We start from the raw sequence: 113,563 nt of genomic DNA on the forward strand, positions 1-113,563 counted from the left end.
GATGGGCGACGATGATCCTCCCCTCTGCCTTTGGGCCCAGATGGTCGGGCAGCACGCCTGCGATGTAGTCATAGGAGAGACCGTGAAATCCGTACCGAATGATCCCCTCATCGCTCAAGGCGCGCGGCAGGGCGAACAATGTCGCCAAAGTATCCTGCGTTCGGTGAAACCCGGTGTCGAAACAGGCGATCTGCGGAAGGTCCGGACGCCACGCCGCAACGGCACGGACCGTCGCCAGATTGTGCGGCTGATGGAGGGGCGCCAGCGGTACAAGCCCGTCGAGTTCACTTAGGACAGTGTCATCGATACGCACCGGCTGGCTGAAGGTTTGCCCTCCATGCACGATCCTATGTCCGACGATCGCAAGCGTTCGGTTGCCAAGCTGATGCTCCAGCCAGTCCAAAAGGAAGGCCACAAGGTCTTCGTGCGTGGATGTTGGGCTGAACACTGTCGGTTGGTCCGAAACCAAAAGCATGCCGTTTGCATCACGCGCCGAGAATTCGGGCGCACGACCAATGCCGGCAATTTTGCCGGTGATGTGGGCCGTCTGCTTCGAGTCTTTTGGGGCGAAGACCGCGAATTTGAGGCTGGAGGATCCGGCATTCAGCGTAAGAATGTCGCCGGTCATATCTTGATCTCTGCCGATCGGCGGTGGACGAAAAGCTGGGCAATCGCGGCGGAAGCCAAGCGCGACATCACCCCGTCCGAGCGGCTTGTCAGTACGATTGGAATACGAGCGCCCAGCACCACGCCCGCCGCATCGGCCCCGGCGAGATAGATCAGCTGTTTAGCGATCATGTTGCCGGCCTCAAGATCCGGCACGATCAGGATATCGGCATCACCTGCCACGTCGGAGACAATACCCTTGGTCTCTGCGGCCGACTTGGAAATGGCATTGTCGAATGCAAGCGGCCCATCCAGCAGGCCGCCGGTGATTTGCCCCCGACCCGCCATCTTGCACAGGGCCGCCGCATCCACGGTCGACGGGATGGTTGGCGTGACCGTTTCCACGGCGGAGAGTATGGCCACCTTCGGAAGCGATAGGCCAAGAGCATGACCGAGGTCGATGGCGTTCTGTACGATGTCGCGTTTGGCTTGCAGATCGGGAAAGATATTGATGGCCGCATCGCTGATCAACAGCGGCTTGGGATAGTTCGGAACGTCCAGCGCGAAGACATGGCTCATGCGCCGTTCGGTGCGCAGGCCGGTCTTGCCGTCGACGACGGGTTCCAGAAGTTCGTCCGTGTGGATCTTGCCCTTCATCAGCATTCCCACCTTGCCCGCACGGGCGAGTGCGACGGATCTGTCGGCGGCGGCATGGCTATGGGGGGTATCGATGATCTCGATCCCGGTCAGGCTGCGCGCGATTTCTTCGGCGGCCGCTTCGATCTTTGCACGGGGACCGACGAGGATCGGGACAATGATGCCTTGGTCCCCCGCGTCGAGCGCGCCTTGCAGTGAAAGCGCATCGCAGGGGTGGACTACGGCCGTAGGCACCGGGGCAAGCGGGGCCGTCGCCTTGATCAACTCGCGGAATCGCGCCCCTCGTTCGTGCAGATGAACCTCCGGCAAGGTAACACGGGGGCGGCGCACTTTTTCCGTGGGCGCGATGACCAGGGCCTGACCTTCGATCACGGTTTCGCCGCTTTGGTTCAGGCAGAGACAGTCCAGAGTGACGTGATGATGCGCATCCTCCTTGCCGTTCACGGTAACCCGAACCGTGACCGTATCGCCAAGACCGACCGGGCGCCGGAAGCTCAGGTTCTGGTTGAGATAGATCGTGCCGGGACCGGGCAGTTCCGTTCCCAGCACAGCCGAGACCAACGCGCCGCCCCACATGCCGTGCGCGATCACCTTGTGAAAGATGTCGGACTTGGCAAATTCCTCATCGATATGGGCCGGGTTCACGTCCCCCGACATAACGGCGAACAGTTCGATATCCTGCGTCGTCAACGTACGGGTCAATTCCGCGCTGTCTCCGACATGGATCTCATCGAAGGTCTTGTTTTCGATGAATTGCATGGCGACATGTCCCTTTCCGGGGAGGGCTTTCAGCCCTTTGGGGTCTGTGGGGCTTCGTCAGAGTGTCGGCCCTCGATCTCTTCGGCGATATTCTCGGCCGCGCGGAACGCATCCCCGTCGGAAGCCAAGCCCTCCACATGCGCGGCATTGAGGCCGTCGATTTTGAGATCGGCGTCACCCCAAGGGTGCGTATCTATCTCCAACTCGTCCCCGTTGGCGGAGGCGGTGAACCGCTGTTCGGTCGCGCCCTTGCCCGCAGGATAGCTGAGGTCGGGTTTCCAATTCAGTTTCTTTTCACTCATCGCTTTCTTCCTTTGTTTTGGAGTGCCCCAAGGTGGGATCTCCGGTGAAACGATAGCCCCGCGTCGCGCGGCAACTCTCTGCCATTCCATCACGCGAGCACGTGATAGCCGGCGTCGACATAGGAGGTATTTCCCGTGACTTTGCGCGACATGTCACTCACGAGGCCGACAGCCATCTGCCCCACGTCATCGATGCTCACGAGACTGCGCTGAGGCGCCTGCTGGCGCGCCGCATCGATCAATTCGTCGAAATGGTCGATCCCGGATCCTGCGCGCGTCTCTAGGGGGCCGGGCGAAATGGCGTTGACCCGTATCTGTTTCGGGCCAAGCTCCGCCGCCAAGTACCGCACCGTACTTTCGAGCGCCGATTTGACCGGACCCATGATGTTGTAGTGATCAACGACCTTCTCTGCGCCATAGTAGCTCATGGTGAGGATGCTGCCGCCTTTTGGCATCAGCGGAACGGCAAGACGCGTCATGCGGATAAGGGAATGGACGGAGATATCCATGGCTTGGGCGAAACCGGCTTTTGAGCATTCGGAGACGGGGCCATGGAGATCCTCTCGGTTACAGTAGGCGACAGAGTGAACGACGAAATCGAGACCGTTCCATTCACGGGCAATCGTTTCAAAGACCGCTTCCATCTGTCCGTCGACTTCAACATCCATGGGCATGAAGATCGGTGCATTGAGTTGCGCCACCACCGGCTCGACAAAGCGTCTTGTCTTCTCCTGAGCATATGTGATCGCCAGCTCAGCCCCGGCCGCACTCATGGCCTGGGCGCAGCCTGCCGCGATGGAATGCTCATTTGCGACGCCAACGATCAATCCGCGTTTGCCTTTCAAGAGACCTTCCAGCATCGGCCTCTACTCCCGATACACATAGGTTCCGGGCGCGTCGCAGAGCGCCGGATATTCACTTGAACCGAGCGAAGGTGGGGCGGCGGGCTCGCCCGAGCGTATTGCCAGCCATTCGGCGAGGGCAGGCCACCAAGATCCCGGCACTGGCTCCGTTCCCTCGACCCAGCGGTCAGGGTCCTGATAGGGCGCATCCTTATCCTTCTCTGCGATCCGATAGTGACGATGCGGATGGCCCGGCTCGGAGACGATCCCCGCATTGTGCCCGCCGCTCGCCAGAACGAATGTCACATCCCCATCTGAGAGCAGATTGAACTTATAGACAGAGTGCCACGGGGCGACGTGGTCCCGTTCGGTGCCGACCATGAAAACAGGCGCGCGGATGTCGGAAATCGTCACTGGCCTGTCTCCGACATGGTATCGACCTTCGGCCAGGTCGTTGTTTAGGAACAGCCGCCGCAGATATTCAGAGTGCATGCGATAGGGCATCCGCGTCGCGTCCGCGTTCCATGCCATCAGATCGATCATCGGGGTCCGTTTGCCCATCAGATAGTCATGCACGATCCGCGACCAGATAAGATCATTTGATCGCAAAAGCTGAAACGCGCCCGCCATCTGGGTGGTATCGAGATAGCCTTGGTCCCACATCATGTCCTCGAGGAAGGTAAGTTGGCTTTCATTTATGAAGAGCTGCAACTCACCCGCTTCGGTGAAATCGGTCTGGGCGGCCAGTAGGGTGAGGGTTTTCAGGCGTGCGTCACCATCGCGTGCCATGGCCGCTGCGGCAATCGACAAGAGCGTCCCACCGAGGCAATAGCCGAGCGCGTGCACATCCGGTTCGCCGGTGATGCCCTCGATCGCGTCCAGCGCATCCATCACGCCCAGCGACAGGTAGTCATCCATCCCCAAGTCGCGGTCGTCCGCATCGGGGTTCTTCCACGAGATCATAAAGACCGTGAAGCCCTGACCCGTCAGGAAACGGACCAGCGAGTTCTCCTCACTCAAGTCGAGAATATAGTATTTCATGATCCACGCTGGCACGATCAGGATCGGTTCAGGGCGCACCTTGTCAGTTGTCGGCGCGTATTGGATCAGTTCGATCAGTCGATTTCGGAAGACGACCTTGCCGGCTGACGTTGCGACGTTCCGGCCAACTTCGAATTCCTCCGCGCCCACGGGCTTTTGCTTGGCTTTCGCGCGGGACACATCCTCGATGAAGTTTTGCCACCCGCGGAGCAGGTTCATGCCGCCTTGGTGGAGTGTCTGTTCGAGAATATCGGGATTGGTCAGGGGGTAGTTGGAGGGTGAAAAGACATCGAGGACCTGGCGCGCGGCGAAGGTCATCACGTCTTCATGCTGTGCCGTAACGCCCTCGACATCCGTCGTGGCGTTGTACCACCATTGTTGGTTCAGCAGAAACGCCTGATACATCAGGTTGTAGGGCCATTTCTGCCAGTTCTCGCTGCGGAAACGTTTGTCCTGCGGCAATGGGTCGATGCAGGTCTCGGTCGTTTTGGGATTGCTCGCACAGAGCGCCGCGTAATTGCCAAACCGCGCAGCCTTCTTTGCCGCCTTTTCCATGAGTTGAAGCTGCTTGCCCGGGGCAGATGCGAGGTGGAGCGCCCAATCGGCATAGGCCGCGGTAAGAGCGATCGGCGACAGCCCGGCGGTTGCCTTCGCAAGGGCGGCCTTCAGTCCCTTGTCCAGCGCTTGCTCCATTGTGGTGTGGGAGTGTGAAATCGCATGTTCTCGTGCTTCGCCGCGACCTCTCCTTGCCGAACCTGTCCGAAGGCCGGTGGTGCTGTCGCGGTGCTGCGCATTCAGCGGGTTTGCAGGTGCCATGTTTGTCATCCGCTATACCCCTCTCGAACTTTGGGTGTCCGGCACGCCGTTGAAACGAGAGTCACCGCCGCTGCGAATCCGAGGGCTGCGACGGACGGCGTGATACGTATGATGAGGCCGCTGGCCGGCCATGGGGCGACCGTTGGCGGTGAGGCGATGCTGCTTGGCAAACACTTCTGGATGTCCTGTCGTAAATGTCGGTGAAACGAAGACGATGCCGTCTGTTTAGATCCACGCGCATGCCCACGCATTGACGCACATCAAGTCGCGTCGCGACGCAGGTGTTAATGTGGGGGTCGACACGGGAGCCGCAGATGCTGCCCCCCGGACCGAACATCTGGACACGGCAAAGATGACAGAGACCAATTCAGCCACTGAAACGCGGGATGAGCGGCTCGCGCCCGAAATGATGGGGCGCATCGCGGCCATACATGGCGGCGTCGTCGATGTTGTGTGGGACGATGCCGTGCCGCGCATTCACGACCTTCTTCATGCCGGAGATGTTCCGCTGGAAGTGTCTGCATTGTTAGGCGATGGCGTTGTGCGCGCGATGGCCATGGCTCCGGTACGGGGGCTGGGACTTGGCATGCCGGTCACGTCCAGCGGCGGGCCGATCACGGTCCCGGTGGGGGACGCGGTACTGGGCCGGATGCTTGATGTGTTCGGCGCGCCGCTCGATGGTCGACCTGCTCCGGAAACGGAGCAATTCCGGTCTATTCATCGGGCTCCGCCCAGCCTTGCCGAGCGCGTGGTCCATTCCAACTTTCTCGAGACCGGGATCAAGGCGATTGACCTGCTGTCGCCCATCGAACGGGGGGGCAAGACCGGGCTTTTCGGCGGTGCTGGGGTCGGCAAGACGGTTTTGATCACTGAGTTGATCAACAACACGGTACAATATCACAAGGGCGTCAGCCTGTTTTGCGGCATCGGCGAACGTTCCCGCGAGGCCGAGGAACTCTACCGTGAGATGGGCGAAGCAGGCGTTCGTGAAAAAACCGTCATGCTCTTTGGGCAGATGAACAAGGCACCCGGCGTGCGATTTCTCATCGGCAACACGGCCCTGACGATGGCGGAATATTTCCGCGACGAAAAGGGCCAGGACGTGCTCCTGCTCATCGACAATATCTTTCGGTTTGTGCAGGCGGGATCCGAGGTGTCGGGCCTGTTGGGGCGCATGCCGTCGCGGGTGGGGTATCAGCCGACGTTGGCTACGGAGCTTGCCGCGCTCGAGGAGCGGATCACCTCCACCGCGCGCGGGGCCATCACATCGATCCAAGCCGTTTACGTCCCCGCCGACGACTTCACCGATCCTGCGGCGGCGCATATCTTCTCGCACCTGTCCGCTTCGGTCGTCTTGTCGCGCAAGCGCGCCAGCGAGGGGTTATATCCCGCGGTCGATCCACTCGCCTCCACGTCCGTTATGCTGACCCCATCAGTTGTGGGGCAGAGACACTATGACATCGCGCGCGCGGTGCGCAGCACGCTCGCCGATTACGAAGAACTGCGTGACATCATCGCGATGCTGGGGCTGGAAGAACTCTCCTCCGCTGACCGTCTCACCGTGGCCCGCGCCCGGCGTCTTGAGCGATTTCTGACGCAACCTTTCGTGACCACCGAAGCTTTCAGTGGCACGAAAGGCCAGACCGTCCCGATTGCGAAGACGCTCGACAGTTGTGAGACGATCCTGAACCAGACCGAATTTCCGCTGCCCGAAAGCGCCTATTACATGATCGGCGATCTGAGCGATCTGGAGGGGGCGGCATGAGCATGGCTCGGAGCATGAGCGTCTGCTTGCGCCTTCCAACCTCCACCCTGTTCGAAGGGCAAGCTGAGCGCCTCACCGCAGTCGCCCCGACGGGCGCTTTCGGGCTGCTGCCGAACCACATCGATTTCGTGTCGGCTCTGGTGCCGTCTGTGATGACGCTCCGCCTCGTCGATGGATCCGAAGCGATCTTCGGCATCGATGAAGGACTGTTGGTCAAGAAGGGGCATAGCGTCGACGTGGCTGTATTGCGCGGAGTCCTTGGCGATGACCTGAGCAGTTTGAAGCACACTGTAGAGTCCCGTTTCGTACAAGTGGACGAAGAGGAGCGGCAGGCCCGCTCGGCCCTGTCCCGGCTCGAAGCCGATATGGTCCGGCGGTTCGCCGAATTGAAGACGCCCGCGCCATGAGCCCCGATCCCGACAAACCCGCCGAAGACATCGCGCGGCATGCCGCGCGGATGAAATCCGCGCGCGACCATCCGGGGCCAAGCCCGCTGCGCGGCATCGGCACCTTTGGAATGATCGGTTGGTCGATCGCGGTGCCGACGGTCGGGGGGGCGTTTCTGGGGCTTTGGCTGGACCGTGTAGCCCCTCAGGTCTTTTCATGGACGATTGCCCTCATCCTTGGAGGGGTCGTCATCGGCGCGTTCATCGCGGCGGCGTGGGTCAACAAAGAAGGAGACGGAGAATGATTGCTGTGGACTGGCCCGCATTGGGCTTGGGGCTGGCGGCCGGGACGTTGGTGAGCGCGCTTTTCTTTGCGGGGCTGGCCTTCGGAATGCAGCGTGCCCTGCGCGCCGGAAACGCGATCGCAACCCTCGGTGTGAGCGCGGCGCTTCGGATTTCCGGGTTATTGGCTATCGGCTGGTTGATTGCAACGCTGGCGGGGCCTTGGGCCTTTGCGGGATATGGCATCGCGTTTTTCATCTGTCGACGCATGGCGACCGCCATGGCCCGCGCGCCCGTACGGGCAGGAGGGTCGGAATGATCCTGTCGCCTGACCAGATGATCCTGTTTGTTATCTGGGGGATCCCGATCAATGCCACCATCTTCTATACGTGGATCGTGATGGCGATGCTGACGGGCGTCTCTATGCTCCTCACGCGCAACCTGCGTGCCGATGTGCCCCCGAACCGCTGGCGCACTGCGCTTGAAGTGATCGTTCAAAGCATTCAAAGCCAGATTGAGGAGATCGCCCAAGGTCCGTCGCGCCATCTCCTCTATTTCGCCGGGACACTCTTCTTGTTCGTTGCGGTCTCCAACTTGCTTCTTGTCGTGCCGGGGTTTGAGCCGCCGACGTCATCCCTCTCGACCACGACTGCGCTCGCCCTGTCCGTACTCGTGGCCGTACCCCTGTTCGGTATCACCAGCCGGGGCCTCGGCGGTTACCTCAAGACCTATCTGCAGCCCTCGTTCATCATGCTGCCCTTCAACATCATTTCGGAAGCCTCGCGCGGCATATCGCTCGCGATCCGTCTTTACGGCAACATCATGAGCGGCGCTGTCATTGCGGCCATACTGCTGACGGTCGCGCCGTTTTTCTTTCCGGTGATCATGGACGTGCTCGGCCTGCTGACCGGCATGATCCAGGCCTACATCTTCGCGATCCTCGCCACGGTTTACATCTCCAGTGCCACCAAGCCGCCACATCCGTCCACAACACAGAAGGACAAATCATGACTGACCTTGGGATCATTGCCGCTATTTCCATTCTCACTGCCGGATTGACGGTCTCCTTCGGGGCGATTGGCCCGGCTTTGGGTGAGGGACGGGCGGCCTCGCAGGCGCTCAGCGCCATCGCCCAGCAACCTGACGCCGCCTCGACCCTGTCGCGTACGCTTTTCGTGAGCCTCGCAATGATTGAATCCACGGCGATCTACTGTTTCGTCGTCGCGATGATCCTCATCTTCGCCAATCCATTCTGGAACGCGGCAGTCGAAGCCGCTGCGGCGGCGGGCGGCTGAACAGATGTCCATCGACTGGATCACGGTCGCGGCCCAGCTTGCCAATTTCCTTGTGCTTGTCTGGCTATTGAAGCGGTTTCTCTACCGTCCGATCCTCGACGGTATCGATGCACGTGAGGCGGAAATCGCGGAACGAATGCAGGTCGCCGTGCGCGCCAAGGAAGAGGCAAACGCGGCGGAGGCAGTCTTTCGCGCGCAACAGGCAGCGCTCCAATCGGAACAGGCAACTGCTACCGAGGCGCTACGTCGTCAGGCGGAAGAGGAGAAAGACGCACTTCTGAAGGAGGTGCATGACCGCATAGACCGGGAGCGCACGGCTTGGGCCGCGCATCTGCAAGACGAGGCGCGCAGCTTTACCGCAAAGATGCACAAGGCGGGAGGGCATGCCTTGTTGGAATTGACGCGCAAAGCCCTGATCGATCTTGCGGATGAGACGCTTGAGGCACGTATCGCCCTTCATCTGGGCAAGCAGATCGCGGCAATGGACCAAGATCTGGAGCATGCGGCAGGTGCGGCGGACGACGCCGTCATCATCAGCCACGAGGCCTTGCCGAAACCCATAGAGAAAGAGATCACCATCGCATTGCAGCGCCGTTTCCCGAAGATCGATGTCCGCTTTGAGGCGGATCCAGCCATGGCGCTGGGGCTGTCCTTGCGTATCGGCGGGGCGCAACTTGCTTGGACGGTCGATACCTACATCGATGGTTTGGACACGCATATGACTGACCAATTGGCAGCCGGATCCGAGGTGAGACCGCAATGAATAGCGTCTTTCAACCGCTTTCGGTCGAGCCGCATGATATTCTCCACAGCCTCCTGCAAAGCCCGTCTCCTGCACCGCGCCTCAACGAAGTGGGGCAGGTTGCGGAAGCGGCAGACGGAATTGCCATCGTCGGTGGGTTGGAGCGTGCGCTGTCTGATGAGGTTTTGGAGTTCGAAAGCGGTGCGATGGGCATCGTTCTCGATCTTGAGCCTGATCGGCTTGGTGTTGTTCTGCTGGGGCCATCCGACCGCGTCAGTGTCGGCGAAAGGGTCATCAGATCGCACCGGGTTGTCAGCACGAAAGTCGGGGAGGCGCTGTTGGGACGCGTCGTGGACGCGCTTGGCAATCCGAGCGACGGAAGGCGGCCGCTGAAATCTTCGTCCTCACATCCGGTCGAAGCGGAAGCCCCGGCCATCCTTGCCCGCCGTGCCATATCGCGCCCTCTTGCGACAGGTATCAAGGCCATCGACGCGGCGGTGCCGATCGGTCTGGGACAACGGCAATTGGTGATTGGTGACCGGCAAACAGGCAAGACATCGATTTGCGTCGATGCGATCCTGAACCAGACATCTACCGACGTGATCTGTATCTATTGCGCCACCGGCCAGCGCGGAGATGCGGTGGCCAAGGTCATCGGCGCCGTGCGCAAAAGCGGCATGATGGATCGTACCATCATCATGGCCGCCGGTGACGAGGAGGCGGCAGGGTTGGCCTATGTGGCCCCCTATGCCGCCATGACCATAGCGGAGTATTTCGCCGCGAAGGGCAGGGATGTTCTGGTGGTGCTGGACGACCTGACCCACCACGCACGATCTTACCGCGAATTGTCGTTGCTGCTCCGCCGTCCGCCCGGGAGGGAGGCGTTTCCGGGTGATATCTTTTACATCCACGCGCGACTACTGGAACGGGCGGGGCAGTTCACCGATACGGTTGGGGGTGGCTCGATCACGGCGCTCGCCATCGTGGAGACACAGGCCGAAAACCTTTCTGCCTATATTCCGACAAATCTCATTTCGATCACGGACGGGCAGGTCTATCTGTCACCGCGTCTTGTCCGCAAGAACCAGTTTCCGGCTGTTGATCTCGGCAAGTCGGTCAGCCGTGTGGGTGGCAAGGCGCAAAGCCCCGCGTTCCGGTCGGTGGCGGGCAACCTGCGCGTGACCTTGTCTCAATTCGAGGAACTCGAAGACTTTGCCCGCTTTGGCACGCGGCTAGACGACGCCACACGCGCCCGCCTGACACGGGGGGCGGCCGTTCGCGGCGCTCTGCGGCAGGCCGAACGTGACCCGATGCCAGCAATCGAGCAACTCGCCGTGCTGACCGCTGCGAACGGAGGTGTCTTTGACGGGTTGAACGAGTCCGAGGCGACCATGCTCATGGGCCGTCTGAGGCAGGCTGCGCGCACTGATCTTGGGGATATTGCCAAACGGATCGGCGAGGGTGCGGCGCTCGATGGGGCGGCGCATGAACGGATAGTTGCCATTGCGCAGAGCCTGCGGGACGCGACCGGGAGTGTGGATGCCCCAGACGCTTGAAACCCTGACCCGCCAGATGGGCAGCATGGAAAGCATCCATAGCGTCGTTCGCACGATGAAGACGCTGTCTGTCATCAATTCCGCCCCCTACGAGCAGGCGGGTCGCGCAATCGAAGCCTACCACAGGACCGTGCTCAGCGGGCTGCACGGGTTCATCCGGTCCGCGGGTACGCTGAAGTTGCCGGCGCAAAAGGTGAACGTGCGCGTGCTCGTGGTCTTTGGAACGGATCACGGTTTATGCGGCAGCTACAATGCTGTGCTCGCAGCGTACGTGGCAGAGCAACTCGATGCGCGCCAAGGCGCCGCACCACGCATTGCGTGTGTGGGCGCGCAGATGTCCGCAGCGCTTGCGGATCGGGCGATTGCGGTCGACCGAGTATTCCTTCCCCCTGCATCTGTCGACGGAATAGGGCGGCTGGCCAATCTGTTGACGCGCTATCTGGATGGGGTCCGCCTGAAGGCCGCTCCGTCCGAAATTGCGGTGGATTTGCTCTTCATCGCGCGCGCTGACGGCGGAGGGCAAGAGGTTCGGAGCGTCCCGCTTCTTCCGCTCGACACAACGGTCTTGAAGGACCTGAAGGAGAAGCCGTGGGATTCGCGCAGCCTTCCGACCTTTGCCATGAAACCCACAGACCTGTTTCGTGCGTTGATCCGGGGATATGTCTTTGCCAGCCTCTTCAAGGCTTCGGCCGAAGCGATGGTGACCGAAAACGCTGCGCGGCTGGCCCTGATGCAGCAGGCAGAGCAGTCCATCGAGGAACGACTTGAGGCACTCAGATCCGATGCGAACGCCCTGCGTCAAAGCGGGATCACCACCGAGCTTCTGGACGTCATCACCGGCTTCGAAGCCCTGAAGAAAACCCGGCGCAGGAAACCCGCCCAAGGGGGCGGGCCTGCAGGTCAGGCTTTGACCCTGATGGAGGATGGATCGTAAAAAGGTTTGAGGGAAGGTAGGGCGGCGACGCGGTGCCCGGCCACTTCGATCTCATAGGATGAGGACAAGACCTCCTGCGCAGACTGGCCTTCGCAGGGGACGTACCCCATGCCCATCGCCGCACCGAGATGGTGGCCATAAGCCCCCGAGGAAAGGTAGCCCACGATCCGCCCGTCTCGCAGGATCGGTTCGGCATGATACAGCAGGGGATCAGGATCGGTCAGCATGAACTGAACCAGACGGGATTTCAGCCCCTCATCGCGCTTTCGCTGCACGGCGTCGCTCCCGATGAATTTGACACCAGTCTTCTTGATGGCGAACCCGAGGCCGGCCTCAAGAATGTGATCCTCAGATGAAATATCGTGCCCGAAATGCCGAAAGCCTTTTTCGATCCGGCAACTGTCCATCATGTGCAACCCGCAGAGCCGGCCGCCCTGTGCTTCGCTCGCCTCGAGCAAGGTCTCAAACACATGCGCGGCCATGTCAGCGGAGACATAGATTTCCCAGCCAAGCTCACCTACGTAGGTCACACGATGCGCGCGTGCGAGGGCCATGCCGATCTCGATGTCCTGCGCCGTGCCAAACGGGTTCACCGCGTTGGAGAAGTCATTGGGTGACACGCGCGAGAGCAGTTCGCGAGAGTTTGGCCCCATGACACAGATCACCGCCTCCGACGCGGTCGCATCAAAGAGCGACACACGGAAATTCCCGACGTGGCGGCGCAACCATTCCTGATCGGCAAGCCGCGTGGCAGCGGGAGTAACAACGAGATAGGCGGTCTCGCTCAGCCGGGTGATGGTCACATCCGCTTCGATCCCGCCGGAGGAGTTGAGGAATTGACTATAGACGATCTTGCCAACCGGAACCGAGAGGTCGGAGGCCGACACGTAGTTCAGAAACGCCTCCGCATCCGGCCCGTCAACGCGGATCTTGCCAAAGGAAGACATATCGTAAATTCCGACATTCTCGCGGACTGCCTTGTGTTCACGCGCGGCATTGTCGAACCAGTTCTGGCGTTGCCAACTGTAGGCATATTCTGGCGTCTGCCCCGGTTCCGCAAACCAGTTTGCCCGCTCCCAGCCGGCGAGTTCGCCCATGACCGCCCCTGCGCGCAGCAGATGCTCATGCAGCGGAGAGCGGCGGATCCCCCGCGCGGTGGCCTTCTGGCGATATGGAAAGTGATCGGCATAAAGCAGGCCCAGCGTTTCCGTGGATCGCTCGAAGAGATAGGTCTTGTTGCCCTGAAACGGCTGCATCCGTGCGATGTCGACGTCCCCTAGGTCAAAGGGTTTCTCACCCGTGTCCATCCAAGCTGCCAGCGCCATGCCCGCGCCGCCAGCGGACTGAATGCCGATGGAATTGAACCCGGCGGCGACCCATACATTCTCCATCCCCGGCGCGAGCCCGAGGTGATAGGCATCATCCGGGGTGAAGCTTTCCGGCCCGTTGAAGAAGGTGTGGATACCCGCTTCGGCAAGGAGGGGCATCCGGTTGACCGCCGATTCAAGGATTGGTTCGAAGTGGTCGAAATCCTCGGGCAATTGATCAAACTCGAAGTCCTCCGAGATGCCTGTCATGCCCCAAGGCTTGGCGACGGGTTCAAACGCGCCGAGCAGAAGTTTTCCTGCGTCCTCTTTGTAATAGGCGCATTCCTCGGGAACCCGCAGGGTCGGCAATTGCCCCAGCCCGTCAATGGTGTCGGTGACGATGTAGAAATGCTCACAGGCATGGAGCGGCACGGTGACGCCCATCTGACGGCCAACTTCATGCCCCCACATGCCCGCACAGTTGACGACCATATCACAGGCGATGGTGCCCTGATCCCCGCCCTCGGTCAGCCACGTCACGCCGGTGATGCGCCGTCCGTCCCGCTCAAACCCCGTCACCTTGGTGCGTTCGATCACCTGCGCGCCGCGCATCTTCGCCCCTTTGGCGAGCGCCAGCGCGATATTGGCCGGGTCGCCCTGACCGTCCTTCTCGAGATAGACCGCCGCGGTAACGTCCTCGGTATTTACATGGGGATAGCGGGTCTTGAGTTCGCTGGGGCTGATTTCCTCTACCTCCACGCCGAACGCCCGGGCCATGGACGCTTGGCGCAGGATCTCTTCGCGGCGCTCGTCAGAAAGCGCCACGGTGATGGAGCCATTGCGCCGGAAGCCTGTTGCAACGCCGGTCTCCGCCTCAAGGTTGCCGTAGAGTTCCTGACTGTATTTGGCGAGCTTGGTCATGTTTTTCGTCGCGCGCAGTTGGGCGATCAACCCGGCCGCGTGCCACGTGGTGCCCGAGGTCAGCTGCTTGCGTTCGAGCAATACCACATCGGTCCAACCTAGCTGGGTCAGGTGATACGCGACGGAGCAGCCAATGACGCCGCCGCCAACGATGACAACGCGGGCCGTTTTGGGGGGGAGGGCCATGGTCGGGGTCCTTTCGCGATCAGGCGCGGAGGCGGGTGTTGTCCGCATCCCATTGGCAGGTGGTGACTTGGACGGTGGCAGAAAGTCGCGTTCCATAGACTTCCACTTCGACAGTGGAGCCTTCGGAAACTGACGCATCAAGCATGGCCAGTGCCAGCGCGGCACCTACGCGATAGCCATAGGCTGCGCTCAGCACTTCGCCCACCCGCGCGCCATTTGCGAAGACCGCGGCCATGTAGGGGGCATCCTGTGCGCCGGTTTCGACCTTCAACGATACAAGACGCCGCGCGGGCGGCTGCTCGGCTGCGCGGAGCGCCGCCTTGCCCGGAAAGTCCTGAGGTTTGTCGAGTTTGACGAAGCGCCCAAGACCGGTTTCAAAGACTGTGTAGTCGGTGGACAGATCGGTCTTCCATGCGAGGTATCCCTTTTCGATACGAAGGGAGTTGAGCGCGTACATACCGAAGGGGCGAGCGCCCGCTGCCCGGATCGCGCCGTAGACTTCTTGTGTATCTTCGGCCGCGCAATGCACTTCCCAGCCGAGTTCACCGGCAAAGGAGACCCGGACCAGCATCGCGGGTTTGCCTGCAATACTGGTCTTCTGGTGTGTAAGCCAATCGCGCGAGAGATCCGCATCCGTGAGGCCAGTGAGAATGTCGCGCGATGTTGGCCCGGTCACCAGCATCGCAACCACGTCGCGGGTTCTATCCGTGAGCGAAACACCCTCGGGGAGGGCGGCGCGCAGAATTTCGCCATCATGCCATTGGGCTGCGGCAGCAGTCATCAAGGTAAATTCATCCTCGGCATGCCGGATGCAGGACATTTCCGTTAAGACATGGCCCCGTGCTTCGGCGATATAGATCAGGTTCATCCGCCCGATTTCGGGCAGCGCACCGGTAATCAATGCCCGCAAAGCTTCGGCCGCGTCTTCGCCGGAAACGTCGAAGCGCGAAAACCCGGCAAGGTCGATGACACCTGTTCCATCACGTACAGCCAGCGCCTCTTCGCGCACCCGCGCTTCCCAGGGGCCGGTGCGATCCCATGTCAGGGTCGCAGTCTCGGACGTCTCGTCGCCGGGTTTCGCGAACCAGTTCGCACGCTCCCAGCCGCTGTAGGCCCCCATCTGAGCTCCGTCGGCCAAAAGGCGTTCATGGTTGGGGGAAAGCTTTCTGTCGCGTCCCGCGGGCCATTCGTGGTGCGGGAAATGCATTGCGTATTCATGGCCATAAGTTTCCTTCGCCTTCGCAACGGCGAAAGCCGCGTCAGCATGGTCGGTGAAACGGCGCGGATCACAGGACCACATATCCCACTCCGGTTGGCCATGCATGATCCATTCGGAAATCACCTTACCCGCTCCTCCTCCCTGCGCGATGCCGAACGTGAAGCTGTGGGCCTCGAACGCATTGGGCACACCAGGCATCGGTCCAACCATCGGCAATCCGTCGGGCGCGTAGGGGATTGGACCATTGATGTTGCGTTGCACACCTTGGGTGCCAAGCAGCGGTACACGCGCCATGGCATCCTCAATGTACCATTCGAGCCGGTCCAGATCGTCGGGGTAGAGCTGGAAGCTGAAATCCTCGGGCATCTCGGCACCCGAGGCCCATCCGACCCGACAGTCGCGTTCATAGGGGCCTAGGTTGAGGGAGTAGGTATCCTGCCGAAGGTAATACGAACTGTCGACATCGCGCAGCATTGGCACTTTGCGGCCTTGCTCTTCGGTCCACGCCTTGATTTCGGGAATTGCTTCGGTGAGGAAATACTGGTGACTCATGACGGTGAGCGGCACCTCGCGCCCGCCATGTGGCAAGAACCATTCGCCTACCCGCGCGGCATAGTACCCCGCGGCGTTCACAACGTATTCGCAGCGGATATCGCCCTTGTGGGTGTGTACGATCCATTCGCCGTTCTCGCGGCTTACGCCGGTGGCAGGAGTGAACCGTGCGATCATCCCACCCGCGGTGCGCGCGCCCTTGGCAAGAGCTTGGGTGACCTGGCTGGGGTCGATATCGCCGTCGAGCGGATCCCACAGCCCCCCCTCAAGATCATGCGTTTCCATGAATGGGAAATGTGCTTGCAGTTCTTGGGGAGTGCACATGTCCATCGTCAGGCCCATGTGCGCCGCCATGCCGCGTACGCGTTCGAACTCCATCATGCGTTCGTGGCTATGGGCCAGACGGACCGCACCTGTGACGTGGTAGTTGATCGGGTATTCCATTTCTTCGCCAAGCGTGCGGTAGAGGGCGAGGCCATATCGCTGCATGTTCATGACGCCGTAGTTCGCCGCGAAGTTGGGGCAGTTTCCTGCGGCGTGCCATGTGGAGCCAGCGGTCAGCTCATTCTTTTCCAGCAGGACGCAATCATTCCAACCGGCCCTGGCCAAATGATAGAGAGCAGACACACCGACGATACCGCCACCGATGATGACTACGCGAGCAGTGGAGGGAAAGGACATGTTGGACCTCAATAAACCGGGGGTGAGATGACCCAGAGCGCCTGGGCAGGTATGTCGTAGGGATTGGCCCAGCGGTATTCAGAGCCCTTGATCCGAAAGCTGTCGCCCGCACAAACGGTGAAGGCGCGCCCGTCAATCCAGATGTCGAGTGTGCCGGACAGCAGATAGACCACTTCGGTGGTGGGTCGTTGCCTTGTCTCGTCAAGGGCGGAGCCCGGCTGGAAAGTCGAATGGATGACTTCGAAATCATCGGTCAGATCGGGGGAGATCAACGCTTCGATCAGCCCATTGTCCCGTTCGCCGATTTCGCGGCGATTGCCGGCGCGTACCACGTGGCCGCGCTCTTCCTCCGGTCCTGAGGGGCGGCCGAAGAACATCGAGACCGGGGCCCCGAGGATCGTTCCGATGGCGTGCAGGTCATCTATCGTAGGCGTTGAAATCCCGCGTTCCACCTGGCTGATCCAGCCCACGGATTTGCCGAGTTGTTCAGCCAGTTCAGCAAGCGTCATCTTGCGCGCGGTGCGCAAGGCCCGAAGGTCGTGGCCGAGGGTGTCGGTATGCTCCATGGGGCTCCAGTTTTCGAATCTCGTGGCTGCTTGTGAAAAAATGAGCATGAATTTTCATGAGTGCGCAAATGAAAATTGCCATGAAATTTTCATGAGTTCCGAAATGATGGAGTTTGATGCGTGTTTGGGCAGATTTGGCGGCTAAAGCGCGTTGGCTGCGCGATCTATCCCGCGGGCGAGCAGAGCCATCCCCTTCTCAATCTTGGAAGACGCGATGGAAGAATAGGCAATGCGATAGTGTGATCGATCCGGTGAACGTCGCGCGAAGAAGGCGTTTCCGGGTTCAATGAGAACCGAGTCTTTGCGCAGATCGAGCGCCAATTGCGTCGTATCCACCCCAAGCGGTGCCCTCATCCAGAACGAGGAGCCGCCCAGAACTTCCCCTTGTTCCGGGATCAGACCGTGTTCCCGAATACCCTTTTCCACGATGGCACGGCGTTGCCCATAGTAGCGGGCCATGCGCGCGATCTGGCTGTCGTAGTGGCCCAGGGACAGGAAGTAGGCGGTGGTACGTTGAATGTGGCTGGGGGGATGGCGCAGCACCACGGTGCGGAGCTTGCGCATCTCTTCAATCAGCATTTGGTCTCCTACGACATAGCCAAGCCGCAATCCGGGGAAAATCGATTTGGAGAAGGAGCCGAGGTAAATCACCCGCCCATCCTGATCGAGCGACTTCAGGGCAGGGGAGGGGCGCGCGAGGAAGGACATCTCGAATTCGTAGTCGTCTTCCACAATCAGGAAATCGTGTCGATCGGCACGCTCCAGCATCTCCACCCGTCGTTCGAGGGGCATGGTGACGTTGGTCGGGGCGTGGTGGCTTGGGGTGGTGAAGACGAGTTGTGCCTCCTCGGGTATGAGTTCCGGCGGTAGGCCCTTGTGATCGACATCCACCGAGCGCCCGACATATCCCATTTGGTCGAAAATTCGCCGCAACCCCGGAAAGCAGGGGTTCTCGACGATTGCGACCTGCCCGTCAGCGAGAAGAAGTTGCGCGATCATCCACAAGGCATTCTGACCGCCCATCGTGATCAGAATTTGGTCGGGTGTCGCGTGGATACCGCGACGGGGCAGGATATGGCGGAGGATGAACTCGACCAGCATCGGATCGTCGCTTTGGTATCGGTCCTGAGCCAGACTGTCGAAATCGCGTCGCCCCACGGCGCGCAATGCGCAGGCTCTCCAGTTGGCGTGGTCGAAGAGATCGGGATCGGACTGACCGTAGATGAAGGGGTATCTGTAGTCCATCCAGTTCGGGGGGCGCAGGATATCTCCCCGCTGATGCACCGGGCGGGTCAGTTTCGTTGCCCAATCCACGACGGGGCGATCTTGCCGGGCGGGGCTTTCGAATTTGGGCCGGGTCGGTGCGGTCTCGGCAACGAAGTAGCCTGATCGCCCACGTGCCACGAGGTATTCGTTCGCAACAAGTTCGTTGTAGCTGACCGTTATGGTGATCCGTGCGACGCCGAGATGTTCGGCAAGCTTTCGGGAGGAGGGCATCTTTTCCCCCGGGGCGCAGCGGCCCGAGAGGATGGCTTCGGCCACGATCTGCTGGACCTGATGCTGCAATGTGGCCGTGCTGTTGGGTGGCAGCAGGAAGATCTCGGGGGGTATGGGCATATGGGAACTTGGGATACCGGGGGCGTGATCAGGTTACCCCGCTCTCGCCTCCGGCACAATTCAGCGTTTGCCCCCAAGCTTTGGGTCGCCCCGCAGCACCGGGATACCTACCCAAAAACGCGCGACAATGCCCCGTCCATGGCTTCCGTGATGCTGTCGATATCGTCGGCGGTCGCAATCAGCGCGGGGGCGAGACACAACGTGTTGTTGAAGCCCGGGATCGCGCGCGCGGTAGCTCCGATTATGACTCCCTGTGCCATGCAGTCGGCAATCACCGCTTGCACCATCTTCTCGTCGACGGGTGCGCGGGATTCGCGATCCGCAACCAGTTCGGCACCGCAGAAAAGCCCCAATCCCCGCACATCGCCGATCACCGCATGCCGTTCCTGAAGCGCGCCCAGGTTTTGCATCAGCCTTGCGCCCATGGCCTTGGTGTTCTCCAACAGGCCCTCGTCCTCGATGATGCGCATATTCTCCAGCGCCGCCGCCGGCCCCGCAGTGCATCCACCATAGGTGGAGATGTCACGGAACAGACTCATCGGATCGCTGTCGTCCTTGAACATGTCGAACACCTTCTCAGTGGTGACGAGGCAGGCGATGGCGGCATATCCAGAGGCCACACCTTTGGCCATCGTCACGAGATCAGGTTGGATCCCGTAGTGCTGGTAGCCGAACCATTCGCCCGTTCGGCCCACCCCACAGACCACTTCATCGAGATGGAGCAGGATATCGTATCTGCGGCAAATTTCCTGCACCCGCTCCCAATAGCCCTTGGGTGGGGTGATGACACCACCGCCCGCGGTCACGGTCTCGAGGCAGAGCGCGCCGATTGTATCGGGGCCTTCGCGCAGGATGACGTCCTCAATCGCATCCGCCGCACGTTCGCCATAGTTCTCCACGTCCCACTGCGCGCGGTATTCGAGGCAATGCGGAACCTGCACAAAGCCGGGGGTGTAGGGGCCATACTGGGCATTGCGCTCTGGCTGCCCTCCTGCGGACATGGTTGCGATGGTGGAGCCGTGGTAATCGCGTTCGCGAAAGAGGATCTTGTGCTTCTTGCCACCGTGATGCTTGTGGGCGATCTGGCGGACCAACTTGAAAGCCTTTTCATTGGCCTCAGAGCCGGAGTTGACGGAATAGACGCGGCTCATGCCCGGCATGCGTTCGATCAGCTTTTGAGCAAAGAGCGCACCGGGAACAGAGCCAGCACTGCCCGCAAAGAAGTTCAGCCGCGTGACCTGATCGCGGATTGCCTCGCCGATGCTGTCGCGGCCGTAGCCGACATTCACCGTCCAGACCCCGCCGGAAACTGCATCCAGATGCTCGCGCCCCGATGCGTCCCACAGGCGCATCCCGCGTCCCTCGACCATGACGCGAGGGTCTGTGGTTTCCAGAGGTTTATGCTGCGTCAGATGGTGCCAGACATGCGCGCGGTCGGCACTGATCACGCCGGAGAAATCGTTGACAGAAGCGAATTGGTTCACGGTTGGGCCCTCCAGGGGGAAATTCGGTTCAAGAAGATCGGAATCACCGGGTCGGAAGCGCCGACGCGGCTTCTTTCCCAAGCCTGTGCCCAAATCCGCGCCAAGCGTAGGTCCAGATCGCCCTTTGGAATGGATCCAGCCCAAGTTCCACGTTGAGTGATATCCCAATGCGGTCCTTTTCTTGTCTCAGGCAAAGCGGTCGGGACCTACCGGCACGCTCCGCAACGCCATGATGAACGATAAAAATGACCAACAAGGAGAGATCCATGAAGACCATGACGACACTGATGAGTGGGGCCGCGCTCCTCTTCGCTGCGCAATCCGCCATCGCCGAAGATCTGACCGTGGGTTACTTCCTTGAATGGCCCATGCCGTTTCTCGCGGCCAAAGCGGACGGAGCCTATGACGAAGCGCTCGGAATGGATGTGAACTGGGTCAGCTTTGAGACGGGCACGGCTATGTCTGCTGCGATGGCATCTGGCGATGTGCAGATTTCGATAAGCCAGGGCGTTCCCCCCTTCGTGGTCGCAGCTTCCGCAGGCCAGCCGCTTCAGGTGATCGACGTGGCGGTGAGCTATTCCGAGAACGACAACTGCGTTGTCGCGACCCAACTTGAAATCGACAAGGAGAGCGCGGACGAACTGGCAGGCAAGAAAGTCGCCGTCCCCATGGGCACTGCCGCGCACTACGGCTTCCTGCGCCAAATGGACCACTTTGGTGTCGATCTCGACACGCTCAGCATTGTTGATATGGCGCCCGCCGATGGCGCAGCCGCACTGGCGCAAGGAGCGGTCGACTTCGCCTGTGGATACGGCGGTGGCCTTTCCCGAATGAAAGAGCATGGCAACGTTCTTCTCACGGGAGCGGAGAAGGAAGCACTCGGTATTTTGGTCTTTGATGTGACGTCCGCACCGGCTGATTTCATCGCGGAGAATGGCGACGTGGTCTCGACCTTCCTGTCGGTGACCGCGGCGGTGAACGCCGAGTGGAACGAGACGAAATCACCGGAGATGTTGGCCAAGATTGCGGCGGAGTCGGGCATGTCTCTCGAAGCCACGGAGGCCTCCATATCAACCTTCACCTTCCCCTCAGCAGAGGATCAACTGTCCGCGAAGTGGCTCGGCGGCAATGCGCAGAACTTCATGAAGGGCGTTGCAGATGTCTTCGTCGAAGCCGGCAGCATCGGCACGGCGCTCGACAGCTATGAGGATACGGTAAACACCGCACCGCTGGCGGCCGTCGTCTCCAACTAGTCTTGTTCAGCCGGGCCCGGAGCGCGTCACGTGCCATCCGGGTCCCGCACAAACCATTTGGGGAGGCAAGCCTGATGGCGTTCCTGAGCATCGAAAATCTGTCCATGCGGTTCGACCTTCCGAAAGGGGGGCACGTCCAGGCCCTGCAGGATGTCTCGCTCGACATCGGCAAGGGAGAGTTGCTCTCCGTTCTTGGCCCTTCGGGCTGCGGCAAGTCCACACTGCTGAATATCCTCGCAGGGTTTCTTGCCCAGACCTCAGGGCAGGTTACACTCAATGGAAAGCCGGTGAATGGTCCGGGTCCGGAGCGGGGCATGGTGTTCCAGAAAGGCGCGCTTTTCGAATGGATGACCGTGCGTCGCAACGTCGAGTTTGGCCCGCGTATGAAGGGCGTGCCCGAGACCGAGCGAAACACGGTTGTTGAAAACCTGCTGGATACCGTGGGCCTGCATTCCTTCAAGGACAAGGCAGTATACGAGTTGTCGGGCGGTATGCAGCAACGCGTGGCGCTGGCCCGATGCCTTGCCAACGATCCGGATGTGATCCTGATGGACGAACCTTTGGGGGCGCTGGACGCACTTACGCGCGAGAAAATGCAAGGGTTGGTGCTGAACCTGTGGAAGAAGACCGGAAAGACCATCATCCTTATCACGCATTCCGTCGATGAGGCGCTGCTCCTCGGAGAACGCCTGTTGGTGATGGCTCCACGCCCAGGCCGTATCCACCGAGAATACCGACTGCCCTTTGCCGAACGTGCCGCTGGGGCTGATTTGCGCTCCGTGAAAGATGATCCCGCCTTTGGACAGACCAAGGCCGAGATCCTCGAAATGATCTGGGAAATGGAAGAGCAAATCATGAGCGGAGCAGAGGCATGACCGGGCTTTTCATCCTCATCGTATACTTTGCGCTCTTCTTTGGCGCTGCCGCCGCCGTTGCGCTGATCCGGCGATCAATGGTCAGCATCACTGATTTCCGTTCGCTCAAGACAGTCACCTTCGGGGATGAAAGCGCGGTAATGCCCGATCGCTTTGCTTCCATCATCTCGGTGGTGGTCGTCTTTCTGGTTTGGGGGGCTTTTACTGGATCGAAGCTGGTTCCGTTTCATGTCCCGGGGCCATTTCTGGGTACAACCGCCTTTGTCTACGAGGTTGAGGCACCCGATGGATCGCAAGGCTCTGCTACCGTCAATATCGTCGTTCACGAAATGGGCGCGGATATCGAGGAACCCGCGCCGGGTACCTCGGAAGGCTTCGCACAGGGCGATAGTGCATCGGTCGCCGCATGGCGTTCGGTACTCATCTCCGCACAGCGCAACGATGGCGAGGGGGCCAAGATCGTAGCGGTTGAAGGAAAACCCATTTCACCGGGCGGAACGGTCGATGTCCCCGACGGTTCCGTGACCATGACGTCGAAGGGGTCGCTGAACTTTACGCCCGACAAGGGGCTTCAGATGGAGGCCATCTGGATGCCGCCGCCCGAGGCAGTAGTTGCGCGGCTCATAGAGATTTCTCGCAACGGCTATCAGAATGTTGGACTTCTGGAACATGTCGGCTGGTCGCTTTGGCGTGTGCTGGCGGGTTTCGTCCTTGGCTCACTCATCGGCATTCCGCTGGGATACGCGATGGGCCTTTCTGGCTGGGCGCGCGGTTGGTTTGATCCGATCGTGGAATTCATGCGCCCCGTGCCGCCCCTCGCGCTGATCCCGCTGGTCATCATCTGGTTCGGCATCGGCGAACAGGGCAAAATCGTACTCCTCTTTCTCGCCGCACTGTGGGTCATGATCATCGCCGCGCGTGCGGGGGTTTCCGGGGTCAACATTACGAAGGTTCACGCAGCCTATTCGCTTGGGGCGTCAAAATGGCAAATGCTCCGCCATGTGATCGTACCCAACTCTCTGCCGGAGATCTTCACCGGGGCGCGCGTGGCCATGGGGGTTTGCTGGGGAACGGTCGTGGCCGCCGAATTGGTCGCGGCCGAGAAGGGGGCTGGCAAGATGATCGTGGCCGCATCCAAATTTCAGTCGACCGACATCGTCATCATGGGCATCGTGATCATCGGGCTGATCGGCTTCGGTATCGACATACTGATGCGCAAGGCGGAGGAATGGCTCGTGCCATGGAAGGGTAAATCCTGACGCGCAAAAGCGATAGGGCGCGGAATTCCGCCGTGGAGAAAATCTAAGCGCAATAAACAACAGGGTCCGTTGCGGGCCCTGTTTTTCCGTCATCGACAGTTCGGTATCTTGGCCTTGCGGGGAGGCATGTCTTCTCCGAGTCAGGAGATATTGTCAGCCATCATGGTGACGAGACGTATCCGGGGAAGTACCAGCCTCAGATGAAACCAGGCACGAAAACCCCGCCGCGGGCAGCACGACGGGGTCTGTTTCGAACGAATTTCAGAAGGTTCAGTCGAAGTTCATCACGATGGTCTTGGACCGTGTGAAATGCTCTACCATTGCTTCTAGAGAGGCTTCCTTGCCTTGGCCCGATCGACCGAAGCCGCCATAAGACACATTGGGCTGAATGGTCAGGTTCTGGTTCACCTGGACGTAGCCCGCGTTCAACCTCGCGGTGCTATCGAGCGCGGTGGAGAGGCTGCGCGTCCAGACAGATGCGGCAAGGCCATAGTGGGTTGAGTTCGCGCGTGCGATTACATCCTCATAGTCCGACCAGCGCTGCACGACAGCAACCGGCCCGAAGATCTCTTCCATGACGCAGGGGTGATCATCGGGAAGGTCACTGAGAATGGTGGGCTGCAGAAAAAGATCCGGTGAAAGGTGCTTGTCTTCTGGCATCTTGCCAAAGCGGGTGACGGTTGCGCCGGGGGTCTTTTCTGCCAGCGCGATATACCGGTTGATTGTGGCAACCTGCCGCGCGTTGATGATGGTGCCCACGTCCGTGGCTTCATCCAGTGGATCGCCAATCCGAAGAGCATTGAGAGCGGTCGAGAGCTTTTCCATGAAAGCATCATGGAGGCTGTGGTGCAGATAGATGCGGCTTGCGGCGGTGCAGCTTTGCCCCTGACGGGTAAAGCGCATACCCGAGATTGCCCCGGCCACGGCCTTGTCCAACTGCGCATCGGCACAGACAATCATGGGCGACTTGCCGCCAAGTTCGAGCGACACCGGAATGATCCGCTCCGCTCCGATCTTGTTGATCGTCTCGCCTACAGCCTCGGAACCGGTAAAGGTGATTTTAGCGATGTCTGGATTTCGCGTCAAAGCGTCGCCGCACACTGCGCCAGTGCCGTTGACGACGTTGAGCGCCCCTGCAGGAAGATGGCGCATCATCAGCTCCGCCATCAGGAACGTTGCGAAAGGAGCTTCCTCAGAGGCTTTCACCACGATCGTGTTACCCGCGACCAATGCGGGGCCGACCTTCAGGGCGAAGAGCACGAGCGGGACATTCCAAGGCACGATCGCGGCCACTACCCCGAGCGGCTCTCGCGTGGTCATGGTCAACATACGGGGATGGTAAGGAATAGTCTGCCCCTTCAACTCGGAGCCGAGATTGCCGTAAAACTCGAGAATGTCCGCAGCGACTTTCACCTCGCCGCGGCACTCGGTGCGGATCGCTTTTCCTGTCTCGTGTGCAAGAACCTGCGCGATGAGTTCGGTCTTCTCGGCCACGGCGCGCGCCGCTGCGGTGACGCGCTTTCCCCGCTCGCGGGCGGGCACTTGCGCCCAGTCGAGTTCCGCCACGCGCGCAGATTCAATGGCGGCATTTGTCTCGGCGGTGTTGCTTGCGCTTGCGCGGCCGATCACGGCGCCGGTTGCAGGGTTCAAAACGTCGAGGCTTGCCGCGGTGTGGCAGCGCGCGCCGTCAATCAGATTCACGCTGTCAAAGGCGGCGAAGACCTCTTGTGGAGAGACAAGGGCAGATGGTTGATATGTCATTGGGAGGGGCTTTCGTACTTGAGGGAGCTCGCAACTCTATAGTCGCGGCGTGTACGTCTCGCGTAGGGCCAGTCTTGACCTTGCATATATCCAGTTCGTGAAAACTGTAGGAGACCGGCGCAAGCCCTGCCTGCCAGATCATGCGAGTCTGGCCAGAGCTTTGAGGCGGAAACAGATGTCTGGCCCGCACATCGATTCTGGCTCTATCATATGGGGTGTCTTGGCACTATTCGCATGCGCTGTCTGCTTATAGCACAGCTGAGAATGACCCTTGGCGTGGAGTCGCCTGACGTGTTCACCGCCACAACCCTCTTGACGATCTTCGCTGTCTCCTGCTCAGCCTTCCTTCGCGGGATGGCGGGTTTCGGTTTTTCGCTGGCGGCCGTCCCGATCATCTCACTCGTGCTGCCGCCTGCGGAAGCGGTGGCGATGTGTATCATGCTGCAACTCGTCATCGGACTTCGCGATATCTGGCAGCATCACGGGGATATCGACGGACAGTCCCTCAAACGCCTGACGGTGGGCTCGCTGGTGGGCACACCAGTTGGACTGATCGCACTCACGGCGCTCAGCCCTGATGCCGCGCGTATTCTGATCGCGCTCGCGATCCTCGCAGGGCTCGCGCTCATTGTGCGAAGGGTTCCGGCAGAGTCTCGCACACGCAATGGACTCGCCGTCGCGGCCGGTGTCGCATCCGGGGCGTTTTCCGGTCTGGCCGCAATTCCCGGTCCACCAGCGGTCGCCTATTACCTTGGAAGCGGGATCGACCCGGTTCGTACGCGGGCGTCACTCCTGTCCTTTTTCTTCATCGTCTCGGTGATGGCGACCCCGGGTCTCGCCCTCGCAGGCGCGATCAATGAGCGGACGGTTTGGCTCAGCCTCGTGTCACTTCCGGCTATGGTGATCGGAACGTGGCTCGGGACCGAAGCCTTCAAGCGGTTAAATCACGGGCAATACCGCCGGTTGGCCATCATGGTCATGGCGTTTTCAGCCCTTTTGGCGGGCTGGCGGGGAGTATCCGGCTATCTATGAAATCCACGGGGGGAAACCCTCAGAGAAGTGAGAGGCTAGTGATGATTGAACGGATCGACATCGGCACCCGGATGAGCCGGATCGTCAAACACAATGGCGTTGCCTACCTCTGTGGGCAGGTGGGGGAGGGCGCGACAGTGGCGGAGCAAACCCGCGATTGTCTGGCGCGGGTTGAAGCATTGCTGGAGAAAGCTGGGTCCTCGCCGAGCCAGATTTTGCAGGCCATCATCTGGCTGGCCGATATGGATGACTTTGCCGAGATGAACGCGGTCTGGGATGGGTGGGTGCCCGAAGGCGCGGCCCCGGCGCGGGCCTGTGGCGAGGCTCGGCTTGCCCGGGATGTTCTCAGGGTCGAAATCATCATAACCGCCGCCTACTGACGCAGCCGGAAGGGAATTGCCATGAAAGTCATCGTGATGGGTGCCGGCGTAATCGGTGTGACCACGGCCTATTACCTTGCAAAGGCTGGTGCCGAAGTAACGGTGTTGGATCGTCAGCCCGGACCCGGGTTGGAAACGAGTTACGCGAACGCGGGCGAGCTTAGCTATGGCATGACCTCTCCGTGGGCGGCGCCCGGAATCCCGTGGAAGGCTGTGAAATGGATGTTCATGAAGCGGCGTCCCTTTTTCATCTGGCCGCTGATCAGCCCGCCCATGTGGGCGTGGTGCGCCCAGATGATTCGCAACTGCAACGCCGACAGCTATCGCGTCAACAAGAGCCGCATGGTGCGAATCTCCAACTACTCACGTGATGTGATGCCTGAACTCGTTGCGGAAACGGGCATCACGTATGACGGGCGCGAGCAGGGTACGCTGCAACTCTTTCGCACCGCAAAGCAGCTAAAGAGTTCCAAGGCCGATCAGGAGATTCTGGCCGAGTTTGGCTCGCCCTACGAAGTGCTCGATCAGGACGGATGCATTCAGGCCGAGCCCGCGCTGGCGCAGGTACGCGAGAAATTCGTGGGCGGTCTGCGCCTGTTGGCGGACCGTACGGGCGATTGCCGCGTGTTCACCATGGCGCTTGCGGAGAAATGTGCCGAGATGGGAGTGGAGTTTCGTTACGGCCAGACGATCAAGAGCTTCGTCATCGAAAACGACCGGGTTGCCGGGGTCGATACCGACATAGCTGGCCGGGTCACGGGGGATGCCTACGTCTGCGCGCTGGGAAGCTACGGGCCACGCACTCTCCGACCCATCGGGATCAAGCTGCCTGTCTATCCGGTAAAGGGCTATTCCGTCACGCTGCCCGTCATAGAGGAGACAGCCGCGCCGCAATCGACGATCATGGACGAGACCCACAAGGTGGCGATTACACGGTTGGGCGATCGGATCCGCGTGGCGGGCACGGCGGAAATCGCTGGATATTCGAAACGTCTCGGTCCCCATGCGACGGATACCGTGCGCCATGTGATCAATGACCTGTTTCCCGGGGCAGGGGATCTGACACGCGCCGAAGGCTGGACGGGACTTCGTCCCATGACGCCGGACGGCACGCCGGTACTGGGGCCCACGCGCTACCCCAACCTTTACTTGAACACCGGCCACGGCACGCTCGGCTGGACAATGGCCTGCGGCTCAGGCCGCGCCGTGGCCGACATTGTCCTTGGGCGCAAGCCGGAGATCAATTTCGATGGATTGACAGCAGCACGGTATGAATGACTTTGGCGCTGATCGGGGAGCACCGCGAAGGCTCGGGGAAGCTGTGGGACGCCAGTTCGTGGGATGAGGAGACGCGGCTGAAGGAGGTCAGTGCTTCCAAGTGAACCGATCGTGTCGATGAAAGGGGAAATCCGCTATCGCCGTTGCTTGATGCTCGGCCCCGAGTGTGCAGTCCTGGCATGCGTGCCGGCTTAAGCTCCGCGCCGAAAGCAGGGACGGTTGGTCATTTGACTGCTGCCGTCTGCTGCGCGAGTCCGTCTTGCCCGCGCTTTTGGAAGCCGCGCTAATTGGTGTCGTAGGTGATCATTCGCGATTGAGGCCAAGAGGAAGTGGCGGGCCTTTCGGGTCGTGTCATTGTGTTTGCTGGAATGGGCGTTGCTCTCGGGCCCTGAGGGATTGTGCCATGATGGCCCGTCCCAAGTGCGGCATGCACCACGTCACGCTCTGCGGACCGAGTTTCCGCCTGCAATGATGCCACGGATAAGCGCCGCCGCCGCCCGGTGCAGTTCAACATCGGCATCTGAACCGCCGGCATTCTCATGTGTCGCGGCGGCATCTTTGAGGATGCCCATGATTTCGTTCTCCGGCAAGATATGCGCGTCATTCAGCGCAAGAAGCAGGGCTTCGCAGATTGTGAGTGCGGCCATTCCTGAATGCGTGTGGTCGTCCTTCATAGGGTGTTGACCTTTCAGCCGAGTGCGACGCCGGAATGCGTCTGGGGCCTAGCGGGCAGACTGGCGGTAAATCTGCTATGCTGCGCTGATCGACATCAGTTATCTGCGCCAGTTCTTTGGATAGAACGTTGCTAGGTGAGCAAGGGGACAAACGATCGAAAAAACTCCGCTTGTCCGTAAGCTAGGCGCATTCGTCGCTCTTTCGGACCCAGAACTCTCGGTACTTGCATCCTTGCACAGACGCCGCCGCACTTTCGTAGCGGGACGCGATCTTGTCCAGCAGGGTCAATCGGATCAGGCCGCCTATATCCTCGCCTCTGGCTGGGCCTGTTCCTACAAGGTGCTTGAAGATGGGCAGCGCCAGATCGTGGATTTTCAGGTTCCCGGTGATTTTCTGGGGCTGCGCAGCGTCCTTTTCAACGTATCGGATCACAGCATTGAGCCGGTGACGGATATCGAGGTAACGGAAGTTCATGTTTCCGACCTTCTTGACGCATTCGCGCAAACCCCCCGGCTGGCCACAGCGGTTTTGTGGGCCGCGTCCCGCGATGAGGCGATGGTGGTCGAGCATCTGGTGAATGTAGGACGCCGCGATGCGGCAGAGCGAATGGCGCATTTCCTGCTGGAACTGGGCGGTCGGCTCGTCTTGGTCGGTTTGGGAAGCAGGGACGGATATGCTTGTCCGCTGACCCAATACCTTCTGGCTGACGCGCTCGGTCTAAGTGCGGTTCATGTCAACCGCGTGCTGCGGCAATTGCGCGAAGCGGGACTTGTCACTTTTCGGGACGGCTTCGTCTCGTTTGATGACTATGATCGCCTAACCGAATTTGCCCAGTTCGACTCGTCCTATCTGGATCAGAGCGGACCACTTCTCCGTTGAATTGATGCCGCCTTGGTCTGCCGTCAGATTCGGCCAAGCAGCATCAAGATGACGACGATTATCAGCACCGTTCCAAGGATACCGGTCCCGGCATGTCCGAAGCCATAGCCATAGCCGCCGAAGCGTCCACTGAATCCGCCGAGCAGAACAATGATAAGAACGACGATCAGGATCATACCAAGTGACATAGCGCTTTCTCCTTTTGTCGGGCGCCGCAGGCCCCGCGAGGAGCCTCGATGCCCCCGAAATCGGTGCCGCTCTGGCGTTTCTGGCAACAGGGATAATCCGCCCCGATGGCGCAACCGGTGAGCGGGATATGAAGAAAGTCCTGCTCATCACCTTGTCCATTGCTGAACTTCGAGACTTGCGGACGAAGTGGAATACCTGCGCTTGGACGACGTGCCGATAGACTGTTCGCCTGAGCGTTGGTTCGCGCGCAAATTGGCGTGTGCCTATGCATCCCGAAGCGTATCCTTGATGCCACCGGCAGCGTTTTGAACCTTGCCTTCGACCTTATCGGCTTGGCCCTCTGCCTCGAGCTTCGCATCGCCGATCGCCTTGCCGATTGCGACCTTGACCTTGCCCTTGGCAACCTTTGCAGCACCGAGTACGCGATCCTTGTCCATGGTGTAGTCCTTTCTGAGGGAACGTCCCTGCCACATGTTGGGAGGGTAGGGGCCAGCTAACCGTTTCTCGAATTTTCCCGCACTGACGCAGGTTGGTCCGGTCATGAAGAACAGCAACAGCCGGCGATCAACACGCCACCCCGACGCGTGGATTGCCGCGTCGAGCAGCTTGTTCACGTCATTCTCGTTTCGGCCCGCATGAGCGACTGCAAGCAGCCCGGGAATCATCCTTCCACGGGCCGGAGGGCGCCTTGTCCTGCGAGGCATCCATCCGGTCTGCGACATGGGATGATCAGGTGGGGTCGGATGTCATTGCGGTGGCTCTTCGCGGACGCCGGGGGAGCGGAGCACGCAAGGGCATGGGGAGTGGGGACAGGGTATCGTGCGTGTCCTACGCTCGCTCGGACTGGGTACATATTCACCAGAATCCGGTGAACCTTCAGACCACTGCACCGCCGTCATCAAGCCACACTGACACAGACTGGTCAGCGCCCGTGAACCCGGATGTCCTTGGTCGGGTCCCGTTGTTTCGGCGGGTATGCGCAATGGGCGGCAGGATGCGCGTTCCCGCCCGGCCTTCAAGGATCGCGCGGGCGTCCGCCAGTTGCCCAATGCCGGCAAGCTTGCCGCTGGCCCGGGCAAATGCAACGGCGGCACCGACCTTTGGACCCATCGATCCCGCTGCAAGATTCAGCTCTTCGAGCGCCTCTGTGTTGGTGTCGCGGATCGCGCTCTGATCCTCGCGGCCAAAGTGATGGAAGACCGCAGGAACATCGGTCAGCAGCAAGAGTGCGTCCGCGCCCAGCCCCAAAGCCAGCAGGGCCGCTGTCCGATCCTTGTCGATGACGGCGTCTACGCCAGTCATCTCTCCATTGATGGTCCGCACGACGGGGATGCCACCGCCCCCAGCGCAGATCACGATGTGCCCGTTGTCCAGCAGGAGCTTGATTGCGTACAGTCCGAAGATCCTGACGGGGAGTGGTGAGGGAACCACACGGCGCTGGCCGCCGGTCGCCTCGGTCACCATCTCCCAGCCATGATCGCGTGCCGCCTGTGCGGCAGTGGCCTTTGTGTAGACGGGTCCGATGGGCTTGGTGGGGGTCTTGAATGCAGGGTCTTTCGGGTTGACCTCGACCCGGCTGAGCAGGGTGGCGCATTTCGATCCCTCGGGCAGGGCATTCATCAACTCTTGCTCGATCAGATATCCGATCATGCCCTCGGTTTCGGCACCAAGCACATCCAGCGGCCAAGGCCTCTCCGGATCATAGGCGGCCCCCTGAAGAGCGAGCAGGCCGACTTGTGGTCCGTTGCCGTGCGCCACGACGATCTGATGGTCGCGAGCCAAGTCCGCCAGCGCCGCCGCCGCGGTCCGTACATTCGCGTGCTGCGCCCGGGCCGTCATCGGCTGCCCCCTTTGCAGAAGCGCGTTGCCGCCAAGGGCCACCACCACGCGCATCTCAGGGGCCCATCGTGGCGACAAGAACGGCCTTGATCGTGTGCATCCGGTTCTCTGCCTGATCAAAGACAACGGAGGCTGCGCTTTCGAACACGTCCTCGGTCACTTCCATGCAGTCGATGCCGAACTTTGCGAATGTCGCCTCCCCCACTTCCGTGTCGCGGTTATGAAAGGCAGGCAGACAGTGAAGAAATTTCGCGTACGGGTTGCCGGTCATCTCCATGACCTTTTTGTTGACCTGATAGGGCGACAAAAGGGCGATCCGGTCTTCCCAGATTTCGTCCGGCTCCCCCATCGAGACCCAGACATCGGTGTAGACGAAATCGGCGCCTTCAAGCCCTTCGGCGTGCTTCTCGGTCAGGGTGATCCGGGCCCCTGTAGCTTCCGCGATGGTCCTGCACTGGGCGATGAGCGCAGAGTCAGGCCAACAGCTTTGCGGACCACACAGGCGGATATCCATGCCGATCATGGCAGCGCCCAACATCAGGCTGGAGCCCATGTTGTTTCCTGCATCTCCCATGAAGCAAAAGGCGATATCAGACAGATGTTTGTTCGTGAATTCCCGCATGGTCATCAGGTCGGCGAGGGTCTGTGTGGGGTGAAAATCGTCCGTCAGACCGTTGAATACGGGCACGCCGGAGTACTCAGCCAGTAACTCTGCGTCTTTCTGGCTGAAGCCGCGAAACTCAATACCATCATAGAACCGCCCCAGCACCCGCGCGGTATCCTTCATAGATTCCTTATGGCCGATATGGCTGCCAGATGGCCCCAGATAGGTGACATGCGCGCCTTGGTCATAGGCTGCTACCTCGAACCCGCTGCGGGTGCGCGTGCTGTCTTTTTCGAAGATCAGGGCAATGTTCTTGCCCTCCAGCATTTGTCGTTCGTACCCCCCAGCTTTCGCCATCTTGAAGCTTGCGGCGAGTTGCAGAAGGTGCCGTATCTGGTTTGGCGTGAAATCCGGTAGTTTGATAAAACTGCGTCCGCGCAGGTTTTGTGGCATTGGTCGTTCCTTAAATGGGGTCGCGGACCAGCGGGCAGGTCATGCAATGTGACCCGCCGCGCCCGCGCCCAAGCTCTGCTCCGGGGATGGTGATGACCTCGACACCCGCCTTGCGCAGGAGGGTGTTGGAATAGACGTTGCGTTCGTATCCGACGACTACGCCGGGCTCGAGGCATAGGAGATTGTTGGCATCGTCCCACTGCTCACGGGCGGATTCATAGGCATCGCCGCCGGTGGGCACGCTGCGGAGTTTCTTGATGTCCAAGGCATCCGCCACCACCTGGAGGAAGGGTTTGCTCTCGACCTCGATGGCGATCGTTTTATGATCCGTTGGACGCAAGCTGGTGCAGCGGATCGCGTTGGTAACGTCGCAAAAGACAGTCACCAGATCGCGGTCGCAAAAGGTGAAGACCGTATCGAGATGCATCGCACTGCGAGATTTGGGGAATTGGCAAGCGATGACGCGTGTGGCACCCCCACCAGCAAACAATCCACGCGCGATTTGACCGACCGCTTGGGGCGTGGTGCGCTCTCCCATGCCAACCAGGACCGTGCCATTGCCGATGGGCATGACATCGCCACCCTCGACTGTCGCAGGACCATGATCGACCAGCGGATCGCCCCACCAGATGGGAAATCCCGCATTTCTGAAGTCGGGGTGAAAGCGGTAAATCGCAGCGAGGTTCAGCGTTTCCAGCCGTCTCGCGGGCCAATGCATCGGGTTCAGTGTGACGCCGCCATAGACCCACGCCGTCGTGTCGCGGGTGAAAATGTGGTTGGGGAGGGGGGGCAGAATGAAATCGGCAGGTTCCAGCATGGGGGCGAGGACGCCCTTGGCGGCAATGGGGAGTTCAGCCTTGCTCATCCCGCCGATCAGGATGGTCGACAGCAGGTCTGCGTCGATCTCCATCAGATAGGCCATCAGGTCGTGCGTCAGACCGACACCTACGGTGTTGTCGCTGATCCGCGCTTCGAGCAGCCATCTGCGGGCTTCCACATCCTTGAGCGTTTCCATCAGCAACTGGCGCAGATACACCACTTCGACGCCACGATTTCGCATGGCGTCAGTAAACGTCATGTGGTCGATCCGCGCTTGTTTGACCCACATCACATCATCGAACAGCAGCTCTGCGCAGTTCGCAGGCGTCAGGCGCGCCATGGCGGCCCCAGGCTTGTGGACGAGGACGCGGCGCAGCTTGCCCGCCTCGGAATGGACACCGTAGAGGATGCTCATGCCGGTGTTCCTTGCAACAGAACGCCAAGACTGAGAGCCACCATGACTATTATGGTAAGGCCGAGCAGCAGCGGCCAGACGAAGCGCAGCCAGCGTTCATAGGGCACGCGCCCTATGGCGAGGCCGCCCATGACAACTGCAGAGGTGGGGGTAACCAGATTGACGACACCTTCTGCCGATTGGAATGCCGTCACCACAAGGCTGCGAGATACCCCGGCAAAGTCTCCGACGGGGGCAAGGATCGGCATGGACAGGACGGCAAGGCCGGAGGTCGAGGGCACGAAGAACGACAGGACGACCTGAATCCAGTACATCACGTTGATGAAGGCGACCTCATTGAGGCCCGCGACGGTGCTCTCGGCCCAGTGCAGGACCGTGTCGGTGATGTGGCCCGCGTCCATGATCACCACAATGCCGCGCGCGAGCCCGATGATCAGTGCCACGCCAAGCAGGTCGCGCGCTCCGCCGACGAAGGCATCAACGAGCCTCTTTTCGCCCAACCGAGCTATGATCCCGATGCCGATGCCAGCGAACAAAAACAGCCCGCTCATTTCTGCCATCCACGAGCCGCCAAGCGAGACGCCCCAGATCATCAGCGCAAAGGTTGCGCCGAAGAGCAGCAGAACGATTTTGTGCAGCGCTGTGAATTCGGTCGTCCCGGCCTCAATCGTGCCGCGAAAATACGTCTCGTTCTCGGCCTTGCGGTCAAAGACGAGGGAGCGCGAGGGGTCCGCCTTGACCCGAGCGGCATACCGCACAACGTAAGTAACCGCCGCGGCGAAGGTGAGCGCCAGCAGAGCCAGCCGCAGCATTAGCCCGTCGGTGAAGGGCACTCCGGCGGCGTCCGACGCGATCACGGTGGAAAAAGCGTTTACGGTCGAGCCAAGCACGCCCACTCCGGCGCCCAGCAAGATGATCGCTACGGCGGTCAGGGCGTCGTAGCCCGCCGCGATCATGACCGGTGTGAGGATGACGTAGAAAGCCAGCGTTTCCTCGGCCATGCCATAGGTCGAGCCGCCGACCGCGAAGAGCGCCATGAGGATCGGGATCATCCACTTTTCCCGACCCTTCAGCCGCGCCATCGCGCGCTTTATCCCAGTATCGATGGCACCGGTGGCGGTTACCACACCGATGAAACCGCCTATCATCAGAACGAATAGCGCGACATCAATGGCATTGGCTGAGTAGCTGCCCGGATCATAAAAACCTGCAATTGGAGCGAGGATGATGTCGAACACGCCCTGCGGATCTACCTCGGTGGTCGCATAGGTTCCCGCCACAGGGATGTCGTTGCCGAGCGCCTCTGAAGCCACGCGCTCATACTGGCCGGCCGGTATTACCCATGTCAGGCCTGCGATGATCACGATGAGCGCGAAGAGAATGGTATATGCCGAAGGGAAACGGAAACGGGGCCTGCGATCAGCTGGGGCCGTCTTGGCGGGTGGCATGATGAGGTCCTTTCCCTGGCCGGTCATGGAAAAGAACCGGCGGGTAGACTCATCATGATGCAGGATTGCGGATCGCGGACTGACCGAGGTTAAGCCGCGCGCATCACCGAGGTTTGGGGATCAGGACGCGAACCGTCCCCAATGCTTTGCCTGAACCCTGCTGCGTAGCAGACGCTGCGCAGGCGAACCCTCAGGATCAATCTAGCGGCGTTTGCTGATGCGCAAGGCGCAGCCATTTGCCGTCGTCGTTCAGGTAGGTCGAGGTGCAGAGCGCCTGATAGAACGGCTCGTCGCTACGTTCGGCGGCAACGTGATAGGCCAACACGGCAATGATGCTCTTGAAGGAGATGAAACGTTCAGTCATCGTCACAGAGCGCCACCGCTGAGCGATCTCCTTTTCTCTCCAGAGTGCATCGCCCTGAAGAATGCCCGCAGGGAAAGGCAGTACGAAAACGGCGTCCTTTGCTGTGGCATGACGGGCGCTGTCGGCCCCTTGTGTCCAAAAGCGTTCTTCCAGATCCCAAAGGGTGTCATCTTCGGTCATTCAGGGTTCCTTTCAAAGGGAGGGGGGCGCCGTGTGATGGTTGTATTGCGCATGGGTACTTCTCATTGGCTTTGTGCCAGCATGACGCCCCAGCCGAGCAACAGGGCCGCGGCGAGGATCCAGTAGATCGGGGATCCCTGCGATGGGAACGCAAACCTGCCTCGTGCGCTGTCCGAAGTCGAACTTGCCGACGCCGCCGGCCTCGGTAGAAAAGCAAGAAGCTTCTGGACGATCCTGCCCCGATCTGGCGCGGGTGTCGATACGTCGTGGAAACGCGCCATCAACTCCTCCAGCCTTTGCCGTGCCGCGGACTCGGGCAGCTTGGAAAGCTTCGATGCTTCGGTCCATGGGTCCACGCCGAGCCGGGCAAACATCGACAGAACGGTGACGATGCTCCCGCGCCGATCTTCGCCCAAGGGCGCGTGCAGAAAACGTTCGTATTTCGGGTCTTGTCCAAGTTGTGTCGTGGCCTGTGCCATTGTGGTATCCTTGCTGGCACCGTTCGAATGTGCCGAATTGGCCAATATCGTGGTGCCGGTCGAACCGAAGCGGGCGGGTGTCGTACATTCGGTTACGACTAAACTGACGGAAACCGCGCAAACATGTGCTGACCCAGATCAATAAGAGCCTATGAAAGCCTCTGTGTGATCTGCTTGTGAACCCGAACTCGCGCTGCGCCACGCCCACCGGCCGACCAACCCGTTGTTGTAGGTAGCGTTCGAGGTCCGTGCTGCGAGGTTTATGGCCGGCGATTAACTCCCGGTTTGATGACGAAACGCAGCTTGGGCGCGCCGCAACGACGCGAACTGCGGCATGCCGCTAACCCCGATCAGTGCGGCGAAGGCGTATCTGCGGCACCTAGGGTAAAGTCGACAGACAAGATGCAGAAATGTTGGAGAGGAACCATGATCGGATATGTTGGGAATATCGAAGAACTGACGGAAGAGAACACCGACTTCCGGCGCGTTCTTTATTCAGGGACGAAGCTGCAACTGGTTCTGATGTCGCTGGAACCCGGGACTGAAATCGGTGGCGAGATACACTCCGACACGGATCAGTTCTTTCGCATTGAAAAGGGTAAGGGGCGGGTCGTGATCGATGGCACGCCGCACAAGGTTGGCCCCGGGGATGGCATCGTCGTGCCCGCTGGCGCGCACCACAATGTTATCTGCACAGGTCATGACGCGCTCAGGCTTTATACGCTTTATGGTCCGCCGCACCACGAAGACCAACTGGTGCAAAAGACGAAAGCCGAGGCCGATGCGTCCGACGAGGCTTTCTCCGGAAAGGCCACCGAGCAGGCAGCAGAGGTGGTCCGAGTCGAGGCCAAACCATGATCCGCGACACATACAACTTGCTCTCGGACACCAGTTCAGTCGCCACCACATCCCGATATCTTTGAGCCCAAGGGAAATCAGAATGTCACTCGATAGCAAGATCAACGCGAAGGCCGACGCGGAAGGCGATGCTGAGGCGATCGATGACCAGTTGGCCGCCCAGCGTGCGCGGGCTATCTTGCTGGCGCTCAGTCGCGGCGTTGATGGGTGTTATCTGGGGCATCGTGCACAGCAGTGGCAGAGCCGTCCGGTTGGGCGCTAGACTACTGCTGTCGCTCATCCAGCTTCGTCCTCACCCGCAAATCGCCTTTGCTGCGCCGTTTGGTGTCGCCCGATGCTGGGGCGAGGGCAGGTGGGACTGTCACGGGCCGGGTTGATTCAGATCAGCGCGCAGCGATTCACCCTGTGCGACCTCTCTCACAAATATCCATCGACAGGAGAGCCGTCATGACCTTTGATTTCAGCAACAAGACAGCCATTGTGACCGGCGCGGCATCGGGCATCGGAGCCGAAATCGCACTCGATCTAGCTCGTTTTGGCGCCAAAGTGGTCTTGGCTGACATGGACGAGGCGGGCATGTCAGCCGTGTCGGATCGGATCGTAGCGGCTGGTGGCACCGCCTTTGCTCATAAAACCGATTCAAGCGTCGCCGCGGATGTCGAAGCCCTTGTCGCCTTCGCTGTGGCACAGACGGGCGGACTGCATCTTCTGGTCAATAATGCGGGTATTGGCGGCCCGGCGAAACCGGTTGGGGAATATCCTCTGGAAGGATGGCAAAAGGTCATCGACGTCAACCTGACCGGTGTGTTTCATGGCATGCGCTTCGGCCTTCCCGAAATCGTCAAGGCGGGTGGCGGCTCCATCGTCAACATGGCGTCCATTTTGGGCTCGGTCGGTTTTGCGACGGCGGGGGCCTATGTCGCGGCCAAACATGGGGTTGTTGGCCTGACAAAGGTCGCAGCCATTGAATACGCCAAGGCAGGGGTCCGGGTGAACGCGGTCGGTCCGGGGTTCATCGCGACGCCGCTCTTGGAGAAGAACCTCGATGCTGCCGCGCTTGACGGCATTGCCGCCTTGCACCCGGCGGGGCGGCTTGGAGAGGCTACCGAGGTATCGGCCTTGACCTGTTTTCTCCTTTCGGATGAGGCCTCTTTTATCACTGGGAGCTACCATTTGGTCGACGGGGGCTATACCGCGCAGTAATCGCAGTTGGCCAAGGCTTGCCCGCCATGTGGGCAAGGGATGCGGGGTAGTCCTCAAGTGTATCAGACGTGTCGGTGTATTTTTCCGAACGGAGCGGAATCCGGGCGGCCGACTGTATGGCACTACCCCGTAACAACCCCATCTCCCACTACGATCTGGCGCTGGCAAAGACCTGCAATCTTGTCGTCATGGGTCGAGATCAGGAAAGTCGTTCCTTCGTCGCGGTTTATTTGACCGATCAGGTCCATAACCTGCATCGCCGACGCGCGGTCGAGGTTGCCGGTCGGCTCATCCGCCAGCACAAGTTCCGGACTGTTCATCAGGGCGCGGGCCACTGCGACCCGCTGTTTTTGCCCTCCGGAAAGGTTGGCCGTGGGGAAATTGATCCGGTCGGCCAGTCCCATGCGTGTCAGCAAATCGCGGCCGCGCGCTCGTGCAGCAGGCGTCTCGCGCCCTTCACGAACGGCCGAGGGGAACACCACGTTTTCCAGCGCTGTGAAATCCGGCAGGAGGTTGTGGAACTGAAAAACGAAGCCGATATGGGCATTGCGAAAGTCGGTCAATTCTTTGTCGCCCGCAGCGATCATATCATTGCCGAGCATAACGAAGCTGCCGGATGTGGGTTTCGTCAACGTGCCAAGGATCGTGAGGAGCGTGCTTTTGCCCGAACCCGAAGGACCCAGAAGTGCGGCCATTTCCCCCGCCTCAAGGCGCAAGTTCAAACCGCGCAGCACCCGGGTCGCGGTGTCTCCCGTGCCATAGGTTTTGAACAGGTCGCGGACCTCCAGAAGGGCGCTCATTGGCCGATCGCCGTGACCGGTTCGACCCGTGCGGCCGAACGTGCGGGCAGGATGGAGGCCAGGATGGCGCCGATGACCGTGAGCGTGATGGCCAGACCATAGGAACCTTGCGTGATGTCCATCGGCAGGGTTCCCGCCTCGAACGCGTCGCGCGAGGGAAAGGGCAGCAGGGCGACATATCCGAGCGCCGCACCCGTGACACCCCCCATCAGCCCGATCAGCGCACCTTGTGCGACAAAGACGAAGATAACAAACCGGCGTCCGGCCCCCATCGCCCGCATGATCCCGATTTCGGGGCGGCGGCGGTAAGTGGATAGAAGCAGCGCCGAGGCCACACCAATCACGATGGTGATGAGCGCGAAGGTCTTGAGGAAATAGCCGGTCTGTGCCTGCGCATTCAACGCCTCCATCAATTGTTCGGCCCCGTCCGTCCAGGGCACGGCATCAAGCCCCGTCATGGCCCGTATCCGTTGGGCGGTGGCATCGGCAGCGTTCAACTCGCCGAGCTTTATCTCGATGCGCGTGACGCCTTGGGGCATGGCAAAAAGCGTGCGGGCGGTCGAAAGGCTTGTAAAGGCGCGTGCCCCATCCATTCCGCCATTGCCAGTGTCAAAGATGCCGCTGAGCGTCAGGGCAGCCGTCACACCATTTGCGCTTTGCACCCGCAACGTCTGACCAATGGTCAACGCAAGATCATCAGCCAGTTCACGGCCAAGCACGATCAAGCCCGAGCCAAGTCGTGCCTCGCCCTCCACCATGTAGCCATCCAAGTCGAGGATTGCGGATTCGCGCCCCGGCTCGACACCAGTCACGCTGACCTGTGCGACCTGCGCGCCGCGTGTGAGAAACCCCGCGCCGGTGATCTGCGGTGACACGGCCTTGACCCCCGGAACGGCCTCGATCAGCGGCAACCAAGTGGCGGCCTCTGTCAGCGTTGCAGTGCGCGTGCGACCCCGTTCGGCCACGACAAGCACATGGCCGCGTGGAGAGATCAGAAGGGGGGGATCGTCGAACTCGGCCTCGATTGTAACGTGGCTGATATCGCCTACGGTGCGCGAGAGGATGAATTCGGCCAATCCCCCAATCAGCGCCGACATAAAGATGAAGATGAACACGCCCACCGCGACACCTGTGACCAGTAGGGCGGTCTGGGCTTTGTTGGCCGTGAGATATCGGGTCGCAATCTTGAGCGCGTAGAGCATCAGGGCTCTTCCACGGAGACCGATTGACCGTCTGAGATGCCAGTTGCATCGACAATCACGGTGGTGCCTTCGTCCAGCCCTGCTGTCGTAATCAATCGGGCTGCGGGCCAGTCCACGACCGTCACAGGGTGCAGCCGTGCGACGCCGTCCGCAACCACGAAAACCGCGTCGCCATTCACTAGGGCAGTTCGCGGCACGGTCAGCGCTGCATCGCGACGGTCTACAATGACATTCGTGGCAACAGTCAGTCCGACCGGGGCCGCAATCGGCGCATCGAAACTGATCTCGATAGCAAGTCCACCGGTCGCTTCATCGACGCGGTTGGACACGAAGCTGACATGCCCTTGGTGTGTCCCGGTGTTTCCGGCCAGTTGCAGCACAGCAGGCTGGCCCACGGCAATCTGGGTCGCATAGGCCTCGTCCACGTCGGCCTCAACCAGTATTTCGCTCAGATCTGCGAGGGTTAGCAGACGGTTGGCGGGCCCTACGATCTGTCCTTCTTCTGCGTCCAATTCAAGAACGGTTCCGTCGACTGGAGAACGGATCGTATAGTCCTCCAGAACGATTTGAGCCTGATCCAAAATGGCAGTGAGGCGGGCGACCTCTTGTCCCGCCGACTGGACGGCGTGGGCGCTTTCTTCGAGTTCAAGTCTGGGAATATTGGTACCCAGTGCGACCGCACGTTCATAGGTTTCGGTCGCCTGCTGTTGCGCCACGAGGGCGGCATCCAGTGCGGCCACCGCCTGCCGGACAATCGCCGTCTGTGCGGCGGCATTGACCTGCGCGAGGACGTCATCCACGCGGACACTGTCGCCCTCGGACACGGACAGCGAGACAAGACGCCCCGTCATCACGGATGTCACATCAACAGAATGGCGGGCGGCAATACGGCCATTCACCGCGAGCACCCGCGTCACCGGAGCGGATGCGGCAATTTCAACTGCCACTGAGAGCGGTCGTGCGGCCCAGAACTGGACATAGCCAATGGCGACAATTGCGACGCCGATCAGTCCGACCATCCCCCACAACCAGCGATGCCACGTGAATGCAGGTGCCGGGGTTGCCGGGCGCAGAGCAGGTACAGGAGGCGAGCGCACGGGCGCGCCTTGCTCCGCTGCGCGATTGTCCTCCCGTTCCGGTTTTTGGTTCGCTGCGGTCAAGGTGGCCCCTTCTGGTTTTCAGCAACGCATCGACCGACAGGAGGACCCGAACGAACGATAGCCTGTACAGCATAAATTCGGCTGGCCGTAGCGCATTGATTTGGATCAGTGACGGGCACGCCCTGGCGGTTGCATCCTGCAAGGGTTGAAACCACTTCCGAGCGCGATCCGCCGCGGCAAGCTCTCGGAGCCAAAGGGGGCGTCTGGATGTCTGACGATCCATATGACGTGCTTGGCCTGACCAAGTCCGCCACGGCCGATGAGATAAAGAAAGCGTATCGCAAACTGGTTCGGACAAGTCACCCTGACTTGCATCCGGACGACGCGAGTGCCGAGGCCCGGTTCAAGGCGATTTCCGCAGCCTATGATATCCTGAAAGACCCCGCGACCCGGGCGCGCTATGATGCCGGAGAAATCGACGGCCTTGGCGCCGAACGTCCGCAGCGGCAGTATTACCGGGATTTCGCAAACGCATCGGACAACACTTATCAACAAGGGCGCGGGTTCGGACCGGATGTTGATCAGGCAGACATCTTTGCCGAAATCCTCCGCAATCGCGCGCGGTCGGCTGGTGGGGACTTTGCCGACCGGGGATTTTCCGCCCGGGGACCGGATGCCCGCTATAGCCTCGAAGTTCCTTTCCTAGATGCGGCGCGGGGCGCCGAAACCCGCATCACTCTGCCGGATGGCCATAGCCTCAAGGTGAGTATCCCGCCCGGCACAGAGGATGGCCAGACACTGCGCCTGCGCGGCAAGGGGGCGCCGGGTTTTGGCGACGGTCCCGCGGGGGATGCGCTTATCACCGTTTTGGTGCGATCACATCCGGTGTTCCGTCGAGACGGCGACGACATTCTCCTGACGCTGCCGATCACAATTGACGAGGCCATTCTTGGGGGCAAGGTGGCAACGCCGACCATAGATGGCCCAGTGGGTCTCACCATTCCGTCAGGGGCAAGCTCGGGCCAGGTCCTGCGCCTGCGGGCACGCGGGGTCGCACGCACCGGGTATAAGACGAAGGGTGATCAGAAGGTCGAGTTGAAAATCGTCGCGCCACCCGAAGTGGATGACAGTCTCCGGGATTTTCTTGTGGAATGGCGCAAGACCCATGACTTCGACCCACGCGTTGATCTGATGGAAAGGGCTGAGAAATGACAGACCGATATTCCGAAGAAGACGTGGTGACCACCGTAACCCGGCTGACCCGAACCCAACTCATCCGCTTTGTCGAGGGCGACTTGGTCAAGCCAGAGCGGGAGGCCAAAGGCTATGTGTTTCGCCGTATCGACATCGCACGGCTGGAGCTTTTGTGTGACCTCTCGGAGGGGCTTGATCTCGACGTGGCTGGTCTTGGCATCGTGATCTCGCTCATCGATCAATTGCACGCCGCGCGGCAAGATCTTGCAACCTTGGCCAGCGCGATTGAGGCCCTTCCATCGGAACTTCAGGCCAGGATTATGGCGGAGATGAAGAAGCGCTAAGCGGCGCTCGGGCGGGGCGCTAGACCGTGTGGACGAAAGGAATCCACGCAGGGCCTTCTGCGTCACCCGAGTTGGCATCTGTATCGAATACCCGCATGTCACGAGATCCGGTATTGGACGAGGAATGGTGGTATTTCGAACACGTCATCCAAGCTGCTCGGCGCCGATCATCCGGCAGCGGACGCGGGAGGAGCATTTCAAGGCAGCGTTTCGGGGTGGCGTCACTACCTAGACCATCTTCTCAGTCCACACCGCTGATTTGCCATGAGCATGTGATCGCGCAGAGGCCTAACGTCCGGTTATCTCCGCTCCGACCTGACCATAGGCAACAGCTTGCCGTCGCGGAGCGTTTCTTTGGCCGGCCGAAAACTTGGCGCAAACAGCATTCGAATAACCAAGGATAGCCACGATGTGTTGGCCGTCATCCTCATGCGCAAAGCGCGCGTCCGCGTCGATCGGTCGTCCTCTCGTCTGCGCCAAATGATCGAACGAAACTCTTACAAATCGCAGAACGTCTGCCATCTCACAGCACGTCGCGGAAAAACTCGGAGTTTTTTTTTAGGCGTCACCGGTGACGTCCTCCCCTGAAAAGTCCGGGGTTTGGAGTTAGCCAGTTTTCCAAACGAGGAGACAGACGACGCGGAAAAGCCGTTTCAGCGAAGAGCAGATCATTGGCATCGCGAAGGAGCCCCAAGTCGGCATAGGAGCCGAGGAGCTCTGCCGGAAGCACGGCATCAGCTATGGCACGCTTTACAAGTGGCGCTCGAAGTATGGCGGCATGGAAGTGTCGGAGGCCAAACGGCTGAAGGCACTGGAGGCTGAGAACGCGAAACTCAAGAAGATGCACGCGGAGCACATGCTGGATGTGGCCACGCTCAAGGAGATGCTGGGGGGAAACTGCTGAAGCCCGCTGCAAGACGGAGAGCCGTAGACTGTGTCATGACAGAGAAGAACAACGACCAACAGCGGGCCTGTGCCTTGGACGGGATAGACCCGCGCGTTTATCGGCGACGATCAAACGGGCCGACGGATGCCGAGTTGTGAACAAGGCTGAAGGAGCTGTCCGGTGAGAGTCGGCGCTTCGGTCATCGACGGCTGCACCTATTGCCTGGGCGAGAGAGTTGGCAGGGCGATGTTGCACAAGACTGACGACGGGGGGGATCCATGGCGACAGATGCGGTGCATGAGCAAACGTTTTCCCGCCGCTACCGCACAACGAACCGGTTCAGTTACAGCGCAGCGCTGCGCAAGCGAGGATCCCTGCCTATCTGGGGCGACAAGGGCATGACTTGGAATGTGCCGCGCGACGGGCGGGGAGCACGCGCGCCACGCGGCCATCCCATTCTGCCTGTCAATCAACGTGCTGTTCAAGCTGCCGGTTCGCCAGACCGCCGGGATGGTCGCTAGCACGGTGTGGATGGCAGTGCGGGCTGGCCGGTACCAGACCTTTTGGCTCTTCCCCGTAGGCAGAAAAACTCAGCCCAGAAGATCCCATATCGCCGTGCGGATGGCCCTCTGAACCTGCTGGTAGGCAGCACATGGATCAAGGTTCTGGTCGATAGTGAATGAACGGCGCGCCAGCACGGCGTTCAGGGGCGACGCCAGTGGCGCAAGGCATGTTTGGCGATGGATCGGGTCACAACAAACATCCGCGCCGTGGAATTCACCCCCAGCCGCGACGGTGATGGCCCGCGCCCTCCTGACATACTCAATCAAATGCCCGAGTCAGAGCAGATTGGCACTGTGACCGCCGGCGGCGCCTGTGACACGCGCCGTTGTCACAGCGCCATCATTGCTCGTGACGCTTTCCAGATCATTCCGATCCGTAAAACGGGCGGCCTTTGAAAGAGGACTGTCCCGCCGCTCGGGCCCGAAAAGTCACTCTGCGCGCCATCCGAGACTACGGTAGGGTTTTCTGGAAGCGCTGGACTGGATACCACGCCCGCAGCCGGATCAAGTCAAAGATGCGCTGCCTGCAATCCTTCGGCGAGCGTAACGCGGGACGAGGCCTCGACCACCAGATCGCCGAAATCCATGTCCGCATCGCACTCATGTATCGCTTCAACGTCCTCACCAGTTCCGAAATCATCTGCGTCGCCTGACGGAATAGGGGAAAGGGGCAGCTACGGGTCAGGTGTGAATCCCGCAACAACGCCGGTGAGTGACAAATGCGTCGAGCTTTTGTGGAGATGCGATGGGCTGAGAGTGCCAATGAAACAACCCAAGAAGGGTCGGCTCTGTAAGGGCGATGGATCATGCGCCCGGATACGTCCCGAATAACGCAATTGCGTTTGGACGTACGACTTCGTGCACCACCGAACCGATGATATCAGGACGCTGAACATTATCCACAAACACAGTCGGGAATGTCAGGCGCTCCGGGTGAAGCGGAAACTGAACTCGAACGAGGCATAGATGATCTGACCGACCTGTTCATCCTTCGGGGCGAGGTAGCTTTCATCCGGTCAGGCAACGGAACGGAGTTCCGTCGCTGAGGCCGTTAGAAGCTGGAGCAAAGCTGACGGGGCCAAGACAGCATTCCTTGTGCCCGGAACGCGATGGAAGAACGGGCCCTGCTACAGTTTCGATGGGCGCATGCTCGACGAGTTGTTGAACGGGGGGCTTTCACTCGCTGAAAGAAGCTCAGATCATCATAGAAAATTGGAGGAACCAATAAATGCAAGCGATCCCACAGTGCTCTGGGATTTTACTCGTAATCGCCAGAGGCCGTCGTCTCGATAGGCCAAAGGCCAACCATGCTCTAACTTTCAATATCAACTCCTGAAGAAGGGCTGCTCAGTCCAGCATTTCGGCGGTTTCGGCGGTTTCGGCGATGGAGGTGAGGAGCGGATAATAGATCCGGGCGCGATAGGGGGCGTTCGCTCCGCCTTTGGTTGGTGGCCATGCACCTCGATCGGTAGTCTGTCGACATCCAGCGTGATGCGAGTGTGCCGCCATCCAAGGCACGATACCGGTTGCATCGAGCACTTCGCGCAACAGCACCGCAGCGGGGCCGCCGATCAACTACTCCGCCCGCGTTTTTGGTCGTCAGAGATCGATTGAATCCGGCCGCAACCGATCGTAGCGTTTCACCAACGCCCGCGTCTACGGCCGCTGCGGATTTTATCTCAATAGTTTGATTGTGCAACGCTTTCCGACGCACGAAACGAATTGGACGAATACGCCGGGCTCAAGGGAGGGGGAGCCCGACTGCTCATGCTGCCAAGATTTTACGTTGGATCCGCAAGGTGACTCCCTGACGGGATTTGTGTATCAAAGCTGTTCTTAATCCTCAGATAGGCTTTCGCTTCGGCAATCTCCAAGGGACGTGAGAACAAGAAGCCCTGCCCGATAAGAGCACCTTTCTCGGCGACGATACTGGCCTGCTCTGCCGTCTCGATCCCTTCGACTACCAAAGAACTGCCCAGTCCCTCCGCCATGTCCACGATGCTTTCGAAAAGGAAACGGGTTTCCTGATCTTCGACGATGTCCGAAATGAAATGCCGATCGATCTTAATTTCCTCGAACTTAAACCGCCGCAAATAGCTCAGCGATGAATAGCCGGTTCCGAAATCATCGAGAGAAGCCCGCACACCCATTGGCCTCAGGATGGCCAGCACGTCCTGAACGGCCCCCCAGTTTTCGACCGCCGCGCTTTCGGTCACTTCCAGAGTGACGCGATCCGGCCGCAGCTTGGTTTGCCAAAGAATGTCCTGAATCGCTTCAGCAAGGCCGGTGGAGCGAAAGTTGAGAGCGGATATGTTTGTAGACAAATGGACGCATATGCCTGTTTCGGCCTCTTCTCGGGCGGCAAATTCAGCGGCCGACCGTAGCACAGCGAGGTCGAGTTCTCGGATCAGGCCGATCTTCTCCGCAATGGGCACAAATTCAGCCGGTGACACATCTTCTCCGGCTAACTGCCAGCGTCCAAGCGCCTCGAAACCCATGAATTCACCGGTCGTCAGGCACAGTTTGGGCTGTAGAGCTGCGCGTATCTCGTTGTGGATGATCGCATCAGGAAGCTGTGAAGCGATCTCTGTACGTCGTATGAGGGACGAACGAATCGTTTCATTGAATATCTTGTAATGGTTCTTTCCTTTCTTTTTTGCCTCATAAAGCGCGGCATCTGCGAAGCGTAGTAATTCGGTCGGCGAAATCTTGTCGGCGTCGTTACAGATTGTCGCAATCCCGACCGAGCATTTAGGCTGAATTACATATTCCGAGTACGCAAATACGTCGGTCAGGACTTGCATAATTGCGCGTCCCGCTGCGTCAGACGATTGAAAGAGATCACCAATCTGAAAAACGACCGCAAATTCATCTCCGCCAAGACGCGAAACGATACTGTCACTGTCCTTGATCAACACCGAAAGCCTTTTAGCGGCTTCCGTCAGTAATGCATCCCCCACCTCGTGTCCCATTGTGTCGTTGACCGTTTTGAAGTCGTCCAGATCCAGAACCGCGACCGAGATGCCGGTTTTGTGACGATTTGCAAGTTTCGTAGTCAGATGGTCGCTGAACATTGTGCGATTGGGCAATCCTGTCAGCGCGTCATGCGACATCAGAAAGCTCGCATGTGCCTCGGCCTCGGCCTTTTCTGTTTCGAGAAGGACACGGGCTTCGAGACCGCTGACGATTTCGCCCATCCGACCACGCTCGCGCCGGGCCAGCGCGCCAAAGGCGATCAGGGCAATTCCGAAGGCCGCTACCGAATAATGCGCGTTGCGCCATGAAATTGCAGTCAGGTCGCTTTCGACAACAAACGCCCCCATGATATCGCCGATTTGATATGCATTGCGGCCCAATGCTTCGTTGTGGCAGGACACACAACTTTCGCTGCTGGCAACAGATGGGTAAATCGTGCGTCCAATCAGTCGCCCGTCTTCGATGCGGTGTTCGCGCACGGGGCCGGTGATGGCACCATCGACGAATTGTTGGATGATTTGCCCGATCCGCACATTGTCCTCAATGGTCTGCAATTCCAGGCCCGGACGTCCAGGCATGCGAACGCTCGTTCGAACGCCCGTATCCAAATCGGCTTCGCTGTTGGTGAACTGCTCGATCCCCAGTCGACGAAACTTGGCCGGGACGGGCGCCCCCTCTCCGCGATGCTCATCGAACACAGAGACAAAGCCGTTGGTCATTTCGATCAACTGGGATCTGAGGCTGCGTTCGACGCGCGACACCTCCCACGTTGAGACGGCGAAATAGGCGATGCCAAATATCAAAGCGCCAACAACGGACAGCATCGCCGTGCTGCTGCTGTGTGCAGGCAAATATCTCCGAACCTGCATACCGTTTACCTCATTAAGAACCAAAACACGTCGTCAAGTTAACGTAGAAACCTGAATGAACCTTGCCCAACGATGGGATTCTTCGGGTAAGGGTTGACTAAAATTCGTTCATTCAACCCAACGTTCCCTGAGCCGGCAGAACTGTTATGGTTCAACGTCATTGCCGCCTCGTGCGCTGCCGGAGGCGAACAAGCACACACTGTTGGGGCCATGGCTGTTGGGTGCGGTTTGCCAAGGAGGGGGCAAATGGATCTGGTGTGAGCATGCGCTGACGGCCAGCTACCGATCCAGTCTGACCGAGATCGTGAAAAACATCGGGCGCCTCACGCGGGATGCCAAGGGCAAGACGCATTCCCGGTCTCCAACATTCTTGCTGCGCCTGGTGCCTCTGATGAGGTCGTTAGGGAGGCCGTAAACAAAACCCTCAAGGCCATTGCTGCCAGACTGTTGATGGAGCAGGTGGTGATGTCAAAAATAGGGTCCAAGACCAAGGTCGCCACCAATACGGCACAGGAAACCGCTCGGTTGAGTTATGTGAAGTCCGGGCTGGGAATGGGTGGGGCTGCGTTCCAAGAGGGCCCATCACTTGGGGGTGTTGGCCGCGTAAAAAGCTGCTATTTGGTAGCAAGCGTTCTCGGGAAACCCACGGAAACCACCGAAAATCGGGGGTAAGTCACAGGAAATGCGGAAAAGTCACGAAACCTCGGAATTCCTGTCATGTCCATAAACTCGATAGAAAAATCAGCCTCGCGGCTCAGCATTGCCCCGATGATGGATTGGACAGGTTTGTATTTACTATCAATAACTTGATAGGCCGCGTGTGCACTATGTGTGCAACATGAAATCGCCCTCTAGCGCGCTGCGTCGGGCGCTTGGCGGTTGCGTGGGTTTGGTCAAATTGAACCGTGTTGGAACCAGACCGACTTGGGGATCTCACCAAACCTGCAATGGGACGCAGTCATTTGCCCCGCACTGCGCAAAGGTTTAGAGCGTTTTTCGATCAATCTGCATCGTATCCGCAGGCCGCGAAGTAGTTGGCGCACTCTTGTGGCGTGAAGCAGTCAACGAGCCGCCCAATCGCGTTCCAAAGGCCATTGACGGTGCGGCCGCGGCCTTTCTGAGCAGCGCCTTGAGCTTGTAGAAAGCCATCTCGATCGGGTTGAAGTCAGGGCTATAGGGCGGAAGGAACAGAAGCTTTGCGCCCGCCGCCTCCATTATCTCCCGCACCGACGCCCGTTTGTGGCTCGAGAGTTTGTCCATGATGACGACATCGCCGGGGCGCAGCGTTGGGATCAGCACGTGGCGGACATAGGCCTCGAACCAGTCGCCGTTTATCGGCCTGTCGAGCGTCATTGGCGCGACCATGCCGGTCTTTCGCAACCCGGCGACCAGCGTCGTTGTCTTGCGGTGCCTATGCGGAAAGCCCATCCGCAACCTCTCGCCCTCGCGGCAACGCCCGTGACTGCGGGCCATGTTCGTGGCTGTCCAGGTCTCGTCGATGAACACCAGGCGCTCCGGATCGAGGTCGAACTGCCCGTCGAACCAGTCCAGGCGCTTCTTCAGGACGTCCTCGCGATCCTGCTCGACGGCGTGGTCGGTCTTTTTTTTGCGTGTAATGCCGTGGCGTCGGAAGAACCGCCGCAGGGACGAGGTCGAGGTTGCGACGCCGTGCTCGGACAGATGCTTGCAAAATTCCGCTAGCGTCAGGTCAGGCGTGTCTTCCAACGCAGCGTGGATCACCTAGGCGTTCGCCTCGATCTTACGAGAGCGTGTGTCACCGCCCTGCGGTTTTGGCGCGAACGACCCCGTGGCCCGCCGCTCATTGTCCCAGCGGATCGCCGTAGACGGCGCGACACCGTATCTCGCCCCTGCAGCCCGTCGGCTCAAGCCCCCGTCAATCGCCCCGATCACTCGTTCCCTAAGGTTCATGGAAAGTGGTTTGCCCATCGCTGCCCCTGAGCCAATGGAGGAGTGCAGTGAAACTGACGTCCCATCAATAGGTTGGCAGTTTATGTTCACGTTACGATCGCACGATATCGTGCCATGTCATTTTCGCTTCGTTCCACCGTGAACCCGACCTAAGTCGCGAAGTTTTCGTTTTTTCTTGCTCACTCTTAGTTGCATTAGCTAACCTCAGTCTCAATTTTTCAGGTTAGTGTCGATGGAAGTTTAAACGCAAAATTGGTGGAGTTCTTGTACATGGCTGGCATTTGCATTCGAAAATTTGCTGTTGTCTCCATGCTTGCTGCAGCCGTTCATACCTCGGCGGTTTGGGCGCAGGAAGAGCAAGAGCCAACCCCAATTGAAGTTGTCTCCGCTGCTAAAATATCGTTGGTTTCAGGATTCAGTTCGGGAGAAACGGCAGCGGCCGCGTCCACGATCGTGCCAGATCTTTTTTCGGGAATACTCTCTGCCTCGATACCCATTGCTTTGCCTCCCGGTCGCGGAGGCATGACCCCTTCGGTTGCGCTGACTTACAAGAGTACCAACGAGAACGGATGGCTTGGAATTGGCTGGGACTTTAACCCGGGAATCATCACCGTTGGGGATGAACTTAACAACGCCAACGTTCCATTCACGTTGCTCACTGACTCGGGGACGACAAGCTTGGTTCGCCATACCAATAATACTTACCGGCCACAACTAGACGGCTCGTTCACGGACTACATCGAGGTTGGAGAAAATGGGTGGCTGGCGTTGGACCGTTCCGGCGTCCAGTATCGGTTTGGCTCAACATCGAACACTAGAGACCAAGGGGCGGATGGGAGGGCAACTAGGTGGTATGTTGACCAGGTGGTTGACACGAACGGAAATTTTGCCAGTTACGAATACCGTATCAGGGGCAACAAGCGGTACATCCATGAAATCCGGTATTCCGGGTCGCAGAATGCCAACGGTGAGGTTGTTGACGAACCTCCACACGCCGTGCGTTTCGAATACGAAGCGCGTCCGGACGTATCTATCGGTTTTCTAGACGGTAGGCGGATTGTTTCTGATCGTCGGATGAAATCGATTGCGGTCAGTTCGTATGGGAAGCTTCAGTGGAAGTATGACTTAGCTTACAAGACATCGGTTGGGTCCCGTAGATCATTGCTGATCGCGGCCACGCAGGTTTTTGCCTCCGGAGATTCTTTGCGCCCGACCGTCATTGACTACTATGAAAGCGCGCCCGTTTTTTCGTCAGAAGCCGATGTAGTGCTCCCAGCGAATTCTTCAGGAACAGATGAAATTCGCTGGACGGGCGGAGCTAGCGCTTCACTAATGGCATATCCTGATAGAAATGCTGACGCACTCGCCGAGTTTTGTATACCAGAAGCGGGCGCGCTTACCTGTTGGGCGCGAGAAGGGAAGACCTTGCAAGATCCCCAACAATTACCGGGATACCGCGAAGGACGGATGAATTTCGATGCTTCTATAGTGCAGTATCCGGATATTAACTTAGATGGGGCGGCCGATGTTTGTGCACACTTTAGTCACGCGCTGCAGTGTTGGTTGTCTATTGGCAATGACCTCCAGCCGGTTTCCAGCCCAAAGTGGGATTTCAAGTATAAGCCGACTGTTTCGACGGTGAGATATGTGGATGTGAACGGTGATCGTTTTCCCGATATTTGCAGACTGACAGAGCCCGGCATTGAGTGTTTCCCAGGTAGCCAATCGGGCTTCCGGTTGGGAGGTGGTGCGCGCATCGACGGCCCAAGGTGGAAGGACATTGTCGTCACGATTGGTAATCTACCAGAAGTTGTCAATAACACGGATTGGAGCGAAGCGCGCTACCACTCGACCATCCAGTTTATTCGCTTGAACGATGATGAAATGGCCGATGTCTGCGCGCGAGATCGCAATGGTATCGAGTGCTTCATATCTACAGGGACGAGCTACGACCTCGCAAACCCGATCCGGGGCCCAGCTTGGGCTGACGGCAATGCAGACCCGGAGAATACGGAGTGGAAGCTCCCGCAATACAACTCGACCATTAGTTTTCCCGATCTCAACGGGGACAGGTTGAACGATGTTTGCGGGCGTGATGAAAGCGGCATTGTGTGCTACCTTAACACACTGGGCAAGTTCGACTTGAACACCCCGATCCGGGGCCCGGCCTGGGCAGACGTGGTCGCCGTGGTCCCCCCAGGGATGTTAGTGCCGCCTCCAGACCCAAAAGACTGGAGCCAACCGCAAAGGTTCGAGTCCATTCGGTTCACGGATTTGAACGGTGACGGGACGGACGACGTTTGCGGGCGGGATGCGGACGGACTCATATGCTACCTGACGGATGAAAGAGGTCGATTTTCAACGGCGGGAATCCGGGGGCCGGCGTTCAAGGACGGCGGCAAACCTGACTGGTCTCAGGCAAATATTTACAAAACCCTCAGGTTTGTTGATTTCGATGGCAACGGTGCCCTCGATGCTTGTTTTCGCGGTCCAAAGGGCATCACGTGCCATTTCAGAACTGACTTTGCTTCCGACAAGCTACGTAGCATCAGGAATCAAATTGGCGGATCAACCCGCATTGATTACAGACCATCCTCCGGACCCGCCCAAGTTCGCATGCCCTACGTGCAGTTGCTGCCCTCCAAGGTTTCAACGGACGACGGTCGTGGCAACACCGTAGAGCAATCCTTCGAGTTCTCGAACGGTATCTACAACGTCGTACAGAACCAATTCCGGGGGTTTGGCTCGGTTCGGGTGACGACGCCCGGCGACGACAGCGTGCAGGGCAAGGTCGAAAGGTACGTATTCCTGCAAGGCGATGGGAACGCCCCAAGTAGGGCGGACCCGGACTCGGCCGTGGCAAAGATGCGCGGACGCCTCAAGTCCCACACGGTCGAGACGCTTGGAGGAGAAACGCTAACCAAGGTCGAGAACACCTACGAGGTATTGGTTGACGGACCCTGGTATTTCATTCCGTTGAAGGAAAGAACCGAGATTGAATGCGCCAACACGCGGTGCGTAGAGGTCAATCGCATACAGGCCGAGTACGAAAGCCAAAACGGGAACCGGATCCGGCAAATCCACCTCGGTTTGCCGGGTATCGCTTCCGACGACAGGACCATGACCTGGGACTACGTGCCAGAGGCCAACCATATCAGCGACCGGGTCGCGACCGAGAAGGCCTTTGCTGGCCGGGCGACCGAGAAACTGGTCGCCCGTATCGACTATGCCTATGACGATGCGGCCGGCTGTGACAGTCAGGACATCGAACCTGCTCGACTCGAAAGGGGAAACACGACCGAGATCGTTCGTTGGAACGATGTCGGCCCCGATGTCGTTGTCGCCATGCGCTACGACCAATATGGCAACTTGATTTGCTCACGGTCCGAAACCGGAAACGAGTTGACCCTAACTTACGATGGAACCGGCACTTTCGTTCGGACCTCGCGAAATGGTCTGGGGCACGTGGTCCGCCAGGCCATCGCGGGAATGGATGGCCAATTGGATGATAGGCTATACGGTACGCTACTGAGCGTGACCGACGCGAACGGCGCCACGACGCGGTACGATTACGACGAGTTTGGTAGGAAAACTTCCGAGATTAACCCGGACGGTTCGGAAGTTCGTTTCGACTTCTTCGATTGGGGCGACCCGAACAAGCAACGCGTTCGTTCCACGAGTGCAATGGGCATATGGCAGGATGACTATTTTGATGGGCTCGGGCGGTCCTGGCTTACCGTCTTGCTATCCGATACGAAGACCGCGCGATCGCATACCGAGTACAACAGTTACGGCTTGGTAGCGCGATCGACGAGTTCCACGCCTGAGGGAATGGCCGAGATCTGGGCGACGTTCGAATACGACTCACTCGGGCGAATTCTACGGCGAGAATTCGACGGATCCAGGCTGCACCAAACGTGTTATGCCCCGCTTGCTCTGGTGACTGTGGATCCGACCGGACAGCGCCGGGCGGTAGAACTCGACTCTTCTGGGCAGGTGATCAAGTTCCGGGAGTATGCCGAACGCGCAAACGACTGCTACGTTGGCCCTTCCGAGGCAAGTCGGGAAACCGTTTTCGAGCGCGATGCGCTCGGCCTGGTCGTCGGTATATCGAGCGGTGGCAGGCAGGAACGCTTTAAATACGACAGCCTTGGCCGCCGGATCGCCGTGTCGACGCCGGACAGCGGCGAGCGGGTTTACCGGTACGATTCGACCGGAAACGTCGTTGAAGAAATCGATCCCACGGGGCAGAAAACGAGCCTTCGGCGCGATATCCTCGGGCGGGTGATCGAAAAGCGCGTCCAAGATGGTTCGGGCGACACGATTAAGAAAGTTCTTTACCGATACGACGAGGGGCTCAATGCCGTCGGCAGGATGAGTTCGGTACTAGATGCCGTCGGTCGTACCACGCTCGCGTATGCCGCGTCCGGCCAGCTAGCAGCATCGGTGCGGTCGATCGACGGGAAAGTGTACTCTACCCACACGGTTTTTGACGCCGACGGACGTTTGTCCAAGTTGGTCTACCCCGACGGAAAAGTGTTGCAATACGAATACGTTGGGAGGTGGTTAAGCCGCGTCAGAGACGACCAGAATGTACTTGCCGAGTACGCCGATTTCGATCCGCGAACCGGCGCGCAAAGGGTGAAATACCTTGGCGGCACGGAGATCGAGGTAAGCTACGGCAAGGACCCAAACACGACGTGTAGCGAGCATCCATTCCGTGTCTGCAACATTCATGCTTTCGGAGCAGGCGAGACAATACTTTCCCAGGGCCTGTCCTATGACAGCCAAGGAAATGTCACCGCTCTTTCCGACTCCAGTACGGGCACATCTAAGTTCGAATACGACCAATTTTTTCGCTTGAAGACCTACAGCGTCGAAGGTGTCTCCACGGACTGGGACTACGATAGGTTCGACAACCCGGTTGCCCCGGTTGATAGCGGGACCGCGTTTCCTGAGGAGGAGAAGCGTGGGGATAACAGGCTAACGGAAGTTCTCGGCGCCCGGTTGGAATACGATACACTTGGGCGCGTGACAAGGATCAGCAAGGGCAATTCACGTTGGGACTTGACTTACGAAGAAACCGGGCGCGTATCCAAGGTTGTTCGAGATGGTAGGCTCGTTGTCGAGTACATCTTCGACGGTGACGGCCTGTTGCTGGCGCGCAAAACGCCAAGCGGAACGACGGCTTACATCGGGAAACACTACGAGTGCAATTCCCGGGGCTGCCTGCGCAAGATCTATGCCGACGGGGCCCTAATCGCGACTGAAGACGCGAACAATGCCGAGCTGCATGTCTTGGTTGCCGATTACAAGCGCTCGGTCCGGGCGCTGGTAAGCGGTCAAGGGATCACGGAGACCCGCTTCGATTACGACGTTTGGGGAAATCTCGTCCGCAGCGAAGCGAACGTGCGCAAGGCCGGGCTGACATCCGGATTGTTCCACGCTTTCGACGGATCCCTGTTGGACGAAGCCACAGATCTCTACACGATGGGACAACGCCAGTACGCGCCGGACTTGCATCGGTTCCTGCAACCAGACGGCATCGCGGTTGACCCAGGCTCCATGGCCCGTTCAAACCGGTACGCGTACTCGTTCAACAACCCCGCAACATACTCGGATCCAAACGGGGATCTTCCATTCATAGTCGTCGCGATTATTGCCGGAGCGGCGATTGGCGGAATCGATGCAATTATTAATGACAAAGACGTGTTCGCCGGGATCATCAAGGGCGCTGCTTTCGGGGCGGCGACCGGCGCGCTGGCCTACGTGGGCTATGCTGCGGCATTTGAGCTCACGGGTAGCGCCTTGGCGAGTAGTACCGTGGGCGGCGCCCTTACGGGCGCTTTCAGCGCGGCGGCCAATGGAGGGGATATCGGCCGTGGGGTGGCGACGGGGGCAATCACGGGCTTCGTTGGCGGTGCGGTGGGCTTAGGATATGGAAACGCGATCACCGCGGATTCACCGTCGGAAGCCGTGTTCGGGCAAATTGGCCGAGATGCACTACGCGGTGCTGCCCAGGGCTTCGTCGTTTCACAGGTCTACGGGGGGGATGCCGGCGAAGCCATGCTGCGAGGAGCGACCAGGGCAATCGTTGCCGGACAAGCCACCAACGCGATCGGCTACTCGGTCGGCCTGGTGCTGAGCCGTGGCGAGCAGCCCACTTGGTATCGAAATGGGTACGTGTTTAGAGCAAACTCCAAGATGGCGGGCCCCGGAGTGAATATCGGAATATTCTCGACGATCAACCCCACACCATACGACTTGGCAATCGCCGGTGACTTCACGAAGTTGAAGAACCTGGGCGATCTGATCGCTGCAGATCAACTTATAACGCATGAGCAGGGTCACATTTCGCAGTATTACTCGCTTGGCGGGGGATACCTTCCTGCATACGGCGCAGCCGCGTTCAAACAGGGCCTTTCCGACAACTATTACGAAACGAGCATAGCTCCTCCGGCGCTGTCCAACCCGCAACTGAATCAGCAGTTTCCCGGGCTTTATAAATAACGGGGGTTCATGATGAGGACGAGATTGCACCATTTGCTTGTAGGTCTCGCCGTGCTTGCTAGCCCGGCGCCTGCCGAGACGATTAGCCATCCAGACGAGTTGCTCGACTTTGCGGCGGTGGAGCGCGGCTACTCCGAAGACCTGCGGTTTTTCTCTTTTTTTTCCAACGGCGGTGCTGTCCTAAGCGCTGACGGCAAGGGTATCGCGCGCGCGGCACATTCGATCTGGCAAGATACCGGGAAGTCTTCTCTCATAATCGTCGGCCACGCCGACGACTTGGGCAGCGAAGCCTTCAATCTCGAACTCGGCATGCGACGCGCGGTTCAGACGTTTGATTTACTAAAGGGATCCGGTGGCGATATTCGAAGGATCGCGGTTGTCTCTGGGGGGGAAGTGAATTCCTTGGTTCCCACGACTGGTGTACTCCAGGAAGCCCATAACCGGCGTGTTGAGATTTTCGTCTCGGACGATGACTGGCAGGATATGGAGGTAACTTGGCTGGAGCTCGCGACACCGGGTCAAGAGGACCGTGCGATCCTAGAGAAGGTGCTTGGGGAATCCCAAGTTGATGCCGAAATGGTGTCAGCAAGGATCGTCGACCCCGACGCGGGAACGACCCTCATCGTCTACCAATCCGCGGGTCGCTGTTTCGCCGGTTGCTTTACCGGAATATTGCGCGAAGGGGAAGAAGGCTGGGCGCGAGCTCTGCGCGGACCGCGTGGATCAGACGTAGAACTATCACGAAGCAGTCCACTCGAGTTGGCGTATTGGACATTGCAAGAAGACCGGTACTGTCGCAGCACCTTGGACGTTCAAGGCACTACCCTCGACGTGAAGTCCCCGAGCTTGTGCGTTATTCACAGAACCGCGTTCGTTCCTGCTCATCGAGCACTGGTCGGAACCTGGTCGAGCGGCGACTGCACGTCGAGTGCCTCCGTATCCCTTCGAGAAGATGGCGCGGCGCGTTGGTACGGCTTGGCTGCAGAATGGGATCTGGTGGACGGCCAGTTGTTCGTTACACGAAATGACGACCTGGTTGTTGAAATGGTCGTTTCGGAAATCAAGCTCGACAGCTTCGTAGGCCGTGACGGAGACCAAGTGCAAACGTTCCGCGACTGTAGTTTTCAGCGCTAGGTAATCGGGGCGCCTCCCTCCGCTGAGGAATAACAACGATCGCGTGTGCGTGGCCCGCCTCCGCGCGCGGCTGTCACATCAGTTGGATAACAGGCTAACCTCAAATCGAGGACTCTTCGGTGGAGCAGGTCATAAGCAGTGCTGGCGTCGATCGAAGCGTTCGGTCAAGGCGGATCGCTATGAACTCCGGGACGAACTCGTCGATGAGTTAAAGATTGCGGAAGTTCATTCAATCGTGAGTCCGCCTCTCGACGAGTCTGGGCGCTGGAGGGTCGGACCGACTCCCTAGTAACCTGAGGCAGGTAGGGGGTGCCTATGTGCGATCCATGTGCAATGCGATCCGCCAAGAGATTTACGATTTCACAGATACTTAGCCCTGATCGGAATCCAGTGGCTTCTGTGGGTCTGGCTTCTTGCGGTTAGCCCTCGATCCCGCCTTGCGCGCTGCAGCGAACCCGCGGTCCGTGGCCATGAAGCGGTCGAGCATGGGGGCGACGAGGCGGGCGGGCTCTAGATCCTGTCCGGTCTGTTGGCCCAGGACAGCCGCGTAGTCGCAAAGGTCACGGTGCACATCAGCGGGAAGTTCGACGGTCAGCTTGACCGGCTTGTCGTCATGGATCGGGCCAAGCTTCAGTTTCGTCATCGGACTTCTCCCAAGGGCTCGAGGATCAGGTCGCGGGTGACCATGACGCGGACGGGGAAGCCCGGGCGTATGGTCAGTGTCGGCGGGACGGCGAGCTGCTGGCGGACGATCTCGTCCCCGGTCCGTCCGATCGTGTCCTGCGCGGCCTCGCGGATGGCGCGGGCGACATCGTCTTCGGTTTCTGCGCCACTTTCCAGGCCGAGGTTCAGGATCGTGGCGAGGCCAGCAGCAAGGAAGACGCGACCCCAATGATAGTTGACCCAGTCCTGCAGGCCGGACGCGCCTGTTCCGTCAGTGCCGGGCGCGCGCTTCAGCACAATGGAGCGACCATCCGGAAGGATGAGGCGGGTCCAGACCAGAAGCAGACGGCTTTGCCCGGATGCGATGCGGCTGTCGTATTCTCCCAGAAGCCGAGCGCCTTGCGGGATCAGCAAGTACCGCCCTGAGGGGCTGTCATAGACGTCTCCAGTCACCTGTGCCGAGATCTGGCCGGGAAGGTCGGAGCGCAGGCCGGTGATCAGGGCGGCCGGGATCACCGTGCCGGCCTGCAGGATGTAGGGGCTGGGCGGCGGCACTATGCGTTGCGCACTGACGGTGTCCGTGTCTCCGGGACGGGTGAGGAACGCCTCCCGGCCGGAAATCGGATCGCTTGCCGTAGGGCTGCCCAATGTGGAGGGGAAGAGCGCGCCGGTCGCGGGGGAGGTCGGTGTGGCCTGTGTTCCGCTGCGCGGCACGGGTTTGCGCCTCGGCGAAAAGGGCGCTCAGCCGGGCGGCGTCGAGTTCCTGGAGACGGCGTTGTTCCTCCGGATCGACTGTGGGGGCCAATGGACCGGAAAGGGGCGGTGCTGGGACCGGCTGGCCGCGATCTTGCGCCCCAAGGATGGCGCGGCCCAACTCACCGGGCAAGGGTGGGCCGAGACGCGGGACATCGGCGTAATCCCGAGGAAGTGAGGACAGCCCTTCAGCCGCCTGAATGCGTTCGGTGGAAAAGAGCTCCGTCTGGTTGCCCTCCTGCCGGTTGTTCTGCAGGGCCACGATCAGGATTGCGCCAAGGCCAAGTCCGCCGATGGCGGTGGCAAGGGCAATGGCTCGGCGGGACAGGCGCATGACACGGGGCGGATCGGGCCTGAGACGGAGTTCATGGGCGATCTCTTCCTCGGTCCGTGGCGGCTCTTGCATATCAGGGACTTGTGTCATCGCTCCACCTCTGGCTGGGGCGCACGCGGCGGGCGCTGATCACCATCCGTACGCACGATCTGCACGACCTGCTGTCGTCTTTCGCCGAGACGCAGTTCTGCAGCCCCGAAGAGCCGGTCCACGATCAGGACGTTGCCGAGCACGCGGGTGTTCACGATCTGGCCGCGCCCATCCGCGCCGATCACGAAGAGCGGAGGCATTTCGCCCTGGGCGATGCCGGGGGGGAACACGACATAGACACGGCGCCCGTCGTCGAAGACCGAGACCGGCCGCCAGGGCGGGGCATCGCCCTGCAAGCCGTAACGGTAGTGCCGTTCGGCCTCGTGCGGGATCGCCGGGCGGCGGATGGTCGGGGCGCGGGGCGTGGATCGCACCTCTGGATAGGCCCATGCGACGCTGGGCATCCAGGTCTCCTCGTCTGCGTGCAACTCGATGTGGTAGCTGCGCCGGTCGGTGTTTACGACGAGATTGGTGGAGATGTCGGGGCGGGTGGGCTTGACGAGGATATGGACGCGCTCGGTGCGGCCCGACCCGCTGGTTGTGTCGCCGATGATCCAGCGCGTGGTGTCGCCGGCCGCGATCGGGCCGGGGCCGGTCAGGCGTTCGCCGGGTTCGAGCGCGATATTCGTGATCTGGCCGAGTGCTGCATAGATCTGGTAGAGCGCGCCTTCGCTCCACGGGAAAACCTGCATGGCGTTGTAATAGCCCTGCTGGCGGGGTTCGACGCGGGCGGCGGCATTGGCGGCGATGATGCGGGCCTCCGGTGTGTCCGCTTCCGGATCGCCGCCGCGGGAGGGCGTCCAGGCCGGGGGTGTGTGGACCGGGCGTGGTGGTCCCTCAACAGGGGGCGGCGGCGGTGGCGGAGCAAGGGCCGGGACCTGGTCGTCATAGGCGATTTCGGGCGGGCGTTGCCCCGTGCAGGCGGTCAGCGCCGTGGCCGCTAGGAGAAGAACGGGGATGGGGCGAAGTCGATTCATTGGGCATTCTCCCTCGACCAGTTGATGGCATGGACATAGACGCCGAGCGGGTTGGCCCGCAGGCGCTCCGCATCGCGCGGCGGCTGGATCACGACGGTCAGGATGGCGGTCCAGCGTTCGGTTGTGGCGAGCTGACCGTTTTCGTAGCGGCGCTCGATCCAGGCGACGCGGAAGCTCGTGTCAGAGGCGCGAATGACACTCGAGACCTCGATGGAAATCTGCGTGTCGCCGACCTGCGCGAAGGGATCGTTCACCCGGGCATGGTCATTCAGCGCGACGGAGCCGTGATCCGTGGCGAAATCGTAGGCACGAAGCCAGTTCTGGCGCAGCACGATCGGATCGGCCGGGACCTGCCGGACATGCTCGACGAAGCGGGCGAGGTGCCAGGCGATCTGCGGGTCGGTCGGGCGATACTCGGCAAGCGCCGGGGCTACGGCCTGCGCCGCACCGAGATGGTCGACCTCGACCACGTAAGGGACGACGCTGCTGCGCGTCGATTGCCAGGCGAGCGCCGCGCTGAGCCCGGCGGATAGGGCGAGGCAGCCCATCGCCATAAGGCGCCAGTTGCGGGCCTGCACACGGGCCGAGCCGATGCGCTCGTCCCAAACCTGGGCGGCCTTTTGGTAGGGGGTGACGGGCTCGGGCGTGGTGCCGTAGCGGACACTGGGACGTCGGAACATCAGGAGGACCTTTCGGAGAGGCTGACGACCGTGCCGCCGCCGCCATGATCGCCGGAGCGGATGACGTGGGCGGCGGTCGAGAGGCCGTGTTGAAGGGATTGCTGGCGCTTCATCCGGCGCGCCCAGTCGGGTGGGCCGTCATTGGCCGGGGAGGGCAGGGCACCACCCGCCATCCGTCCCCCGGTGGCGGCATAGGCTGCGCGGGCGCCGGACTGCGCGCCGTCCGAGATCGCGCGCCGGAGCGGGCTGAACGCGGCGACAGCACCGGTCTTGCCAACAGCGGCCGCGCCACCGACGGTTTTTCCGAGGCCTGTGCTGCGCGAGGCTGCGCCGAGCTGGTATGCAGTGGCGGTTCCGCTGCCGACAGCGCTGCCACCGCGCAGGGCGGCACCGCCAGTGCCAAGGGCCATCCGGGTTCCGGCGACACCAGCGACTGCAGACCCGCCCACGGCAATTCCGGTGCCGACAGCGGCACCTGCGCCGAGCTGCGGTCCACCCGAGACGATGCCATTTGCGATGCCGGGGCCGAAGATGCCGAGGGCGAGAAGTGCCAGCGCGCCGAGGACCACAGACATTGCGTCATTGATCGTGGGCTCACCCGCAAACCCGGCGGTGAATTCGCTGAAGATGGTGGAGCCGATGCCGACGATCACGGCCAGCACCAGCACCTTGACGCCGGAGGAGATGACAAGGCCCAGCACACGCTCGGCCATGAAAGCGGTCTTGTTGAAGAGGCCGAAAGGCACGAGGATGAAGCCTGCCAGGGTGGCCAGCTTGAATTCGATCAGGGTGACGAAAAGCTGGATCGCGAGGATGAAGAAGGACAGCAGGACCACCAGCCAGGCAAAGAACAGGATCCCGATCTGGATGAAATTCTCGAAGACGGCGACGAACCGGGAGAGGTCGGCGATTGAGGCGAGGATCGGCTGGCCGGCCTCGAGCCCGACCTGCGCGATGCGCCCGGGCTGCAGCAGCTCGCTGGCGGAAATGGTGCCGCCGGTGGCGACGAGGCCAAGGCCCGCGAAACTGTCGAACACAATCCGGGCCAGCGTGTTCCAGTTGCCGATGATATAGGCGAAGACCCCGACGAAGAGGGTCTTTTTCACCAGCCGTGCAATGATGTCGTCATCCGTACCCCAGGCCCAGAAGAGGGCCGCCAGCGTGATGTCGATGACGATCAGCGTGGTGGCGAGGAAGGCGACGTCGCCACTCAGAAGGCCGAAACCGGAATCGATGTAGGAGGCGAAGACCTCGAGAAACCGGTCGATGACACTGACGCCGCCCATTGCCTTACTCCGTCCCGGCCGGCTCTGGAGCCAGATCGAAGAAGCGCTGCCGGGCCGCCTCCCAGGCGGCCCGGCATTCGGTGTCGGTGGCGTAGTCTTCGGGCGTCAGGTCACGGCAACGCGCGAGGGTGCCGCGCAAGGCGTCATCCCTGACCACATGCCCGGTGTCGGTGGGCAGGATCGTCTGGGTGAGTTCCACAGCGGCGGCGAGGGCGGCAAGGCCGCCGATACCGAAGGCGATCAGGCGCAGAGTTCGCGGGGTGTCGAGTGCCATACGCTCAATCCCCGAAGAAGTGGACGGCGCCGGGGGAGTAGCCGCCGCCGTAATCGAGGAACCGTTCGAGGTTTTCGCGGCCCTGCGCCTCGGCGGAGGCGATGCGGGCGGCTTCCAGCGCTTCGGCCCGGTTCTGCGCGGCGATGGCTGCCGTCAGATCGGCGATCTGTGTCGATTGCAATGCGAGCAGCTGGTTGCCAGCCTGCGCGACCTGCAGGGCCCCAACGGCTCCTTGGCTTTCGCGGATGAGCGCGTCCATCTGAGTTCGCGCGCCGTCGATATTGCCCACGACCCCGGCCTGCACGCGCAAGCTGTCCTCGAAGCTCGCGACGGATGTTTCCCACCGCTCGCGCGCTCCGGCGATCATCGCGTCGAAATCGCCCTGCGCTGCGGCAGCACCGTAGTCCTGCGTGAAGGCCTGTTCGATAGTGGCCACGTCGAAGGCGAGGCTTTGGGCATCGGCTAAGAGTCGCTGGGTTTCGCCGATGGCGTCCTGCAGCTGCGCCAGAGAGGAATGCGGTAGGTTCGCGAGGTTCAGCGCATCGTTCATCAGCATCTGCGCCTGGTTCTGGATCTGCGCGATCTGGTTGTTGATCTGCTCCAGCGCGCGGGCGGCCGAGAGGATGTTCTCGGCATGGTTGCGCGGGTCGTAGACGATCCGCCCACCGCCGCCGAAGAGGAAGGCCTGGGCCGGTGTCGTCAGGACGGGAGTGATCGCGAGGGCGCTGGCCATCAATACGGCGGCGAGATTGCGGGGCCGGGCAGGGCGCTCAGGTTTGCGGGTCATGTTCTGTCTCCTTCTGGTTAGGGTGAGGGGGTGTCGGATCGGCTGGTGCAATGTCGGGCCCGAGCAGGTCGATGGCCCAATCAAGACCGCGATGACGCAGCCAGGCGGCGGCAAAGCCATCCCGGCCATGGGTGGCGATAAGATTGCTGATTGCGGCCTGATCGGCCTTGGAGGCGGCGGCGGTGAAGGCCAGAGCCACCTCGCCGAGGCCCAGCGAGAAGAGCCGGTTGCCCCGCCGCGACTGGCAGTAGTAGTCGCGCTTCGGCGTCGCGCGGGCGAGGATGTCGATCTGGCGGTCGTTCAGCCCGAAGTTCTGGTAGATCCGGGCGATCTGCGGCTCAAAGGCCCGTTCGTTGGGAAGGAAGATCCGCGTGGGGCAGCTCTCGACAATCGCGGGCGCGATGAGGGACCCGTCGATATCGGCCAGCGATTGGGTGGCGAAGATCACCGAAGCGTTCTTCTTCCTCAACGTCTTCAGCCATTCGCGCAGCTGCCCGCCGAAATTGGCGTCATCGAGCGCAAGCCAGCCCTCGTCGATCAGGATCATGGTGGGACATCCGTCAAGCCGCGTTTCAATCCGGTGGAAGAGATAGGCCAGCACGGCGGGTGCCGCTGCTGAGCCGATCAGCCCCTCCGTTTCAAACGCGAGCACGTCCGCGCTGCCCAGGTCTTCGGCCTCAGCATCGAGAAGCCGTCCGAAAGGCCCGCCGAGGCAGAAGGGCTTGAGCGCGCGTTTGAGTTCGGTCGACTGCAGCAGGACCGAGAGGCCGGTCAGCGTGCGTTCCTCGCGCGGGGCCGAGGCCAGAGAAGTCAGTGCTGACCAAAGATGGTCCCGCGCGCTTGGGTCGATCGTCGCGCCTTCCCGTCCGAGGATTCCCGCGAGCCAGTCCTGCGCCCAGGCGCGTTCCGACGTCTCATCGATCCCGGCGAGTGGTTGCAGCTGCACGGCGGGGTCTTCGTCGGCCAGTGCGTCTCCGAGGTTTTCCCAATCGCCACCCATGGCGAGCGTGGCGCAGCGGATCGAGCCGCCGAAGTCGAAGGCGAAGACCTGGGCACTGGCATAGCGCCGGAACTGCAGCGCCATCAACGCTAGCAGGACTGATTTGCCCGCCCCGGTCGGGCCGACGATCAAGGTATGGCCGACATCGCCCACATGGGTGGAGAAGCGAAACGGCGTTGTGCCGTCGGTTTCGGCGTGGAACAGTGGCGGGCCGTCTAGATGGTCGTTCCGGTCCGGCCCCGCCCAGACTGCCGAGATCGGGATCAAATGGGCGAGGTTCAATGTCGAGATGGGTGGCTGACGGACATTGGCGTAGAGATGGCCGGGCAGGGAGCCGAGCCAGGCCTCGAGCGCGTTCAATGTTTCCGGGATGCAGGTGAAATCGCGCCCTTGCACGATTTTCTCTGCGGCCTTCAGTTTTGCCTCGGCGGCTGCTGCGTCCTCGTCCCAAACGGTAATCGTGGCGGTGACGTAAGCCGCACCCGCCACATCGGCGCCGAGCTCCTGCAGCGCCTCGTCTGCATCTGCCGCCTTGTTGGCCGCGTCACTGTCGAGCAGGGTCGAGGCTTCGTTGGTCATCACCTCCTTGAGGATCGCGGCCACCGACTTGCGCTTGGCGAACCACTGTCGGCGGATGCGGGTGAACACCCGGGCGGCATCCGTCTTGTCGAGGCAGATCGCCCGCGTGCACCAGCGATACTCGAAACCCTGCGCGTTCAACTCGTCGAGCAAACCGGGCCAGGTGGCGCTTGGTAGCCCGACGATGGTCAGGGTCTTGAGATGCGCGGCTCCGAGCCGGGGTGTCAGCCCACCCACAAGAGGATCATCGGCCAGCACCGCGTCCAGATGCATCGGGACCTCCGGCACGCGGACGCGCTGGCGCCGGGTTGACACGGTCGAATGCAGGTAGGTCAGGGTCTCAGCATCGGAAAGCCAGGCGATCTCCGGCATGAACCCGTCGAGCAGATCGGTCAGCCGGTCGGCGCGGCCGACAAAAGCGGAGATCAGGTCCTGAGGCTTGGTGCGGCGATCCGGGGCGTTTTCGAGCAGCCAGCCTTCGGCGCGGCTCGCGTCGTCTGCGGGCGGCATCCAGACAAGCGTCAGGAAATACGCGCTCTCGAAATGCGCGCCCGCTTCTTCGAATTGCGCGCGCCGTTCGGCATCGACAAGGGCTGAGACCGGATCGGGAAACTCGGAGGCAGGATAGTCCTGTGCCGGCATCCGCTGCGCCTCGATGAAGACGGCCCAGCCAGAACCAAGCCGCCGGAGGGCGCTGTTCAGCCGGGCCGACGTGGCGACCAGTTCGGCGGGCGTGGCTGAATCCAGATCCGGACCCCGAAACCGCGCTGTGCGTTGCAGGCTGCCATCCTTGTTCAGGATGACACCGGGCGCGACCAATGCAGCCCATGGCAGAAAATCGGCCAGTAGGGCGGATTTGGAGCGGTATTCGGCCAGACGCATCATCGGCTCAGACCCCGAACCAGGACGGGTATCGGAGATGCCGCCGCGCCACTTCAGCGATCTGTGCGTCTCGCTTCGCGGCCCAGACTGCGAAAAGGTGGCCGACCAGCCAAAATGCGAGGCCTACGAGCCAGAGCCGCAAGCCCAGCCCGATGGCGGCCGCCAGGGTGCCATTGGCAATGGCGATGGTGCGGGGAGCACCGGCCAGCAGGATCGGATCGATCAGGGCGCGGTGCACGGGCGCGAAATAGCCGGGAATGTCGGTGGGGTTCTCCATCAGATCAGCGCCCCGCCGCCAAAGGAGAAGAAGGAGAGAAAGAAGCTCGAGGCCGCGAAGGCGATGGACAGCCCGAAGACGATCTGTACCAGCCGCCGGAATCCGCCCGAACTATCGCCGAAGGCCAACGTCAGCCCTGTGACGATGATGATGATTACAGCGACGATCTTGGCGACCGGGCCTTCGATCGATTCGAGTACGGATTGCAGGGGGGCTTCCCACGGCATGCCCGACCCGGCGGCGAGCGCCGGCTCTGGCAGGGCAAAGGCGAGGAGGCTGAACGCAGTTGCGCCAAGGGCTGTGCGAAATGATGGCAGAAGGGTCATGGATGGCTTCCTTGTGTTGGTGGCAAAAGGGGGGTGAGGGCGTAATCGCCCGAGGCGGTCAGGCCGGTGACCACCGCTTCTTGGATCAGCTGCTCGAGCCGCCGCAGCGCACCAATGGCGGACCCGGCATGGATCGTGCCGATCCCGCCCGGATGACCGGTGCCCCAGGCTTTGAGCAAGTCCAGCGCTTCCGGCCCGCGCACCTCGCCAATGGGGATGCGATCAGGGCGCAGGCGGAGCGAAGCGCGGACCAGATCGGACAGGGTTGCGACCCCGTCTTTCGTGCGCAAGACCACGAGATTTGGGGTCAGGCATTGCAGTTCGCGCGTGTCCTCGATCAGAACCACGCGGTCTGCGGTCTTGGCGACCTCCGCCAGGAGCGCATTGGTCAGGGTTGTTTTGCCGGTGGAGGTCCCGCCCGCGACAAGAATATTGGCCTGGCTGGTGACCCCCTCGCGCAACTGCGCAGCCGCATCTGAGGAGAGAATGCCCTTTGCGACATAGTCCTCGAGGGTGAACACTGCGACGGCGGGCTTGCGAATGGCGAAGGTCGGCGCAGACACGACTGGCGGCAGTAAGCCCTCGAAGCGTTCGCCGCTTCCCGGCAATTCGGCCGAAACACGCGGGGCTGCTGCATGAATCTCCGCCCCGACGTGATGTGCGACCAGACGGATGATCCGCTCACCCTCTGCGGGGGAAAGGACTGCACCTGTATCGATGAGCCCTTCCGTCAGCCTGTCGACCCAAAGCCGCGCATCGGGGTTCAGCATTACTTCGACAACGCTCGCATCCTCGAGCCAAGCAGTAATGCCGGGCCCGAGTGCCGTGCGCAGCATGCGCGCGCCGCGAGAGGAGATTTCTGATTTGAAAGGCGTAACGGTCATGATCGGCCTCGCGATGGTTCACGAGACCGATCAAGAAGACCGTTATTGAGCTACAGGCAACAGCTGTGAAGACGTAGTAGTTGTTTGGCGCGCATCGGCAGGTCGTAGCGTATTTTGTTCTAAGGCAGTTATGAACTCTGCTGAGGAGCTTTGTCAGTGTAGGTCGCGGCAAAGACAGTCTCAGAAAGCCACTTCTTGAAAGACGGGTTGTCGCTGAACTGCTTGAAAAGCTCAGTATGATCTGACAGCAGCTCGATTACCGCGCGCTCTAGGGCTTTGTCGTGCTCGATACGAGCGTTCTGCTTGTCCGAGTTTTGCATTGCGTTCTGGTAGGCCTTGTCAGCCGCGACCTTGGTGGGCAATTCCTCGGCGATTACCTTCCCGATCTTGTCAGCGTCCTTCCAGTCGATGTTGCCGAACATTTCATTGAACGTTTTCAGGATGTTACTCAATAGGTCGAGCTCAGGCTCCGGCTTGCGACCGCCTCCTCCCAATGGAACTGGCCCGATTTCCGCGTCGGCATCGGGAAGTGCAATCGACATAGTCGCCTGCGCCTCTACCCGATAGCTGTCCATGTCGATTGCTTCCAGAATGCCTTTTGACAGATCTTGCTCCTCGGGCGCCGGCAATTTCGGTGTGAGGAAGTTCAGGAAAATTGAGAGCTTCTCCCACTCCGCGTTCGTATAGGGCAGGATTGCCGCCAGGAAACCGTAGGTGCGCGTGAAAGCCTTCGCCTTACCTTTGAAGTCGACTTGCCCATCTTCATCGAGGTCGGCCTTGTAGACTGCGACGCACGCATCGAGTATCGGGTCGAGCTTGTCGCGGTCGGCGCCGGAAAGATAAAGCGCCACGAGGTCCTCAACCTGTTCCCACGAATAGACCTGATAGCCATCGAGCCGCGCTTTCAGGTCGTGCAACTTGTTCGGGTCGGTCTCCTCGCTCAGGATCGTCGTGCGGTAATAATCCTCGAACGACGCCTTGATCCCATCAACGTCGTTCATGAAATCCAGCACGAAGGTATCGTGCTTCTGCGGATGCGCCCGGTTCAAGCGCGACAGCGTCTGCACGGCCTTGATACCGGAAAGCGTCTTGTCCACGTACATCGTGTGCAGCAGCGGCTCGTCGTAGCCGGTCTGGAACTTGTCGGCGACGATAAGGAAACGGTACGGATCCTTCTGGATTGTCTCCTCAATCTTGTTGCTGGGAAAGCCGTTAAGCGATGCCTCGGTGACTTTCTTTCCGCCATATTCATGCTCGCCCGAGAAGGCGACGATTGCCTGATATGGGCTCTTACGTTCCTTCAGATACTCCCCGAATGCGTGGAAATATTGGATAGCGCGATGAATCCCGCTGGTCACGACCATTGCGCGCGCCGCGCCGCCGATCTTGCGGTGGGCCATCACCTGGTCGTGGAAATGATCGACCATGATCTCCGCTTTCTTGCGGATTGCATGATCATGGGACTCGACGTAGCGCCGAAGCTTCTTTTGCGCCCGTTTGCTGTCAAATTGCGGATCATCCTCCACCGTCTTCATCAGGCGGTAGTAGCTTTCAACCGGAGTGTAGTGCTTCAGCACGTCGAGGATAAAGCCCTCTTCGATGGCTTGTTTCATCGAGTAGTTATGGAAGGGGATGTGCCTGACCTTGCCGCCCTCAGGCACTGCCGTGCCGAAAACCTCAAGCGTTTTGTTCTTTGGCGTGGCGGTAAAGGCGAAATAGCTCGCGTTCGGCAGGACCTTCTTGGCTTCCATAAGCCGATTGATGGTGTCTTCGACCGTTTCTTCTTCGTCCTCGGCCCCATTCGCTGCGAGTGCAATGTTCATTTTCGCAGACGTTCGGCCGCCTTGGCTGGAATGCGCCTCGTCGATGATGATGGCGAAGTTTCGACCGCGATGGCTATCGCCGATCTCGTCCAGGATGAACGGAAATTTCTGTACTGTGGTGATGATGATCTTCTTGCCCTGCTGCAGGAACGTCCGCAGCTGCTGCGAGCCTTCGGTGACTGCGCCAACGATCGAGGACACTTGAGCGAACTGCTTGATGGTGTCGCGGATCTGCTTGTCGAGCACGCGGCGGTCGGTGACTACAATGACAGTGTCGAAGGTTGGTTTGCCGCGTGTCTCCAGCCCTATGAGCTGGTGACCGAGCCAAGCGATCGAGTTGCTTTTTCCTGAACCCGCTGAATGCTGGATCAGGTACCGCCGTCCGGCACCTGCGGCCTCGGCATCCGCCAGCAGTTTGCGCACAACGTCCAGCTGATGGAAGCGCGGGAAGAGCTGTTTCGGTTTCTTTTTCTTGCCTCGCTCATCGGTCTCCTCAACCACCTGCGCATAGTTTTCAAGGATGTCGGTGAGGTCCCGCTTGGTCAGAATTTGCTTCCACAGATAATCGGTCTTCAAACCGTTAGGGTTCGGCGGATTGCCCGCGCCATCGTTCCAGCCCTTGTTGAACGGCAGGAACCAAGAGGCCTTCCCCTTCAGATGCGTACACATGCGCACCTCGTGGTCGTCGACGGCCCAATGAACGACGCAGCGGCCAAACTGGAACAGCAACTCTTTTGGGTCGCGGTCGCGCTTGTACTGCTCGACCGCATCCTCGACAGTCTGTTTGGTCAGGCTATTCTTCAACTCGAACGTGGAGATAGGCAGGCCGTTAATGAACACGGCGGCGTCGAGCGACAGTTTTGTTTCATCCTTGGAATAGTGCAACTGGCGCGTGACGCTGAATATATTGGCCGCGAACAGTTCCTCGGCCTTGGTGTTGCCGGGGGTGGGCGTGCCGAAGAACAGTTCGACCGAGCCTTGTCCATGCTTCACCCCGTTGCGCAGCACGTCGATCACACCGCGTTTCGCGATTTCACCCTGCAAACGGTGCAGGAATTGCAGCCGCTTTGGGCCATCCTCACCAATGCCAAGCGCCTCGACCACGTCTGGCTGAGTGGAATTCAGGAAAGCGAACAGCTTCACGACGTCGATGGCGTGGTCCCGGTCGAAATCCTTGGAGTCACCCGCAGCATATCCCGCCTCGTCGATCAGCGAGCGGACGATGAGGGTTTCGAGACCCTTTTCACTCGTGTCAGTGTGCTGCCGCATTCGACGAACTCCTTCAACCTGCGTGCTGGGATCGACCCGAATGAGACCTGCTTCGCTGAGGAACGCCTCAAGCATCGGGTCTTTTGCCTCGAACCCTTCGATCAGACGTCGCGCCGCGTCGGACGGCATGTCTATTCGAACACGAGAGCTGTTGGCTTGTGTCACCGATGCAATTGTTATTTGCCCATATGGAACGCCGACATAGGCGGCTACCATTGAGACGAGGCGTTGCCGCTCTTTCTCGTTCATTTCATCGGGGTCACGCGCCACGATCAGATCGACCAGCATCTTTTGTTCCGCCGTCATCGGCGACGGATCACCACGTGCAATGATGCACGGCGATCGTTTGTATCGTTTGAGGTAGCTCACGCCCCATTTTTCATTGTCCGCGCGCTCGTGGCAATTTGCGCAAAGGGCAATCAGGTTTTCGAGCGAATGGTCCTGGGACTTGCTCCATGGGATGACGTGCGCATACTCGAGCGGCAGCGACGCGCAGCAGACCGCGCAATGATGCCGAGCCTCGAAAAGCACGTCTCGCTTTATTTCTATGGGGATGGCAGGCCTATTCGTCGGCATCGGCCCTCACCATCACCTCGGGGTCGTCGCCCTCCAGGTCTTCCAGCGTGTCGTCCTCGTCTGCGATAGGCTCGTTCGCAAGCGCGGCGATCTCGATGTGGCGCACGTCCAGCTTCCCGGTAACGACATCGGCCACAAGCCGCTCGCGGTATTCCTGAATAAACCCGATCTCGCGTGCAGCCCGTTCGGCCGTTTCATCCAACGGGGTGCATTCCCGGGTCACATGCTCGAGGATGGCAATCTGCTCGTTCTCTGGCGGGATTGGGATGGGTATGGCTTTCATGAAACTCTGCGTGAGCTTGTCTCGCGTGGCGCCGCCGACGTAGTTCGTATAGTCCACGCAATTGAGAGCGTGCACAATAAACTCGGGTCGATTGCCGGGCTTTGGTCGCAGGACGTGAATGTGATTGTTGGGCCAGACCTTGCCTTGCGAGAAGAATGCCACTGGCTTGTTACGGTCGAAGAACGGTGCTCCGTCTTCGCCGAGCAGGATCAGGTCCTCATCGAGCAAGAAATCGTTTAGATGATCGATGATTTGGTTCGCGCCCCAATAAGGGATATTACCGAGCATCTTTTCACGGGCAGACGCTTCGAGCGGTACCCGCTTGCCGTCTAGACAGGTGGAGAGGTGCCGCAACGGGGTTATCACCCACTTCTCGGGGATTTCCGGCATCCAAGCGATACCGGTTGGCTTCATTGCAGCATCCGGGTTCAGGCCGCGCGTGACGGCCCCGTTGATGATCGCCTGCTTCTGCTCGTTCAACAACCCGATCAGCCGCCGTTTGTTGCGGATTAGACGGCGGACGCGCAGGTCGTAGCTATGTATAAATTCCACTATCCTCCGCTGTTCATCCTCAGGCGGCTGAGGCATCGGAATGGTACCGAAGCGGTCCGAATAAAGCCGCAGGAAACCCGACATGCCGGTCCCAAGCCCTTTGGATTCCTGACGAAATTTAGCCCGGTAAATGTTTGTTTTGAACAGGTTGACGAAGTAATCGGGTTCAATTGGTTGCAAGAGGCGGAAGACCGCATAGTCAGGGCTTACAAGACCGTCCTCACGCGCAACGGCAAACATGCCATTCGATGCCTGCATTCGGTTTAGGACCATTTGTCCGGCTTGGACCCGCTTGTAACCCTTCAAATCCTCTGGCGTCACTGGCTTGGTCGAGACCTTGTTGTGCGGGATCAACCCGTGTGCCTGGCGCATCGAAAGCAATGTTTCGGTGCCCGTATCCGTTCGTTCATCAACTTCGCGAAAAAGGTATTTGCTCCTCACAACCTTCCAGTGTTCTGGAGCGGCTCCGAGCCAATCATGAGCACTGTCGCGATAACCCGAGTATGGTTTTGGGCCAATGGTATTCTCCGCCTCGGCGGCGCGATCAGTTTTAATGTCCATTTGGCCCTTGTCGATCATTGGTTGGTCAAAAAGTGAGGGTTGCGGCAGGTCGCGCGGTGGTGGTGGAGCAACCGGGCGTTCGTGACGTGCATCAAGCCCAACGGGCCGACGGCTACCGCCAGCAGCGCAAATCACCTCAATAGGTTGGCGGAACAGAAGAAATTCCGGGATCGACAGCGGTTCGATCTCGTGCAGGCTCTCCGCCTCATCGCCCTTCAGCTGCTCGCGCAGTTCCATCAGCAGTCGGCCAAGCACGTTCATGCCGACGAGAGTGCCGTCGTCAATCACCTTCGCGCCCCAGAAATCATCCTTGCGGGATTGCTCGACGATGGGCCGGTCCCCGGTCGACAGCAACAGCCTGCCGAACTCATTCCAGTTCTGCGCCAACTTCACCCGCAGGCTCCAGCGCATGATCTTCACGCGTACTGCGTCCCAATCCGGCCTCGAATCCTCGCGGAACGGCTTGCTCCGCATTTTCGCCGTCATCGGGCTACGCTCGTCGATGATCGTGCGCTGCACATCCGGCAAATGCGGAAAGCGGCACGCCTGATAAAGAGCCTCCGACGTTCGGATGCGGACACCGTTCACACGTAGCGGAAAGCCTCCAGCCATATTCGACAACCCGCCAAACCGCTCCTTCGTCTTGAGGAAGACGACGCTTGTTTCGCGGTCATATGTTCGGAACTGATTATTCCGGGACGCTTCAGAAGTCGAAGTCATCTAAATCGACCTCTTGTTCATATGTGCGCCGTTGCAGCAATGGATACCACTTGCTGAACGGATGATTGCGGTGGGCATCGGGATCGCCCCACCACAAGGCGAGGGGCGCGTTGTTGGGACAGTTCCGATAGGTCACGATGGTCGAGCCGAAGCCGACGCCAAAACCACTGAAACCGAGAGGGCGCATGATGGCTGAGGGGTTCTGGCAAAATCCACGGATACGCACGCCCGCCATGAGAAATTCGCGTTCGAGCAGTTGGCGACCTTCGTCTGATGAGAATATCTCGATTTCTGGCTTGCCGCCCGGTTGGCGTAGCTCCAAGGGGAAACGTCCTTGTTGCGCCAAATAGGCCGCGAGAGCAGGATCATCTGGGACGGTCGCGGGCCAAAGAACGTCGGACGAGTTCCGGTATTTCATCCTGTTCTCGAGCCTGATGGCTGCCCAAATGTGAAGCTCAATAGTCTTCCCAGCAGCTTTAGCGGCTTCTTTGATCCTGTTCTCGCTTTGCCATTCACCCAATCGATGTGTTCCTATGACAAGAACATGGATAACCGAGTTTGGTGGGGCCGAATTCTGTAGCCATGCGCTGAGATCAGTTGTGACCCGACCTCCCGAGAAAATTACGTCGTCAAGGTAGATGAATGCGCCACCGGGACGCCCACAGGCATTTATGTCCAAGCCAAGCTGTTCGTGGAGGGCCTCTCCAAATAATCCCTTAATGTGCTTCTGGCTCTGGCCATTCTGCTGAATATCAAGCAAATGAGCCTGCGACCAGAAGGTCCCCGGGTTGCCGCTGGTAAGCTCCTTGTGGGAAATAAGAGACGAGAAGAAATCCTTGACGGATGCCCGTGTGATGTACGTCTGCTTTAGAACGTGATCCATCTCGCGGAGGATCGGAAGTTGCACGTCCGCGCCAAACTGATTGACCCACCGGTCTACATGATCTGGAGTCGGTGCCGGAAGATCACCTTCACGATAATCTGCGGTTGTTGCAGCTATGGAAGCAAGAAGGTCATTGCGTTCAGTCATTTGTGGCTCTTTAATATCAAAAATAGAAATTCAGCAGATTATAGACCTTCGAAGTAAGTTTGTATCTTATGCGCCATCAATCTACGACGTTGCTCGAGAAAATCGTCGAAGGTCGGGATATCGCCGTCTAGCAGAGACACCGGTAGGCAACTCATCTGCAAATTTGACCGCATCTCTTCTCCTGTCGTGATCCCGCCGTACTTTTTTAGGCCGCCGTTGCATTGGTCAGCAAGCTCATTGAAATAGACTTTCGGATCGCGGTCGCCTATTCCAATGTTGATTTCGCTTTGGGCGAGGACGAAATTTGCGATCTGATTGTAGCGACCGCGCGTCAGGCCCTGTCCCTTAAGGTGATTGCGCGGATAGACGTGATGCACATCGCTTCGGTTTAGAAGAAGATCACGCACGGTTATGTCGCGAGACAAGAAGCCGAGATCACCGAGTTTTGCCTGAGCTGCCTGATAGACTAAGAAATAAGGGCTTGAACCTGATGAGGTTTCCATCTCCTGCGGCAGCAGCGTATTCCAGAAGCTCTCAGGCAGTTCGGCGTCGATCACAGCATCTGTGTAACTAGCCAAGCCACGAGATTCGATCTGGCGAATATCAAAGTCGAAGGCCGTTTCTGGGCTTCCTGAATAGCGCCCACGAAGTAGCGACATCACGTACCAGCGCCGCACAAGTCGCTCTAAGTCGGCAGCGGGCATGCTCTCAGCCCGACCTCGCAAGTAGAGGATATAGGCGAAGTTTATTGCGTTTTGACTACGGATTAACCTCGAGGTGACAAAACCAGCCGAACGAAGGATCATTGTCAATCGATCAAAGTGCGTCTTGTTTATAAAGTTCAGAACACCTGTCTTCAGTCGGGAAAAAGCCTCTTCAGCAACGGCTTCTTCATACTGTTTGGTCTCGAAGTTTCGACCCGAAAGTAAGGCAACGAGGTCTTGGAGTTTTCCGCGTCGGAATTCTGATGTGAACGCAACTCTAAGCATGTCTGTGTAAGTGGGATCGTACAGGTCGTCATTGACGTCTTTTAGCCAACGCATCTTTGGTAGGAATTCGGATGTGGCGAATGCCTTGTCGCCCTTTTCAATGCGAGGCAAAAATTCAGGCGCGACAGCAAGGTGGCAGAAATAGTCGATAGCCTTGCGGAGCATGTTGCCGCCATACGTGTCGTTCGCCGCGATTTTCGACATGGCGAAGTCAGCTTGGCTAAGCGATGCACCGGCCGAATTCACTCGGATGAAGATCTCGGTTACCGTCTCGATATCGAGATCTTCAGCCAGTTCGATGATGCCTACCTGATTGTTTATAACCTTGCGAACCTTCTCCAGCACCAATGAAATCCGGTCCTGATCAGCCTCCGGATTGCGCGCTGTGTATTCACGCGTGAGCTTGGTCAGGCTGGCGTCAGGCGCAAAAACCGTCGCCAAGTCCGGAATCCAGGAGGCATCTTTCTGGATCGCCGGGTTCGAGACCTCGAATCGCTCGTCGACTGGGTGGAACGCGATCCGGATCCGTACCGTCTCGTAATCCTTGGTCAGCACTCCCTGGCCGAGTAACGCGGCCATGAGCGCGGTGACGCGTTGCTGCCCGTCAATCAGAATGCGCTTGCCCGACGAGGTGGAGCCATCCTTCAGTCGGACCGACGGGTTCCGCCATGCGATCAGATAGCCGACCGGGTAACCCTGATAGAGTGAGTCCAAAAGGTTCCGTACCTTAGTCGCATCCCATACGAAGGGGCGCTGGATCTCCGGGATTGCTATCTCGCCGGACTTCACCCAGGTCAGAAGTGTCTCAATCGGATGCGGGGTCACGGAATAGCGCTGGGTGGCCATGCTTAGCGACCTCCCGTCAGCACGTCTTCAAGCAGCCCTTCGGTTTCCTCTTCAAGCGCCCGGATGTCAGATTCAATCTCCTGGAGTGTCCGCAGAGGCTGCGGTTTGTAGAAGTGCCGCGTAAAAGATATTTCATAACCGATCACGGTTTTCGACGGTTCTATCCAAGCGTCCGGCGCGTGAGGCAGAACCTCACGTCGGAAAAAAGCCTCGATACCGCCCCTCTCCAAGAATGGTACCTGCTCGGTATCTCTTAACTCCGTGTCCGGCTCATATTCGACGATTGCTGCTTTGCCACCGATAGTTCGATGGTAACTGCCGTGCAGCGCGTCGGCTTCGGCATCGGCGCTCTGCTTGATCTTGGTCGCCTTCCTAATAACAGGTTCCGCTTTAGGATCCTTGATGCCAAACCCTGCCATCAGGAGCTTTTGGCGTTTTGCCGTCATACGGACGCCGTGCTTGCTCGCAACAGCTTCAGCTTCTTCAATGAAGTGGTTAAAATCGTGATGAGGGCCTTCGCCAAGCCGCTCGGTTACCTCTTCCACAACGCTAATGAGGGGCTCGTCGTCAGCCTCCCTACATGTCTTGGTGAAATGACGCTGCGCGTTGGCCGAAAGTTCGACCTTCAAGCGCAAGGGCCGCTCGACGGTGACCTTCCAGTAGCCAAATGCATCGTTGGGGAAAATCTTAGACTGCTCGTTTTCCTCGCTGTTGAGAAAGCTATCGCAAATTCGCTTGATGTCGTCCGGTCCAAGAACGCAGTTCTTCTTGCCAAGGTTCTTGCGCAACGGCTTGAACCAAGTCGTAGCATCGATCAACTGGACCTTACCCTTACGGCATGGTGCCTTGCGGTTACTGAGCACCCAAATGTATGTTGCGATACCAGTGTTGTAGAAGATGTTCAGCGGCAGCGCGATGATTGACTCGAGCCAGTCATTTTCAATAACCCAGCGCCGGACATTGCTCTCGCCTGATCCTGCGTCGCCGGTAAACAAAGCCGACCCGTTGTGCACTTCTGCTATGCGGCTGCCGACTTTGCTGTCTTTCTTCATCTTGCTCAGCATATTGGCCAAGAAAACCATCTGACCGTCGCTGGAACGGGTGATCAGACTAAATTCTGGGTCTCCGCCATGCTCTATGATGAAGCGAGGGTCGGTGATATCCTTCTTGCCGCCCATCCGGTCAAGATCGGATTTCCAGCTCTTGCCGTATGGTGGGTTCGACAGCATGAAATCGAATTCCCTCGACGGGAAGGCGTCGGCTGACAGTGTCGAGCCATATTTCATGTTCTCAGCTTCGGCACCTTCACCTTTTAGGATCAAGTCTGCCTTGCTGATGGCGAAGGTTTCGGGTTGAACTTCCTGTCCGTATAGATGGACCGAAGCTTCTTTGCCGTGCTCTGTAGCCAGCTGGATAAGCTTTTCCTCTGCCACGGTTAGCATGCCGCCAGTGCCGCACGCGCCGTCATAGACAAGATAAGTTCCGGACTGGATGTCGTCCGCTATTGGTTTGAAAATCAGGTATGCCATGAGTTCGACGACATCGCGAGGCGTGAAATGCTCGCCGGCTTCCTCGTTGTTCTCTTCGTTGAAGCGTCGGATCAGTTCTTCGAAGATTGTACCCATGGAATGGTTGTCTAGGCCGGGTAAGCGCTCGCTGTCATCTCGATGAAGAACTGGTCTTGGGCTGAGGTTGACTGACGGGTCGAGAAACTTCTCTATTAGGAACCCTAAGATATCTGCGTCTACAAGTGTCGGGATCTGATTACGGAATTTGAACTTTTCTAGAACCTCCTGAACGTTCGGCGAGAAGCCATCAAGGTATGCTTCGAAATCCGCTTTTAATTGCTGGCGACGGGCCTTTGTTGTCAGATCCCGTAGGCGAAACTGAGAGGTATTGTAGAATGCTTCACCAGACGCCTGACAAAGCGCGGCATGCTGATTTGCAACGCCTGCTTTATCGAGCTGGGCCTTCATTGCGAGAACGGCGTCTTTAGTCGGCTCCAAGACGGCATCGAGACGACGAACAACAGTCATAGGCAGGATGACATCCCGATATTTACCGCGAACATATACATCGCGAAGAACATCGTCGGCGATGTTCCAGATGAAATTGCTGATGTTCAGATCACTCACTCTTTTGCCCTCAATCCCTTTTCTTCGCAGATTCTTTCTGCATATCGATCCAGCTATTGAGGTCCGATCTCTTGAAGCGCCATGCGCCTGCAACCTTGAACCCAGGCAGATCGCCACGCTTAACGAGCCGGTAGACTGTCTTCACGTCGACGTTCAGATAGCCAGCCACATCTCGCACGGTCATAGCTTGGTCAGCCGTATCCGTCATTATCGCATCCTCGCTGATGTTCTTACGATAGCAGCGGAGAATAGGGCAAACCAGTCCATTCTCGTCTAAGTTTGCTTTTGCATAAAAAAATCGCTTCACGACTGAACTTTTTGGGTTAGCTCTGGCAGAGTTGAGCTGCGATGCGAGGCTCGTGAAGGCAGTCCTGGGCGTATTTCACTTAAATCTGAAATTGCGACTTAGGACTGGCTTTCGGTCGCGCGTAGATCATTTTCGATTTCTCGAGACAGTTCCTTCGCGAATGTCGGGCCCTTAGAAAGACGCCGTGACAGCGTTTTTACAAATCCGCCATACCGCTCTTTCCCTTTGGCCTTGGCCGCTGAGTAGGTGTCGTCTGGCAAAGGTGGCGTTGTCGTCAGCCAGAAGCGGACGAACAGCGCCAGCGCCTCGGTCGTGATCTCCTGATCGCGTTCCAGCCGCTCGAGCGACCGCGTCAGACGGTCCAGCCTGCGGACGATCGCGGCCTCGCTCTGTTCGGCGCTGTCGGGTGAAAGGAACGACGCCAGTGCCGCTTCGATGATCTGGGTTTTGGGGACGCGCCGCCGCGCGGCCAGTTCGTTGATTTCATCAAAGAGGGCTGCGTCTACATAGGCAGTGATCTTGGCTTTCTTCATGGGGTCACCTCACAGTTCGATCCCGTCGTCCGGATCGAGGGCCGCTTGACGCGCGGCGTGGCGGAAACGGGTCTGCATGGTACGGGCGCGTTGGGCCTCGTCGTCAGGTTCGTCTTCGAGAGCCGCGAATTCCTCGCGCGGGAACGGCAACTCAGGCGCCACATCTTCATGCTCTTGGATCTCAGGCTCTCGTCGGATGCCGCCATCCGCGTCCTCAGCGGGCTTTTTCATGCCAGCTTCGTGAGGGGGTGTGACCGGCTGAAGACAGCTCCAATCGTCGGTTCCTGCAGGGCTGACGGGTGCAGATGCTTCCACTATAGACGGCTTTTGGATTCTCGCCTGCAGTTGCGCGTCGCGGAAGTACCGGACTTTCTGCGCCCGGATTGGTGCCGCGCCCGACACGAGGATGATTTCGTCATCGGGTGGAAGCTGCATGATCTCACCGGGGGTGAGCAAGGCCCGGGCGGTTTCCTGGCGAGAGACCATCAAATGTCCGAGCCAGGGCGACAGGCGGTGCCCGGCATAGTTCTTCATCGCGCGCAGCTCGGTCGTGGTACCGAGGGCGTCAGACAGGCGCTTCGCCGTGCGTTCGTCATTTGTCGCGAAGGCGACGCGGACATGGCAGTTGTCCAGGATGGCATTGTTCTGGCCATAGGCCTTTTCGATCTGGTTCAGCGATTGGGCGATCAGGAAGGCCTTGAGGCCGTAGCCGGCCATGAAGGCCAATTGGCTTTCGAAGAAGTCGAGACGGCCGAGGGCAGGGAACTCGTCGAGCATGAACAGCAGGCGGTGCTTGCGGTTGGTGTTGTGCAGCTCTTCGGTCAGACGACGACCGATCTGGTTCAGGATCAGCCGGACCAGCGGTTTGGTGCGGGAGATGTCAGAAGGAGGCACCACCAGGTAGAGAGTGAGCGGTTGCGCGCTGGAGACCAGATCGTCGATACGCCAGTCGCAGCGGCGGGTGACGGAAGCGACGACCGGGTCACGGTAGAGGCTGAGGAAGGACATGGCCGTGGACAGGACGCCAGAGCGTTCGTTCTCGGATTTGTTCAGCAACTCGCGCGCGGCCTGGGCGACCACCGGATGGGGGCCGTCACCCAGATGGGGCGTGCGCATCATTGCAGTCAGTGTGGTGGCGATGGGACGCCGAGGATCGGACAGGAAGGCGGCGACGCCCGCCAGTGTCTTGTCCTTCTCGGCATAGAGGACATGCAGGATCGCGCCGACCAGAAGGGAATGGCTGGTCTTCTCCCAATGGTTTCGCCGCTCGAGTTGGCCTTCGGGATCGACGAGGATGTCTGCGATGTTTTGCACGTCCCGCACCTCGCGCTCGCCGCGGCGGACCTCGAGCAGCGGATTGTAGGCGGCGCTGGCGGCATTGGTCGGATCGAAGAGCAGGACACGCCCGAACCGCGCCCGCCATCCGGACGTGAGCTGCCAGTTCTCGCCCTTGATGTCGTGGACAATCGCGGAGCCGGGCCAGGTCAGCAGGCTTGGGATCACCAGGCCGACGCCCTTGCCGGAGCGGGTGGGGGCGAAGCACAGCACGTGTTCCGGGCCGTCATGCCGGAGGTAGCGCTTGTCGAGGCGGCCCAGCACGACCCCGTCGTCTGCGAACAGCCCGGCGGCGGTGATATCCTTGGGGCTTGCCCATCTGGCAGAGCCATAGGTTGTCACGTCGCTCGCCTCGCGCGCCCGCAGGACCGACAGCAAGATGGCGACGGCAAGGGCGGCGATCCCGCCAGCGCCGGCGATTGCGGCCCCTTCCATGAAGACGCGGGGCGCGTAGGCGTCGTACCAGTACCACCAGGTGAAGACCTGCCACGGGCGGTAGATCGGCAGGCCGAACAGGGCGGTGAGAGGCGCGCCAAGCTGGGGCTGGAACCCCAGACGAAACGCGACCCATTGCGTCGCCGCCCAGACGAAGAGCAGCGCCACGATGCTGACGATGATGATCTGGCCCCAGAGGATCTTGGTGGCCGATGCCGTGTCCTGACGGCTCATGGTGATGTCCTTTCTGCTCAGAGGCTCAGCCCTCGCTTGCGCCCGAGGCTCCAATCGATCCCGCCGCCGGGCGTCATCGTGCCTGTGACGGTCTGGCCGAGATGGCGTTCGAGTTGGGGGGTCCAGGGGACGAGCGAGAAGCCGAGACCATCGTCGATCATGGCGAAGCGGCCCGAGGCGAGATCGAGGCGTTGCCGGAACGTCCCTGTGACGGGTTCGCCCTCGGTCGGCTTGTAACGGGGGAGGCCGGTTTGTGTGCTGAGGTCTTGAGCGATGGTGTCCAGTTCGCGGTTGCGCAGGGTGGCCAGCAGATCGCGGGCAAAGGTGACCCGCTGCCCTTGCCGTCGGGCGAGGCCTTCGGCGACCAAATGATCCGCACGCTGCTCCAACGCCTGGCGAACCTCTGCGCCAAATCCAGCACCGCTCAGCGGTGCGCGATCTCGGGCAAGATGCAGGCGGTCGAGCCAGGTCGCTCCATCGGCCGCGATCTGGGCGGCCAGCGACAGATCGGAACGACCGACAAGCGACAGTTGCTGTGTCCCGTCCGTCTTCCCTGTCCAGAGCCGGGTTTCGACAATGCCACCTTGCGGCGTGTCGCCGGTCGCATCGAGATCCCGGAAGCGCAGGTGATGAACACGACCGTCAACGCCGTCGATGATCGCGTAGCCGGTCCCGGCGTGGTCGTCATGAAAGCCGCGTTCCACGAGCCGCCCGAGGATCGGGGCGGTGGGTGTGCCTTCGATGGCGAAATCACCCGCTGCGCGGTTGCGGTCGGCGCCCATGGCGCGGTGCATCCGTTTGATGATGTCGCCGCGCATCCCAAGCTCGCGCAGAGTGTCTTCGGCATCTGGTTTCAACTCCCAGACGGCAGGGGCCAATTGTTCGGCCAGCCCAAGCCTCTCCAGTGACTGGGCGCGGCCGATCATCAAGCGGCGCAGCAACGGATCGCGGGGTCCCGGCGTTCCGCGGCGCAGGTCGGCGATGCCGGCATGATCGTCCGCCAGGGATCGCAGGCCGCGGTCGAGATCGGTCCAGCGCTCCGCTGTGACCTGCGTTTCCAGCGCTTGGGAAATCTCCCGCGCGCTGCGGGGGCCCAGTTCCAGTTGTACGAGGTCTTCTGCGCGCGCGCGAAACCCCTGGCTGATATAGTCACGCGAGATCACAAGGTCCCGCCCATCGTCGGCCTTTCCGCGCACCAGGATGTGCACATGCGGATTGTCGGTGTTCCAGTGATCGACGGCGACCCAGTCGAGTGTTGTGCCGAGATCCCGTTCGGCTCGGGCCATCAGATCCCGGGTGAAGGCGCGCAGATCCTCGAGATCGCCCGCGTCTTCCGGCGAGATGATGAACCGGAAATGATGCCGGTCCTCTTCGCAGCGCGCCGCAAATCCGCCCCGGTCGAGTTCATCGCGTTCACACCCGAACAAGTCGGCGTCGCGCCCGTCCTGACCGACGCCATCGCGCTGCAGGTAGCCGAGATGCTTGGCCATGGGCGCGGAGCGAAAACGCTTGCCTTGGTGGCGCACGACGCGGGCCTTCACGACGACGCGTCGGGACGTGCGGGTCAGACCTTTGGCGGTTCGGGCAAACCGTCCACGCCCGAAAGCGGCGTTGCCGGAGCGCGTGCTGCCCGCGCCGATACGATAGCCGGTATGTCCGGATTTCCGCGCTGCACGCATCACCTCGTTGACGAAGCGTGTTGATTGCTTCGGGGTCTTGCCGCCGTCGCGGATACGCCCGGGCCGTATGCGGAGGTCATCGTCGCGCCCGGTCATGGCCGCACTCGCTTGCAGAACATGCCCCACAAAGAATATCGCAAAATCAGCATTTTAGATGAAGTCCTGCGGCATGCAGCTTGGATGTGCCGCACAAATCCTCGAAGAGAAACAACAGCTTGAGGCCCGCTTGCGGCACCTCTTTTATCTCGCGCTCTTTCTGTTGAAACCCTGCGCGTCGACCCGCCCCGGCACATTCCTGCGACCGGGCATTCCAGACCTCGCCATGGTGCGATTCCGCGGATCATGGCGTTTGCCCCCGGCTGAGAGGCACGAAGATGCCGTACTGAGATGCGTCAGACGCAATCCGTTGGGCGTCATCACCCGGGGTTTGACCCTCCTCAGCCATTGCCGCGAACAACGGGGCGTCGCGCCAGTCCTGAGTCGTCTGCGGGCGGCTGACTGCCCGCGCGACGTCGGTTCCATCGGCGATGAGTGGCGCGAGGATGGCGAGGTAATTGCGGGTTTCACGCGGCAAGGCGCGCCCGGTATCAAGGTGCTCTTGGTAGCGCGCAGGCCCGGCATTGTAGGCCGCGAGAAAGCCGGGTGACCCGAACCGGTCGTACATTTGCCGCAGATAGGCGGTACCGGCTAGGATGTTGTCGCGTGGATCGAAAGGGTCATTGCCAAGCCTATAGGCTACACGCAATTCGGCCCAGGTACCGGGCATGATCTGCATAAGCCCCATGGCGCCCGCGTGACTCACCGAGCGCGGATTGCCCGCACTCTCGACCTCCATGACGGCACGGATCCAAGGCTGCGGGATGCCGAACATGCGCGCGGCTTCTGCGATATGGATGTCGATGGGTTGCTGCTCAGGTGCTGGAACACTGCGGTCCTGAGCGATCACGGCGGGCGGTGCCATGGTGATCGGCATGCAGAGGATCAGTACAAGCGCGGTCGTGACGCCCGCGTGCCGACGGCTGTGACCGCGTTCAAGACTACGCATCTTCCGCCCCTCCAAATGTCCAAAGAGGGATGGCACGCCCGAGGATCGTGTCCGCTGACAAGGGCCCGAAATACCGTCCATCGAGGCTGTCGGCGACGCCAGCAAGGAGCAGGAAGACCTCGTCCGAAGCGAGCGTCAAACATCCCGTCCAACTAGGAAGCGGGCGGCCCTGTTGGTCAGCCGATACTGCCTGGGCAACAACGGTGCCACCGATGGCTATATCGAGACCATCGCGACAGACGGTCATGCCGGAGACGGCCGCGATGCGTTTCAACAGCAAGGTATCCGCACTGACATAGCCGCGTTCAACCATCCCGGATGACAGGTCTTTCGGCAGGCGCACGGCAACGAGATTGCCCAACGATGGCGGGTTGGACGCTCGAACAACGTAAAGTCCGACCGGCACGCTTGCTGAGGCATTCCAGATCAGACGCGGTGTGCGGTCGATCTGTGCAGCTGCGAGAAGACTAAGGGACAAACCGGCCGCGAGGAGGGGAGAGACCGCCGTGCTCATGTCGTCACCATGCGACGCTTGAGCCAGGCCGCATGCCGGGCAGGGGTGTAAGGCCGGGGCTCCAATGCCGCGGTCAGGCGGTTGTGGACGTGCCGCCAATGATCGGGACAGACATCTTCCGGTGCGATGCCATAGCTTTCCACGATGTCGACGGACCGCAGCGCCGCCTCGACCTTGGGCCAGCCGGAGAGGCGCAGCAAAAGCTCTCCGCCTGGCGTGACACAGGGCACCGTGGAGCAGGGCTCGCCAGCGCCGACGGCGCGCAGAATGTCGATCCGGCTTTCAACGGTGCCGTGGTCGTTCGACGACCAGCGGACGAGCGCGAAGATCGCGCCGGGAGCGAAGGCCACGCGCTTTTCCGTGCGGGTCAGGATGGTTTCCCCGGCCATCTGACCAAAACGGATCCAGCGCTCGATACGCCCTTCGATCCAGGTGAGGTGGACAAGTGTCTGCATCGGCTCAGCGCTCACGCCGCAGATAGGCCGGCGAAACGGCTGCATGGCGTTTGGCGGGCAGAACGCGATCGTCGGTCTCGTCCGAAGTAGAGGTCTTCTCGCCTCGTGTGACCCAGGCCTGCAGATCGTCGACCGCGTACACGACGCGCCCGCCGATTTTTGAGTAGCGCGGGCCCGTGCCGTAGGTCCGGTGTTTTTCCAGCGTTCGGCCAGACAGACCGAGAAAACGGGCGGCTTCCGGGGTTCTGAGGTAACGGGGCGGTAGTCCTTCGTTGGGGTCGGGCATTTGAACATCTCCGGTGGCTAGGCCCCGCGACGGCGCGTCGCGGGCTGTCGGAGGTCATCAAAACGGAGAAGGGCGCAGGGGAGGGATGACGAAGATCGCGGCGCGAAAACGTCACCCCTCAAAGGCCAACTTGATCAGGCCCAATGAGGGTTCGAACTTCGGGCATTGCGCGGCGATCACTTGCGCGGCTTGGAGCGCCCCGTTGGACCGCGACCGAGAAGGAGAAAGCGATAGCCTTTGGTGGTCAGATGCGTTCCATGGGCCGACAGTCGGGTGATCTGGGCTTTCAGGGAGCTGGTTTTCCAATGTTCACGCGACACTGCCTCCACGCCGAACACATGCCGTGCGATTGTCTGATAGCTCGCGCTGTTTCGGCGCGCATCGACCGTGCGCAGTGCAAGCTGGATGCGTCGTCGCTGCTGCGGTGTCAGGGGCGGAGGATGTCGTTTTTGGCGCAGCAATTGCACACGGAGCGCTTCGAGAGTGTCGAGCCGTGCCGCCCAATGTTTGTCCAGCGGAACCAGAATCCCAACCGGGCGTTTGAGGCTATTGGGATCCAGCACGAGCAACGCGCCTGTTGCGAGGCGCACATACATCAAGCCGTCCTGCGTTCCGATGACGGTCAGATCATCTGCATCAATATGCGGCGCGGTGTTGCTGCCGCCGGGGACCGGCACTGCATATCCGACCGCTGCCGGGGCGATTGATGGTTTCCAGAACACGGGTGCATTGGGTGCGTCGATGTCCGGATCAACCGGGAAATCGCAACCCCCATGCGGCCGGTGATTTCAATCCATCCCGCATTTGCGGGTAATTGGCGCGATAGTCGGAATTGCGGCGCAAGCATTCCCAGGCCAGCCCGGACAGGTCGAGACTGTCGAAATGCTTGTAAGCCGCTTCGTCTTGCCAATCTTTGGTCATGGCGAAGCTCCGCGTCGGCTGTTTCGATAGAATGAGTATAACTTGGTGACGCGCCAAAACGACGGCAAGAACGGTTGCTTTGCGCAGCCTGCGCGGGTGTTCGCCGATCTCGGATGGATCGGGCGAAGTTCAGCCAGTCCGGCCCTCGAGCAGCTTGCGATAGCCGTGCTCCGTCATCCAGCGGGCGCGGGCGAGGTGGCTGTCGTACATCTTTTTGGCACGATCTGGCTCCTCGGCGGCATCTATACCGAACAAAATGTCACTGACTTCCTGCAAGCTGGCACCGCTTTCAGCGGCATCAAACAGGCGCAAATAAAGCGTCATATGCGCGTGGTCGTAATCGGTCAGCTCATCGCTTTGTGGTGCGAGATCAGCGATCGGCGTGGTGCCGGTAGCAGACATGATTCCCCCTCGCCGTTGGGCGTTAAGGCTCATAACAGCACATCAGACTGCATGTGCAAGGTCGGATTGCGGTCGGTCAAACTGAAGATGAGCATTATAATACGTCGCACCAAAATACGCGATAGGTTCTTTACTCGCGGATGGACATCCGCGTTGTTTTTGCAAGGAATCTCAAGCACTACCGCCAATTGCGCGGGCTGACACAGGCCGCGTTGGCGGCGGCTATGGATGTCGACCGCGCGCATGTCAGCGCAATGGAACGCGGCCAGCAGAATGTCACGTTGCAGACTCTACAGCGGGTCGCGGCGCATTTGGATGTAGCACCAGCACAGCTGATCGAAGAACGCTCTGAAGGCGATTAGCGTTCCCGAAAACCGTGATCGTTCGCCCGGGCAGTCAGCTTTCGGGTCGAAACGTGCAAGCTCAGGGCAGGGCATTGGCCGAACCCAGCGCGCCGTGCAGGCTGCTTCTCGATAGCGATCAATCCGCTACTCAGCACTGAGTTCAGTCAGCTTCTGGCCAAGACGCCGTTGCATCAGATCATCGCCGGGCGTGGTCTCCATCAGTCGCTGAAGCGCCGCGATGGCCCAGCCCCGCCGGTCGATGCGTGTGCTGGCGGTCATCAGGTGATCGACCGCTTCGTCGATGTCGAACGGGCTGGGTTCATAGCCACGGCCCGCCAGAAGATGCCTGATGGCATGCAGAGCGAGATCGGCAGCAAAGGCCGGTTCCTTGATCGCGAAATCGCGGGCGGCCCGGATGAGCGTGGCCGGGGCCGCCTCATGATCGGCCGCGCAGTCGAGGGCAATGTCGAAATACGTCGCGGTCTTGGCTGCAGCGAACCATTTGCCCTTGCGACCGTGGAGCGCGATCAGGTCTTCCAGTAATGCTCGGGCATCCCGGTCAGGGTACCGTCTGACCAGATCGCGCCACATCGCCAGCCACGTGTTTCCGCTCGCTGTGGGCGGGCCGAACCTGCGATAGGCCTCGTCTGCCTTGCCTTGCCGTACAAGGATCGCCTCGCAAAACCGGCAGATGTCGTGGTGGCCCCATGTCTGGCGATCCCCCTCCAGAAGTGCCTCGGCATAGGCGAGCGCGTCATCCTCGCGATCCTGCCTAAGCAGGGCTTCGGCGCCGAATTTGTCATCGAACCACAGCCGGGTCTTCTTGACCGCAAGGAGCGCCAACAATTCGTCATAGCGTCCGGCCTCGAGCAGGCAGGACAGCGTGAGCGTCGCGGTGCCGACGTGGGAATACCGCTCCCAATCCGACCAGGCGCGATGGATCAGGGCGAGATCACGGTCGGCATGCAGGGTCATGAGTGAGGGGTACGCCGCGATCTCGCCGAACCGCTCCGAGATCGGGGCGAGGTAGTCGACGCCATCGTCCTCGATCGCCGCGCGCAACTGCTCCAGCCATTTTGCGCGCGTCTTTTCATCGGCAGGGGCGGCGATCAGGATCGGCACAAGGTCGTCAAGTGTGCGGCGCACGGCGGTGCCAAGCGCGCCCGACGAGGTGTCGATATGCTCAAACGCGGGCCAGATTCGCGCGGCCAATGCAACCACGCCGTCCGCCGCCGTGACAGGCTCAGCGCGATTGACAGCCCGGATTTCGGCGCTGGCCGATTTCAACCGCTGGGTCGCCTTGGCGGAGCCGCGCCATCCGAAAGCGCTCGCGCGCATGCCGGGTTTGAAGGCCCATTTGTGGACAGGTTTGCGTGCCATCCTGCTACCTCCCGCGCGCTTTGCTGCGCGTGATCCAGTCGGCTCCGGCATAGGTTACGGCGTGGATATGAACCTCGCGGGCATCATCGTCGACGGTGAAGGCGATCACGGCCTTGCGGCCTGCAGGGATGGCGCGCAGCCCGGGGGCGATCTTGTCCCGGCGGCTGCCCTCGTGCGGCAGATCGGTAAGGCTGGCGATGGTTGCCTCGATCTCGTCCAGTCGGCGCGCGGCGGATTGTGGGCCGGCATAGTCGATCAGCCAGCGTGTGATCGCGTCGAGATCATCCGCGACCGCCGGATGGAAGCGGATGCGATAGCTCACGCCTCGCGCGCGGCCTGCAGCCGGGCCCGCGCGGTAGCAAAGGCGTTTTCACCCGGGACATAATCGGCGCGCGGCGTGTCGAGCCGCGCGCGGATCTCATCAGCCATGGCACCAAGAGTCAGCTCGCGCTCTTCTTCATCGCGGATCATCTGTTCCAGCGCCGCCGCCACAGCCGCGCTCTGCGAGGCGAAGACGCCTTGGCCCACCTTGTCGGTCAGGAACCGGTGGTGGCGGTCGGTGAAGCTGAGAGTTGTTTTGACGGTCATGGAAGCCTCCGGAGTATGACTTAGTCATATATGCGAAGCGGCGTGGGTATACAACTAATGGAGATGCCTAGAGCAGATTGCCGCTTTCAATGGGAGGCTGACTGGAGGATTTTGCAAATGCGAGTGATGGAGGTTCGGCAACTTCATACTGAGCTCGGACTGCAACGAGAATAGATGCGATGCGACCGACATATCTACAATATGTTGTAGTGACGCCCTGCCAAAAGCGGACTAAAATCGCTAGAAGCGAACTTTAGGCTTGCTCTGGCGATTTGACACTGATATAAAGAATTCAGTGTTCAGGCGAAGGATAGCGCCACAGGCTGACCGGTTTTCCGGTCGAGGAGGCTTCGGCCTCTACCCACTTTGGGGGCGGCGGCGATCGCGAGCGACAGATGCGATCGGCGACGACTTCCGACTTAAGGCCGCAGCGCACGTTGCGGCACGGGGATACCTGGGGGTTACCGTTTGCCCACTTTGCCTCTTGGGGTCGGCGCACAGCCACCGGATGGTCCGGTGGTGATGCCCAGGAGGATGCTGAAATGGGAAATACTGATCCCAAGAAGCCCCTGAACACCGGGCAACGGGTCCGTCGTTGGTATCGGCGTGTTTTTCGGAACAGGTCGCTGCTACTGGCTGCGTTTTGGATGGTAAAAGCCATCGTGAAACTGACGCGGTTCTTCTTCGACGGCCCCTAGGTGTTCATTGTTTGGAGGGAGAAAATGCTAAATAAAGCCCTGCGCCTTGTGAGGGTCTATCACGACCTATCACAGGTGGATGCCGCGGAGCGCTTGGGCCTGTCAAAATCCTACGTGTCTGAAATCGAAAAAGGTGACAAAAACGTCTCCATGGCCACACTTCAAAAATACTCCGATGCTTTTGACATTCCGATGTCTTCGCTGCTTCTCTTTGCGGAAAAGGTGGAAGGCGCTGGCAAAGCCGAAAACGTCAGAGTGTTTGTTGCCGACAAGGCAGTGAAAATGCTGGATTGGGTGTCCACCATTTCTGACTACAGGAGCGCCGAGCGTTGAGCTATCCCCGCAACCAGTCCATTTTCTACAAGATCACCAGCCCACAAATGCTGGCGGATCGGTTGCGGGTGACGCTTGATGAGTTGAATGAACTTTGCGCCGCCTCGGACAATTACAAAAGATGGACGGATAAGAAAACCGGGCGACCAATCCAAGAGCCTAAGCCAAAGCTAGACAAGATTCATAAGCGAGTGGCCGCGCTTTTGGCCAAAATGGAAACTCCAGATTACCTCCATTCTGCGATCAAGGGTAAGTCCTACATCACTAATGCCAGCGGGCATTCTGTGGGCACCGGCTGCGTGAAAATTGACGTTCGGAAATTCTACCCGTCTGTCAGATCACAGGCAGTACATCACTTCTTTCTAGACCGTATGCTTTGTACTGGCGACGTCGCGGGTATATTGACCAAATTACTCACAGTTGACGGACACCTGCCAACGGGAAGCAGTTCAAGCCCAATCCTATCATACTTTGCCTATGAGGACATGTTCGAGGCTTTGGCTGCGCTAGCCAAAGCAAACGGATGCATCATGACCGTGTATGTCGATGATGTCGTGTTCACAGGAACAGGTGCGACTAGGGGCCTCCTATACGCAGCAAGGAAGGTGTTTGCTTCCTACCGGCTGTATGGCCACAAGACCAAGTTGTTCCGGCCCGGACAGCCTAGGATCATCACCGGGGTTGCCGTCACCAAAGAGGGTATGAAGCTGCCCAATAAGCGGCAAAGGGGTATAGCGGATGACTTGGCAACCTTCGACTCTTTGCCAAACGGTCGTGAAAAGCTTGTCGTCGCCAGGCGCCTAACTGGGCGTCTGTTTGAGGCTAGTCAGATTGATCCTGCTTGGCGTTCAAAGGCCGAAGCCATGGCCGCTGAGCGTGACAGCTTGCAGCGTATAATCAGTTGAATCGTCGTTAGCCCAGTTCATTTATCCCTGCCATGTTTATGCTACTCCTCTGACATATGGCAGCGTCAGGGAAGTCACGGCAGGGCAAACGTTCCGGTTTGATGTTCGCAACATGCTAAGCATTTCGCTAGCAAGCAAGCAAGTCCGGACGGCGTACAATCGTCCGTCGCGCGCCAATGAGTTCGCCCCGCCCGGTGATCCCGGGCGGGGCGGTCTGCTGTCAGTCGCCATTGCGGCGGGTGTTGGGGCGCGACCAGATGAGGCTGAAGGTCTCTTCGCCCCCTTCGATCACCGTGTCGTCGAAGAGGTTGGCGTAGATCGGCTGGGTGAAGCTCGGGTCGTCGAGCTTGAGGCTCAGGTAGTCGCGGCCCTCGGTCGAGCGCTTGGACCAGGCGGCGCCGATCTCGGCACGACCGACGAAGACGCGGTGGGAGGGGGCGTTGTCGTTCGGGGTGCTGTCCTCGGGGACGATGCGGACGGCTTTCGCCTGAACGCTCAGGGTGACGATTTCGCCGACGTATTCGCTGCCGGTCTTCTTGAAGGTTCCGATGGTGGCCATGTCATATCTCCTTTTGGCTTGTTCGAGCCCGCGCCCTTCGCGGCCTCGATGGCGATCGTCAGGACCGGGGCGATCCGCCGACGCAGCCCCTGTGGCCCGCAGCGCCAGCGGAGGACGGCAAGGCCGGTCTTTCTTGCTCCGCGAGGAATGGCGGACCCGATACTTTTCGGGGGCGCCAGGGGAAGAAAGTCCGGACCGGCCGTTGCGGCCAAGGCGGTCGAGGCGTCAGCCGATCCCGGTCAGATCAGCCGCTGAGAGGCCCGCAAGGGACGCGTGGCGTCATGCCATAGAAGAGGGGATGACAGGCTGCCTCTGGACCGCGCAAGATCCCGGCAGCATGCGTCGTGCAACGACAGGTTTTGGCGTGCAGGCGGGACGGTGCATGTCCCGGACGTACCTCGCTACTCCGGGATTGCCCCCTCTCGCCGTGTCTGTCTTTGTCTGCCGTGATGTTCGGTCTGCCGGTGATCCAGGTGCACGCGCGACCGGGGCCACGCGCCACAACGCGGGTTTCGGCGATCTGGCTTTGCTCAGCCGATCCTGCCCAAACGCAACGCTGCGGTGACGGCGAGGATCGAGACCTTTTGCAGCAATCGGTTGCTGCGCAGGCTGACGATGTGGCGGACGGCACTCACCGGCGCAAGCTTCACAGGGCGTTCAGTGTTCGTCGAAAGACCTGTGCGGGTGTGGTTCGGACATGGCGTTGACCTCGGACCAGCCCGACACCCGCGCCCAAGCTGTCCCGCCGATTATGAGCGCGCCCAGCCAGGACAAGAAGGTGGTGGTCCCAGCGCCCGCACTGCCGAATTCGGCAAGACCCTTTGCCGCATGAAACCCGGCGATCCCGGCGGGGATGGCGTAAATCAGACCGACGGCGAGTTTAAGGGGAGGCCAACGGATGCGGTCAAAGGCGAATTCGCCAAGCGCTGTGATAAAGCCTCCGACGAACAGGCCCGCAATCAGGGACAGCAAGACACCCTGACCCGCCTCATGGAGGTACAGGCCGGTTGTCAACCCGACCGCGAAGGGCAGGGCATAGACGGCGAGGTTGAAGACGAGCCAGCACAATGCGCCGAGGCCGACAACGGTGAAGAGGGTGGATGCAAACATGTAGCTTTCCTTTTCGAACAAGGATTGCGCCGCCACCACCTCCATTGGCACACGCAGATCATAGCAGAAAACGGCCCACCCCGGGAGGGTCCGGGGCGGGCGTCGGCGGAAATCCGGTCATGCCGTCGAGACGGTCTTGGCGCGAAAATCGAAGAGGGGGATGCCCCTGGTGCGGGCCTTGTCGGCGAGATTTTCGGTGATACCCGAGCCCGGGAAGACGATGAGCCCGATGGGCAGGGTGTCGAGTAACTGGTCGTTGCGCTTGAACGGGGCCGACTTCCCGTGCCGCGTCCAGTTCGGTTTGAAGACGATCTGCGTCACGCCGCGGTTGTCGGCCCAGCCAGCGGCGATTCGTTCGGCCCCGCGCGGTGCGCCGCCGTGCAACAGGACCATGTCGGCGTGTTTCGTGTGGACGCGGTCGAGCGCTGCCCAAATTGCTGAGTGATCGTTGCAGTCGAGCCCGCCGGTGAAAGCGATTTTGGTCCCTTGCGGCAGGAGCGGTTCCAGATCGGCCCGGCGCTTGGCGGCGATGTGATCGCGACTGTCGATTAGGGACGCTGTCAGGGTGCGGCGATTCACGTGGCTGCCCGCGCGCGGGTGCCACGTTTGGCCGAGATGGGCCTCGAAGCCCTCGGCGGCGAGGTCGCGCATGGCCTCAAAGGCATTGCGCCGCTCGACGAGTGTGATGCCCTCCGCGATCAGGGTTTCCAGTTCGACCGAGCGGACCTCGGAGCCGTCCTGCTCGCGTTGCGACCGCCTCTGCGCCTGTTCGTTGCTGTCGAGATCCCGGCCTGTCCGCGTCGCCATGCGGTGAAACAGGTTCGTGGTGGACCAGAGCAGATCTTCGAGGTCGGGTTCCAGCCTCGTGTCGGACAGCGTCGAGACGAGCGCGTCGAAAATGTCGACGACGGCGGTGCGAATGGCGTCGGGCTCCGGCAAGGGGCGGGGATCGGGCTCGTCGGTGAAGGGACGCCAGCCGTAGAGCTGCAGTTCCTCGAGCACGACGGCGGTGGGAGATCGGGTTTGAAGAAGTGTGTCGGTCATGATGTTGTCTCCGGTTGTCGAAGACCGCGCCTCTCGCGGCCTTCCCGGGCAACGGAAAAGCGGGGGCTGGACGGGTCTGCATTCTCAGGGGTCCCCGTCGCGCCCGCGCGGTGGGGTGGAACCGGAGCGCAGCGAAGGACGGCCATGGCCGTTGCGGGCCCGTCCGGGCTCTGCTCCGTTTTGCCCGCTCTCGGAAGGCCGGAAGGCGTGGCTCTGATCGCGGAGGCGCTGACCGGGGATGTCGACCCCGATCAGTCGAGGGCGTGGTCGAGGAAGGTCACGGCATCCTCTGGCGCCAGTTGCGGTCGCAGGTTTGCGCAGACCTCTTCGCGGCCATCGGTCCGCAGGTCGTCATTGAAGTCGCCGAGACGCGGGGAGAGGCGGACCGTGTCGATCCCGGCCTTCCTGGCCCGACGCGCAAGTTGGTCCGCGGCGGAAAGGCCTGCCGGATCGGGATCGACGGCGATGTAGAGGCGGCGAAGACCGGTGGGCAGTTGCAGGGCTGCGAGATGATTGGCGGACAAAGCCGCCACCGCAGGCAGCTCCGGCAGGGCCAGATGCAGGGAGAGCAAGGTCTCAAGCCCTTCGCCTGCGGCCAGCACGCTGACCGGTTTGCCGATGCGAACACCATGGCCGAGGAGATTGCCCATCGCCTTGCGCGGTGGAATGACCGGGGCCTTGTCCGCAGTGGCGGGGTCAAGCCAAGTGCGGTGCAGGCCGGTGAGCCGTCCATCGAGGTCCGTCACCTTGGCGAGCAGGGCGGGCCACGTCTCGGGCGGGTCTGTCAGCGCGTGATCGTCGCGCCAATAAAAGCAGTTCGGGTGAAACCGGAGACTCTCGAGATGTCCCAGCCCTGTGAGGCCGCGCCCTGCGAGATAGCGTTCTGCCAAGGTGCCCGACATCGGCTGGCCCATGGCCCAGAGCCGCCGCGCCGCCTCGCGTGAACCGCGAGATGCTGGCGGATTGGCGGCGCGGTGCCTGTCCGTCTGCGGCAGGCTGAGGAACCGGCGCGCTTCGTCCAGCGTGTCCCTCAGCGTGGTGATCCCCATGTTCAGGGCGATCAGGTCCAGAAGGTCCCCATGCTGCCCGGTTGCGGAATCGGTCCACTTGCCAGCCGCACCAAGGCCGAAGTTCGGACCGGTCAGCCGAACGTAGAGGCTGCGGCCCGGCGTATTCTGCACATCGCCAACGATCCAGTAGCGGCCTTGCTTGCGGCCGTTCGTGAGGTAGTGACGGCAGACGGTCTCGGCGTCCTCGGCAAGGCGGCGGGCGATGTCGGCGGCGGGGCTGTGCATGCTTTGTGCCTCCTTTCGTGGATAGAAAAAGGGGCCCGCCATTTCTGGCGGACCCCGGCTGCCGGAACTCGGGGGGAAGGAGATCCGACCTGCTCGAAGGTCACTCGGCGGCTGTCTTGGCGAAGGCGTCACCGGCGACGGCATCATCTTCCTCCATCGGGTCGGAGTCGCCGATAGCCGGTTCGCCGCCGTCTTCCGCCGTTTGCGCTTCGCCACTGTCGGGATCGTCTTCGGAACCGTCATAGTCGGTGCGGTCCGCCTCGTCGATCAGCTCGATCTCCGGTGCGTCCGCTTCCGGCAGCGGCGGCGTGCGCAGCGAGTCCGGCAGCCAGCCGGTGCCCACGAGCAGGTCCTCTGCTGCCGTCACCATCTCGGCCTTCTTCAGCCCGGCGATCCGTTCAGCAGCGTCTTCACCCTTCGCCTCGCGCACGGCCTCCAGGATGCGCGCCTTGGTCACGCGGCCGAGGTAGCTGTCGCCCGTCGCCGTCCAGCCCGCCTCTGCCATGTCGAGCCCGACGGTCCCGGCCAGCACATCCGCATGCGCGATGGCGCGCGGTCGGCGCTGGTAGGGGTCGTGGACGGCATTGACGCTCATGGCCACGCAATGGTCGAAAAGTGCCTCGCAGCTGCAGCTGTCGAATTCGGTCAGCGCCTCCCAGAGGTCCTCGGATGCCTTCGGCAGGTTCCGTGCCCAGGTCTCGTGGCGCTGCTCGATGGCTTGCGCGTAGGCCGTGTCGCCGAGGCCCGGCACCTGCGACCCGAACCCCGCGTTGCGCGGTTCGATCTCGACGCAGCTGTCGACGGCGTAGCGATAGAAGAGCCGCAGGACCATCGCGTGCAGGGCCGCGAGGAAGGCGACCTGCGGATTCTGGGCCAGCGCGTTGCGCAGCGCCAGGGTGCGATGTGCCGTCAGTTCCATGTCGAGGCGGTCGGAGAGCGGCTTGAGGCCGTCGTCCTCTTCCTCCTCGTCCGCGGCAGAAACGACGGTGTCATCAGCGTCCTCGAGCGGCGCCGCTTCCGGTGCGACCTCGCCGGTGTTCTCCACCTCGTCGACCGGCTCGTCTTCGGGCCGCACATAGCCCCGTTCGACCCGCAGCCGCCCGGAACTGTCGATGCTGACGAAGGCTCCTGCCAGCGCAAGGTCTTCTGCCTCATAGCAGATCGGACGCGCCTCGAGTGCCTCCATCGCCTCTTCGATCTCGCCCAACCGGGCATCGACGTCCTCGGGCAGCTCGTCGGCCTCTGCATGCTCGGCCTCGAGCGCGTCGTATTCGGCCTTAAGCGCTTGGTAGGTGCCAGCCTCCTTGTCGCTCGTCGGCACCGCCTCGCCATGAACCCGGCGCATCCCGAAGGTGTGGCCATAGGGGAACTCGGTGTCGACCTCGAGCCATTTCCAGCCCTCGGCACGGATCGCTTCGGCCTCCTCGGCCAGTTTCTCGCGCACCATGACGTCCAGAAGGGCGGCATCCTGCAGCCAGCCGCCGTCGTCCTGCTGAAATAGGTCGCGCAGGATTTCGCCCCCGGCCTCGACGTAATCGCCCGTCCCGACGAATTGCGCCCGCTTGTCCGAGGCCCGCACCGCGCCCTCGGTCAGCATGCGGCGGATCTCGTAGGGCTGCCGCGAATAGTGCCGCTGCAGCGCCTCCCAGACCTGCTCCTGCCGCGCATGATCGGGATTGACCGTGAAGGCCATGAGCTGGTCGAGCGTCATATCCTCCTCGGCATAGGCGTCGAGCAGCGAGGGCGCGACCGCGGCAAGCTTCAGCCGCTGCTTGACCACGCTGGCCGAGACGAAGAAGGCCGCGGCGATCTCCTCCTCGGAGCGGCCTTTCTCGCGCATTGCCTGGAAGGCGCGGAACTGGTCGAGCGGGTGCAGCGGCGCGCGCTGGACGTTCTCAGCGAGGCTGTCCTCCTCGGCGAGCCCGTCGGTGCGGACGATGCAGGGCACCAGCGCGGTCTTGTTCATGCGCTTCTGCTTCACGAGCACCTCCAGCGCCCGGAACCGCCGCCCGCCCGCGGGGATCGTGTACATGCCGGTCTCGGCACCGCTCTCGTCCAGCACGGGCCGCACGGTGATGGAACTAAGCAGCGTCCGCCGCGCGATGTCCTCGGCCAGTTCCTCGATCGACACGCCGGCCTTGACGTGGCGCACGTTCGACTGGCTGAGCATCAGCTTGTTGAAAGGGATGTCGCGCGAGGCGCTGAGGGTGATTTTCTGTTGCTTCGTCATCGGGATATCTCCGCGACAGGCCAGCCGGGAGCCTCTCTCCCGACCTCCAAACCCGTCATGGAAAACCCGGCACCTCTCTCACTCTCAATCGCCTCTTCTAGCAATATGTAACATATTCCCTTGACTGCGCGGCAGAATCAATGTTACATATTCCCTATGCCGGAGCCAAAGGAGATGGCCATGATGCCCGTAGTTAGGATCAATGACGCAACGTTTGCCGATATCAGCACGCTCAAAGTCTGGTTCGGAACCAAGTCGCCGAGTGAAACGATCGATCGCATCGTCCAAGAGGCGATGGAACAGCTTGGTATGGAACGTGATTATGAAGTGCTGGAAACATCCGAGACTTCGGATGATGGCGTACTGACTTTTGACACTGCACCAAGCCTTACATTCACGAAGCCGATGAAAGCATCCATCGACGGAGAGCTGATCCAGAATCCGAAATGGGCCTCAATCCTGAACTCGATGATTGCAGGATTGAAGTCCAAAGGGTTCGAAGGTGAGAAGCTGGTTCGGGAACTGGGTATTCCGGCAAAGGCTTCCAGCTATGAGGAAGAGGGCTACCGGTACTATCCGGAGCTTGGGATCTCGATTCAGGGTCAGTCAGCCGCGGATGCATGGAAAGAGGTCGATCGACTTGCCAATAAGCATCGCATTCCCGTTACTGTGGATTTCGTCTGGCGCCAAAACCCGAAAGCACAGTATCCTGGAAAGGCCGGTGTCCTCCGAGCCGGCAACGCTTAAGCGCAGTCGAAAGCACTGAAAGCGCTCCAGTCAAAGCGCCGTGGGCCGGTCCCCTTTGCATTCTTCAATATATGGCGACGGCTTATCAGCAAGCCGTCGCCAAAGGCTTCTCAACCGACCGTCTCCAGCAACACCATCGCCTTTCCGTCCATGACCAGCCGCGCATCTCGTTGCAGATTAGATCCGGCGGCGGCGGTGTTGTCTGCAAGTGGTCGCCGAAATCTGTTGTCTCCGGCAACTTCTTTGGTGTAAGGTCCATATGGACTTATAGAGCATGTCATATGGTCTTATCTTGTTCGTGGATCTACAAAGGAGCGCCAACACATGGAAAACGTTGTTCTGCAACGTCCTGCGCCGGATCGGCAGGGGGTCGCGCTCAAGGCCTTCACGCGTATCGCGGACGCCTGGTCACTCACCTTGCGGGAGGCCGCGGCGCTGGCGGATATGTCGGAATCCACCTGGAAACGGGCCAAGAAGCCTGATTTTGCCGGAGATCTGACGCGCGACCAGATGCTGCGCCTGTCCGCGCTCATCGGCCTCTACAAGTCGCTCGAGCTCTATTTCAATGAGCCGATCTCGCGCGACTGGGTGAAGCTGCCCAACCGGGGTCCGGAGTTCGACGGCGTGCGTCCCGTGGACGCGATGATCGAGGGAGGATTGCCCAAGATCTTGCGTGTGCGGATCTATGTGGACGCGCTGCGGGGCGGGGTTTGAGGATCACGTCGGTCAACGACCGCGCCCTTGTCAGGCTGATCTCAGAGACTTATCACAAGCCCCCAGTGCTGCGGGGGCTGGTCGACAGCGACACGGAGGCGGACATCCTCGCCGAGATCGAAGGCGAGACCAGTGCCCGTCTGATCGCCGAAGCGCAGGGCAGTCCCGCGCTTGACCGACGCGAACTCGCTTTCGTGCGGCGGTCTCATGACCTGACCCTGTACGGGCAGAGCCATATCAACGCCGCCTTCACCTACACGCGACCTTCTGGCAACCGGTTCAACACCGGCGAGCGCGGCGCGTGGTACTGCGCTTGGGACATGCTGACGAGCGCGCAGGAAGTTGGGTTTCACCGGACCCGCGAGTTGGGCTTCATCGGCCGCTACGAGGACGAGGCGCGCTATGTCGAACTGCTGGCTGATTTCATGGGGGATTTCCCGGATATGCACGGGGACGCGCATCCGGCGCTCGACCCAGACCCCGGGCACGGCTATCCGGCGGGGCAGCGTCTCGCCGCGGATTTGAGGGCAGAGGGGCATCGTGGGCTGATCTACCCATCCGTGCGTCACCCGGGCGGGCGGTGCTTCGTCGCTTTCGATCCCGGCATCATCCAGAATGTCCGCCCGGGCGCGAGCTGGAAGCTGGTCTGGCAAGGTGTGCCCGAGTTCACGATCGAGGGGCTATAACGCCCCTCGACATCTTCATTCAGTACTTGAGATTATCCCGATAGGACGTTGATCTGCATTCATATTCAACGCAATTAGGCTTTCTCCAACAACGTTTTCGCCTTGCCCTCCATCACCAGCCGCGCATCCTGCTGCGGCTTGGACCGGGCCACCGCGGTGATCCCCTGCACGAAGTCGAAGACGCTCTCGGGCGGGCGGCCTTCCTCGGCCAGGACCGTCTCGACGATCCGCCCCGTCTCCGCCTTCGAGAACCCGCGCTTGCGGAGGAAATCCTGACGGTCCTCGTCCGTTCGCGCGACGATCTTCTCCCGCGCCGCGCGGATGCCGTCGATGAAGGGCGCAGGCGAGGACTCGGCGAAGCGGCTCAGCGCCGGGGCAGCCTCGTGAGCGAAGCGGGAGGCGGCGTATTTGGAGTGCCGGATGGTGATCTCCTGGAAGTCCTCGACGCCCCAGAGGTTGCGGTTCTGGCAGACCGCGCGCAGGTAGAAGCTGGCGATGCCGAGCGTCTTGGCGCCCACCTCGGAATTCCAGCAGTAGAACCCCCGGAAATAGAGGTCGGGCGTGCCGTCGGGCAGCAGCCCTGCCTCGATGGGGTTCAGGTCATCGACGAGGAACAGGAACACGTCGCGGTCCGAGGCGTATAGCGTCGTCGTCTCCTTCGTCACGTCCACGCGCGGGTTGTAGATGCCGGTGGACCAGTCGAGCACGCCCGGCACCTTCCAGCGCGTGTCGCCAATGCCGTTGCCCGCGATACGCTGGACGGCGGAGACCAGTTCGTGATCGTAGATGCGGCCATAGTCGGGGCCGGTGACCGCGCGCAGTTCGGTTCGGCCGTTCGCGACTTCCATCGTCTTGATCTGCTCGGCCCGGTGGTTCGTCAGCCCGTATTGCAGGTTGATGCCCGCCAGCGGCGCAGGCAGTTGGCGCAGATAGGCTGCAGGCGCGCCGACGAGGCTCGAGAGCTGGCCAAAGGACCAATGCGTCGGCGCGATGGGTTCATCCGCGCCAGGCAGGACAAGCCCCAGCCTCTCCGGGTTGTCGCGATGTGCCTCGACCCGGATCGCGGCGCTCTCGACCGTCTGCGTCCGGCTCCGCTCCGCCCGGCCCTTGACCGAGGCGAACAGATCGTCGAGTGACAGATACCGCTCGTCATCCGGTCGCGAGAACCACTCCGACGACACGCGGCTCACATTCTCACCGCGCGACACATCCACCTTGTAGCCGCCGCTGATATCACGCCCGGCATCGATAATCTCGGTATTCATGGGTTTTCTCCCGCGACGGGCGGCCGAAAGCCTCTCTCTCGACCTCCAAACCCGTCACGGGCTGGGACGGCACCCCTCAACCTCTCGGATTACTCGGCTGCGCGGGTCTCGAGCGGGGAAGGGGCGCGCGACGCGGCAAGCCGGTGCAGCGTTTCCGGGCGGATATGCGTGTACCGGCGCAGCATTTTCCAATCCTTGTGGCCGGTGACCAGTGAGACCTGTTCGATCGCGAATCCGGCCTCGAACAGGCGGCTTGTGCCCTCATGGCGTAGATCGTGGAAATGCAGGTCCTTCACGCTGACCTCGACGCAGGCGCGCCGGAAGGCCGTTCCGACCGATCTCGAGTTGTAGGGAAAGATCCGGCCCCTTGCGTGCCCGAGTTCCTTGGCCTGTTCGGTGACCAACGCCCAGGCATCGAACCCCGTGGCGGCGAAGAGTGGGATCCGCTGGTCGTTCCCGGTCTTGTTGCGCGGGTCCTTCCTGTCGCGGATCAAGAGCATCCGGCGGTCGACGTCGAGATCGGTCCATTCGACGCGGCAGATCTCGTCGAGCCGCATGGCCGTGGCCACCGCGAACTTCACGATCCGTGTCATCGGCAGGGTTAGGCGATCGTTGTCATCGAAGCAGCGAAAGAGGCGGTTCAACTCGTCCGTGGTGGGCCGACGATCCCGCTCCGTGCCCTTGCCGATCAGGCCGAGACGCTTGAGCGCGACGCGCGCCAGATCGACGGGTTCCGGAGAGATGTCGAGGCCGTGCACAGCCGCCGCATGGGTGATGATCATCTTGATCACGCCGATATCGATGCTGAGGGTCACCGGACCGGCGCCTTGATCAGCGCGCATCTTGCCGTAGTCGATCAGCATTTGCCGGTCGAGGTGCCCGATCTTCTCCTTGCCCAGATCGCGCTTGAGCGTCTTGAGCGTGGCGGCCTTGCTGCGACGCGGCGGTTTGCCTACCTCGCACATATCGATTATGTGGAGGTCGATGAGATCGCCGAAGGTGGTCAGGCGGGAGACGGACGACTTGTTCGGCGCCAGCCCCTGATCGACCCGGGTCTCCGCATGGCGGGCCCAACGATGGGCGTCGTCGCGGCGGAGGAACGTCTCGCTCGCGTAGCGGCCCTTTCGTCTGATCTGGACCCGGTAGGCACCGGAGGGGAGCTTGGTGATGGAGGCCATTTTCGTGTGCGCTATGTGTGCAATGAGTCGTCGTAGAGGGGCAAATTCGGGGATATTGGGGCGTATTCCAGCGTAGCAGAGCCCAAAGCCAACAGTTTGAAGATACACAAAAAATGCAGATAAATCAACACGCTAGATTATCCTGTGCCCCTATGATGGATTGGACGGACAGGCACTGCCGGTATTTTCATCGGCTGCTGTCGCAACGTGCCCTTTTGTACACAGAGATGGTCACCGCGCCCGCTTTGGTTCGTGGCCAAGCGATGCATTTGCTGGATCATTCGCCGGTGGAGCATCCCGTCGCGTTGCAACTTGGAGGTTCAGATCCGGCGGAGCTGGCAGAGGCCGCGCGTTTCGGTTGTGAGGCGGGATATGATGAGATCAACCTGAATGTCGGATGCCCTTCGGATCGTGTGCAGTCTGGCGCATTCGGAGCCGTCTTGATGAAGGATCCCGGACTTGTGGCTGAATGTGTTTCTGCGATGCGTTCAGGCAGTTCGGCGGAGGTTACGGTGAAGTGTCGAATCGGAGTCGATGATCAGGAACCGAACGTTGTGCTGCCTCAATTTCTCGCGCGGGTTTCCTCCGCGGGTTGCAAGCGTTTCATAATTCATGCTCGCAAGGCATGGTTGAAGGGCCTGTCACCGAAAGAAAACCGCGATGTGCCGCCGCTGGATTACGATCTTGTCGCGCGAATGCGACAAGAGTTCCCCGACCTCCATATTTCCATCAATGGCGGGATCACTACACTGGAGCAGGCCGAAGAGTTTCTCTCCGCTGGATTTGACGGTGTCATGGTTGGTCGCGCTGCGTATCACAATCCCGCCGACATACTCGCTCAGGCTGACCGGAGGATCTTTGGCGCAGGGGAGGATGCCGATCCGTTCGAGGTTGCGCACCTGATGATGACCTACGTGGAAGAGCATATCGCACAAGGCGGGCGGCTTCATCAGGTCGCGCGCCATATGCTGGGTCTGTTCGCGGGGCGACCGGGTGCGCGACTTTGGCGCCGGCACATCTCGGAGGCAGGAAGTCGTGCGGATGCGGGGCCCGAGGTGATCGGCGAAGCGCTCGACATGGTGCAAAGCGCGTCTCGGGCAGCGGCCTAGCTGTCCTCACTCCGCTTTAGCCGGGCGGCCCGGCCACCGCGTCGCCTTCGCAAGAGCTTTTCGCGGTCCGGCAACTCAGCCATGACTGTTCGGCGCTCCTCCGGGGTCATCTTGGACCAACGGGTGATCTCTTCGATGGAGCGCATGCAGCCGGTACAGATCCGTGCTTCGGGGTGCACGACGCAGAGCTTGACGCAGGGGCTTTCAATTTCCTCGCGCTTCCAGATTTCGTCACTCATGGCGGCCGCCTCTCAAGTGCCTGAGCCGGTCGAGCGCACCCTGTAGGATATAGGAGGCAGCAACGTGATCGATGACCTCGGCGCGGCGTTTGCGGCTGGTATCCGCTTCGAGCAATGCGCGTTCGGCGGCCACGGTCGAAAGGCGTTCGTCCCAGAACGTGATCGGCAACTCTGTCACGCGTGAGAGGTTGCGGGCAAACGCGCGGGTCGACTGACAGCGTGCGCCTTCGGACCCATCCATGTTGCGCGGAAGCCCGAGGACGAGGCCAGCGATATCGCGTTTGGCGCAAAGTTCCAGTAATCGCTGCGCATCCATGCCGAACTTTTTACGCCTGATTGTTTCGAGCGGTGTAGCAACGGAGAGCAAGCGATCACTGACCGCCACACCGATAGTCTTTTCTCCGAAATCAAGACCCGCCAGCGCTTGACCGCGTGGAAGAGCAGCGGCGAATTCCTCCGTGTCGTCGGTAATCATGGGACCAGACCGGCATTCTTGGCACTCGCTTGGATCTCTGCCAAGGCGCCGGGATTGCTCGCGAAAACGCTGCGGGCCTCGTCAAGGATGGTACGGGCCTCATCGTCACGTCCGAGCACACCAAGCGCGGTGATGAGCCGCGCCCATTCCGCGGGGGATCCGCCCTCTTCGGCAAGGCGCGAAGATAGGCCCGCGACCATGCCCTCGATCATCGCGGCGCGGTCCTCGGGCGAGAGTTCGGACATCTCCTGCATTTGATTCACAGTCGGCTCCGGCAGTTCGGGAGGCGTAAAGTCAACGCCAGCAAGCTGCGCAACGCCTTCGATCTGTTGGCGGATGGGGGCAACCCATGGCGCGCTTGGGTCGCTTTCACGCAGCAAACGGTTCCAGACCGTAAAGCTCTGATCAGGCCTACCGGTCTGAAGTTGCATTAGCCCCAGGTAATAGCGCGCGGTTCCGTTATTCGGGTCGCGTGCAAGCGCCGCCCCGAGCGCTGTCTCCGCTTCGGGAGAGACATAACCGCCTGCAGCAAGCACGAGTAAATCGGCATAATCGACGTAATCCTTGGCCGTCGCCTCATTCCCACGAAGGCGCAAAACCTGACCTTGCGCTTGGTGTGCCGCGCGAAAATTGCCGAGCGCGGCTTCGTTGCGGGCAAGCAGCAGATGTCCTTGAAGGTCATCGGGTCGTTCGAGGACTGCGAGCCGCAGCTTATCCATCAAGCTCAGATAATCCTCGGAAGGTTCGGTAAGTGGCGGAAGGGCCGAGGGCACCTGCGCCTCTGCGGTTTCCTGATCAGGTCGAGATTGGCGAAAGGATTCGGCATCGGCCTTGCGCGCGGCCAAACTCTGGTCGCTATAGCCCGGTGCGCCAATCGCGGAATAGAGCGCAAACGTCCCCCCCACGACAAGGAGCACGATGATTGCCGCTACCGCGCGGGAAAGACCAAAAGGCCCGCGCCGGTCCGCACCCTTTTCCTGTAGAGCAGCATCGGCCGATAGAATGCGCCGAGAAACCTCCGCGCGCACGCGCTCGGCATCCTCGGGGGCCACAACTCCTCGTGCGAGGTCACGATCAACTTCAAGCAATTGATCCCGATAAACTTTCAGATCGAAGGATTCCGCCGGTACGGCGTCAGCGCGTGACCTGAGTAACGCGAGTGCGAGCAGCCCGCCGATGACGAGTGCCAGTATGATCGAGGTGATCCAGAAATCCATGTATCCTCCGCCTTGCGTCTTTGATGTAAAGGCGGCGGCGGCGGGAAAAAAGAGGCAACCTTGCCTGTCGCCTGCGGCAATGTCGCAAACGCGCGTGAAAATGCCGCCGTCGGTCTTCCCAAATCGGGGTAGCTTGGCCACAGAAGAGGCATCAGGGAAGGAACTTGATGAAACGCTATTCCGCATTTGCCATCGTACGAGAGGCCGCCCGGCATCACCTCGGCTGGCAGCGTGCATGGACTTCGCCAGAGCCGCGCGCTTCCTACGACGTCGTGATCGTGGGGGCAGGGGGGCACGGGCTCGCGACCGCCTATTATCTCGGGAAGAATTTCGGGATTACCAATGTTGCGATCCTTGAGAAGGGTTGGCTCGGAGGCGGCAATACCGGCCGCAACACCACGATCATCCGTTCCAACTATCTGCAGGATCCGTCGGCGGCGATCTATGAGAAGGCCCGGAGCCTTTATGAAACGCTGTCTCAGGATCTCAACTACAACGTGATGTTCTCCCCCCGCGGGGTGATGATGCTTGCGCAGACGCACCATGAGGTGCGGGGGTATGAGCGTACGGCCCATGCCAACGCGCTTCAGGGGGTTGAGACGGAATTCATCTCGCCTTCCCGTGTCAAGGAACTGGTGCCGATTATCCGGTTGGATGGGCCGCGCTATCCCGTGCTCGGCGCGCTCTGGCAACCGCGCGGCGGCACCGCGCGCCACGATGCCGTCGCTTGGGGCTATGCACGGGCCTGTTCCGACATGGGCATGCACATCATCCAGCAATGCGAGGTCACCGGCATCCGTTCCGAGGCGGGGCGCGTCAGCGGTGTCGAGACGAGCAAGGGGGCAATTGGCTGCAATCGGCTTGGCCTTGTCGCCTCTGGTCACTCGGGGGTGCTGGCGGAGATGGCCGGTTTCCGACTTCCGTTGGAGAGTGTCGCGCTACAGGCGCTGGTATCCGAACCCATCAAGCCGATCATGGACGTAGTCGTCATGGCGAATACCGTGCACGGCTACATGAGCCAATCCGATAAGGGCGAGATGGTCATCGGGGGCGGTGCTGATGGCTTCAACAACTACACCCAGCGGGGCTCCTTTCATCACATCGAAGAGACGGTTCGCGCCCTTGTGGAGACCTTCCCAATGCTCTCCCGGCTCAAGATGTTGCGGCAGTGGGGCGGGATCGTGGACATGACAGGGGATCGCTCCCCGATCCTGTCGAAAACCCCACTCGATGGATGTTTCGTCAATTGCGGTTGGGGCACCGGAGGGTTCAAGGCGATACCCGGATCCGGCTGGGGCATGGCCGAGCTGATGGCCAAGGGGCACTCTCCTTTGACAGAGGCATTTTCGCTGGCGCGCTTCCGCGAGGGCCGGTTTGTCGACGAGTCCGTCGCAGCAGGAGTGGCACATTGATGCGGAACCTTTGTTACAAGAGCGGCGTTCACTTCCGCACCTTCATGGGTAACGGAGAACACAAATGGCTCAGAACGGTTCCGGCTCCAACGCCGGGTTGGCTTTCATCCTTGGCGCGGTCGTCGTCGTCGTGGTCATCCTCGGCTATCTCTTCCTTGGGGGAGACGTTCCCGCTGCGGACGATGCCGATATCGAGATCAATCTTCCCGACGGCGGCGAGGGCTAACAAGACCTGCAAACCTGCAACGACTTGCCGCCGGGTTGCACGCCGTACAACGGCGCGGCGATCCGGCGTTTTCCTGCCCTGCCTCCCATTTCTCACGGGGGCGAACAAATGCTGATCCTCAATTGCCCGTACTGCGGCGAGTCCGCAGACGAGACGGAGCTGGCCCCCGGCGGAGAGGCTCATTTGCGGCGTGAGGGACCGGAAAGCCAAGACGAAGCGTTCGAGAGTTACCTCTTTCATCGGTCTAACCCGAAAGGCGTTCATTTTGAACGCTGGCGCCATGCATTTGGCTGCGGGAAGTGGTTCATCGCCGCTCGGTGCACGGCAACCCTCGAAGTTTTCGGGACCTATGCGGCGCAGACGTCGTGTCCGCCTCAAGAGATAGTCGACAAGATCTCCGAACGGCGACCCGACCGGCGGGGAGCTAGCGGATCATGAGCACACGTTTGAAAAGCGGCGGTCGTCGCATCGATCGCTCCCGCCCGGTTACGTTCAGCTTCGACGGTGCGCGTCTTCGAGGCTATCGAGGGGATACACTTGCGTCCGCTTTGCTCGCCAATGATCGCATGCTTGTGGGCCGTTCATTCAAGTATCATCGACCCCGAGGCATCGTCGCCTCTGGTAGCGAAGAGCCCAATGCACTTGTTGGGCTTGAAGAAGGCGACCTGTTCGAGCCCAACCAGCGGGCCACGACAACGGAGCTATACGATGGGCTGACGGCGCGATCTCAAAACAGGTGGCCTAGCCTTTCCATGGACTTTGGCGCGGTAACCTCTCGGCTCTCGCGGGTCTTGCCTGCTGGGTTTTATTACAAGACGTTTTTGCGCCCCCGGTCCTTCTGGAAGCATGTCTACGAACCTTTGATCCGGCGCTCGGCTGGATTGGGCTATGCACCGAACCCCGAAGCCCGCGATCCGGACCGCTACGAGCATTTTTACCTGCATGTTGACGTGCTTATCGTAGGTGGCGGCATCGCGGGCATTCAGAGCGCCCTTGCAGCGGGGCGCGCGGGCGCCCGCGTATTGCTGATCGAGCAGAGCGCGCACTGGGGTGGGCGAAGCCCCGCCGACCACTCAGGTGGTAAACAAAGCGTTAACAACATCCCTGTGGATAAGTACGTGGACGAATGTCTCGCGGAACTGGGGACAATGCCGCATGTGCAATGCCGCACTCGCACGATGGGCGCTGGGGTCTATGATCATGGGTATGTCCTCGCCTATGAGCGCGTGGGAGATCACCTCCCGGGAGAGGGGGCGCTACGGCACCGTCTGTGGAAGATTAGGACAGGTCGGATCATCACGGCGACAGGGGCCATCGAGCGCCCTATCGCCTTTCCGGGGAACGATCTTCCGGGGGTCATGCTCGCCTCGGCTGCACGCGACTACCTCATTGATTTCGGGGTCTCGATGGGGAAGCACCCGCTCGTGCTTGCGAATAACGATAGCGCCTATGAAACCGCCTTTTTACTTCAGGATCAGGGTGTTGACGTCGCTGCTATCGTCGATGCCCGGACCGGGGATGCCGGAGGCGTCGCGCAAGAGGCAGTGGAGCGAGGGCTCAGGGTAATCCGAGGTGGCGGGGTCTCTTCAGTCAAGGGGCGCCGGCGCGTCGAGGGGGTCACTATCTGTGATCAACGAGGGGCTGGAACCGCGCTGGAGGAGATATCCTGCGATGCCATTGCAATGTCTGGTGGGTGGTCGCCAGCGGTCCATCTTTGGTCCCACTCTGGGGGAAAACTCACTTGGGATGCACGCCAATTTTGCTTTCGCCCGGATGTGGATAACTCGGCGCGTGGGGCTGATGGTGCGCCATATGTGATCGCCGCAGGGGCCGCTTCGGGTGAGATGACCCTCGCAGCGGCGGTCAAAGATGGACATGCAGCCGGATTACGCGCGGCGGCCGAACTTGGGTACAATGGGGCCGCGCAGTCGGAACCCGTGGCAACGCGTGTTGAGGAAGCTGCGATCGAACCGGTGTGGATCATGCCAAGCCAAGCGCCCGTTACCTTGAGGGAGAAGGCCTTTCTGGATTTCCAGAATGACGTGAAGGTTTCCGACGTCGAACTTGCTGCACGCGAAGGGTTCGAGAGTGTGGAGCACGCCAAACGCTATACGACGCTTGGAATGGCGACGGATCAGGGGAAGCTTTCCAACATTAACGGCATCGCGATCCTCTCCGATGCGCTTGGCCGTCCCATCCCTCAAACGGGAACGACCACCTTTCGCCCGCCCTATACACCGATCTCATTCGGCTCGATCGCAGGTTCACAGACCGGTCCGCGGTTCCTTCCAATTCGCCGTACGCCGATACAGGACTGGCACGAAGAGCAGGGCGCCTACTTTGAACCGGTGGGGCACTGGCGGCGTCCCTATTGCTATCCGCGGGGCGACGAGAGCCATTCCGACGCGGTGGCACGGGAGATTCTGCAAACTCGGAACCACGTTGGGCTGCTGGACGCCTCTACCTTGGGGAAGATTGTCGTGAAGGGCCCCGACGCGGGCCGCTTGCTCGATATGCTCTACACGGGCCGGATGAGCACGCTCAAGCCGGGTCGCTGCCGCTACGGCCTGATGTGTAGTGAAAACGGATTTCTCATGGACGATGGCGTCGTCGCGCGGCTCGATGAAGAGACATTCCTTTGCCACACGACGACTGGCGGGGCGGATCATATTCATGCGCACATGGAGGATTGGCTTCAGACGGAATGGTGGGACTGGAAGGTCTATACCGCAAACCTGACAGAGCAATTCGCCCAGATTGCGGTTGTCGGTCCGAAATCCCGCGAGGTGTTGGAGCGACTTGGTGGGATGAACCTTGGGCGGGATGCGCTGCCCTTCATGGGGTGGTGTGAGGGAATGCTGGCCGGGATCAGCGCCCGTATCTTTCGGATCTCGTTTTCCGGGGAGCTTTCGTATGAGATCGCGGTCGCTGCCGATCAAGGGATAGAGCTTTGGGAAAAATTCCTGGCGGCAGGGCAGGACTTTGGCATTTCTCCATATGGCACAGAGGCTCTCCACGTGATGCGCGCGGAGAAGGGCTTCATCATGATAGGGGACGAAACGGATGGCACCGTCATTCCGCAGGATCTCGGTCTGGACTGGGCCATTGCCAAGGGTAAGGACGACTATATCGGTAAGCGCGCGCAGATGCGGAGCCATATGATTGATCCGGATCGTTGGAAGCTTGTCGGGCTTGAAACTGTTGACGGCTCCGTCCTTCCCGAAGGTGCCTATGCCGTAGCATCTGGGAAAACCTCGATTGGGCAACGCGCGACCCAAGGCCGCGTGACATCCAGCTATCATTCCCCAACCCTTGGCCGAGGTATCGCCATGGGGCTCGTCCTGAGGGGGCCGGAGCGCATGGGAGACGAACTCGAATTTCCGGGAACAGATGGCCAGGTTTACAAGGCGCGGCTCGTTTCTCCCGTTTTCTATAATCCGGAAGGGACGAAGCAGGATGCGTAAACGGCAATTTGACGGCGGTATCGCCCGTATCGAGGACGTCGAAGGTTATGGCATGGTCAGCCTGCGGGTTTCCGCCGAGACGGCACTGCGACGCGCCCGACCTCAACGCGGACAAGCATGTTGGGAAGGGGAAACGACCACGCTCTGGATGTCACCGGATGAGCTCCTGTTCCTTTGCCCAAGAGCAGAAGTGGCCGGTCTTCTGAGAGATCTCGCGCAGGATTTGGCTGGTGTTCATCACCTCGCTGCGGATGTTTCTAGCGCGAGGGCCCTGTTTGACGTGCGGGGCCGGAATGCGTTGGAAGTAATGGCCAAACTCATGCCGATTGACCTTTCCCCACAGAAGTTTTCTCCCGGACGCGTGCGTCGATCCCGCATAGGCCAAGTGGCGGCGGCGATCTGGATGCAGCAAGATGGCGCGCTGCGTGTCATCTGTTTTCGCTCAGTTGCCGATTATGTATGGGACCTGATGGTCGATGCGGCGCGCCCCGGAACGGAAGTCGGCGCCTTCTGAGCCTACCTGCCAATGGGGGATGTCCTCAGGCAATCCGGAGGGCGGGGGGTTGACCTCATGCCTTGCCGCACTTCTATGTGTTGCGAGCAAATTAACAAACCAGAGGGGGCTCCAATGGCTTTTGAACTTCCGGCACTACCCTATGCGCACGACGCGCTCTCCGATAACGGCATGTCCAAGGAGACGTTGGAATATCACCACGATATCCACCACAAGGCCTATGTCGACAACGGGAACAAGCTGATCGCGGGTACCGAATGGGAAGGCAAATCCGTAGAAGAGATCATCAAGGGCACATACGACGCGAATGCCGTTGCCCAATCCGGGATCTTCAACAACGCGTCCCAGCACTGGAACCACGCGCAATTCTGGGAAATGATGTCTCCGGGCAACTCCGCAATGCCGTCCGAGCTTGAAAAAGCGATCACGGAAGCTTTCGGCTCGGTCGACAAGTTCAAGGAAGAGTTCTCCGCCGCAGGCGCTGGGCAGTTTGGTTCCGGTTGGGCATGGCTGGTGCAGGATGCCGACGGCTCCCTGAAAGTCACCAAGACCGAAAACGGCGTGAACCCGGTTTGCTTCGGCCAAACCGCTCTGCTTGGTTGTGATGTGTGGGAGCATTCCTATTACATCGACTTCCGCAACAAGCGGCCAGCTTACCTCACGAACTTCCTCGATAAGCTTGTGAATTGGGAAAACGTCGCTTCCCGCCTGAAGTAAATTTACACACCGAAGAACTGAAAGCCCCGCACATTGCGTGGGGCTTTTGCATGTCACGGAGTTATTTAAGTTCCGTAGTTAAAGTGTTGCTCGAGCTTTTAGAAGCTCCTGCATATGGGCGGCACAACCGGTAAGCGCTGCGTAGTCGTCGGTTACGACATGGACGCCAAAATTTTCCATGAACCCAGAGAAACGACCCTTGTCGCGAAATGCCTCGGCGAACCCGAATTCAGCGAAGTAGGGCTGCATGGCGCGCGTGACACCACCGACCAGAAAGACCCCTCCGAACGGGAGTTGGTTCAGCGCCAGATTGCCACAGACCGTACCCAACAGCGTGACGAAGTGCTTCACGCTTTCTCGGGCTTCGGGATCATCGCCCGCTTTGCAACTTGCCATGATCTCTGCCGCTGTCTTGCTTTTGGTTTGATCGGCTTCGGCACAAGCGAAGGCATAGAGGTGTTCCACTCCGCGTCCGGAGAGAGCTTCCTCCACAGCTGGGAAGCCATGCGCACGTGCGAGGGTTTCGCTTAGGCGGAGATCACGTGCATCCCGGACTGGCAGGCTGGCGTGCCCAGCTTCCGCAGGTGGAACGAGCGTCATGTCTTCCTGATGAAAGACCGGGGCTATGTTGAAGCCCGTTCCAACTCCGACGACGAGGCACGCGGCATGGGCTGCCGGCGCGGGGGCAGGGATGACGGTTTCACAGGCGCTTTCGTCGAGGTGGGCAAGCGAATGCCCTTGGGCTTGCAGGTCGTTCAAGATTGCAGCCGTGGTCGCCCCGGTAGCCCCGCTCAGGGCCTCACGATCTATCGACCAGTTGAGATTGGTCAACTGGCCTAAACCATCACGAACCGGGCCGGCGATTGCGACGCAGGCGGCTTCGGGCGGGCGGGTGGAGGCGCTTTCGGCAAGGAAACGGCGAAGCACATCTTCTATGCCGGAGTGGTCCGCGTTGCGAAATCGGCGGATCGTCTCCTGACGGACGATCGGGCCATCCGCGAAGGCCACGCGGGTATTCGTACCTCCGACGTCGGCGCAGATCGTGTGCAGGGGATCGGGACGAGCCATGGCCTACCTCGCGAGGGCGGTTTTGAGCGCCTCATAGGACGCTTTCGGGGTGCGCTTCAAGCTTTCAAAGTCAACATGGACAAGGCCAAAGCGTTTCTCATAGCCAAGCGCCCACTCATAATTGTCGAGCAGCGACCAGACGAAATATCCCTTGAGCGGAACACCGTCGTCCAACGCTTGGCGTGCCTTTCCGATGTGGGCATTAAGGTAGTCGATGCGGCCCTGATCATCCACGCGGCCATCAACCAGGACATCGGGGTTTGCCATGCCGTTTTCGGTCACATAGAGCGGCAGGTCCCCGGTGTATTCCTGCGCCGTGCGGTGAAGGAACTTGTAGAGGCCATCGGGATAGATCTCCCAATCCATCTGGGTCTTGGGCAGGGGGCCTGCGACTTCCTGGTGATGCGGCCACGGTCCAGGCGCCGGAGCGATGAGCTTGCGGGTATAATAGTTGAGGCCACACCAATCGAGCGGCGTGGTGATCGTGCCGAAGTCGTCCTGCCAGCCTCGCGGAAGATGCGGCTCCAGCCCTTCGAGAACGTTGGCGGGGTAGCTTCCCTTGAAGACGCCTTCGATGAACCACCTGTTGTAATACCCATCATAGAGCGCGGCGGCGCGGGCTGCCTCCTCGGTATCATCCGCAGGTTCGGCCCATTCCATGTTGAACACACCGCCGAGGTTGGTCATTCCCAAGGCGCGCATGACTTCGATGGACCGGCCATGGGCGAGAAGGACATGGTGCATGGCTCGGGCTGTGGCGCGAACATCCCGGAGGCCGGGGGCATGATGGCCGAGGAAGTGGCTCATGAACCCCACGCACCATGGCTCGTTGATTGGGGCGACGGAGTGCATCCGATCGCCGATCCGTCCCATGATGATTTCGGTAAACTCGGCAAAACGCTCCGCTATGTCGCGGTTGCGCCAGCCCCCTTGATCCGCAAGTGCGGAGGGCAATTCCCAATGATACAGCGTCGCGCAGGGCTTCAACCCGCGGGCCAGCATCGCGTCCGTCAACCTGTCGTAGAAATCGAGGCCTTCGGGGTTTGGCGCGCCTTTTC

104 protein-coding genes and 4 pseudogenes (2 of these 108 only partly in view) are annotated in these 113,563 nt (G+C 60.4%); 40 read left to right on the forward strand and 68 right to left on the reverse strand.

The features are described from left to right. The 5 genes from BM234_RS00295 to BM234_RS00315 form a co-directional block, all read right to left on the reverse strand. Positions 1-628, reverse strand: partial view of an acetate/propionate family kinase gene (locus BM234_RS00295; RefSeq protein ID WP_092059525.1) — the 5' portion only. The gene continues 566 nt to the left of window position 1, outside the view; only the first 628 of its 1,194 coding nucleotides appear in the window; it begins with the start codon at positions 626-628; its stop codon lies beyond the left edge, outside the window. After that, positions 625-2,022 carry a bifunctional enoyl-CoA hydratase/phosphate acetyltransferase gene (locus tag BM234_RS00300; RefSeq protein WP_092059527.1) on the reverse strand — a complete coding sequence of 466 codons (1,398 nt, stop codon included), beginning with the start codon at positions 2,020-2,022 and terminating at the stop codon, positions 625-627. Before BM234_RS00300 ends, BM234_RS00295 begins: the two co-directional genes overlap by 4 nt. A 29-nt stretch (positions 2,023-2,051) precedes the next feature. After that, on the reverse strand, positions 2,052-2,324 hold the full coding sequence (locus tag BM234_RS00305) for a hypothetical protein (RefSeq protein WP_092059529.1): 273 nt from the start codon (positions 2,322-2,324) through the stop codon (positions 2,052-2,054). An 89-nt stretch (positions 2,325-2,413) separates the two neighbouring features. Further along, complete coding sequence (fabI, locus tag BM234_RS00310) at positions 2,414-3,184, reverse strand: enoyl-ACP reductase FabI (protein ID WP_092059531.1); 771 nt, start codon at positions 3,182-3,184, stop codon at positions 2,414-2,416. A gap of 6 nt (positions 3,185-3,190) precedes the next feature. Further along, positions 3,191-5,023 (reverse strand): PHA/PHB synthase family protein, encoded by a 1,833-nt coding sequence (locus tag BM234_RS00315; protein ID WP_217645931.1) that lies wholly within the window; start codon positions 5,021-5,023, stop codon positions 3,191-3,193. Between the two features lie 352 nt (positions 5,024-5,375). Between BM234_RS00315 and atpD the strand changes: the two genes are divergently transcribed. From atpD to BM234_RS00360, 9 genes are read left to right on the forward strand one after another with little or no spacing between them, the layout of a single operon-like run. Further along, positions 5,376-6,788: a F0F1 ATP synthase subunit beta gene (atpD, locus tag BM234_RS00320; RefSeq protein WP_092061250.1), complete on the forward strand. Its 1,413-nt coding sequence runs from the start codon at positions 5,376-5,378 to the stop codon at positions 6,786-6,788. Continuing rightward, a complete protein-coding gene (locus tag BM234_RS00325; RefSeq protein ID WP_092059535.1) occupies positions 6,785-7,195 on the forward strand; it encodes an ATPase in 411 nt (136 codons plus the stop codon). The genes atpD and BM234_RS00325 overlap by 4 nt, the downstream gene beginning before the upstream one ends. Continuing rightward, the gene (locus BM234_RS00330; RefSeq protein ID WP_092059537.1) at positions 7,192-7,479 is read left to right on the forward strand and encodes an AtpZ/AtpI family protein; all 288 of its coding nucleotides are present in this window, start codon (positions 7,192-7,194) and stop codon (positions 7,477-7,479) included. Before BM234_RS00325 ends, BM234_RS00330 begins: the two co-directional genes overlap by 4 nt. After that, complete coding sequence (locus BM234_RS00335) at positions 7,476-7,775, forward strand: ATP synthase subunit AtpR (protein ID WP_217645932.1); 300 nt, start codon at positions 7,476-7,478, stop codon at positions 7,773-7,775. The genes BM234_RS00330 and BM234_RS00335 overlap by 4 nt, the downstream gene beginning before the upstream one ends. Beyond that, a complete protein-coding gene (locus BM234_RS00340; protein ID WP_092059539.1) occupies positions 7,772-8,467 on the forward strand; it encodes a F0F1 ATP synthase subunit A in 696 nt (231 codons plus the stop codon). The genes BM234_RS00335 and BM234_RS00340 overlap by 4 nt, the downstream gene beginning before the upstream one ends. Then, a complete protein-coding gene (locus BM234_RS00345; RefSeq protein WP_092059541.1) occupies positions 8,464-8,751 on the forward strand; it encodes a F0F1 ATP synthase subunit C in 288 nt (95 codons plus the stop codon). The genes BM234_RS00340 and BM234_RS00345 overlap by 4 nt, the downstream gene beginning before the upstream one ends. A gap of 4 nt (positions 8,752-8,755) precedes the next feature. Continuing rightward, entirely contained in the window at positions 8,756-9,514 is a 759-nt protein-coding gene (locus tag BM234_RS00350; protein ID WP_092059543.1) for a F0F1 ATP synthase subunit B family protein, read from the forward strand. Then, entirely contained in the window at positions 9,511-11,049 is a 1,539-nt protein-coding gene (locus BM234_RS00355; RefSeq protein WP_092059544.1) for a F0F1 ATP synthase subunit alpha, read from the forward strand. Before BM234_RS00350 ends, BM234_RS00355 begins: the two co-directional genes overlap by 4 nt. Next, positions 11,033-11,983, forward strand: coding sequence for a F0F1 ATP synthase subunit gamma (locus BM234_RS00360; RefSeq protein WP_092059546.1), 951 nt, complete (start codon positions 11,033-11,035; stop codon positions 11,981-11,983). Before BM234_RS00355 ends, BM234_RS00360 begins: the two co-directional genes overlap by 17 nt. On the opposite strand, the gene BM234_RS00365 is transcribed toward BM234_RS00360, so the two are convergent. The 5 genes from BM234_RS00365 to BM234_RS00385 all read right to left on the reverse strand — a co-directional run bounded on the left by BM234_RS00365 (position 11,950) and on the right by BM234_RS00385 (position 20,516). Continuing rightward, on the reverse strand, positions 11,950-14,397 hold the full coding sequence (locus BM234_RS00365; RefSeq protein ID WP_092059548.1) for a GcvT family protein: 2,448 nt from the start codon (positions 14,395-14,397) through the stop codon (positions 11,950-11,952). The two genes, BM234_RS00360 and BM234_RS00365, sit on opposite strands and share 34 nt — an antisense overlap. A 19-nt stretch (positions 14,398-14,416) precedes the next feature. Beyond that, the gene (locus BM234_RS00370; RefSeq protein ID WP_092059550.1) at positions 14,417-16,849 is read right to left on the reverse strand and encodes a GcvT family protein; all 2,433 of its coding nucleotides are present in this window, start codon (positions 16,847-16,849) and stop codon (positions 14,417-14,419) included. An 8-nt stretch (positions 16,850-16,857) separates the two neighbouring features. Beyond that, entirely contained in the window at positions 16,858-17,415 is a 558-nt protein-coding gene (locus BM234_RS00375; protein WP_092061254.1) for a helix-turn-helix domain-containing protein, read from the reverse strand. Between the two features lie 141 nt (positions 17,416-17,556). After that, complete coding sequence (gene pdxR, locus BM234_RS00380; protein WP_092059552.1) at positions 17,557-19,032, reverse strand: MocR-like pyridoxine biosynthesis transcription factor PdxR; 1,476 nt, start codon at positions 19,030-19,032, stop codon at positions 17,557-17,559. A 107-nt stretch (positions 19,033-19,139) separates the two neighbouring features. Then, on the reverse strand, positions 19,140-20,516 hold the full coding sequence (locus BM234_RS00385) for an aminotransferase family protein (protein ID WP_092061256.1): 1,377 nt from the start codon (positions 20,514-20,516) through the stop codon (positions 19,140-19,142). Between the two features lie 266 nt (positions 20,517-20,782). Here BM234_RS00385 and BM234_RS00390 point away from each other — a divergent pair, with 266 nt between their 5' ends. The 3 genes from BM234_RS00390 to BM234_RS00400 all read left to right on the forward strand — a co-directional run bounded on the left by BM234_RS00390 (position 20,783) and on the right by BM234_RS00400 (position 23,903). After that, the gene (locus BM234_RS00390; protein ID WP_217645933.1) at positions 20,783-21,769 is read left to right on the forward strand and encodes a taurine ABC transporter substrate-binding protein; all 987 of its coding nucleotides are present in this window, start codon (positions 20,783-20,785) and stop codon (positions 21,767-21,769) included. 74 nt (positions 21,770-21,843) lie between these two features. Next, the gene (locus BM234_RS00395; RefSeq protein ID WP_092059556.1) at positions 21,844-22,644 is read left to right on the forward strand and encodes an ABC transporter ATP-binding protein; all 801 of its coding nucleotides are present in this window, start codon (positions 21,844-21,846) and stop codon (positions 22,642-22,644) included. Continuing rightward, positions 22,641-23,903, forward strand: coding sequence for an ABC transporter permease (locus BM234_RS00400; protein ID WP_092059558.1), 1,263 nt, complete (start codon positions 22,641-22,643; stop codon positions 23,901-23,903). The genes BM234_RS00395 and BM234_RS00400 overlap by 4 nt, the downstream gene beginning before the upstream one ends. A 270-nt stretch (positions 23,904-24,173) precedes the next feature. Here BM234_RS00400 and BM234_RS00405 read toward each other — a convergent pair whose 3' ends face one another. Beyond that, a complete protein-coding gene (locus tag BM234_RS00405; protein ID WP_092059560.1) occupies positions 24,174-25,664 on the reverse strand; it encodes an aldehyde dehydrogenase family protein in 1,491 nt (496 codons plus the stop codon). Between the two features lie 264 nt (positions 25,665-25,928). Between BM234_RS00405 and BM234_RS00410 the strand changes: the two genes are divergently transcribed. The 3 genes from BM234_RS00410 to BM234_RS00420 are packed head-to-tail and all read left to right on the forward strand — an operon-like array spanning position 25,929 to position 28,354. Continuing rightward, complete coding sequence (locus tag BM234_RS00410; protein ID WP_175501162.1) at positions 25,929-26,696, forward strand: sulfite exporter TauE/SafE family protein; 768 nt, start codon at positions 25,929-25,931, stop codon at positions 26,694-26,696. 41 nt (positions 26,697-26,737) lie between these two features. Beyond that, a complete protein-coding gene (locus BM234_RS00415) occupies positions 26,738-27,076 on the forward strand; it encodes a RidA family protein (RefSeq protein WP_092059564.1) in 339 nt (112 codons plus the stop codon). Positions 27,077-27,097: 21 nt separating this feature from the next. After that, a complete protein-coding gene (locus tag BM234_RS00420) occupies positions 27,098-28,354 on the forward strand; it encodes a D-amino acid dehydrogenase (RefSeq protein ID WP_092059566.1) in 1,257 nt (418 codons plus the stop codon). Between the two features lie 437 nt (positions 28,355-28,791). Here the strand turns inward: BM234_RS00420 and BM234_RS00425 are convergent, their stop codons facing one another. After that, positions 28,792-29,028, reverse strand: coding sequence for a hypothetical protein (locus BM234_RS00425; protein ID WP_092059568.1), 237 nt, complete (start codon positions 29,026-29,028; stop codon positions 28,792-28,794). A gap of 154 nt (positions 29,029-29,182) precedes the next feature. Between BM234_RS00425 and BM234_RS00430 the strand changes: the two genes are divergently transcribed. Beyond that, positions 29,183-29,908, forward strand: coding sequence for a Crp/Fnr family transcriptional regulator (locus tag BM234_RS00430; RefSeq protein ID WP_092059570.1), 726 nt, complete (start codon positions 29,183-29,185; stop codon positions 29,906-29,908). Positions 29,909-29,931: 23 nt separating this feature from the next. Here the strand turns inward: BM234_RS00430 and BM234_RS00435 are convergent, their stop codons facing one another. From BM234_RS00435 to BM234_RS00470, 8 genes are all read right to left on the reverse strand, one after another. Continuing rightward, on the reverse strand, positions 29,932-30,096 hold the full coding sequence (locus tag BM234_RS00435; protein WP_092059572.1) for a DUF3309 family protein: 165 nt from the start codon (positions 30,094-30,096) through the stop codon (positions 29,932-29,934). 264 nt (positions 30,097-30,360) lie between these two features. Then, entirely contained in the window at positions 30,361-30,711 is a 351-nt protein-coding gene (locus tag BM234_RS17595) for a CsbD family protein (RefSeq protein ID WP_245752416.1), read from the reverse strand. A gap of 262 nt (positions 30,712-30,973) precedes the next feature. Next, the gene (arcC, locus tag BM234_RS00445) at positions 30,974-31,990 is read right to left on the reverse strand and encodes a carbamate kinase (protein ID WP_092059574.1); all 1,017 of its coding nucleotides are present in this window, start codon (positions 31,988-31,990) and stop codon (positions 30,974-30,976) included. A gap of 1 nt (position 31,991) precedes the next feature. Continuing rightward, complete coding sequence (argF, locus tag BM234_RS00450; protein WP_092059576.1) at positions 31,992-32,993, reverse strand: ornithine carbamoyltransferase; 1,002 nt, start codon at positions 32,991-32,993, stop codon at positions 31,992-31,994. Positions 32,994-33,003: 10 nt separating this feature from the next. After that, a complete protein-coding gene (locus BM234_RS00455) occupies positions 33,004-34,227 on the reverse strand; it encodes an arginine deiminase (RefSeq protein ID WP_092059578.1) in 1,224 nt (407 codons plus the stop codon). Continuing rightward, complete coding sequence (locus tag BM234_RS00460) at positions 34,224-35,675, reverse strand: YfcC family protein (RefSeq protein WP_092061258.1); 1,452 nt, start codon at positions 35,673-35,675, stop codon at positions 34,224-34,226. Before BM234_RS00460 ends, BM234_RS00455 begins: the two co-directional genes overlap by 4 nt. Before the next feature lie 196 nt (positions 35,676-35,871). After that, positions 35,872-36,219 carry a hypothetical protein gene (locus tag BM234_RS00465; RefSeq protein WP_092059580.1) on the reverse strand — a complete coding sequence of 116 codons (348 nt, stop codon included), beginning with the start codon at positions 36,217-36,219 and terminating at the stop codon, positions 35,872-35,874. A 62-nt stretch (positions 36,220-36,281) separates the two neighbouring features. After that, positions 36,282-36,698, reverse strand: a complete 417-nt coding sequence (locus tag BM234_RS00470) for a hypothetical protein (protein WP_092059582.1) — start codon at positions 36,696-36,698, stop codon at positions 36,282-36,284. Between the two features lie 426 nt (positions 36,699-37,124). Between BM234_RS00470 and BM234_RS00475 the strand changes: the two genes are divergently transcribed. The 3 genes from BM234_RS00475 to BM234_RS00485 all read left to right on the forward strand — a co-directional run bounded on the left by BM234_RS00475 (position 37,125) and on the right by BM234_RS00485 (position 38,759). Then, positions 37,125-37,556, forward strand: coding sequence for a cupin domain-containing protein (locus BM234_RS00475; RefSeq protein ID WP_092059583.1), 432 nt, complete (start codon positions 37,125-37,127; stop codon positions 37,554-37,556). An 82-nt stretch (positions 37,557-37,638) separates the two neighbouring features. Further along, a complete protein-coding gene (locus BM234_RS00480; RefSeq protein WP_092059585.1) occupies positions 37,639-37,818 on the forward strand; it encodes a hypothetical protein in 180 nt (59 codons plus the stop codon). 185 nt (positions 37,819-38,003) lie between these two features. Further along, positions 38,004-38,759 (forward strand): SDR family NAD(P)-dependent oxidoreductase, encoded by a 756-nt coding sequence (locus BM234_RS00485; RefSeq protein ID WP_092059587.1) that lies wholly within the window; start codon positions 38,004-38,006, stop codon positions 38,757-38,759. Between the two features lie 122 nt (positions 38,760-38,881). Here the strand turns inward: BM234_RS00485 and BM234_RS00490 are convergent, their stop codons facing one another. The 3 genes from BM234_RS00490 to BM234_RS00500 are packed head-to-tail and all read right to left on the reverse strand — an operon-like array spanning position 38,882 to position 41,780. Further along, positions 38,882-39,559, reverse strand: a complete 678-nt coding sequence (locus BM234_RS00490) for an ABC transporter ATP-binding protein (protein ID WP_092059588.1) — start codon at positions 39,557-39,559, stop codon at positions 38,882-38,884. Beyond that, positions 39,556-40,761 carry an ABC transporter permease gene (locus BM234_RS00495; RefSeq protein ID WP_092059590.1) on the reverse strand — a complete coding sequence of 402 codons (1,206 nt, stop codon included), beginning with the start codon at positions 40,759-40,761 and terminating at the stop codon, positions 39,556-39,558. The genes BM234_RS00490 and BM234_RS00495 overlap by 4 nt, the downstream gene beginning before the upstream one ends. Beyond that, positions 40,761-41,780 carry an efflux RND transporter periplasmic adaptor subunit gene (locus tag BM234_RS00500; protein ID WP_092059592.1) on the reverse strand — a complete coding sequence of 340 codons (1,020 nt, stop codon included), beginning with the start codon at positions 41,778-41,780 and terminating at the stop codon, positions 40,761-40,763. The genes BM234_RS00495 and BM234_RS00500 overlap by 1 nt, the downstream gene beginning before the upstream one ends. A 348-nt stretch (positions 41,781-42,128) precedes the next feature. Between BM234_RS00500 and BM234_RS00505 the strand changes: the two genes are divergently transcribed. From BM234_RS00505 to BM234_RS17605, 5 genes and pseudogenes are all read left to right on the forward strand, one after another. Further along, positions 42,129-43,073 carry a DnaJ C-terminal domain-containing protein gene (locus tag BM234_RS00505; protein ID WP_092059594.1) on the forward strand — a complete coding sequence of 315 codons (945 nt, stop codon included), beginning with the start codon at positions 42,129-42,131 and terminating at the stop codon, positions 43,071-43,073. After that, a complete protein-coding gene (locus BM234_RS00510) occupies positions 43,070-43,399 on the forward strand; it encodes a chaperone modulator CbpM (RefSeq protein ID WP_092059596.1) in 330 nt (109 codons plus the stop codon). The genes BM234_RS00505 and BM234_RS00510 overlap by 4 nt, the downstream gene beginning before the upstream one ends. Before the next feature lie 667 nt (positions 43,400-44,066). After that, positions 44,067-44,527, forward strand: a pseudogene (locus BM234_RS17600) (transposase); the annotation flags it as partial. Between the two features lie 36 nt (positions 44,528-44,563). Continuing rightward, a pseudogene (locus tag BM234_RS00520) lies at positions 44,564-45,501 on the forward strand (IS5 family transposase). Positions 45,502-45,556: 55 nt separating this feature from the next. After that, positions 45,557-46,116: pseudogene (locus BM234_RS17605) on the forward strand (integrase core domain-containing protein); the annotation flags it as partial. 79 nt (positions 46,117-46,195) lie between these two features. Here the strand turns inward: BM234_RS17605 and BM234_RS00525 are convergent. From BM234_RS00525 to BM234_RS00540, 3 genes and pseudogenes are all read right to left on the reverse strand, one after another. Continuing rightward, positions 46,196-46,423: a hypothetical protein gene (locus BM234_RS00525; protein WP_092059598.1), complete on the reverse strand. Its 228-nt coding sequence runs from the start codon at positions 46,421-46,423 to the stop codon at positions 46,196-46,198. A 206-nt stretch (positions 46,424-46,629) separates the two neighbouring features. Further along, positions 46,630-48,648 (reverse strand): putative bifunctional diguanylate cyclase/phosphodiesterase, encoded by a 2,019-nt coding sequence (locus tag BM234_RS00530; RefSeq protein ID WP_175501163.1) that lies wholly within the window; start codon positions 48,646-48,648, stop codon positions 46,630-46,632. A gap of 1,045 nt (positions 48,649-49,693) precedes the next feature. Next, a pseudogene (locus BM234_RS00540) lies at positions 49,694-50,640 on the reverse strand (IS630 family transposase). A 252-nt stretch (positions 50,641-50,892) separates the two neighbouring features. On the opposite strand from BM234_RS00540, the gene BM234_RS00545 reads away from it, so the two are divergent. After that, positions 50,893-57,132, forward strand: a complete 6,240-nt coding sequence (locus BM234_RS00545) for an RHS repeat-associated core domain-containing protein (protein WP_139226751.1) — start codon at positions 50,893-50,895, stop codon at positions 57,130-57,132. A gap of 24 nt (positions 57,133-57,156) precedes the next feature. Next, positions 57,157-58,266 (forward strand): OmpA family protein, encoded by a 1,110-nt coding sequence (locus tag BM234_RS00550; RefSeq protein ID WP_175501164.1) that lies wholly within the window; start codon positions 57,157-57,159, stop codon positions 58,264-58,266. A gap of 370 nt (positions 58,267-58,636) precedes the next feature. On the opposite strand, the gene BM234_RS00555 is transcribed toward BM234_RS00550, so the two are convergent. Both BM234_RS00555 and BM234_RS00560 read right to left on the reverse strand, forming a co-directional pair. After that, positions 58,637-58,909, reverse strand: coding sequence for a DUF2274 domain-containing protein (locus BM234_RS00555; RefSeq protein WP_092059606.1), 273 nt, complete (start codon positions 58,907-58,909; stop codon positions 58,637-58,639). After that, positions 58,906-59,643 carry a TraB/TrbI/VirB10 family type IV secretion system protein gene (locus BM234_RS00560; protein WP_342714610.1) on the reverse strand — a complete coding sequence of 246 codons (738 nt, stop codon included), beginning with the start codon at positions 59,641-59,643 and terminating at the stop codon, positions 58,906-58,908. Before BM234_RS00560 ends, BM234_RS00555 begins: the two co-directional genes overlap by 4 nt. Here BM234_RS00560 and BM234_RS17785 point away from each other — a divergent pair. Then, complete coding sequence (locus BM234_RS17785) at positions 59,618-59,860, forward strand: hypothetical protein (RefSeq protein ID WP_342714611.1); 243 nt, start codon at positions 59,618-59,620, stop codon at positions 59,858-59,860. The two genes, BM234_RS00560 and BM234_RS17785, sit on opposite strands and share 26 nt — an antisense overlap. A gap of 242 nt (positions 59,861-60,102) precedes the next feature. Here the strand turns inward: BM234_RS17785 and trbG are convergent, their stop codons facing one another. From trbG to BM234_RS00680, 25 genes are all read right to left on the reverse strand, one after another. Next, positions 60,103-61,083, reverse strand: coding sequence for a P-type conjugative transfer protein TrbG (trbG, locus tag BM234_RS00565; RefSeq protein WP_092059608.1), 981 nt, complete (start codon positions 61,081-61,083; stop codon positions 60,103-60,105). Next, entirely contained in the window at positions 61,080-61,763 is a 684-nt protein-coding gene (trbF, locus tag BM234_RS00570; RefSeq protein WP_092059610.1) for a conjugal transfer protein TrbF, read from the reverse strand. Before trbF ends, trbG begins: the two co-directional genes overlap by 4 nt. Next, a complete protein-coding gene (trbL, locus tag BM234_RS00575; protein ID WP_092059612.1) occupies positions 61,763-63,049 on the reverse strand; it encodes a P-type conjugative transfer protein TrbL in 1,287 nt (428 codons plus the stop codon). The genes trbF and trbL overlap by 1 nt, the downstream gene beginning before the upstream one ends. Before the next feature lie 4 nt (positions 63,050-63,053). Next, positions 63,054-63,323 (reverse strand): putative entry exclusion protein TrbK-alt, encoded by a 270-nt coding sequence (gene trbK-alt, locus BM234_RS00580; RefSeq protein ID WP_092059614.1) that lies wholly within the window; start codon positions 63,321-63,323, stop codon positions 63,054-63,056. A 4-nt stretch (positions 63,324-63,327) separates the two neighbouring features. Beyond that, entirely contained in the window at positions 63,328-64,110 is a 783-nt protein-coding gene (trbJ, locus tag BM234_RS00585) for a P-type conjugative transfer protein TrbJ (protein WP_092059616.1), read from the reverse strand. Next, on the reverse strand, positions 64,094-66,574 hold the full coding sequence (trbE, locus tag BM234_RS00590) for a conjugal transfer protein TrbE (protein WP_092059618.1): 2,481 nt from the start codon (positions 66,572-66,574) through the stop codon (positions 64,094-64,096). The genes trbJ and trbE overlap by 17 nt, the downstream gene beginning before the upstream one ends. 4 nt (positions 66,575-66,578) lie before the next feature. After that, positions 66,579-66,848 carry a VirB3 family type IV secretion system protein gene (locus BM234_RS00595; RefSeq protein ID WP_092059619.1) on the reverse strand — a complete coding sequence of 90 codons (270 nt, stop codon included), beginning with the start codon at positions 66,846-66,848 and terminating at the stop codon, positions 66,579-66,581. Further along, positions 66,848-67,174 carry a TrbC/VirB2 family type IV secretion system protein gene (locus BM234_RS00600; protein WP_092059621.1) on the reverse strand — a complete coding sequence of 109 codons (327 nt, stop codon included), beginning with the start codon at positions 67,172-67,174 and terminating at the stop codon, positions 66,848-66,850. The genes BM234_RS00595 and BM234_RS00600 overlap by 1 nt, the downstream gene beginning before the upstream one ends. After that, positions 67,171-68,010 carry a P-type conjugative transfer ATPase TrbB gene (gene trbB / locus BM234_RS00605; RefSeq protein WP_425439220.1) on the reverse strand — a complete coding sequence of 280 codons (840 nt, stop codon included), beginning with the start codon at positions 68,008-68,010 and terminating at the stop codon, positions 67,171-67,173. Before trbB ends, BM234_RS00600 begins: the two co-directional genes overlap by 4 nt. Before the next feature lie 176 nt (positions 68,011-68,186). Continuing rightward, positions 68,187-71,681: a type I restriction endonuclease gene (locus BM234_RS00610; protein WP_175501165.1), complete on the reverse strand. Its 3,495-nt coding sequence runs from the start codon at positions 71,679-71,681 to the stop codon at positions 68,187-68,189. Between the two features lie 31 nt (positions 71,682-71,712). Further along, entirely contained in the window at positions 71,713-73,842 is a 2,130-nt protein-coding gene (locus BM234_RS00615; protein WP_092059626.1) for an NADAR family anti-phage protein, read from the reverse strand. Next, positions 73,826-74,872 carry a phosphoribosyltransferase-like anti-phage protein gene (locus BM234_RS00620; RefSeq protein ID WP_092059628.1) on the reverse strand — a complete coding sequence of 349 codons (1,047 nt, stop codon included), beginning with the start codon at positions 74,870-74,872 and terminating at the stop codon, positions 73,826-73,828. Before BM234_RS00620 ends, BM234_RS00615 begins: the two co-directional genes overlap by 17 nt. A gap of 38 nt (positions 74,873-74,910) precedes the next feature. Beyond that, complete coding sequence (locus BM234_RS00625) at positions 74,911-76,707, reverse strand: GmrSD restriction endonuclease domain-containing protein (RefSeq protein WP_092059630.1); 1,797 nt, start codon at positions 76,705-76,707, stop codon at positions 74,911-74,913. 2 nt (positions 76,708-76,709) lie between these two features. Next, positions 76,710-78,842, reverse strand: coding sequence for a type I restriction-modification system subunit M (locus BM234_RS00630; RefSeq protein WP_092059632.1), 2,133 nt, complete (start codon positions 78,840-78,842; stop codon positions 76,710-76,712). A gap of 10 nt (positions 78,843-78,852) precedes the next feature. Further along, entirely contained in the window at positions 78,853-79,050 is a 198-nt protein-coding gene (locus BM234_RS00635; RefSeq protein ID WP_092059634.1) for a helix-turn-helix domain-containing protein, read from the reverse strand. A gap of 197 nt (positions 79,051-79,247) precedes the next feature. After that, positions 79,248-79,682 carry a ribbon-helix-helix protein, CopG family gene (locus BM234_RS00640; protein ID WP_092059636.1) on the reverse strand — a complete coding sequence of 145 codons (435 nt, stop codon included), beginning with the start codon at positions 79,680-79,682 and terminating at the stop codon, positions 79,248-79,250. Between the two features lie 9 nt (positions 79,683-79,691). Next, positions 79,692-81,686, reverse strand: a complete 1,995-nt coding sequence (locus tag BM234_RS00645; protein WP_092059638.1) for a conjugal transfer protein TraG — start codon at positions 81,684-81,686, stop codon at positions 79,692-79,694. A gap of 17 nt (positions 81,687-81,703) precedes the next feature. Further along, positions 81,704-83,461: a relaxase/mobilization nuclease domain-containing protein gene (locus tag BM234_RS00650; RefSeq protein WP_092059640.1), complete on the reverse strand. Its 1,758-nt coding sequence runs from the start codon at positions 83,459-83,461 to the stop codon at positions 81,704-81,706. Positions 83,462-83,705: 244 nt separating this feature from the next. Then, complete coding sequence (locus BM234_RS00655; protein WP_245752418.1) at positions 83,706-84,410, reverse strand: lytic transglycosylase domain-containing protein; 705 nt, start codon at positions 84,408-84,410, stop codon at positions 83,706-83,708. Continuing rightward, a complete protein-coding gene (locus tag BM234_RS00660; RefSeq protein ID WP_092059642.1) occupies positions 84,403-84,924 on the reverse strand; it encodes a S26 family signal peptidase in 522 nt (173 codons plus the stop codon). Before BM234_RS00660 ends, BM234_RS00655 begins: the two co-directional genes overlap by 8 nt. Continuing rightward, a complete protein-coding gene (locus tag BM234_RS00665; protein ID WP_092059643.1) occupies positions 84,921-85,379 on the reverse strand; it encodes a DUF2840 domain-containing protein in 459 nt (152 codons plus the stop codon). Before BM234_RS00665 ends, BM234_RS00660 begins: the two co-directional genes overlap by 4 nt. A gap of 4 nt (positions 85,380-85,383) precedes the next feature. Next, entirely contained in the window at positions 85,384-85,665 is a 282-nt protein-coding gene (locus BM234_RS00670) for a helix-turn-helix transcriptional regulator (RefSeq protein ID WP_092059645.1), read from the reverse strand. Between the two features lie 176 nt (positions 85,666-85,841). After that, on the reverse strand, positions 85,842-86,342 hold the full coding sequence (locus BM234_RS00675) for a DUF2285 domain-containing protein (RefSeq protein ID WP_139226752.1): 501 nt from the start codon (positions 86,340-86,342) through the stop codon (positions 85,842-85,844). 73 nt (positions 86,343-86,415) lie between these two features. Further along, entirely contained in the window at positions 86,416-86,586 is a 171-nt protein-coding gene (locus tag BM234_RS17390) for a transcriptional regulator domain-containing protein (RefSeq protein ID WP_175501166.1), read from the reverse strand. A gap of 129 nt (positions 86,587-86,715) precedes the next feature. Continuing rightward, a complete protein-coding gene (locus BM234_RS00680; protein ID WP_092059649.1) occupies positions 86,716-86,988 on the reverse strand; it encodes a DNA -binding domain-containing protein in 273 nt (90 codons plus the stop codon). Positions 86,989-87,128: 140 nt separating this feature from the next. On the opposite strand from BM234_RS00680, the gene BM234_RS00685 reads away from it, so the two are divergent. Continuing rightward, complete coding sequence (locus BM234_RS00685; protein WP_092059651.1) at positions 87,129-87,350, forward strand: helix-turn-helix domain-containing protein; 222 nt, start codon at positions 87,129-87,131, stop codon at positions 87,348-87,350. A 126-nt stretch (positions 87,351-87,476) separates the two neighbouring features. On the opposite strand, the gene BM234_RS00690 is transcribed toward BM234_RS00685, so the two are convergent. From BM234_RS00690 to BM234_RS00700, 3 genes are read right to left on the reverse strand one after another with little or no spacing between them, the layout of a single operon-like run. Continuing rightward, positions 87,477-88,712: a hypothetical protein gene (locus tag BM234_RS00690; protein WP_092059653.1), complete on the reverse strand. Its 1,236-nt coding sequence runs from the start codon at positions 88,710-88,712 to the stop codon at positions 87,477-87,479. A 4-nt stretch (positions 88,713-88,716) separates the two neighbouring features. Continuing rightward, the gene (locus BM234_RS00695) at positions 88,717-89,034 is read right to left on the reverse strand and encodes a type II toxin-antitoxin system RelE/ParE family toxin (protein ID WP_092059655.1); all 318 of its coding nucleotides are present in this window, start codon (positions 89,032-89,034) and stop codon (positions 88,717-88,719) included. Further along, positions 89,031-89,300, reverse strand: a complete 270-nt coding sequence (locus BM234_RS00700; protein ID WP_092059657.1) for a hypothetical protein — start codon at positions 89,298-89,300, stop codon at positions 89,031-89,033. Before BM234_RS00700 ends, BM234_RS00695 begins: the two co-directional genes overlap by 4 nt. Positions 89,301-90,022: 722 nt before the next feature. Here BM234_RS00700 and BM234_RS00705 point away from each other — a divergent pair. After that, entirely contained in the window at positions 90,023-90,331 is a 309-nt protein-coding gene (locus BM234_RS00705) for a helix-turn-helix domain-containing protein (protein WP_092059658.1), read from the forward strand. After that, the gene (locus BM234_RS00710; RefSeq protein ID WP_092059660.1) at positions 90,328-91,236 is read left to right on the forward strand and encodes a reverse transcriptase family protein; all 909 of its coding nucleotides are present in this window, start codon (positions 90,328-90,330) and stop codon (positions 91,234-91,236) included. The genes BM234_RS00705 and BM234_RS00710 overlap by 4 nt, the downstream gene beginning before the upstream one ends. Before the next feature lie 220 nt (positions 91,237-91,456). Here the strand turns inward: BM234_RS00710 and BM234_RS00715 are convergent, their stop codons facing one another. The 5 genes from BM234_RS00715 to BM234_RS00735 form a co-directional block, all read right to left on the reverse strand. After that, a complete protein-coding gene (locus tag BM234_RS00715; protein ID WP_021100681.1) occupies positions 91,457-91,795 on the reverse strand; it encodes a DUF736 domain-containing protein in 339 nt (112 codons plus the stop codon). Positions 91,796-92,452: 657 nt separating this feature from the next. Then, positions 92,453-92,905, reverse strand: coding sequence for a hypothetical protein (locus BM234_RS00720; protein WP_175501167.1), 453 nt, complete (start codon positions 92,903-92,905; stop codon positions 92,453-92,455). 117 nt (positions 92,906-93,022) lie between these two features. After that, positions 93,023-93,949 (reverse strand): DUF2493 domain-containing protein, encoded by a 927-nt coding sequence (locus tag BM234_RS00725; protein ID WP_092059662.1) that lies wholly within the window; start codon positions 93,947-93,949, stop codon positions 93,023-93,025. 251 nt (positions 93,950-94,200) lie between these two features. After that, positions 94,201-95,244 carry a DUF7146 domain-containing protein gene (locus BM234_RS00730; protein WP_092059664.1) on the reverse strand — a complete coding sequence of 348 codons (1,044 nt, stop codon included), beginning with the start codon at positions 95,242-95,244 and terminating at the stop codon, positions 94,201-94,203. 100 nt (positions 95,245-95,344) lie between these two features. Then, entirely contained in the window at positions 95,345-97,474 is a 2,130-nt protein-coding gene (locus tag BM234_RS00735; RefSeq protein ID WP_092059666.1) for a ParB/RepB/Spo0J family partition protein, read from the reverse strand. A gap of 180 nt (positions 97,475-97,654) precedes the next feature. Here BM234_RS00735 and BM234_RS00740 point away from each other — a divergent pair, with 180 nt between their 5' ends. The 3 genes from BM234_RS00740 (at position 97,655) to BM234_RS00750 (ending at position 99,621) form a co-directional block, all read left to right on the forward strand. Next, positions 97,655-98,221, forward strand: coding sequence for a T4SS efffector SepA family protein (locus tag BM234_RS00740; protein WP_092059668.1), 567 nt, complete (start codon positions 97,655-97,657; stop codon positions 98,219-98,221). A 324-nt stretch (positions 98,222-98,545) separates the two neighbouring features. Further along, complete coding sequence (locus BM234_RS00745) at positions 98,546-98,935, forward strand: antitoxin Xre-like helix-turn-helix domain-containing protein (protein WP_092059670.1); 390 nt, start codon at positions 98,546-98,548, stop codon at positions 98,933-98,935. Further along, entirely contained in the window at positions 98,932-99,621 is a 690-nt protein-coding gene (locus tag BM234_RS00750; RefSeq protein WP_092059672.1) for an RES family NAD+ phosphorylase, read from the forward strand. The genes BM234_RS00745 and BM234_RS00750 overlap by 4 nt, the downstream gene beginning before the upstream one ends. 74 nt (positions 99,622-99,695) lie before the next feature. On the opposite strand, the gene BM234_RS00755 is transcribed toward BM234_RS00750, so the two are convergent. Together BM234_RS00755 and BM234_RS00760 are read right to left on the reverse strand one after the other, a co-directional pair. After that, the gene (locus BM234_RS00755) at positions 99,696-100,886 is read right to left on the reverse strand and encodes a DUF932 domain-containing protein (protein WP_092059674.1); all 1,191 of its coding nucleotides are present in this window, start codon (positions 100,884-100,886) and stop codon (positions 99,696-99,698) included. An 89-nt stretch (positions 100,887-100,975) separates the two neighbouring features. Beyond that, positions 100,976-102,064: a site-specific integrase gene (locus BM234_RS00760; protein WP_092059676.1), complete on the reverse strand. Its 1,089-nt coding sequence runs from the start codon at positions 102,062-102,064 to the stop codon at positions 100,976-100,978. Positions 102,065-102,177: 113 nt separating this feature from the next. Here BM234_RS00760 and dusA point away from each other — a divergent pair, with 113 nt between their 5' ends. Beyond that, complete coding sequence (dusA, locus tag BM234_RS00765; protein WP_092059678.1) at positions 102,178-103,173, forward strand: tRNA dihydrouridine(20/20a) synthase DusA; 996 nt, start codon at positions 102,178-102,180, stop codon at positions 103,171-103,173. Here the strand turns inward: dusA and BM234_RS00770 are convergent. From BM234_RS00770 to ccmI, 3 genes are read right to left on the reverse strand one after another with little or no spacing between them, the layout of a single operon-like run. After that, entirely contained in the window at positions 103,170-103,412 is a 243-nt protein-coding gene (locus tag BM234_RS00770) for a DUF1289 domain-containing protein (RefSeq protein WP_092059680.1), read from the reverse strand. The two genes, dusA and BM234_RS00770, sit on opposite strands and share 4 nt — an antisense overlap. Next, a complete protein-coding gene (gene ruvX, locus BM234_RS00775) occupies positions 103,405-103,887 on the reverse strand; it encodes a Holliday junction resolvase RuvX (RefSeq protein WP_092059682.1) in 483 nt (160 codons plus the stop codon). The genes BM234_RS00770 and ruvX overlap by 8 nt, the downstream gene beginning before the upstream one ends. Further along, positions 103,884-105,104 carry a c-type cytochrome biogenesis protein CcmI gene (ccmI, locus tag BM234_RS00780; RefSeq protein ID WP_092059684.1) on the reverse strand — a complete coding sequence of 407 codons (1,221 nt, stop codon included), beginning with the start codon at positions 105,102-105,104 and terminating at the stop codon, positions 103,884-103,886. Before ccmI ends, ruvX begins: the two co-directional genes overlap by 4 nt. 167 nt (positions 105,105-105,271) lie before the next feature. Between ccmI and BM234_RS00785 the strand changes: the two genes are divergently transcribed. The 6 genes from BM234_RS00785 to BM234_RS00805 all read left to right on the forward strand — a co-directional run bounded on the left by BM234_RS00785 (position 105,272) and on the right by BM234_RS00805 (position 111,437). Next, the gene (locus BM234_RS00785) at positions 105,272-106,516 is read left to right on the forward strand and encodes a sarcosine oxidase subunit beta family protein (RefSeq protein ID WP_092059686.1); all 1,245 of its coding nucleotides are present in this window, start codon (positions 105,272-105,274) and stop codon (positions 106,514-106,516) included. Positions 106,517-106,580: 64 nt separating this feature from the next. Then, positions 106,581-106,742, forward strand: a complete 162-nt coding sequence (locus BM234_RS17395; protein WP_175501168.1) for a hypothetical protein — start codon at positions 106,581-106,583, stop codon at positions 106,740-106,742. Between the two features lie 108 nt (positions 106,743-106,850). Continuing rightward, entirely contained in the window at positions 106,851-107,180 is a 330-nt protein-coding gene (locus tag BM234_RS00790; protein WP_092059688.1) for a sarcosine oxidase subunit delta, read from the forward strand. Further along, entirely contained in the window at positions 107,177-110,206 is a 3,030-nt protein-coding gene (locus tag BM234_RS00795) for a sarcosine oxidase subunit alpha family protein (protein WP_092059690.1), read from the forward strand. The genes BM234_RS00790 and BM234_RS00795 overlap by 4 nt, the downstream gene beginning before the upstream one ends. Then, positions 110,199-110,720, forward strand: a complete 522-nt coding sequence (locus tag BM234_RS00800; RefSeq protein ID WP_092059693.1) for a sarcosine oxidase subunit gamma — start codon at positions 110,199-110,201, stop codon at positions 110,718-110,720. Before BM234_RS00795 ends, BM234_RS00800 begins: the two co-directional genes overlap by 8 nt. 114 nt (positions 110,721-110,834) lie before the next feature. Continuing rightward, positions 110,835-111,437 carry a superoxide dismutase gene (locus BM234_RS00805; protein ID WP_092059695.1) on the forward strand — a complete coding sequence of 201 codons (603 nt, stop codon included), beginning with the start codon at positions 110,835-110,837 and terminating at the stop codon, positions 111,435-111,437. Positions 111,438-111,515: 78 nt separating this feature from the next. Here BM234_RS00805 and BM234_RS00810 read toward each other — a convergent pair whose 3' ends face one another. Together BM234_RS00810 and BM234_RS00815 are read right to left on the reverse strand one after the other, a co-directional pair. Further along, entirely contained in the window at positions 111,516-112,505 is a 990-nt protein-coding gene (locus tag BM234_RS00810; protein WP_092059697.1) for a glucokinase, read from the reverse strand. 3 nt (positions 112,506-112,508) lie between these two features. Next, positions 112,509-113,563, reverse strand: the 3' portion of a protein-coding gene (locus tag BM234_RS00815; protein ID WP_092059699.1) for a GH1 family beta-glucosidase. Its footprint extends 268 nt past the window's final position; 1,055 of the gene's 1,323 nt are visible here — the last part of the coding sequence; its start codon lies off the right edge, out of view — the gene reads right to left on this strand; the stop codon is at positions 112,509-112,511.

Origin of the sequence: Poseidonocella pacifica (genome assembly GCF_900111875.1) — a bacterium.
In the GTDB taxonomy this organism is placed as follows: Bacteria; Pseudomonadota; Alphaproteobacteria; order Rhodobacterales; family Rhodobacteraceae; genus Poseidonocella; species Poseidonocella pacifica.

What these genes read in the sequence shown, in the direction of transcription:
- BM234_RS00300 (WP_092059527.1), bottom strand. Translation starts at nt 2,022, where the DNA reads ATGCAATTCATCGAAAACAAGACCTTCGATGAGATCCATGTCGGAGAC.
- BM234_RS00305 (WP_092059529.1), bottom strand. Translation starts at nt 2,324, where the DNA reads ATGAGTGAAAAGAAACTGAATTGGAAACCCGACCTCAGCTATCCTGCG.
- fabI (WP_092059531.1), bottom strand. Translation starts at nt 3,184, where the DNA reads ATGCTGGAAGGTCTCTTGAAAGGCAAACGCGGATTGATCGTTGGCGTC.
- BM234_RS00315 (WP_217645931.1), bottom strand. Translation starts at nt 5,023, where the DNA reads ATGGCACCTGCAAACCCGCTGAATGCGCAGCACCGCGACAGCACCACC.
- atpD (WP_092061250.1), top strand. Translation starts at nt 5,376, where the DNA reads ATGACAGAGACCAATTCAGCCACTGAAACGCGGGATGAGCGGCTCGCG.
- BM234_RS00325 (WP_092059535.1), top strand. Translation starts at nt 6,785, where the DNA reads ATGAGCATGGCTCGGAGCATGAGCGTCTGCTTGCGCCTTCCAACCTCC.
- BM234_RS00330 (WP_092059537.1), top strand. Translation starts at nt 7,192, where the DNA reads ATGAGCCCCGATCCCGACAAACCCGCCGAAGACATCGCGCGGCATGCC.
- BM234_RS00335 (WP_217645932.1), top strand. Translation starts at nt 7,476, where the DNA reads ATGATTGCTGTGGACTGGCCCGCATTGGGCTTGGGGCTGGCGGCCGGG.
- BM234_RS00340 (WP_092059539.1), top strand. Translation starts at nt 7,772, where the DNA reads ATGATCCTGTCGCCTGACCAGATGATCCTGTTTGTTATCTGGGGGATC.
- BM234_RS00345 (WP_092059541.1), top strand. Translation starts at nt 8,464, where the DNA reads ATGACTGACCTTGGGATCATTGCCGCTATTTCCATTCTCACTGCCGGA.
- BM234_RS00350 (WP_092059543.1), top strand. Translation starts at nt 8,756, where the DNA reads ATGTCCATCGACTGGATCACGGTCGCGGCCCAGCTTGCCAATTTCCTT.
- BM234_RS00355 (WP_092059544.1), top strand. Translation starts at nt 9,511, where the DNA reads ATGAATAGCGTCTTTCAACCGCTTTCGGTCGAGCCGCATGATATTCTC.
- BM234_RS00360 (WP_092059546.1), top strand. Translation starts at nt 11,033, where the DNA reads ATGCCCCAGACGCTTGAAACCCTGACCCGCCAGATGGGCAGCATGGAA.
- BM234_RS00365 (WP_092059548.1), bottom strand. Translation starts at nt 14,397, where the DNA reads ATGGCCCTCCCCCCCAAAACGGCCCGCGTTGTCATCGTTGGCGGCGGC.
- BM234_RS00370 (WP_092059550.1), bottom strand. Translation starts at nt 16,849, where the DNA reads ATGTCCTTTCCCTCCACTGCTCGCGTAGTCATCATCGGTGGCGGTATC.
- BM234_RS00375 (WP_092061254.1), bottom strand. Translation starts at nt 17,415, where the DNA reads ATGGAGCATACCGACACCCTCGGCCACGACCTTCGGGCCTTGCGCACC.
- pdxR (WP_092059552.1), bottom strand. Translation starts at nt 19,032, where the DNA reads ATGCCCATACCCCCCGAGATCTTCCTGCTGCCACCCAACAGCACGGCC.
- BM234_RS00390 (WP_217645933.1), top strand. Translation starts at nt 20,783, where the DNA reads ATGAAGACCATGACGACACTGATGAGTGGGGCCGCGCTCCTCTTCGCT.
- BM234_RS00395 (WP_092059556.1), top strand. Translation starts at nt 21,844, where the DNA reads ATGGCGTTCCTGAGCATCGAAAATCTGTCCATGCGGTTCGACCTTCCG.
- BM234_RS00400 (WP_092059558.1), top strand. Translation starts at nt 22,641, where the DNA reads ATGACCGGGCTTTTCATCCTCATCGTATACTTTGCGCTCTTCTTTGGC.
- BM234_RS00405 (WP_092059560.1), bottom strand. Translation starts at nt 25,664, where the DNA reads ATGACATATCAACCATCTGCCCTTGTCTCTCCACAAGAGGTCTTCGCC.
- BM234_RS00410 (WP_175501162.1), top strand. Translation starts at nt 25,929, where the DNA reads ATGACCCTTGGCGTGGAGTCGCCTGACGTGTTCACCGCCACAACCCTC.
- BM234_RS00415 (WP_092059564.1), top strand. Translation starts at nt 26,738, where the DNA reads ATGATTGAACGGATCGACATCGGCACCCGGATGAGCCGGATCGTCAAA.
- BM234_RS00420 (WP_092059566.1), top strand. Translation starts at nt 27,098, where the DNA reads ATGAAAGTCATCGTGATGGGTGCCGGCGTAATCGGTGTGACCACGGCC.
- BM234_RS00425 (WP_092059568.1), bottom strand. Translation starts at nt 29,028, where the DNA reads ATGAAGGACGACCACACGCATTCAGGAATGGCCGCACTCACAATCTGC.
- BM234_RS00435 (WP_092059572.1), bottom strand. Translation starts at nt 30,096, where the DNA reads ATGTCACTTGGTATGATCCTGATCGTCGTTCTTATCATTGTTCTGCTC.
- arcC (WP_092059574.1), bottom strand. Translation starts at nt 31,990, where the DNA reads ATGCGCGTGGTGGTGGCCCTTGGCGGCAACGCGCTTCTGCAAAGGGGG.
- argF (WP_092059576.1), bottom strand. Translation starts at nt 32,993, where the DNA reads ATGCCACAAAACCTGCGCGGACGCAGTTTTATCAAACTACCGGATTTC.
- BM234_RS00455 (WP_092059578.1), bottom strand. Translation starts at nt 34,227, where the DNA reads ATGAGCATCCTCTACGGTGTCCATTCCGAGGCGGGCAAGCTGCGCCGC.
- BM234_RS00460 (WP_092061258.1), bottom strand. Translation starts at nt 35,675, where the DNA reads ATGCCACCCGCCAAGACGGCCCCAGCTGATCGCAGGCCCCGTTTCCGT.
- BM234_RS00465 (WP_092059580.1), bottom strand. Translation starts at nt 36,219, where the DNA reads ATGACCGAAGATGACACCCTTTGGGATCTGGAAGAACGCTTTTGGACA.
- BM234_RS00470 (WP_092059582.1), bottom strand. Translation starts at nt 36,698, where the DNA reads ATGGCACAGGCCACGACACAACTTGGACAAGACCCGAAATACGAACGT.
- BM234_RS00475 (WP_092059583.1), top strand. Translation starts at nt 37,125, where the DNA reads ATGATCGGATATGTTGGGAATATCGAAGAACTGACGGAAGAGAACACC.
- BM234_RS00480 (WP_092059585.1), top strand. Translation starts at nt 37,639, where the DNA reads ATGTCACTCGATAGCAAGATCAACGCGAAGGCCGACGCGGAAGGCGAT.
- BM234_RS00485 (WP_092059587.1), top strand. Translation starts at nt 38,004, where the DNA reads ATGACCTTTGATTTCAGCAACAAGACAGCCATTGTGACCGGCGCGGCA.
- BM234_RS00490 (WP_092059588.1), bottom strand. Translation starts at nt 39,559, where the DNA reads ATGAGCGCCCTTCTGGAGGTCCGCGACCTGTTCAAAACCTATGGCACG.
- BM234_RS00495 (WP_092059590.1), bottom strand. Translation starts at nt 40,761, where the DNA reads ATGCTCTACGCGCTCAAGATTGCGACCCGATATCTCACGGCCAACAAA.
- BM234_RS00500 (WP_092059592.1), bottom strand. Translation starts at nt 41,780, where the DNA reads ATGGTCGGACTGATCGGCGTCGCAATTGTCGCCATTGGCTATGTCCAG.
- BM234_RS00505 (WP_092059594.1), top strand. Translation starts at nt 42,129, where the DNA reads ATGTCTGACGATCCATATGACGTGCTTGGCCTGACCAAGTCCGCCACG.
- BM234_RS00510 (WP_092059596.1), top strand. Translation starts at nt 43,070, where the DNA reads ATGACAGACCGATATTCCGAAGAAGACGTGGTGACCACCGTAACCCGG.
- BM234_RS00530 (WP_175501163.1), bottom strand. Translation starts at nt 48,648, where the DNA reads ATGCTGTCCGTTGTTGGCGCTTTGATATTTGGCATCGCCTATTTCGCC.
- BM234_RS00545 (WP_139226751.1), top strand. Translation starts at nt 50,893, where the DNA reads ATGGCTGGCATTTGCATTCGAAAATTTGCTGTTGTCTCCATGCTTGCT.
- BM234_RS00555 (WP_092059606.1), bottom strand. Translation starts at nt 58,909, where the DNA reads ATGACGAAACTGAAGCTTGGCCCGATCCATGACGACAAGCCGGTCAAG.
- trbG (WP_092059608.1), bottom strand. Translation starts at nt 61,083, where the DNA reads ATGAATCGACTTCGCCCCATCCCCGTTCTTCTCCTAGCGGCCACGGCG.
- trbF (WP_092059610.1), bottom strand. Translation starts at nt 61,763, where the DNA reads ATGTTCCGACGTCCCAGTGTCCGCTACGGCACCACGCCCGAGCCCGTC.
- trbL (WP_092059612.1), bottom strand. Translation starts at nt 63,049, where the DNA reads ATGGGCGGCGTCAGTGTCATCGACCGGTTTCTCGAGGTCTTCGCCTCC.
- trbK-alt (WP_092059614.1), bottom strand. Translation starts at nt 63,323, where the DNA reads ATGGCACTCGACACCCCGCGAACTCTGCGCCTGATCGCCTTCGGTATC.
- trbJ (WP_092059616.1), bottom strand. Translation starts at nt 64,110, where the DNA reads ATGACCCGCAAACCTGAGCGCCCTGCCCGGCCCCGCAATCTCGCCGCC.
- trbE (WP_092059618.1), bottom strand. Translation starts at nt 66,574, where the DNA reads ATGATGCGTCTGGCCGAATACCGCTCCAAATCCGCCCTACTGGCCGAT.
- BM234_RS00595 (WP_092059619.1), bottom strand. Translation starts at nt 66,848, where the DNA reads ATGGAGAACCCCACCGACATTCCCGGCTATTTCGCGCCCGTGCACCGC.
- BM234_RS00600 (WP_092059621.1), bottom strand. Translation starts at nt 67,174, where the DNA reads ATGACCCTTCTGCCATCATTTCGCACAGCCCTTGGCGCAACTGCGTTC.
- trbB (WP_425439220.1), bottom strand. Translation starts at nt 68,010, where the DNA reads ATGCTGCGCACGGCACTCGGGCCCGGCATTACTGCTTGGCTCGAGGAT.
- BM234_RS00615 (WP_092059626.1), bottom strand. Translation starts at nt 73,842, where the DNA reads ATGACTTCGACTTCTGAAGCGTCCCGGAATAATCAGTTCCGAACATAT.
- BM234_RS00620 (WP_092059628.1), bottom strand. Translation starts at nt 74,872, where the DNA reads ATGACTGAACGCAATGACCTTCTTGCTTCCATAGCTGCAACAACCGCA.
- BM234_RS00625 (WP_092059630.1), bottom strand. Translation starts at nt 76,707, where the DNA reads ATGGCCACCCAGCGCTATTCCGTGACCCCGCATCCGATTGAGACACTT.
- BM234_RS00635 (WP_092059634.1), bottom strand. Translation starts at nt 79,050, where the DNA reads ATGACGGATACGGCTGACCAAGCTATGACCGTGCGAGATGTGGCTGGC.
- BM234_RS00640 (WP_092059636.1), bottom strand. Translation starts at nt 79,682, where the DNA reads ATGAAGAAAGCCAAGATCACTGCCTATGTAGACGCAGCCCTCTTTGAT.
- BM234_RS00645 (WP_092059638.1), bottom strand. Translation starts at nt 81,686, where the DNA reads ATGAGCCGTCAGGACACGGCATCGGCCACCAAGATCCTCTGGGGCCAG.
- BM234_RS00650 (WP_092059640.1), bottom strand. Translation starts at nt 83,461, where the DNA reads ATGACCGGGCGCGACGATGACCTCCGCATACGGCCCGGGCGTATCCGC.
- BM234_RS00655 (WP_245752418.1), bottom strand. Translation starts at nt 84,410, where the DNA reads ATGCGTAGTCTTGAACGCGGTCACAGCCGTCGGCACGCGGGCGTCACG.
- BM234_RS00660 (WP_092059642.1), bottom strand. Translation starts at nt 84,924, where the DNA reads ATGAGCACGGCGGTCTCTCCCCTCCTCGCGGCCGGTTTGTCCCTTAGT.
- BM234_RS00665 (WP_092059643.1), bottom strand. Translation starts at nt 85,379, where the DNA reads ATGCAGACACTTGTCCACCTCACCTGGATCGAAGGGCGTATCGAGCGC.
- BM234_RS00670 (WP_092059645.1), bottom strand. Translation starts at nt 85,665, where the DNA reads ATGCCCGACCCCAACGAAGGACTACCGCCCCGTTACCTCAGAACCCCG.
- BM234_RS17390 (WP_175501166.1), bottom strand. Translation starts at nt 86,586, where the DNA reads ATGACCAAAGATTGGCAAGACGAAGCGGCTTACAAGCATTTCGACAGT.
- BM234_RS00680 (WP_092059649.1), bottom strand. Translation starts at nt 86,988, where the DNA reads ATGTCTGCTACCGGCACCACGCCGATCGCTGATCTCGCACCACAAAGC.
- BM234_RS00685 (WP_092059651.1), top strand. Translation starts at nt 87,129, where the DNA reads ATGGACATCCGCGTTGTTTTTGCAAGGAATCTCAAGCACTACCGCCAA.
- BM234_RS00690 (WP_092059653.1), bottom strand. Translation starts at nt 88,712, where the DNA reads ATGGCACGCAAACCTGTCCACAAATGGGCCTTCAAACCCGGCATGCGC.
- BM234_RS00700 (WP_092059657.1), bottom strand. Translation starts at nt 89,300, where the DNA reads ATGACCGTCAAAACAACTCTCAGCTTCACCGACCGCCACCACCGGTTC.
- BM234_RS00705 (WP_092059658.1), top strand. Translation starts at nt 90,023, where the DNA reads ATGCTAAATAAAGCCCTGCGCCTTGTGAGGGTCTATCACGACCTATCA.
- BM234_RS00715 (WP_021100681.1), bottom strand. Translation starts at nt 91,795, where the DNA reads ATGGCCACCATCGGAACCTTCAAGAAGACCGGCAGCGAATACGTCGGC.
- BM234_RS00720 (WP_175501167.1), bottom strand. Translation starts at nt 92,905, where the DNA reads ATGTTTGCATCCACCCTCTTCACCGTTGTCGGCCTCGGCGCATTGTGC.
- BM234_RS00725 (WP_092059662.1), bottom strand. Translation starts at nt 93,949, where the DNA reads ATGACCGACACACTTCTTCAAACCCGATCTCCCACCGCCGTCGTGCTC.
- BM234_RS00730 (WP_092059664.1), bottom strand. Translation starts at nt 95,244, where the DNA reads ATGCACAGCCCCGCCGCCGACATCGCCCGCCGCCTTGCCGAGGACGCC.
- BM234_RS00735 (WP_092059666.1), bottom strand. Translation starts at nt 97,474, where the DNA reads ATGACGAAGCAACAGAAAATCACCCTCAGCGCCTCGCGCGACATCCCT.
- BM234_RS00740 (WP_092059668.1), top strand. Translation starts at nt 97,655, where the DNA reads ATGATGCCCGTAGTTAGGATCAATGACGCAACGTTTGCCGATATCAGC.
- BM234_RS00745 (WP_092059670.1), top strand. Translation starts at nt 98,546, where the DNA reads ATGGAAAACGTTGTTCTGCAACGTCCTGCGCCGGATCGGCAGGGGGTC.
- BM234_RS00755 (WP_092059674.1), bottom strand. Translation starts at nt 100,886, where the DNA reads ATGAATACCGAGATTATCGATGCCGGGCGTGATATCAGCGGCGGCTAC.
- BM234_RS00760 (WP_092059676.1), bottom strand. Translation starts at nt 102,064, where the DNA reads ATGGCCTCCATCACCAAGCTCCCCTCCGGTGCCTACCGGGTCCAGATC.
- dusA (WP_092059678.1), top strand. Translation starts at nt 102,178, where the DNA reads ATGCAGATAAATCAACACGCTAGATTATCCTGTGCCCCTATGATGGAT.
- BM234_RS00770 (WP_092059680.1), bottom strand. Translation starts at nt 103,412, where the DNA reads ATGAGTGACGAAATCTGGAAGCGCGAGGAAATTGAAAGCCCCTGCGTC.
- ruvX (WP_092059682.1), bottom strand. Translation starts at nt 103,887, where the DNA reads ATGATTACCGACGACACGGAGGAATTCGCCGCTGCTCTTCCACGCGGT.
- ccmI (WP_092059684.1), bottom strand. Translation starts at nt 105,104, where the DNA reads ATGGATTTCTGGATCACCTCGATCATACTGGCACTCGTCATCGGCGGG.
- BM234_RS00785 (WP_092059686.1), top strand. Translation starts at nt 105,272, where the DNA reads ATGAAACGCTATTCCGCATTTGCCATCGTACGAGAGGCCGCCCGGCAT.
- BM234_RS17395 (WP_175501168.1), top strand. Translation starts at nt 106,581, where the DNA reads ATGGCTCAGAACGGTTCCGGCTCCAACGCCGGGTTGGCTTTCATCCTT.
- BM234_RS00790 (WP_092059688.1), top strand. Translation starts at nt 106,851, where the DNA reads ATGCTGATCCTCAATTGCCCGTACTGCGGCGAGTCCGCAGACGAGACG.
- BM234_RS00795 (WP_092059690.1), top strand. Translation starts at nt 107,177, where the DNA reads ATGAGCACACGTTTGAAAAGCGGCGGTCGTCGCATCGATCGCTCCCGC.
- BM234_RS00800 (WP_092059693.1), top strand. Translation starts at nt 110,199, where the DNA reads ATGCGTAAACGGCAATTTGACGGCGGTATCGCCCGTATCGAGGACGTC.
- BM234_RS00805 (WP_092059695.1), top strand. Translation starts at nt 110,835, where the DNA reads ATGGCTTTTGAACTTCCGGCACTACCCTATGCGCACGACGCGCTCTCC.
- BM234_RS00810 (WP_092059697.1), bottom strand. Translation starts at nt 112,505, where the DNA reads ATGGCTCGTCCCGATCCCCTGCACACGATCTGCGCCGACGTCGGAGGT.